Raw genomic sequence first — 80994 nt, 5'->3', positions numbered from 1 at the left:
AACATGGCGGAAGCCATAGCCTCGATCGAGGAAGGCTTGGATGGCTGACCGCTTGAAAGGTGTTGGATACTTGCTCATGAAAAACCCCAGGTGATGGACGGGTGTCCAACATCTGGGGCGCAGTTCAAATCCCCTGTAGGAGCGAGCGCAGCTCGCGATGGGCTGCAACGCAGCCCCAGCACGATGAGCCGTGAAGCTGAAACCCTGGGGCCGCTGCGCGCCCCATCGCGAGCTACGCTCGCTCCTACCGAGGCGGCGGCGGCCTGGAGATGGGGGCCTGATCAGCAGGCCTCCGCGCAGGGACCATTGCCGGCACCCGCACCGCAAATCCCCTGTAGGAGCGAGCGCAGCTCGCGATGGGCTGCAAAGCAGCCCCAGCACGATGAGCCGTGAAGCTGAAACCCTGGGGCCGCTGCGCGCCCCATCGCGAGCTACGCTCGCTCCTACCGAGGCGGCGGCCTGGATATTGGACCTGGCCGGTGTTCGCGGCGGTTCCACGCCTCACTCAGGCTGCACCGACCGCCGGTAGGCATTGGGCGTCTGCCCACTCAACCGCTTGAAGAACCGAGCAAAGTAGGTCGGGTCGCTAAAACCCAGGCTGTCCGACAACTGGCCGATGCTCATGCGCGTGTACACCAGGCTGCGCCGCGCCTCCAGCAGCAAGCGCTGGTGAATCACCTGCAGCGCGCTTTGCCCGCTCAGGGCCCGGCACAGCTGGTTGAGCTGCAGGCTGGGAATATTCAGGCGCGTGGCAAAATCCTCCACCGACAGGTGCTCGCGGTAGTGCGCCTCCACCAGCCGCAGGTAGCGCCCCAGCAGCTGGCGATCGCGTTCGTCCCGGTTGCGTGGGGTTTGCCCCAGCTGTTGCCGGCGGTTGATCCACACCATCAGCGCCGTCACCAACGCTTCGAGCAGCGGCGCCCGCCCCGGCGCGCTGCCCTGGTATTCCTGCTGCAGGGTGTCGATCAGGCCCCGCAGGTGTAAACGGTCCTTGCCCAGCGGGTAGCACGCCGCCTTCGCCAACACCCCCAGCGGTGCCCCCAGGCGGTGCTCCAGCTCTGCCACCAGGGCCGGGCCAAAGGTCAGCACATGGCCCTGGATGTCGGCGCTGAAACGAAAGCCATGCACGGTCAAGGGCGGCACTACCTGAATCGCCGCTTCGGTGATGGTGCTGCGCACCCCTTCGACCTCCACCTGGGCCTGGCCACGTTGCACGTACAACAGCTGGAACAACTCGGCATGCTGGTGCGGCTTGATCTCCCAGTGGTGCAGGCGGCTGCGCGCCGGGATCGATTCGCAGTGCAGCAAGTCGGTGCCGGGCCAGTGCTGGTTTTCGCCGTACAACTGGAACAGCGGGATGCCGGGGAGGGTGGATTTCATGCCGTGAACACCTGTCCGTTAATCGAACGTTTTTTGTAAAAGTGCAGTTTTTGTATGGGATAGCACAGTTAATTGGCCGTTATTGCCAGTAAAAATGCAAGGGCTAACCCCAAAAACAGAGACAAGAACAATGAACACTCAGGTTGCAATCATCGGCGCAGGTCCGTCTGGCCTGCTGCTCGGCCAACTGCTGCACAAGGCTGGCATCGACACGGTCGTCCTCGAACGCCAGTCCCCCGATTATGTGCTCGGGCGCATCCGCGCCGGGGTGCTTGAACAGGGCACCGTCGACCTGCTGCGCGAGGCCGGCGTGGGCGAGCGCATGGACCGCGAAGGCCTGGTACATGAAGGCGTCGAGCTGTTGGTAGGCGGGCGCCGCCAGCGCCTGGACCTCAAAGCCCTGACCGGCGGCAAGACGGTCATGGTCTACGGCCAGACCGAAGTCACCCGCGACCTGATGCAGGCCCGCGAGGCCAGCGGCGCGTCGATCATCTATTGCGCCAGCAACGTGCAGCTCCATGAGCTCAAGGGCGAGCGGCCCTACGTGACCTTCGAGAAGGACGGCCAGGTCCAGCGCCTGGACTGCGACTACATCGCAGGCTGCGATGGTTTCCACGGCGTATCGCGCAAGAGCATTCCCGAAGGCGTGCTCAAGGAGTACGAGCGGGTGTACCCGTTCGGCTGGCTGGGCATGTTGTCCGATACCCCGCCAGTCAACCATGAGCTGATCTACGCCCACCACGAACGCGGGTTCTCGCTGTGCAGCCAGCGTTCGCAGACGCGCAGCCGCTACTACCTGCAGGTGCCGCTGGGTGAGCAGGTGGAAGACTGGCCCGACGAGCGCTTCTGGAACGAGCTAAAAGCGCGCCTGCCCGAGGACGTGGCGCAGCGCTTGGTGACTGGCCCTGCGCTGGAAAAGAGCATCGCGCCGCTGCGCAGCCTGGTGGTGGAACCGATGCAGTACGGCCACCTGTTCCTGGTGGGCGATGCCGCGCACATCGTGCCGCCCACCGGAGCCAAGGGGCTGAACCTGGCGGCGTCGGACGTCAACTACCTGTACCGGATCCTGCTCAAGGTGTACCACGAGGGGCGTACCGACTTGTTGGCGCACTACTCACCCCTGGCCCTGCGCCGGGTGTGGAAAGGCGAGCGCTTCAGTTGGTTCATGACCCAGCTGCTGCATGATTTCGGCGCGCATAAGGATGCCTGGGACCAGAAGATGCAGGAGGCAGACCGCGAGTATTTCCTGTCGTCGCCAGCAGGCTTGGTGAACATTGCCGAGAATTATGTGGGGTTGCCTTACGAAGAGGTGGTGTAGGAGGCGGGCGCTCGGGGGGCTGTGCCTGTAACATCGAGCGCCTGCGGCGCATCGCGAGCTGTGCTCGCGCCTACCGGGGCGTGCCGGGCCTGGGCGATGTGCCGCAGGCGCTCGACCCCATTGCGGCCCAAAAGGATGCAAGCCCATGCCCTCGTCCCCCTCCCTCCTGCTCGGCGCGCTGTGCCTGGCTGCCACCCACCTGGCCTGGGCCGACCAGCCAGTGCTGCCCACGCCACCGGAGCTTGCCTCCGGCTACCGCAGCGGCCTTGAACCCACCTACGCCAGCCGGCACATGGTCGCCGCCGCCAACCCGCTTGCCAGCGAGGCGGGGCGGGCGATGCTGCGCGCAGGTGGCAGCGCCATCGATGCCGCCATCGCCATGCAGATGGTACTGACCCTGGTCGAGCCCCAGTCCAGCGGTATTGGCGGTGGCGGTTTCATCCTGTACTGGGATGGCCAGCGCCTGCAGGCCTATGACGGCCGTGAAGCCGCGCCCTCTGGGGTGACCGAACGGCTGTTCCTGCAAGCCGACGGCACGCCGATGGCGTTCCGCGCAGCGCAAATCGGCGGGCGCTCGGTGGGCGTGCCGGGTGTGTTGCGGGCGTTGAAACTGGCCCATGACCAGCATGGCAAGCTGGCGTGGCGGGACTTGTTCGCCCCGGCCATCGCCCTGGCCCGTGAGGGGTTTCCGGTGTCCGAGCGCCTGCACGCGCTGGTGGCAGGCGATGCGGACATCGCCCGCTCGCCGGCGATGGCGCGCTACTTCCTGGATGAGCAGGGCAGGCCGCTGGCCGTTGGCACGCGCCTGCGCAACCCCGCGCTGGCGCGCACCTTCGAGCGCATTGCAGAAGAGGGCATCGATGCCTTCTATGGCGGCGAGGTCGCCGAGGCGATGGTGGCCGCAGTGCGCAACCACGCCAATGCCGGCTATTTGTCGCTGCACGACCTGCAACACTACCAGGCCCGGGAGCGCTCGCCCGTCTGCGGCCCCTACAAGGCCTGGACCATTTGCGGCATGCCGCCGCCCTCGTCGGGCGGGGTGGCCGTGCTGCAGACCCTGGGCATCCTCGATGCCCTGCAACGCCGCTCGGCGCAGTACGATCTGGCGCGCCTGGTGCCGCGCAAGGTGAACACCGTGGCGGGGCTGGAACCGGCGCCGCTGGCCGTGCACCTGCTGGCCGAGGCCGAGCGGCTGGCCTATGCCGACCGTGCCCAGTACCTGGCCGACAGCGACTACGTGCCGGTGCCGGTCAAGGCATTGATCGCCCCAGGCTACCTTGCCGAGCGTGCCGCGCAGGTGGGGGCGCACAGCATGAAGCACGCCCGCCCAGGCACGCCCCAGGGCGCCAACCTGGCCATGGCACCTGACCGCTCGCCGCTGCGCATCTCCACCTCGCACCTGTCGGCGGTGGACGAGCGCGGACAGGCCCTGGCCATGACCACCTCGGTGGAGTCGGCCTTCGGTTCGCACGTGATGGTCGGCGGCTTCATGCTCAACAACCAGCTCACTGACTTCTCATTCGTGCCATCGGAGAACGGCCAGCCGGTGGCCAACCGGGTGGCGCCTGGCAAGCGCCCGCTGTCGGCCATGGCACCGACCCTGGTGTTTTCGCGCAGCACCGGCGAGCTGCTGGCGAGCCTGGGCTCGCCGGGTGGCTCGCAAATCATCGAGTACGTGAACAAGGCTCTGGTTGGCCTGCTGGACTGGCAACTGGACCCGCAGCAGGCCAGCAACCTGCCCAACTTCGGCAGCCGTAACGGCGGCACCGAAGTGGAGGCTGGGCTGGCCAGCCCGGCGCTGATCCGCCAGCTGGCAGCCTGGGGCCACGAGGTTACGCCGATGACCATGACCAGCGGCATGCAGATCATCCAGCGCACGGCACACGGCTGGGCCGGCGGCGCCGACCCGCGCCGCGAAGGCGTGGCGCTGGGCGACTAGCGCGTGCTGCAGGGGCGTGGTAGAACTCAGGCTTGTCATTTGGCAGTTGAATACCAAGATGTCCATCAGCGTTAAATCGAATAGGGCCCTGTTCGACCTCGACCTGCTGCGCGCCATTGTCGTGGTGGCCGATTGCGGCAGTTTCACCACGGCGGCCGCGCGCCTGCACTCCACCCAATCGACCATCAGCCAGAAAGTGCGCCGCCTTGAAGACATGGTTGGCCACCGCCTGCTGGTGCGCGGCAACCGCGACGTGCTGCCCACCGACGCCGGGCAGACCTTGCTCGGCTATGCCCGCCATATGCTGGCGCTGAACGACCAGATGCTCGAAGCCTTGGCCGGGGCCATGGTCGGCGTTACCGTGCGCCTGGGCGTGCCCGAGGATTTCGTCGGTGGCCGCACCACCAACGCGCTGTCGGCGTTCAGCCGCCTGCACCCGCAGGTCAAGCTGGAGGTCACCAGTGGCCTGTGCCGCGACCTCAGCCAGGGCTACGACAATGGCGAGCTGGACCTGGTGCTGCTCAAGCAGCGGCGTAACAGCCGCGAGGGCGTGGCCTGCTGGCCCGAGCGCCTGCAGTGGATCGACAGCGCCCGCTTGCCGGCCTTCGAGCTCGACCCGATTCCCCTGGTGACCTTCCCGCCGCGTGGGTTGTACCGTGAAGACATGATCAGCGCCATCGAAGGCATGGGCCGGCGCTGGCGCATCAGTTTCACCAGTTCCAGCCTCAGTGGCATCCAGGCGGCGGTGGCCGACGGCATGGGCATCAGCCTGCTGCCGCCGCGCGCGGCCACTGGCGAGCACCGGGTGTTGGGGCAGGCGCAGGGGCTGCCGGAGGTCGATAGCTACGAGATCGTCATCGTGCACAAGCCGACGGCGGATGTGATGGTCAAGGCGCTGGCCGAGGTGATGTCGCAGGTGCTGGCTGATGGCGAATCTTTAATGATTTGAATCCTATTTGTGTAGGAGCGGGCTTGACCCGCGAACACCGGCGAAGCCGGTGCCAGGCACCGCGTCGCCTGCTTCGCGGGGCGAGCCCGCTCCTACAAGGGGGCATCATTCCAGGGCTTGGGCAAGCCCCTGGTCTTCGCCGAGGAAACCACCGCTCTGGTGCTGCCACAGCCGTGCATAGGTGCCGTTCTTTTCCAGCAGCTCGCTGTGGGTGCCCTGCTCGATGATGCGCCCCTCGTCCATCACGATCAGCCGGTCCATGGCGGCGATGGTCGACAGCCGGTGGGCAATGGCGATCACGGTCTTGCCTTGCATCATGTTGTCGAGGCTTTCCTGGATAGCCACCTCGACTTCCGAGTCGAGCGCACTGGTGGCTTCGTCGAGCAGCAGGATCGGCGCGTTCTTGAGCATCACCCGGGCAATGGCGATGCGTTGGCGCTGGCCGCCGGACAGCTTGATGCCGCGCTCGCCCACCAGGGTGTCGTAGCCACTGTGGCCCTGGCGGTCGCTCAACTGGCGAATGAAACCATCGGCCTGGGCATTGGCCGCCGCCCGCTGGATCTGCGCCTCGGTCGCCTCCGGGCGGCCATAGGCAATGTTGTCGCGGATCGAGCGGTGCAGCAGCGAGGTGTCCTGGGTCACCATGCCGATGGCGCTGCGCAGGCTGTCCTGGGTCACCTTGGCGACGTTCTGCCCGTCGATGCGGATTTCCCCCTGGTCAACGTCGTAGAAGCGCAGCAGGAGGTTGATCAGCGTCGACTTGCCCGCACCCGAGCGGCCCACCAGGCCAACCTTCTCGCCAGCGCGGATGTGCAGGCTCAGGCCGTCGAGCACCTGGCGTTCACCGTTGTAGTTGAAGCTCACGTTGTCGAAGGTCACCGCGCCGCCGTGGGTCTTGAGCACGCCGGCGTTGGCGGCATCCTGCACCTTCGGCCCCTGGGTCAGGGTGGCCATGCCGTCCTGCACGGTGCCGATGTTCTCGAACAGCGAGGTCATCTGCCACATGATCCAGTGCGACATGCCATTGATGCGCAGCGCCATGGCCGTGATCGCCGCCACTGCACCGGTGCCCACGTCACCCTGGTGCCACAGCCACAGCGCGTAGCCGCCAGCGCCCATGATAAGGGCCGCCACCAGGGCCTGGTTGACGATCTCGAACTGGCTCACCAGGCGCATCTGGCGAAAGCCGGTTTGCTTGAAGTCCTCCATTGCCGCACGGGCGAACTGGGCCTCGCGCCTGGAGTGGGAGAACAGCTTGACCGTGGTGATGTTGGTGTAGGCATCCGATACCCGCCCGGTCATCGACGAGCGCGCATGGGCCTGTTCCTGGCCGACCTTGCCCAGGCGCGGCACGAAGTACACCAGGGCCAGCCCGAACAGTACGATCCAGGCCAGGAACGGCAGCATCAGCTTCAGCGCGAAGCCCCCGGCCAGGGCGATGATTGCCACGAAGTACACGCCGATGCCTGGTGCGATTTCGATCAGGGTGAACAGCACCTCACGCACGGCCAGGGCCGTCTGCATCACCTTGGTGGTGACCCGGCCAGAGAACTCGTCGGAAAAGAACGACAGGCTCTGGCGCAGCATCAGCCGGTGGAAGTCCCAGCGCAGGCGCAGCGGCAGGTTGATTGCCAGCACCTGGTGCTGCACCAGGGTGCGCAGGGCCACCAGCACCACGCTGGCCACCAGCACCAGGCCGATGCCCCAAAGCACCTGGCGTTCCTGCTCGCCCACGCCGGCACCAGCCTGCCAGCTGCCCAACAGGTCGACGACCTGGCCCAGGAAGGCGAACAGCCAGGCCTCGTAGATCGACACCCCGGCACTGAACACCGCCAGTGCCAGGATGTAGCCGCGGGCACCCCGGGTGCAGGCCCAGAGGAAGCGCAGCAGGCCCATGGGCGGTGGCGGGGCCTCGTCGGGCGGGAAGGGGTCGAGCCAGCGTTCAAAGGCACGAAACATGGTGGTCTCCGAAAAAGGCAGGTGAAGCCGATTTTGCCATCTATCGGCAAGCTTGCGGCGTTTGTCGGCCGTGGCGGGGGCATTTATCATGGCGCTTGCCTTCTTTTCCTTTTGGAGCCTGCCCCATGAGCAACCTGCATTTTCGCCAGCCCGTCGCCCAGGATGCCGAGCGCTGCTATGCGATCGAGATCGGCGCCTACGAGGGCGATGAGGCCGCCACGCTGGAAAAGATCCGTACCCGCATCGCCCAGTATCCGCAGGGTTTCCTGCTGCTTGAAGGGCCCGGCGGCATTGTGGGTTTCATCAACAGCGGTTGCGCCCACGAGGTGGTGATGTCGGATGAGGCGTTCAAGGAGCTGGTCGGCCACGACCCGGTGGCGCCCAATGTGGTGATCATGTCGGTGGTGGTGGATACCGCGCACCAGGGCAAGGGCTATGCCAAACGGCTGATGGACGAGTTCGTGGCGCGCATGAAGGGGCAGGGCAAGCAGAGCATTCACCTGATGTGCAAGGAGCAGCATGTGGCGCTGTACCGCAACATGGGGTACCGGTATGTGCAGCCGTCGCCGTCCGAGCATGGTGGGATGGCCTGGCATGAAATGGTGATGGAGTTCTGATGGGCCCAGCGGCACCGGGCGCCGCGGCCTTGAAAACTTTTACGCACTCTTTACGACGGGTTCCAAGGCCTGGCGCGATACTGACCGCGCACAACCCAGGAAACCCATCGCGTGAGCCAGTCCGTCACCGCAACACACCCGCCCCAAGCCCATAAATCCTCTGCCGCCGGCCTGCTCGTCGCTGCCGTTGGCGTGGTGTATGGCGATATCGGCACCAGCCCGTTGTACACCCTCAAGGAAGTGTTCGCCGGGCACTACGGCGTTCAGGCCAACAGCGCCGGCGTGCTCGGGGTGCTGTCGCTGGTGTTCTGGTCGCTGCTGTGGGTGGTGTCGCTCAAGTACGTGCTGTTCATCCTGCGCGCCGACAACCAGGGCGAGGGCGGCATCATGGCCCTGACGGCACTGGCACACCGGGCCGCCGCGCCGTACAAGCGCCTGGGCCGGGTGCTGGTGCTGCTTGGCCTGTTCGGCGCCGCGCTGTTCTACGGTGACAGCATGATTACCCCGGCGGTGTCGGTGCTCTCGGCCGTGGAGGGGCTGCAACTGGCCTTCGACGGCATCGACCACTGGGTGGTGCCGTTGTCGGTGCTGTTGCTGGTGGCGCTGTTCCTGATCCAGAAGCATGGCACCGCGCGCATCGGCATTTTGTTCGGGCCGATCATGGTGCTGTGGTTCGTGGTGCTCGGCGTGCTGGGCATCCACGGCATCGTCCAGCGGCCCGAGGTGCTGCAGGCGCTCAACCCGGCGTGGGCGGTGAAGTTCTTCGTGCTGCACCCGGGCATGGGCGTCGCCATCCTGGGGGCGGTGGTACTGGCGCTGACCGGCGCCGAGGCGCTGTACGCCGACATGGGCCACTTCGGCCGCAAGCCGATTGCCCGGGCCTGGTTCCTGCTGGTGCTGCCAGGGCTGGTGCTGAATTACTTTGGCCAGGGCGCGCTGATCCTCGGCAACCCGGACGCGGTGCGCAACCCCTTCTACCTGCTGGCGCCGGACTGGGCCTTGCTGCCGATGATCGGGCTGGCCACGCTGGCCACCATCATCGCCTCCCAGGCAGTGATCTCCGGGGCATTCTCCATGACCCGCCAGGCCATTCAGCTGGGCTATGTGCCGCGCATGTTCATCCAGCACACCTCCAGCGAGGAGCAGGGGCAGATTTACGTTGGCATGGTGAACTGGGCGTTGATGGTGGGGGTGGTGCTGCTGGTGATCGGCTTCGAGTCGTCCGGGGCATTGGCGGCGGCCTATGGCGTGGCGGTTACCGGCACCATGCTGATCACCACCTTGCTGGCCTCGGCGGTGGTGCTGTTGTTGTGGAAGGCGCCGCGCTGGCTGGCACTGCCGATGCTGTTGGCGTTCCTGCTGGTAGACAGCCTGTTCTTTGCTGCCAACGCGCCGAAGATTCTCCAGGGGGGCGCCTTTCCGGTGATCGCCGGGGTGGCGCTGTTCGTGCTGATGACCACCTGGAAGCGCGGGCGCACGATTATCGTCGAGCGCCTGGACGAGCATTCGCTGCCGCTGGAGCTGTTCATCGCCAGCCTGCAGGCGCAGCCGCCGTACCGGGTGAGCGGCACGGCGGTGTTCCTCTCGGCGCGCCCCGAGGCGGTGCCCCATGCGCTGCTGCATAACCTGCTGCACAACCAGGTGCTGCATGAGCAGGTGGTGTTGCTGACGGTAGTGTTCGAGGACGAGCCGCGGGTCGCTGCCGGCAAGCGCTTCGAGGTCGAGGATTTTGGCGACGGTTTCTACCGGGTGACCCTGCACTTCGGTTTCATGGAAGAACCCAACGTGCCCCTGGCATTGAGCCGCTGCACCCATGCGCAGCTGGCCTTCGGGCCGATGCGCACCACCTACTTCCTCAGCCGCGAAACGGTGATTGCCGGCAAGCAGAAAGGCATGGCCCGCTGGCGCGAGCACCTGTTTGCCTTCCTGCTGAAGAACGCCAACAGCAACCTCAAGTACTTCCAGCTACCGCTGAACCGGGTGATCGAACTGGGTACCCAGGTCGAGATGTGAGGTGGGGCTGCTCTGCAGCCCATCGCAGGCAAGCCTGCTCCTACAGGTACAACGCAGACCTCTGTAGGAGCAGGCTTGCCTGCGATGGGCCGCAAATCATCAATGGCCCGCGTGCCCACCTTCCTTAGCAACGGCCGGGTCTGCCGAATCCCCTGCAAGGTAAACATTGACCCGCTGCATCATGCCGTTGTCCTCGTGGTCGAGGATGTGGCAATGCAGCACGTAGCCGCCGATATAACGCTCGTAGCGCGTGCGGGTGTACACCTTGTAGCCCTGCTTGACGAACAGCGTGTCTTTCCACACCCCCTTGAGGTCGACGTACTGCGTGTCGCCCTTTTCCCATTTCAGGCGCTGCTCGCGGGGGTAGGCGGGGTTGGTGACATCCAGGCAGCCGTCGTTCGAGGCGGCCAGGGCCTTGTCCTGCTCGGAGTCGGCGTCACTGACGGTTTTGCAGATGCGGCTGACCATGAACGGGTTGACGTGAATGTGGAACGGGTGGTTTATCAGGGCCGGCGAGCCTGGGATTTCATTGTGCGCCTCCAGCACCCATTCTTCCGCCGTGCCCAGTTTGAGGTTACGGGCGGGCATGGTCTGGTCGCCGAAAGACTTGCCGTCGATCATGTAGGTGTTCTTTTTCGGGTTCTTGGCATCGACGCCGATGGCAAAGGCCAGGTGCTGGCGCTCTGGGAGCAGTTCATCGTCGGCAACCGGCTTGTGCTTGACGAAATGGCTGAGCGCAATGTCGTCCTGCTGCAGGTCGCTGACCACGGCGCCGGCGATGTCCTCGGGCAGGCGCTTGGCCGCCGCCACCAGGGTTTGGCGGATGATCGCCTTGCTGTCCTGGCCTTCATCGGCGGCGCCTGCCTTGACCTCGACGAAGCCCAGCAACGCGCTGGGCGTCTGCAGGTTTGGCTTGTCAGCGTTGATCGAGGCGGCCGAGATGGTTTTCTTGTCGATCACGCAGTACTGCCCGGCGGTGGGGAACACGGTGAGGAATTCGCTGCGGTAGCCCGGCTGCAGCACGTTGCTGCGAATGGGGGTCAGGTGCGTCTGGGTCAGCCCGTCAGCGGCGTACTGCCACTGCACTTGCGCGGCGCTGGGTTCATCCTTGACCTGATCGTTCAGCCCCTCGCAGTTTTCCTGAATCCACAGGGACTCGGCGCCGGGCTTGTCGGGGAAGGGCGCAGCGTCTGCCTTGACCTTGTAGAACTGCAGGTCGACCGTGTCGCGAATACCGGCATGCACCACGCGCCAGCGCTCCACCTGCCCGGCCACGGCATCGTCGAAGCGCGGTTGTACCTTGCCGTTGAGGGTGGTGTAGCGGTTGGACTGGTCCCAACTGCCAGGCGACAGGTCTTCGAGCTCGTTGATAACCCCGATATCCCCTTCGTCGCAGGCCCAGCCGATCACTTGCTGGTCCTTGCCCTCGCCGATGGTGGTTTTCTTGATCTTGCCCGCCTTGTCGCGGCAGGCGTACTGGATCTGCTGCAGCACCACCACCCGCTCTGGCAGTTTTTCACCGTCTGCGGTCTTGAGCAGGGTGTCGAGGTCGCCGGGCTTGTCCAGGGTCGGCACACGGTTGCCTTCGATGATCAGCGCACCGCCCATGCCACCGGACACCTGGATGGCGGTGGAACCGTGGGTGTGCGGGTGGTACCAGTAAAGGCCGGAGGGGTGATCGAGGGGCAGGTTGTATTCGTACTGGAACTTGACCCCGGGCTTGATGCTCAGCAGCACGTTGTCGCTGTTGCCGGCTGGCGACACCCAGAGGCCGTGGCTGTGCAGGTTGGTGACGTTCAGCACCGGGTTGTCGTGTTGGCAGTGCTTGGGGAATTTGGCCTGGGCGCAGTCCAGCTGGTTGTCCACGTTCATGCGCACCGTGTCGCCGGGGTGAACCCGCAAGGTTGGGGGCAGCAGTTCGCCGTTGTAGGTGCGCACCTGCAGGTGGTCCAGGCGGCCCGACATGGCGTTGCGCACCAGGGTTTTGTCCGGGTCGGAGAAGGTGAGTTTCAGGTCAATTTCGGTTTCGTTGCCAACCACGTCGATGTAGGGCTGGGTTGTCTTGGCCTCTTGCTGAACGCCGGGTTGGGCCAGGCCAGGGGTTGCCTGGACGCGGTAATGGGTGCGTTCACCGGTGAGTTCGACCGGGTTGCCGACCTCGGGGATGCGCTCCTCGCTGAGGGCAAGGGCCAGTGCTGCCGAGGGGCTGAGCATTGACAAGGTCAATGATGCCGACACCAAGCCGGCGAGGCGGATACGGCCCGGGCGGGCCTCCTTGTTGACACGGATCATCCTGATACCTTCCTTGTGCGCGCCGGGCGCAGGGGTGCGCCAGTTTTCGCTGCTGTGCAAATGTAGACCGGATTGCCCTGCAATGCTGGCCACGACCGGGGCCTGCGCAAACGCCGTCGGCGCGTGCGAAGCGGCGGCACCTGCGTGCACCCGTGCAAATCCCCTGCGGGCTCGCCTTCTGGCATCATGCACCTAGCCCCTGACCGTAAAGCCGAACCCCGCCATGCCCGAGAACGCCAAACCCAACCGCGCCATCTATGACCTGGACATGCTCCGCGCCGTGGTGATGGTGGCCGACTGCGGCAGTTTCACCACCGCTGCCGCCCGTTTGCACTCCACCCAGTCCACGGTCAGCCAGAAGGTGCGCCGGCTGGAGGAAATGGTCGGCCACCAGTTGCTCGACCGCAGCAACCGCGAAGTGCACCCAACCGACGCCGGCGAAACCCTGCTGGGCTTTGCCCGGCACCTGCTGGCGGTGAGCAACCAGTTGAGCGAAGCCATGTCGGGCGGGGTGACGGTCACCGTGCGCATCGGCCTGCCGGACGATTTCGTCGCCGGCAAGACCATGCAGGCACTGGCTGCCTTCAACCGGCGCAACCCCGCAGTCAAGCTGGAAATCACCGGTGGCCTGAGCCGTGACCTGATGAACGCCTATGACCGTGGCGAGCTGGACCTGGTGCTGGTCAAGCAGCGCCGCCACAGCCGCGAAGCCAACGCCTGCCAGCCAGAGCGCATCGAGTGGATCGACAGCGCCCAATACCCCTGTTTCGCCCAGGAGCCAATCCCGCTGGTGACCTTTCCGCCCCGGGGCCTGTACCGCGATGACATGATCAGCGCCGTCGAGGCCATGGGGCGTAGTTGGCGCATCGGCTTTACCAGTTCGAGCCTGGCCGGTATTCAGGAAGCCGTGGCCAACGGCCTGGGCGTCAGCCTGCTGCCGTCGCGGGTGGTGACGCCTGGGCATCGGGTGCTGGGGGTGGAGGAGGGGTTCAAGCCCATCAAGGTGTTCGAGGCGGCGATTTTTCACCGCCCCACGGCCGATCCGCTGGTCCAGGAACTGGCCGAGATACTGATCGGCATTCTCAAGGCCGAGGTGGCGTAGCTCGTCAGCGCGGCGCGGCTTCGTTGAACTGTGCAGCCTGCAGCTGCAACCGTGGCGGGCCACCCCAGAATGCGCCGTGGCGCACGATCACCCGCTCGTGCAGCGCGGCCGCCACGGCGGCGGCCGCGTTCGCTGCCCTGAACAGCACGAAGCTCGCCTCGTTGCCGACCTGCAGGCCATAGCCCTGCTTGCCCATCACGCCAGCGCTGGCCACCGTGGCCATGTCCAGTGCCACGCGCAGTTCTTCGTCAGTGTTGAAACCCGAGCGGTAGCTGACCAGCATGGCCCGCTGCAGCATGTCGCCGTTGCCGTAGGGCCACCAGGCGTCCTGGATATTGTCGTTGCCGGTGAACACCCGCACGCCACCGGCGCGCAGGCGCAGCACGGGTGGGAAGGCGTGCTCGCCTGGGGCGTTGGTCATGATCGACACACCGGCCTTGGCCAGAACCTGCGCCGTGCGGTCGACCACGCTGTCGGCCACATCGCCCAGGCCATAGGCGTGGCTGACCGCTACCAGGCCCTGCATGCCCAGCGCCTCGGTGCGCGCGGCAATGCGCTGAAGCTGGGCAATGCAGATATCGCCGGGCTCGTGCAGGTGGATATCGACCTTCACGCCATGGCGCTCGGCAATGCCGAAGACGATGTCCAACTGGGCTTCGGCGTCACCGTCCAGGGTCGTTGGGTCGATACCGCCCACCACTTGCACGCCTTCACGCACGGCCGCTTCCATGACCTGGGCGGTGCCGGGGCAGGTGACCACACCGGCCTGGGGGAAGGCCACCAGTTCGATGTCGATCAGGTCTTGCCATTTTTCCCGCACCTGCAACAGGGCTTGCAGGTGGGTCAGGCCGGTGGTGGCGTCCACGTCCACATGGCAGCGCATGGCCATGGTGCCAAACGATGCAGCCTGGCGGATCAGCGCGTCGGCGCGCTCGACGATGGGCGGGGCACTGGCCAGTTCGCGCTTTTCCACCGCCAGGCGCTCGCGCAGGCTGGCCACGGGCTGGTGCGGGCGCCAGCGGTCGCCGACGAAGCTCTTGTCCAGGTGAATGTGGCCGTCGACGAAGCCTGGCAGGGCCAGCAGGCCTTCCAGGTCGATGGTTTCACGGGCCGGCTGGTTGGCGCGCTGGGCGCCGATATGGGTGATGCGCCCGCTGTTGACGGCGATGTTGAGGGGCAGGCCATCGGCGTCGATGGCATTGATGAACTCACGGTCGTTCATGACAGGGCCTGTGTAGGGTCGTTAGGCCGCTACGGTAGGGAGGATCGCGGGCTGCCTCCAATTAATTATCCGGATCGACGGCAGTGCGTTTGTGGATGCACGCGCACTACGTGTTTCCAGCACGGGCGCCGTGTAGGAGCGAGCGCAGCTCGCGATGGGCTGCAAAGCAGCCCCGGCATGATGAGCTGCGAGTCTGAAACCCTGGGGCCGCTGCGCGCCCCATCGCGAGCTCCGCTCGCTCCTACCCGGGCCGCCAATACCCATTAAAAAGCCCACTGCCAGGGAGTTCGATTCTTAACTGTGCAAGCCTGCGCCCACGCCCCAGGATTGGCCACACCAACAATAAGAACAACCTTGGGGGGCCTGCCCATGCTCAACGATTCCAAGCGGCTGCGTGCCGCGCTGATCTTCATCGCCTGTACCGCCTTCATCGTCTGTGGTGTACAACCGATTTTCATGGGCCTGGTCAGCGAACAGCTGAACCTGTCGCTCGACCAGCAGGGCTGGGTGGTGTCGGTCGAGATGATCGGCATGACCCTGGGCACCTTGCTGTGCCCACCGCTGATGAAGCGCCACGGTGGGCGCAGCCTGTGCCTGGTGGTCGGGCTGCTGTGCGTGGCCCTGAGCCTGGCCACGGCGTTGGCCAGCACCAGCACGCTGTTGCTGGTGGTGCGCCTGGCAGCCGGCACCTGCGCGGGGCTGGTGTATGCCTACGCGGTGTCGACCCTGGGCCGGCTGCCCAACCAGGACCGCTCGTTCGGGCTCATGCTGTTACTGCAAACCCCGGAGTATTCGCTGTTCTCCGCCGCGCTGCCGCTGCTGGCCGCGCAAAGCGGCACGGTAACGGCGCTCAGTGCATTCGCCTTGTGGTACGTGCTGATCTGCGCCGCCAGCCTGGTACTGCCGCGCCGCCCGGCAGCCGCGCTTGCCCTGGGCGAGGGCTCGCCAGCCCAGGGCGGTTCGGCGCGTACCGGGCGCAGTGCGCTGGTGGGCATGCTGTTCATGCAGATCGCCATCTATTGCGTGTGGGGCTTCATCGACCAGTTGGCCCGCGACCAGGGCATTGGCGGTGTCGACATCGGCTGGGCCTTCGGCCTGTCGGCCATCGGCGGCTTGCCCGGGGCCGGGCTGCCGAGCCTGCTGGGCGCACGGGTCAACCGCCAGCTGATGATTGCCGTGGGGCTGCTGGCAGTGTTCGTCTCCATTGCCATGCTCACTGGCCACACCCGCACGCCGATGCAACTGTTCGTTGCCCTGTTGCTGATCAACTTCGGTTGGGTGCTGTCGCTGTCGTACTACATGGCGCTGATTACCACCAACGACCCCACCGGCAAGCTCACCCCGCTGGTCAGCATCACCCTGATGGGCGCGGCAGCGGTGACGCCGGCCTTGATTGCCCTGTTGGTGCAGGGCTCCAACCCGCAGTTGATCTTCCTGCTGGGCAGCGCTGCGCTGGTGATCGCCTTTGCCGTCACCTGCCTGGGCGCAGGGGGCAGGCGCAAACGCAGTTTTGCATGAGCCAACTTGATGCTTTCACATAGTGGGACTAATACTTAAGCACTGCTGAAAGAGGGATGATCATGCAGACTCGCTTTGTAGTGGTTCCCGCTGTGCCCCTGACCAAAGAAATCCTGCCCCGGCGCCCAGGCTTTCCCGCCATACTGGGGGAGGGCTACGACCTCTACGACACGCAGGACAAGGTGCGCCTGAGCCTGAGCTTCCCAACCCGGGCCGAAGCCGATTTCTACTGTGCGAGCCGCAACTGCTGCCGCGACGCGCCCGCGCAGGAGATGACCGGGAGCGGCTGAGCCCGGCAGGGCAAGCCCCTGCTTTATAAAGATTTCCCACCTTTTCGGGCGGCCAGGCCATGGCCGCCCCAGCGTCGTGCGTGCCTGAGAACGCTATCCATCTGCCTCTGCGCCCCGCCCTAGAGGGCACGAACGAATGCTTTGCCACTCAACAGTCACAAAGCTGTAACACAGCTGATGCAAAGTGTGCCGGCCATCACAAGGAGCGCTTTTCGATGATTCGCCTGATGAAGTCTGCTGCACTCGCCGTTGCCGTTTCGCTTTGTGCCTCGGGTTCCTTCGCTGCAGAGAACGTTCGCCTGACCGGTTCCGGCGCAAGCTTCCCAGCCCCGATCTACCTGACCTGGTTCAAGGACTTCAGCAAGAACACTGCTGGCGTCACCGTTGACTACCAGTCCAAAGGGAGCGGCGCTGGTGTTCAGGACTTCCTGAACAAGACCGTCGACTTCGCCGCCAGCGACTCGGCCATGAGCGAAGCAGACATCGCCAAGGTCGCCGAAGGCGTCCAGCTGCTGCCAATGACCGCCGGTGAAATTGTCCTGGCCTACAACCTGCCGGGTAACCCGAAAGGCCTGAAGCTGCCACGCGATGTTTACTCCAACATCTTCCTGGGCAAGATCACCAAGTGGAACGACCCACAGATCGTCAAGGCCAACCCAGGCCTGAAGCTGCCTGAGCTGCCGATCACCGTGGTCGTGCGTGCCGACTCCAGCGGCACCAACGCCGTGTTCACCAAGCACCTGTCGGCCATCAACGCCAACTTCAAGCAAGAGCTGGGTGAAGGCAACACCGTCAACTGGCCGGCCACCGACAAGTTCATCAAGTCGCCGAAGAACGATGGCGTGACCGCCACCGTGCGCCAGACCCCGGGCGCCATCGGCTACATCGAGTACGGCTTCGCCAAACTGGCCAAGGTCGACTTCGCCGAGCTGGAAAACAAGGCTGGCCACTACGTCGTGCCTAACGCCGAGAGCGGTGCTGAAGCCCTGGCTGCGGTGAAAATGCCAGAAAACCTGGTCGCCACCCTGCCGGACCCGGAAGGTGCCAAGTCCTACCCGATCACTTCCTACACCTGGATGATCTTCCGCAAGGACAACGGCAACCCGGAAAAAGCCAAGGCCATGCGTGAAATGGTCGAGTACGGCCTGACCAAAGGTCAGAAGATCGCCGACTCGATGGGCTACATCCCGCTGCCGCCTTCGGTTGTCGAGCAAGTGCGCAAAGCGTCGGAAAACATCAAGTAACACCCCAGGCGCTCCCGGCATGGATTCACGGCCATGCCGGGGGTGTTTGTCCTCTGTCCCGGAATTAGCCCATGAACACACCTTTTGCCATACCGGATAACCCCGATTCCGCGTGCAGGCCACCGTCCACGAAGGATTTTCTGGTAGATCGCACCTTCCGTGCGCTTGCCCGAATCGGTGTGGTGCTGGTGCTGGCGCTGGTCTTCGCGCTGGTATATGAAGTAGGACGCAAGGCATTTCCAGGTATGGAAAAACACGGGCTGGACGTACTGTTCGGCAGCGTGTGGGACGTCAACCAGGGCAAATACGGCATTCTGCCGGCTATCTGGGGCACCCTGTACAGCGCGCTTATCGCCCTGTTGATTGCTGGTTTCTTCGGCGTCAGCATGGCCATCTTCCTCACCCAGGATTTCCTGCCGGCCCGGCTTGCCGCGGTGTTTCGCACCATCGTCGAGTTGCTGGCCGCCATCCCCAGCGTCGTCTACGGCCTGTGGGGTATCTATGTGGTAATCCCGGCCATTCGCCCGTTGACCGCCTGGTTGAACAGCGAACTGGGCTGGATCCCGTTCTTCGGCACTTCCCTCAGCGGCCCCGGCCTGCTGCCGGCAGCTTTGGTACTGGCGATCATGATCCTGCCGACCATTGCCGCCGTGTCCCAGGACGCCCTGACCAGCGTGCCGATGAAAACCAAACAGGCCGCCTACGGCATGGGCACCACCCACTGGGAAGCCATCCTCAAGGTCATGGTGCCGTCCGCGGCCACCGGTATCTTCGGCTCCCTGGTACTGGGCCTTGGCCGGGCACTGGGCGAAACCATGGCCCTGGCCATGCTGGTGGGTAACGCCAACACCATTTCCCTGTCCCTGTTCGCCCCGGCCAACACCCTGGCAGCGCTGCTGGCGCTGAACTTCCCGGAAGCCGGCCCGAACGAGATCGAAGTGCTGATGTACGCCGCACTGGTCCTGATGTTCATCACCTTGCTGGTGAACGTGTTCGGATCGCTGATCATGCTTTACGCCCAGCGGGGTAACAAATAATGACTGACATCACAGCCCCAGCGAACCCGCTGCCGAGCCTGCAGCGCCGCTTCGAAGGCCGCGCCCTGCGCAGCGTCATGCTGACCACCATGGTCTGGTGCGTCGCCTTGCTGGCCAGCGTGCCGCTGATTTCCGTGCTGTACATGCTGATCACCCGTGGCGGCGCACGCCTGAGCCTGGAAGTGTTCACCGAGCTGCCACCGACCGGTTTCGAAATGGGCGGCGGCTTCGGCAATGCCATGGCCGGTACCTTCGTGATGGTGGGCATCGCCGCCGCCATCGCGGTGCCGGTCGGTATCCTGGCCGCCGTGTTCCTCGCCGAGCTCGGCCCGGAGAGCAAGCTGGCCAATGCCTCGCGCTTCGCTGCCAAGATGCTCACGGGCCTGCCGTCGATCCTGGCCGGTGTGTTCGCCTACGCCCTGGTGGTGATGACCACCGGCACCTACTCGGCCCCGGCAGGCGGTGTGGCACTGGCCGTGCTGATGCTGCCGATCGTCGTGCTGACCGCCGAGGAAGCCATGAAGATGGTGCCCAAGATCATGAAGGACGCGGCCTACGGCATGGGTTGCACCCGCGCCCAGGTGGTCTGGAAGATCGTGCTGCCAACCGGCATGCCGGCCATCCTCACCGGCGTCATGCTGGCCGTGGCCCGCGCCGCTGGCGAAACCGCGCCCCTGCTGTTCACCGCGCTGTTCAGCAACTACTGGATCTACCACGAAGGTAGCCTGGCGGTGATGAACCCGACGGCGTCGCTGGCGGTGCTGATCTACAACTTCTCCGGCATGCCGTTCGACAACCAGCTGGAGCTCGCCTGGGCGGCCTCGCTGGTGCTGGTCATGATCGTGCTGGTCGTCAACATTCTTAGCCGTGTATTCGGCAAACCCAAGTATTGAGAAAGGGAGCATCCAACTTGAACGTATCCACTGCGCAGCGAGTCGCTCCCATGGTCGATCAGACACCCGTAGTCATGGACTGCAAGCTCGACAAGATCTTCTATGGCAACTTCATGGCCGTGCGTGACAGCCATGTGCCGATCCGCAAGAACGAGATCACCGGCTTCATCGGCCCTTCCGGCTGTGGCAAGAGTACCGTGCTGCGCAGCCTGAACCGCATGAACGACCTGGTGAAGGGCTTCCGCTTCGAAGGCCACGTGCACTTCCTCGGCCAGGATGTCTACGGCAAGGGCGTGGACCCGGTCGTGGTGCGCCGCTACATCGGCATGGTGTTCCAGCAGCCCAACCCGTTCTCCATGAGCATCTTCGACAACGTGGCCTTCGGCCTGCGCCTGAACCGCTACAAGGGCGACCTGGGTGACCGCGTGAAGCACGCGCTGCAGGGCGCCGCCCTGTGGGACGAGGTCAAGGACAAGCTCAAGGTCAGCGGCCTGGCCCTCTCCGGTGGCCAGCAGCAGCGCCTGTGCATTGCCCGTGCCATCGCCACCGAGCCGGAAGTGCTGCTGCTCGATGAGCCGTGCTCGGCGCTGGACCCGATCGCCACCCGTCGGGTAGAAGAGCTGATGGTCGAGCTGAAAAAGGACTACACCATCGCCCTGGTGACCCACAACATGCAGCAGGCGATTCGCGTGGCCGATACCACGGCGTTCTTCTCGGTCGATATTTCCCAGGGCACCCGTACCGGCTACCTGGTGGAAATGGGCCCGACCACGCAGATTTTCCAGAACCCGCGCGAACAACTGACCAGTGACTACATCAGCGGCAAGTTCAGCTGATTGCACGGCAGGCGCGAGGCAGCCGGGCGCTTGCACCGAAAAGGTGCGAGCGCCTGGCTGCTTTACCTTCCATCGAAAGTGTTACTCAGGATTTCCAATGCGTGCCACGCGTCGACTTGACCTGCCAGCGATAGAACGCGCACTGCGCGAGGTGCAGGGCCGTTTTGCCGAGCTGAGCCGGCATTTCACCGAACCGCGTGACCCGTTTACCGACGAGGTGCTGCACAATGTGGTTGAAGGCTACGCGCTGATTGACGACTATGTCGCACGGGGCGTTGACTTGTTCGACCTGCAGCAGCTGAACCTGATGCTGGAGATCAACGCCACGGTACTGTGCGGCAGCGACCCGGCCCGCCGGCGCGAATTCGCCCAGCACCTTGCAGCGACCGAGGCGCACTTTTTCAACAACGTGGAAGGTGGCATCAAGGACCTGTACAACTGGTACTGCTCGTACCGCAGCGACTCGATCTGGAAGCGCGCGGCGGGTGTGTATGTACGGATCCTCAGCAAGCCACAGCTGTTCATCGAAGGCAACAACCGCACGGGCTCGCTCATCGTCAGCTACCTGCTGATGCGCGCCGGGTTGCCGCCATTCGTGCTGACGCTGGACAACGCCGAGGGTTATTTCAACCCCTCCTCGGTCATACGCAACTCCGCCAAACACGGTGTCAAGGCATTGTACGAATTGCCCAAGATCAAGAAAAAATACGCGGCCTTTCTCGAAGCGAAGGCGCCTGAGCCCGATCAGTTCTTCCTGGGTTGCACGGCGCTGCCTGTTCATCGGGGAGGCCACTGATGGCCGGTTCATCGATGCCCGGGCACGGGCGCAGAACGTGGCAGGGCATTGGGCGCAAGGCCCGGCGCCCGCAAGTGCGCATTTCGTTCGATGTCGACGACACGCTCGCCTGCCTGCCGCACCACAGCCCCGCCGAGCACAGCAAGCTGCCGGAATGCATTCATCGCTGGTTGGGTGAACCGCTGCGCATCGGTACTCGCTCGCTGATCCGCGAGCTGCGCCGCCAGGGCTGCAGCATCTGGATCTACACCTCGTCGGGGCGCACGCCGTCCTACATTCGGCGTTGGCTGATGCTCTACGGCATTCATGTGGATGGCGTGGTCAACAGCGACCGTCACCACCATGTGGTGTCGGCCCACGGGCTTGAAAATGCCCCGTCGAAGTACCCACCGGCATTCGACATCGACCTGCACGTGGATGATTCCGAAGGTGTTGGCATCGAGGGCGACGACCATGGTTTCCGCGTGGTAGTGGTAGACCCTGAGGACCAGGCCTGGGCGCAGAAGGTGATGGACGCTGCGGCCCAGGTGCAGGCCCAGTTGAACTGGCAGCAGTCGATGCGCCATGAGGCCCCGGCACCACGCCGCGCCGAAGCCCAGGCTTGCTGAGCGAGTAGCCCTTCGCGAGCTTTGCTCGCTCCTACCGGGCGGATCTTGCGCCGCCCCCTGGTAGGAGCGAGCACAGCTCGCGATGGGCCGCGTAGCGGCCCCAGTTTCCCAGCAATCGAAATCAGGGCTCCAGCCCGATCCCCCGTAACACCACTGCGGTAATCGTCTGCACCGCCTGCTCGAACTGCTGGTCGCTGAGCGGTTCGTGCCCGTTCAATGCCCGCACCTGGTAATCGAAGTCGGCATAGTGCTGGGTCGATGCCCAGATCATGTACAGTAGGGCGAAGGGCGCGATCGGGCTGATGCGCTTTTCCTCCACCCACTGGCGGATCTTGTCTTCCTTGAGCTTGGCACCGGCCAACAGGTGTTCCTCGATGATGTCGCGAAACAGCGGCGCACCGTGCATGATCTCGTTGGCCCAGAGCTTGGAGCCATGGGGGCGGGTGCGCGAGTGGGTCATCTTTTCCCGCACGTAGCTGGTCAGCACCACCCGTGGGTCATCGAAATGGCTGAAACAGGCACCTTCGCGTTCCCAGTCGCCCAGCAGGTTGACCAGCACTTCCCGGTACAACTCGTCCTTGGTGGTGAAGTAGTAATGCAGGTTGGAGCGCGGCAGGTCGGCGCGCTTGGCGATATCGATCATCGAGGTGCCAGCGTAACCTTGTTCGGCAAAAACCTGCTCGGCCGCGAGCAGGATCTTCTCGACGTTCTTGCGGCGAATCTTGATCTTGTGGTTACTCATTCCATTTCCGACACTGGTGCTTTTGGCAGTAAACATCTGACGCCCTTGCAAAGGTGGGCGCCACATCCTGTGGCGCCCGTTGGCAGGATCCTACACCCAAGGCTCATGGCGCGCGGAGGTAGATTTGTGCGTACATCGGCCAATGGTCAGACACGCCTTCGGGGTACTGGCCGCCGTTGAAGCGCGCCGGCGTGCCCCACTTGTTCACCTGGTAGGGGCTGGCCTTGGGCATGTGGATACTGGCGCTGTCCACCTTCCAGCCGTTGAAGCCTGCGCCGCTCATCGCCTGGGGGAACAGCAGGATGTCGAAAAACGACCACTGCCGCTCTCGCGGATAGTAATAGCTGCCCTTGCAGCCGTCGCAGCCGATCAGGTGCGACACGCTCCAGGTGCTGGCGAGGGTGTCGGCGATGTAATGGTGCTTGGCTTCTTCACCGGCGTTGATGTTGAAGTCACCGCCCACGATCGGCAGCACATCAGCCGGCAACTGGCGCTTGAGCTCGGCCAGGTATTCCACGGCCTGGCGGCGCAGGTAGCCAGGGCCGCCACCGGAGGGCAGGTGCACGGCGAACACCGAGGCTTTCTGGCCGCCTGGCAGCAGCAGGCGAACTTCGAGGATGCCGCGGGTCTTGCCGGTCTTGTCCGAGGTATCGCCTTGCTCGTCGTGATAAGGCACCCGGTGCAGAACCGGCGCGCCCCATTGCGGCAGGCGGCTCAGCACGGCCGTGTCGATACCGCGCTCATCCCAGCCCTCCAGCAGCACCCGGGTTTGGTAGGCGGATGCGCCGAGGTGGCCATTGAGCCGCTCCAGCACTGCGCGGTTTTCCACTTCTTCAAGCAACAGGATATCCGGCCCACGGCCGCCATCGGTTTGGCTGATCACGCTGGCCAGGCGGGTGAGCTTCTGCTCCAGCCGCGCCTCGGTCCAGTCATTGCTTTCGCATTCCTGGCGCCAGGCCGGCACGCTGATGCGCGCGCAGGTGGCCAGGTACTCGGGGTGCGCCTGCTTCACGCTCAGGGGCAGGTAGGCGTAGTCGTCCTTGCCCGGGTCATGGGCCGTGTCGAACAGGTTTTCGACGTTGTAGGCCATCAGCGAAACGCGCGTTTCAGCGTGCTCGGCAACCGGCGCGGTGGCGCAGCCGGCAAGGCCCAGGGCCAACAGCAGCGGCAGGTGCCGCAAACGGGGAGTGTGCATGGCGATTCTCGCGTGTCAGGAGCCAGGGCGGCCGGCGACCAGCGCAGCATTGAGCAACTGCGCCAGGCGCACCGAGGCCAGTTGCACCTGCTGTTCGGCGACGGGCACGAAGGTGCTCATGTAGCTGGCATCGAAGCCGCCGGTGCGGGTGGTTTTTTCATTCATCAGCTTGTCGCCACGGCTGTATTCCTTGCCGGTGCGGTTGTAGGCCAGGGTCTTGGCGCTGTAGTCGGTGTCGCCCCCGTCATCGTCGTCCATGCCCTGCTTGCTCGGCAGCTTGCGCTTGCCGGCGGCCTTCTGCGGGTAGATGTTGTCGTCACGCACGATGCGGCAGGCTTGTTGCGACCACTGCGCCGGGTTGCTGGAGTCGGCGGCGGGCAGGCCTTGCTGCAGCTTGTCGGCATAGGCCTTGACGTCGAGGCGGGCCGCGCCCAGCAGGAAGTCATCCCACACCTGGCGCAGGTTGTAGGACTTGCCGGCGGCCTGTACCGGGTAGTCGTAGCCGCCACGGTCATCCTTGAAGCTGTTGTTCAGCGGCGAGCTGGCATCGCTGACGTGGTGGATGAGAAACAGCATGGCCATCAGCCGGGCTTGGTTCGGTGCCTTGGGGTCGGCCAGCGCCGTGCGGTTCTGCTCGATGGCGGCCACGGTGCAGGCGCCATCGGGGCAGTCGCGGGTCAGTTGGAAGGTGCAGTCGTCGCTTTTGTAGACCACCATGCGCTGGTTGCGGGTGTTTTCCCACAGCACGCGGTTTTGTGGGTTCTTCTCCAGGTTGCCGGCCCAGTTGGCGACCACGGCCAGGTCGTTCTGCTTGATCTGGCCGAGCAGGCGCAGGGCTTCTGCCTTGGCCTCGGGGGTGAGCTGGCGCTGCGCCAGTTCACCCACCAGGGCTGTGCCTTGCTGGCCCCAGGCCAATACCTGGCCAGCCCACAGGCTGGCAGCCAGCACCAGGCCATTGTTCAGGCATTTGCGTAACGTCACGTGCAGTTCTCCTTATTGCAGGTTGGGGTATAGGGCATCGAGGAATGCTTGCCCGTGGTCACAGGGGGGCAGGGCGAAAAACTGCGCCAGGGTCTGGCCGATGTCGGCAAAACTGCTCCGGGCACCGAGGCAGGTGCTGTGCAAGCCTGGGCCCCATACCAGCAGCGGCACGTGCTCGCGGGTGTGATCCGTGCCCGGCGCACTGGGGTCGCAGCCATGGTCGGCGGTGATGATCAGCACATCGCCTGGCTGCAGGCGTGCCAGCAGTTGCGGCAGGCGCCGGTCGAAGGCTTCCAGGGCAGCGGCGTAGCCGGCGATATCGCGGCGATGCCCATACAGCGTGTCGAAGTCGACGAAGTTGCTGAACACCAGGGTATTGCCCGGCGCCTGGGCAAGGGCCTCGACGGTGGCGTCGAACAAGGCGTCGTTGCCTTCGGCCTTGAACTGCCGGCTGATACCACGCTGGGCGAAGATGTCGCCCACCTTGCCCACGGCGAACACCTGGCCGTTGGCGGCGCACAGGCGGTCGAGCAAGGTTGGCGCCGGGGGGGGCACGGTGTAGTCGCGGCGGTTGCCGGTGCGGCTGAAGTTACCGGCGTGCTCGCCAGTGAAGGGGCGGGCGATGACCCGGCCAACGCCATAGGCGTCGCACAGTTCGCGGGCCAGCGCGCACAGGCTGTACAGCCGCTGCAGGCCAAAATGCTGTTCATGGGCGGCGATCTGCAGCACGCTGTCGGCGCTGGTGTAGACGATAGGCTTGCCGCTTTGCAGGTGCGCCTCGCCCAGCTGGCTGATGATCTCGGTGCCGCTGGCGTGGCAGTTGCCGAGCAGGCCGGGCAGGTGGCCACGGGCGATCAGGGCGTTCAGCAGCGCGGGCGGGAAACTGTTCTGCCGTGCCGGGAAGTAGCCCCAGTCGAACAGCACCGGCACCCCGGCCATTTCCCAATGCCCCGAGGGGGTGTCCTTGCCGCTGGACAGCTCCCGGGCATAGCCCCAGGCACCTTCGGCCACTGTGTCGGCGCTGAACCCTGGCGGCAGCACTCCGGCGCTGAGCGCCGCAGCATGGCCAAGGCCAAGCCGTGCCAGCGTGGGCAGCTGCAGCGGCCCCTGGCGGCCATTGCCGTCGGCCTCGCCACGGGCGCAGGCCTGGGCGATATGCAGCAAGGTATTGGCCCCGGCGTCGCCAAAGCGCCCGGCATCAGCGCTGGCACCAATGCCCAGGGAGTCGAGCACCAGCAACAAGGCGCGCTTCATGCAGGCTCCAGGCACACGCCAGCGAACAGCGCGGGCGCCTCGACCGGCGCGCTGGCGATGCGGTACGCCGCCTGCACCGCGGCAACCGCACGCTCGGCCTGGGCCAGGTCCTGGGCATGCACCCTTGCCAGCGGTTGCCTGGCCGCCACGGCCTCGCCAGGGAAGCACAGCTGGCTTAGCCCCACCGCCGGGTCGATGCGGTCTTGCGGGGTGCGCCGGCCGCCGCCGAGGGCAACCACCGCCAGGCCGATTGCGCGGGTATCGATGCACTGCACGATACCGGCTTGCGGCGCCGGCACCGGAATCACCAGCGGGGCCTGGGGCAGGTGGCGGTGCGGTTGCTGCACCAGGTCGCCCGGCCCACCCAGTGCCTGCACCATGTGGGCAAAACGCTGCAGCGCTGCGCCACTGTGCCAGGCTTCCAGCAGTTGCTCGCGGGCTTGCTCAAGGTCGCGCGCCAGCCCGGCGCACACCAGGGCCTGCTCGGCCAGCGCCAGGGTCACCTGCCACAGGCGCGGGCTGCGCACTTCGCCGCGCAGCAGGGCGATGGCTTCCTCCACCTCCAGGGCATTGCCTGCCGAGCGTGCCAGTGGCTGGCTCATGTCGGTGATCAGCGCCCGGGTGCGCACGCCGCTGCCATTGGCCACGGCCACCACGCTGCGGGCCAGGGCAGCGGCGTCGTCGGGCGCGGCCATGAACGCGCCGTTGCCGACCTTGACGTCGATCAGCAGGGCATCCAGGCCGGCCGCCAGTTTCTTGCTGAGAATCGAGGTGACGATCAGGTCGATCGACTCCACCGTGCCGGTGACATCGCGAATGGCGTACAGCCGTTTGTCCGCCGGGGCCAGGTCATGGGTTTGGCCGATGATCGCGCAGCCAACGTGCTCGACCACCTCGCGCAGCCGGGCCATGCTGGGCTGGCTGTCGTAGCCCGGGATACTGTCGAGCTTGTCGAGGGTGCCACCGGTGTGGCCCAGGCCACGCCCGGAGATCATCGGCACGTAGCAGCCGCACGCCGCCAGCAGTGGGGCCAGCACCAGGCTGACCAGGTCGCCGATGCCGCCGGTGGAGTGCTTGTCCACCACCGGGCCTGGCAGGTTCCAGCGCAGCACCTGGCCGGAGTCGCGCATGGCCGTGGCCAGGGCGACCCGTTCCTCGACATTCAGGCCCTTGAGCAGCACGGCCATGGCGAAGGCAGCAGCCTGGCCTTCGCTGATGCTGAGGTCGGTGATGCCGTTGACGAAGCGGCGGATGTCGGCGTCGTCGAGTACCTTGCCGTCGCGTTTGCGGCGGATCACTTCCTGTGCCAGCCACGCCATCAGTAGGCCCCCCCGGCGTTGTTGCCTGGCGCACCGTGCAGGTGCCCGAGCAAGTCGCCCAGCAGGCTGGAGGCGCCAAAGCGCAGGTGCCGGGGCGATACCCATTGGGCGCCGTTGATGCGCTCGGCGAGGTCCAGGTAAACCTGCGCATCGGCCAGGGTCTTCATGCCCCCAGCCGGCTTGAAGCCCACGTTGGCATCCAGGCTGGCGATGCATTCGAGCATGATCTGCGCCGCACCCACGGTGGCGTTGACGGTCACCTTGCCGGTGCTGGTCTTGATGAAGTCAGCGCCTGCGGCAATGGCCTGCAGGCTGGCCTGGCGGATCAGCGCAGGCTCGGCCAGCTCGCCGGTTTCCAGAATCACCTTGAGCAAGGCGCGGCCACTGCACAGCTGCTTGCATGCCTGCACCAGGGCCGCGCCGCTGTCGGCATCGCCGGCCAGCAGGGCACGGTAGGGGTAGACCACGTCGATTTCATTGGCGCCATCGGCCAGGGCCTGGCGGGTTTGTGCCAGCACCTCGGGCAACGCGGCGTTACCGCTGGGGAAGTTGGCCACGCAGGCCACCGCGATGGCCTGCCCGCCAAGCGCATCGAGGGTACGCCGCGCCAGGGCGGCGAAGCGTGGGTAGACGCACACCGCCGCCACCGGCCCTGCCGGGGTCATGGCGCGCTGGCACAGCGCCTGGATCTGCGCGTCGTCGTCATCGTCATTGAGGGAAGTGAGGTCCAGCAGCGCAATCAGCGTGCGCGCGCGTTCAGCGTCGATATCAGTCATTTCAAGTTCACGCAAAGGCTGTGGAAGGAGTGTCAGAGGGCCAGGAAAACCCCGGCCAGTGCCGCGCTCATCAGGTTGGACAGGGTGCCGGCCACGACCGCCTTGAGCCCCAGGCGGGCAATGTCGGCCCGCCGTTCGGGGGCCATGATGCCCAGGCTGCCCAGCTGGATGCCGATCGATGCCAGGTTGGCAAAACCGCACAGGGCGAAGGTGACGATCGCCTGGGCCTGGGCGCTGAGCACCGGCACGCCTTTGGCAGCGGCCTGGGCCGGGTCGAGGTGGCGGGCGAAGTCGGCGTAGGCGACGAACTCGTTGAGCACCAGCTTTTCGCCGATCAAGCCACCTGCGGTGATCGCCTCGTGCCAGGGCACGCCCAGCACGAAGGCCAGCGGTGCCAGGCCGTGGCCGAGAATCAGCTGCAGGTTCAGTTGCGGCAGGCCGAACCAGCTGCCGGTCCAGCCGAGCAGGCCGTTGAGCAGGGCGATCAGGCCAATGAAAGTGAGCAGCATGGCGCCGACATTCAGCGCCAGGTGCAAGCCTGCGGAGGCACCGATGGCGGCGGCATCGATGACATTGGCCGGCTGGCCTTGCCCATGCCCCGGCGCCTCGTGCGCCTGCTCATGGGGCTGTTCGGTTTCCGGCTCCATCAGCTTGGCCATCAGCAGGCCGCCCGGGGCGGCCATGAAGCTGGCGGCGATCAGGTACTTGAGCTCAACGCCAAGGCTGGCGTAGCCGATCAGCACGGAGCCGGCCACTGAGGCCATGCCCCCGACCATCACCGCGAACAATTCCGAGCGGGTCAGGCGGGCGACGTAGGGGCGAATCACCATGGGCGCTTCGGTCTGGCCGACGAAGATGTTCGCCGTGGCGGCCATCGCTTCGGTGCGGCTGGTGCCCAGCAGGCGCTGCAAGGTGCCGCCGATCACTTGGATGACCACGCGCATGATGCCCAGGTAGTAGAGCACGGCGATGAAGCTGCTGAAGAACACGATCACCGGCAACACGCGAATGGCGAACACGAAACCACCGCTGCCGAACACCTCCGCCATGCGCGTGCTGCTCAGGCCACCGAAGATGAAGTCGATGCCCTGGTTGGCATAATCCTGCAACGACGCCACCGAGGCGGAAATGCCGCCCAGGGCGCTTTGGCCCCATGGCACGTAAAGGGCAAAGGCGCCCAGCCCGGCTTGCACGGCGAAGGCGGTGACAACGGTGCGTAAACGAATGGCCTTGCGGTTGCTGGACAGCGCCACGGCCACCAGCAACAGCACCACGATACCGATCAAGCCCATCGAACAGTTCCTGAAAAAAGGTCAGCAGGTTGGCTTCAAAACGCCTGGAAGGCGCCGGGCAGCAACTGCCCGGCGGTCCAGTGCCGCGTCGCCGTGGCATCGTGGCCCACGCAAATCACCGGGCAGCCGGGGGGCAGCAGTTCGAGCATCACCTGGCGGCAGGCGCCACAGGGCGAGATCACCGGCACCTTGGGTGCATACACCAGCATGGCCTTGAAGCTGCCGGGGGCCAGGCCCTGGCTGATGGCACTGAACAGCGCGCTGCGTTCGGCGCAGTTGGTCAGGCCGTAGGACACGTTCTCCACGTTGCAGCCGCGGATCACCCGGCCATCGTGGGTCAGCAGCGCGGCGCCGACCGGAAACGCCGAGTGCGGGCACCAGGCACTGTCGGCAGCGGCCATGGCCTCTGGCAGCAGCAGAGCCTGCAGGGCCAGCCCGTGTTCATGGCGCATGGCTGAGCACCTGTGCGGAAACGTTGCGGATGCGCTGCTGGGCCTGGCCAAAACCTGCGGGCTGGCCTGCACGGTCCTGGGCCTGCAGGTAGGCGATCATCGACTCCAGGTCGTTGATGCCGGTGTCGAGCCGGTCGGTCGCCTGCTTGAGCACGGTGAAGTTGTCGCCGCCTTCGGCCAGGAAGCTGTTCATGACGATGCGGTAGGGTTGCTCGGGCTGCACCGGTTGGCCATCGACCTTGAGGCTGTCGACAAGCACGCGCTGGCCCTTGGGCAGGCTGCCATCCCACTGGTAGCTCAGCGACGCCGAGGGCTGCAACGGGTAGAAGCCCATGCCGCCGTCCTGCCATTGCTGCTCCAGCAGTTCACGCAGCTGCGCGCCGGTGAGGGTGAGCAGGGTGAGGCTGTTGTTGAACGGTTGCACCGTGGCCACCTGGCCGTAGTTCACCTGTTCCTGGCCGGGCTCCAGGGTCAGGTCCATGCGCATGCCGCCCTGGTTCATCAGCGCCACCTGGGCGCCGAGGTCACGGGTGGCGGCCAGTTGCGAGTCGGCGATCAAGTCGCCCATGGGCGACTCGCCGGCCTCGTTGGTAACCCGCAGCACCTCGCGGGCCGCCAGGCGCGCCACCGGCTTGCCCAGCCGGGCCTGGCTGCGGGCCTCAACCTCGGCCAGCAGCGGCGCGATCTCGGGGCTGGCGCTGTAACGGGCGGCGTCCACCACCAGGTTGTTGGCTTTGACTGCCAGCAAGCGGTGCTGGGTGGTGTCCACGGTCAAGGTCAGCTGGGTGAGCAGGCGGCCGAAGGAGGCGCCCTGGGTCACCAGCTTGTCGCCCAGGCGGCACAGGTAGCCTTCGTGGGTGTGGGCGGTGACCACCACCTTGATTTGCGGGTCGAGGCGCTTGGCCACGTCCACCACGTCGCCCTTGAGCTGGCTGCAGTCTTGTTGGTCGAAGCGCTCGGGGGTGTTGCCGCCCTGGTGGATCACCGCGACGATGGCGTCGACCTTCTGCTGGCGCAGTTCCGGCAGCAGGGCATTGATGGCCTCGGCCTCGTCCAGGGTGGCCAGGCCTTCCATGCTGCGAGCACTGACGTAGGCATCGACATTGCGCAAGGTGGCGCCCACGAAGGCAATGCGGGCACCGTGGGCCTGTTCGATGCGGTAGGGGGCGAACAGCGGTTTGCCGCTTTGCTTGTCGATCAGGTTGGCGGAGATGTACGGAAAGCCCGCGCCCTTGTAGGCCTTGTCGAACTGGCAGGCCTGTTCGCGGCTGGACTGGCAGCCACCGTCGATCTGGCGCAGCAGCTCGGCCTTGCCGTGGTCCAGCTCATGGTTGCCGACCACCGAGAATTTCAGCCCCAGCAAGTGCAGCGCTTGCAGGCTCGGCTCGTCCGCCCACATCGAGGAAATCGGCGGGCTGCCGCCGACCATGTCGCCTGCGCCAATCAGCAGCAGTTGCGGGTCTTGCTGGCGCAACTCGGCCAGCGCGCCGCTGAGCGGCCCCAGCCCACCGGCCTTGAGTTTCACCGGGCCGTTGGCATCAGGGTACTGGAACGGGCTGGCCAGCAGGTTGCCGTGGAAGTCGTTGAGGGCGGCAATGTGAACATCGACCGGAGCCGGGGCTTTCTGGCAACCGCTGGCCAGCAGCACGGCGGCCAGCAGCAGGGGGAACGAGCGTTTGGCGAAAGGCGCGTACGACATGGGGGCTCCCGGGGGTTCAGGCAGGTTGCAGGGCAGTGGCAGGGGCGCCGGCCGGCTTGGCGGCGAACGCGGTGCCCATGCCGGCGCGCAGCAGAAGCATCTTCAGGTGGTCGGTGATCAGTTCCAGGCGGTCTTGCAGGTGGTTGTTGAACACCAGGCCCACCAGGGCAATGGCAATACCCAGGGCGGTGGCGTACAGCGCAGTGCCGATACCGCGCGACACTTCGCCAGGGTCGGAAACGCCCGCCTCGGCCAGCGCCTTGAAGGTGTCGATGATCCCCAGGATGGTGCCGAGCAGGCCCAGCAGCGGCGCGCCGGCCACCACCGCTTCAAGAATCCACAGGCTGCGCGAGAGCCTGCCGCGCATGCCGATGTAGATGGCCTGGCCAAGGTCTTCCAGCTCCGCGTGCGAGTGCAGCTGGCCACGGCCTTCGAACAGTTGGCGCAGCAGTTCCAGCGGCAGGCTGTCGCGTTCACGCAGCTCGGCCGGCAGTTCGTTGAACTGGCGCACTTTCTTGTGCAGGGCCGCTTCCAGGGCGCGCGCCTTGCGCAGGTTGTAGGCGAAGAAGATGCCCCGTTCCACCACCACGAAGGCGGCGAGGGCGGCAGCGCCGTACATGATGTAGAAGGTGATGTCGTGCAGCAGGTCCATGTTCATGGCGGGTTACCTCGGTTCAGCGCAGAAAGGGCGGGGCCGGCCCAGGGCTGGCCCCGGTTCAGGGTCAGAATTCAGCTTCGAACGACACCGCGACAGTCTGCTCTTCGCCGATGTTGTAGTACGGCGTGCCGATGGTGCTGCGGTTGTTCGCGCCACCGGTGCCAAAGCCTGGGTTGTACTGCGCGGAGGTGAAGGCCACGCTGTCAACGCCACTCAGGTACTCGCGGTTGAACAGGTTGCTGACCGACAGGCGCACGGCGGCGCTCTTCATGTACTGCTTGTTCACCGGCAGGCGGTAGCCCAGGTTCAGGTCCACGGTGGTGAAGTGCGGAATCGACTGGTCGTTGGTCATGTCGCCGTACTGGTTGTCGACGAACTTGCCGATGACGTTGCCGTAGAAGCGCCCGTCGTCGTAGCCCAGGCTCAGGTTGAACATGTTCTTCGGCACGCCGGCCACCTGCTTGCCCTTGGTGGGCAGGTCGATGCCGTAGTAGCTGATGGTGTCCTGCTGCTCGGCCTCGGTGTAGGTGTACGAGGCGTAGTAGTTGAAGTTGTGTGGCAGCAGCCCGCTCCACTCCAGCTCCAGGCCACGGTTTTTCACTTCACCGACGTTGAGCATCTCGTAGTCGCCGGTGATCTGGTTGCGGCTGGAGATCTGCCGGTTCTTGAACTGCAGGTAGAACAGGGTGGCGCTCAGCGCCATGTCGTCGCTGGCATAGCGCCAGCCAAGCTCGTTGTTCCAGCTCAGCTCAGGCTTCAGGCTCATCGAGTCGCCGCCGTTGTACAGCACATAGTTCGGTGGCGTGCGCATGGCGCGCGAGACGCTGTAGAACACCGAGTTCTCGGTATCGAGCTGGTACTTGGCGTTGAAGCTCGGCAGGAATTCGTGGTACGTGGCATCACGTTTGGCCGGCGTGTCGTAGAGGCTGGCACGCAGGTTGCCATCACGCTCGGAATGCTCGTAGGCCACGCCGCCGCTCAGGGTCAGGTCGGAGGTGACGTTCCAGGTGTCCTGCACGAACAGCTTGTGCGATGGGGTGATGGTGAAGTAGTTGCGGCCCTGCACTACGTTGCCATTGGCATCGCGCACCTGGTTGGAGTCGTTGTATTCGGCCCACAGGTCGGTTGGGCTGCCATCGGCGTTCAGCGGTACGAAGGGCTGGCTCTGGCGCTGGCGGGCGCGCTCGTACCAGTAGCCGACGTCCAGGGTGTGCTCGTCGTTCACCGCCCAGCTCAGCTTGGTGTTGATGCCGGGGCGCCAGGTTTCGGTCCAGGACGGGCGGTAGTAACGGCCGCTGACCGGGTTGCCATCGGCGTTGTACTGGGCCGAGGTTTTCAGGTTGCTGAGGTCGTAGTTGCCGCTGGAGCTGGTGGTGCTGAACAGGGTGGCCGGCGAGCCGAAGGCGCTGTAGCTACCGCCGTTGGCATAGTAGTAATAGGGCTGCACGGTCAGTTGCAGGTCGTCGCGCAACTGGAAGCGCCCGGTCACCGTGGCGCTCATGGTTTCGAACGGGTTGACGCTGGTCTTGTAGCTGGCGGTGGTCAACTTGCCGGTGGTGGGGTTGTAGGTCGGGGCGTTGGGGAAATCGTAGTCGTGGTCCGAATGGTACTGGGCCAGGCTCGGCTTCACGTATTTGAAGTTTTCCTGTTTGTGGTATTTGATCAGGGCATTGATGCTGTTGCCTTCACCAAACTTGTACAAGCTGTTGAGTTCGAACTTTTCGGCGTCGAGGTCGCCTTTGCCTTTCCATTTGTCGCTGTTGGTCTTGGACGCGGAAATGTAGTTGCTCAGGCCGTTATATTCACCGGTATTCAAACGGACGAAGGTCTTGTCCAGGTTATTGCTGCCGATGGTTTGCTTGATGAACACGCCGGCGTCTTTGCTTGGGGCCATCGACACCAGGCCAATGTTGCCGCCGCTGGCGCCGATATGCGGCGCGTCGAGTTCCGAGGAGCCCTGGGTGAGGAAGACTTCCTGCAGGTTCTCCGGGTCGCCCAGCAGGTTGGGGTACATGGAGAAGTCGCCGGAGTCGTTGATCGGAATGCCGTCCATGGTCACCCCGACCTGGCTTGCCTGCATGCCGCGCATGGTGAAGGAAAAGCCGCTGAGGCCGGTGCTGTCGTCGCTGGACACGTTGACGCCAGGGGTGTACTTGAGCTTGTCGATACCGTTGCCGGTGGGCGACATCTTCTCCAGCGCTTCCTTGGTCACGGTGGAGCGTGCCTTGGCCGCTTCTTCCTGAACCATCATGCCGTTGCCCAGGGTTTGCCCGGTGACATTGACGTCGCCGATATCCACCGAGTCTTCGGCAAACGACGCAGCCGTCCAGCCACCACACCCGACCGCCAGCAAGGTAACAAACAACTTATTCAACTTCACCACACATCCCCTTTGTAAAAAGTCCAGGCGGCACGGTTCGCACGCGCCCACGTAGAAGGCAGGTTTTAATTTTCGATGTTGTAAACAAGTGTCGCGGTAAATCGGTACTTATCCTTGCCCTCGAATACCGCCTGGGGAAAGGGCCTTACTTGCTCGATGCGCCGCAGGCTGGTTTGCGCTGCTTTATTCAGCAACATGCTCGCGGCCTTCTTTTCAATGCCCGAATCGAGCACGGCACCACTGCGGTCGACCAGCAACCAGATCACCACGTTGCCGACCGGGCGTTGCAGCGAGGCCTCACGGCCACGCGGGTACTGCTTGTATTTCTCCAGCTCCGCCAGCAGGGCGGCGATGTAGCTGTTTTCCAGTGCCGCGGTGTTCACCGCCGGTGGCGCCGGGGGCGGTGCGGCCTTGGCCACTGCCGGTGCCGGGGCCGGTTTGGCCGGCGCCGGGTTGCTGGCAACCGGTTGCGGCGCAGGCATTGGCGCAGGTTTCGCCAACTGGGGTTTGGGCTTGGGTGGCTGCGGCTTGGGCTCAGGCGGTTTCGGCTTGGGCTTGGGCGGCGGCTCCGGCACCTGCACCACGGGCTCCGGGTCCGGTTCGGGCAGTGGCTCTGCTACCGGCTCGGGCGGCGGTGGTGGCGGCGGTTCCGGTTCCGGTTGCAGCTCGGCCGGGTCGATCAACGCCACCTCGACGGTGCTGTCATCGTATTTCGGGGTAATTTTCAGGTCCGCTTTCATGGCGCTGTGAACAGCCACCGCCAGCAGGCAGATCGCCGGCAGGCACGCGAGTACTTTTCGCGATTTGAACAGGGCCGACATGGCTTACAACTTGCGCGTGGCGATGGAAACGGAGGCGAAGCCATTGCTCTTGAGCAGGTCCATCACTGCCACAAGCCGGCCCACTTCCACGCCCTGGTCGCTGTTGAGGATGATCACCAGCTTCTCGCTGCCGGTTTCCAGCGACTTCAGCTGCCTGACCAGTTCATCTTCAGGCAGGTCCTGGCCGTCGAGTTGCAGGCGCGCGTCCAGGCCCAGGGTAATCACGGCCTTGTTCTGCGGCTTGAGCTGCTGGGCGTGCGCGGCGCCGGGCAGCTGGGTCTTGATGCCCAGGGCCGGAATCACGTTCAGGCTGATCAGCACGAAAAACACCAGCAGGAACATCATCACGTCGATCATTGGAATGATCTCGATGTGCAGGCGTTTTTTCTTCGGTTCTTCCCAACTGCGCATTGCTCTGGCACTCCCCGTTTCTACGTCGGTCGAGCCGGTCGGCACGACTGTTTCGACCTGAAGTGAGAGCCCCGTCGTGGAATCTTCGAAAGCTGTCACCGATGTCAGGAACGACACCCTAGGGGCAGTTGGTTACAATTTGATTAAGTGGCGAAAGGCCATTTTGGGTTTGTTGGCTGAGGGGGATTCACGCGAGAAGGGGGGTAAAAACCTGAAATACACACGCAGTTGAACATCCCATGCGCCGTTTTTAACTCAACGGCGTGGAATAGTTCACAGTGCAGGAAGAAGTCGCTACGTTGACATATAACTGACATCGCTGTCAGGTATTAACCTTCGCCAGGGTTTTGCCTGGCACCTGCAGGGGGTCAGGGCTTGGCCACGTTCAGGCCCGATACCACGTTGACGCCTTCGAGCGTGGCAAACGAGATGTCTTTGGCGGTGAGCAGGAAATCGCTCACGTAGGGCACTTCCAGCATGTCGCTGCGAATGGCGGCATACAGCGTGGCCTGCAAGCCTTGCTCACCCAGGCGCTTGGCTGTCACGTAGCCGCGTGAGCTGTACTCGTGCACGGCCCAGTTGGGCAGGCAGCAGACACCACGCCCAGAGGCCACCAGTTGCATCATCATCACCGTGAGTTCCGAGGTGCGGACCTGGGCCGGCTCGATGTCGGCGGGGTCGAGGAAGCGGGTGAAGATATCCAGGCGGTTGCGCTCGATGGGGTAGGTGATGAGGGTTTGGTTGGCAAGGTCGGAAGGGGCCAGATAGGGCTTGGCGCGCAGGGCATGGTGGTTGTCGATGGCCAGCATCGCCTCGTAGCCAAACAGCGGCACGTAGCTGATGCCCGGCAGCGACACCGGGTCGGAAGTGACCACCAGGTCCAGGTCGCCGCGCTCCAGGGCTGGCAGCGGCGCGAAGGCGAAGCCTGAGGCCAGGTCCAGTTCGACCTCAGGCCAGGCACCGCGAAATTCATCCACCGATGGCATCAGCCATTGGTAGCAGCTATGGCATTCGATCGCGATGTGCAGGCGGCCGGCGGTGCCGCTGGCCAGCTTGCTCAATTCCCGTTCGCTGCTGCGCACCAGCGGCAGCACCTGCTCGGCCAGTTGCAGCAGCTTCAGCCCGGCGCTCGTGAAGCGCACCGGCTTGGACTTGCGCACGAACAGCGCCATGCCGATACGATCTTCCAATTCACGGAACTGGTGCGACAACGCCGACTGGGTCAGGTGCAGGCGCTCGGCTGCTTCGAGCAGGCTGTCGGTTTCGCGCAGGGCATGGATGGTGCGCAGGTGCCTAAGGTCGATCATGAGTAGAATTGGAGATCAGCTGGAGAAAAATGAGTTTGTCTCATAGCGGAGAATGCCTGACAATCCCCTTCTCGAATTTTTACGTCAGGGAACAGGGCACCGTGGTACAGGCGCAAACGTCTCTCCCTGGCGTTCACGTTTCCAGGGAAAACACCCATGACCCCCATCGACCGACCGAAACTGACCCTGCCCGACGGCGCCGACCGCCTGCTGCTGCATTCCTGCTGCGCGCCGTGCTCCGGCGAAGTGATGGAGGCCATCACTGCGTCGGGCATCGACTACACGATCTTCTTCTACAACCCCAATATCCACCCCGAGCGCGAGTACTTGCTGCGTAAAGACGAGAACATTCGCTTTGCCGAACAGCACAATGTGCCGTTCGTGGATGCCGACTACGACACCGACAACTGGTTTGCCCGGGCCAAAGGCATGGAGCAGGCGCCCGAGCGGGGAGAGCGCTGCACCATGTGCTTCGACATGCGCTTCGAGCGCACGGCGCTGTATGCCCACGAGCATGGCTTCTCGGTCATCAGCAGCTCGCTGGGCATCTCGCGCTGGAAGGACATGCAGCAGATCAATGGCTGCGGCCACCGCTCGGCGGCCAAGTACCCAGGAATCAAGTATTGGGACTACAACTGGCGCAAGGCCGGGGGCGCTGCGCGGATGGTCGAGATCAGCAAGCGTGAACGCTTTTATCAGCAGGAATATTGCGGTTGCATCTACTCGTTGCGTGACTCCAACCACCATCGCAAGGCGCAGGGGCGGGACATCATTCGTATCGGCGTGAAGTACTACGGGGATGAAGAAGACGGGCAGGGGATGGTTTGAGTCATCGCAGGTGATACCAAGGCCCTAGGCTCTGTCTGCTGGCTTCTGTCAGTTCGGATGTGATGACATCGAACTCGATCGCGCAGCCCCACCTCCGGCACACCCCCATTCGGGGTATGGCCCTGCGTCACCAACCCACCGATAGTGGCTCCATCCGCTCAGCCGAGCCGATCCTGATCACACGATGGAGTTGCTATGCGCAAAACGCTGAAGGTGATTTCCAGCCTGTTGCTGTGTTGTACCGCCGGCGCCACCCTGGCCGGTGAAGCAGACACCGGCAACACGCTCAGGTTGTACAACTGGACGGACTACATCGGCGAAAACACCCTCGCCAATTTCGAAAAGCAAACCGGCATCAAGGTGATCTACGACACCTTCGATGGCTACGAAACGGTTCAGACCAAACTCCTGACCGGGCGCTCCGGCTACGACCTGGTGATGCTCAATGGCTCGCTGGTGCCGCCGTTGATAAAGGCCGGAGTGTTCCAGCCGCTGGACAAATCCAGGCTGCCCAGCTGGGCCAACCTCGACCCGCAGGTGGTGCAGAGCCTGCAGGCCTTCGACCCCGGCATGCGCTATTCGGCGCCCTACACCTGGGGCAGTTCCGGCATCACCTACAACGTCGACAAAATCAGGCAGCGCATGCCTGATGCGCCCATCGGCTCGCTGGCCATGCTGTTCGACCCGAAAATCGTCTCGCGCTTCGCCGACTGCGGGGTCACCGTGATGGACGCGCCCAGCGAAGTGATCCCGCTGGCCCTCAAGTACCTGGGCAAAGACCCGCAAAGCGCAAGGCCCGCCGACCTCAAGGCGGCCCAGGACGTGCTCATGGGCATTCGCCCCTACATCAAGAAATTCGACTCGGTGAACTACCTCACCAGCTTGCCCAACGGCGATGTGTGCATGGCCCTGACCTGGTCTGGCGACTACGCCACCGCCCAGGCCCGTGCGGTGGAGGCGAAAAAGGACATCAAACTTTCGTTCTTCATTCCCAAGGAAGGCTCGCTGATCTGGTTCGACAGCCTCTACCTGCCCAACGACGCGCCCCATGTGGCCAACGCCCACCGCTTCATCGAGTACCTGCTGCAGCCCAGCACCATGGCCGAGGTTACCAACTACATCCACTACGCCAACAGCAACGCTGCCGCCACGCCCCTGGTGCAGGCCGATATTCGCAACGACCCGGCGATCTACCCCGACGCGCAAACCCGCGAGCGGCTGTTCACGCAAAAATCCCAGGACCCCCAGGCCATGCGCGCCATCACCCGGGTCTGGAGCACGGTCAAGACCGGCATCTGACACCTTTCACCGTACCGATCCGACAAGGAACCGCTTATGGCTACCCCGACTCGCCCATTGGCCGCCACCCCGCGCAACGACCTGCTGGTGAAAGCCGACAAAGCCCACTACATGCATGGCTACCACATGTTCGACGAGCACGCCGAGCAAGGCGCGCTGAACATCGAAGCCGGCGAGGGCGCCTACATCACCGATACCCAAGGCAACCGTTTCCTCGATGCCGTTGGCGGCATGTGGTGCACCAACATCGGCCTGGGCCGTGAGGAAATGGCCCTGGCAATCGCCGACCAGGTTCGCCAGCTGGCCTACTCCAACCCGTTCTCCGACATGGCCAACCCCAAAGCCATCGAGCTCTGCGAAAAGCTCGCAAGCCTGGCGCCGGGCGACCTCAACCATGTGTTTCTCACCACCGGCGGCTCCACCGCCGTGGACACCGCCTACCGGCTGATCCAGTACTACCAGAACTGCCGTGGCAAACCGCACAAGAAGCACGTGATCGCCCGCTACAATGCCTACCACGGCTCCACCTGCCTGACCATGTCGATCGGCAACAAGGCTGCCGACCGGGTGCCGGAGTTCGACTACGCCCACGAGCTGATCCACCACGTCTCCAACCCCAATTTCTACCGGGCGGCGGACGACATGGACGAGGCCGAATTCCTCGACTTCCTGGTGGCCGAGTTCGAGGACAAGATCCTTTCCCTGGGCGCCGACAACGTCGCGGCGTTCTTCGCCGAGCCGATCATGGGTTCAGGCGGCGTGATCATTCCACCCAAGGGCTACTTCCAGCGCATGTGGCAGGTATGCCAGACCTACGACATCCTCTTCGTCGCCGACGAAGTGGTGACCTCGTTTGGCCGGTTGGGCACCTTCTTTGCCTCCGAGGCCCTGTTCGGGGTGGTGCCCGACATCATCACCACCGCCAAGGGCCTGACGTCGGCCTACCTGCCGCTGGGTGCCTGCATTTTCTCCGAGCGCCTGTGGAAGGTGATTGCCGAGCCAGGCAAGGGCCGCTGTTTCACCCACGGTTTCACCTACAGCGGGCACCCGGTGTGCTGCGTGGCGGCGCTGAAGAACATCGAGATCATCGAGCGGGAAAACCTGCTGGCCCACGTCAATACGGTCGGCGCCTACCTGGAGCAGCGCCTGCAAACCCTGGCCGAGTTGCCGCTGGTGGGCCAGGTGCGCTGCATGAAGCTGATGGCCTGCGTGGAGTTCGTTGCCAACAAACGCACCAAGGCGCTGTTTGCCGACGCGGTGAACATCGGTGAACGCATTCACCTCAGGGCCCAGGCCAAGGGCTTGCTGGTGCGGCCGATCATGCACCTGAACGTGATGTCGCCGCCGTTGATCATCACCCATGCCCAGGTCGACCAGATCGTCGACACCCTGCGCAGCTGCATCCTGGAGGCGGCGCAGGAGCTGACCGAGCAAGGCCTGTACCACGGCCAATGACCCACCTGCACGCACAGGTGCGCGCGCGTGCCCCGGCCGGTAGACTGCGGGGCATGAGCCGAGCACACCAAGACACCACAATAAACCTGCCGTTTCATGCCCTGCAGCAATGGCACAGCGCCCTGCAACAGGCCTTCGCCCACAGCGAGGGCCCGGACGCACTGGCCTGGCTGGCGTCCGCCATCAGCCAGCTGGTGGCCGTCGAGTCGATGCTGATCAGCCACGAGCGCAAGGGCCACCCGCCGCAGTTGCTGTATCAGCAGGGCATTCCAGCGCGTTACCACGAGGCCGTGCTGGAGCGCTATTACGCGGCGGGCTACCTGCTCGACCCGTTCTGCCTGGCCGTGGAGAAAGGCCTGGCCCAGGGGTTCTACCACCTTGAAGACATCGCCCCCGATCACTTCTTCGACAGCGACTACTACAAGGCCTATTACCTGGGCACCGGCTGCAGTGAAGACAGCTATTTCATCGTTGACCTGGGTGACGGCAGCAAGCTTTCCCTGAGCCTGTTCCAAGGCTGCAGCGGCGCGCGCCTGGGGCTGGCGCAACTGCACCTGCTGCAGGCGGTGGAGCCAATGGTGCGCGAGTTGCTGCTGCGCTTCGCCCGCCATGGCCTGGCGCAGGCGCCCCAGGCCAATGGCAACGTGCAGGCGGCATTCGACAGTTTCGGTTGCGGGGTGCTGACCGAGCGCGAGCGCCAGGTCGCGCAGATGGTGCTGCAGGGGCATTCGGTGAAGTCCACCGCCCATGAGCTGGGCATTTCCCCGGAGACGGTGCGCATGCACCGCAAGAACCTGTACCTGAAGCTGGCGATCAACTCGCAATCGGAGTTGTTCGCCCAGTTCATCGGTTGGCTACGGCAGGCGCTGGCCCCGGCTTGAGGCCCCATCGCGAGCTGCGCTCGCTCCTACCAGGGCCTGCGCACGCCCCCTCCCGTAGGAGCGAGCGCAGCTCGCGATGGGCTGCAAAGCAGCCCCGGCACTCAGAGCGCTTCAGGTGGCAGGCCCAGGGAGGCCAGCGGCTGGTTGAGCACGCTACACAAGGCCTCAACGACCACCTGGTGATCCTGCCGGTGGGGCAGGCCGGACACGGTCACGCAGCCGATCACCCCCGCACCGCGCACGCTGATGGGAAAGCCACCGCCAAAGCCTGCGTAGTCCGCAGCAGGCAGGTGATAGCGCTGGGTGATGTCCTTGCCTTCGAGTTTCAGCTGCAGGGCAATGCGGTAGGTACTGCGCAGAAAGCGCTGCACACTGTTGGTCTTGCGCCGCACCCAGTCATGGTTGTCGGCGGTGACGCCGGGCGTGGAGGCCAGAAACAGCGGGCGATCGAAGCGCCGTACATCGATCACCAACGGCCATTGCTCGGCAACTGCCTTGTTGTACAGCAGCGAACCCAGTTTCCAGGCGACGTGCTCGTCGAAGTGCTCGAATTGCAGGGCTTGCTCCTGACGAACCAACAGCGCCAGTTCTTCCTTCAGATCCATGTCCGACCTCATGCCTTTTTTATTTGAACACTAGCCCGAGCATATGCCATGTACGCTGCCAGCGTATACGCCCTCGGGCCAGCCATGCGGGTCAGGAAGGGAAGGCCGAACAGGATGCCAGGCGTCAGATCACCTTGAAGCCATGGGTGCCATCGCGCTCCAGCTGCGCAATCAGGCCGAACTCCCAATCCAGGTAGCCCTGCATGGCCTCGCGTGGGTTGTCGGTGCCCTCGTAGGGGCGCCGGTAGCGGTCGCTGCGCGGCACGGCCAGGTGGGTTTCGCCGCTTTCCAGCGCCTGCCCGGCAGCGATCCAGCGGGCAGTGCCGCCCTCCAGCAAGTACACCGGGGTGCGCGTCAGGGCTTGCAGGTCGCGGGCGGCAAAGCGCGCCAGCAGGCTGCTGCCGCACGTCAGTACATAGCGGCGAGCCTCGGGCAGGTGCTCCAGGGCCTCTGCCAGCTGGGCGCGGATCGCCCAGTGGGCACCGGGGATATGGCGCTTGACGTAGTTGGCGCTGGCGGTGAAGTCCAGCACCACGGTGCCGTCCTCGGCCAGCCAGCTGGCCAGCTGTTGCACATCCACTTCATTGGCCGCCGGCAGGGCGGGCACCTGCGCCTGCCAGTCTCCGCTGGCGCTGAAGTCCGCCGCGCCCAGGCCGTCGAGCACCGCCACCTGCCAGCCCATCTGGGCCAGCCAGGATGCACTCATGTTGGCGCGCACGCCGTCATCGTCCACCAGTACGATGCGCGCCCCGCGCACGCTGGCGACGTGGTCGGTTTCCTGCACCAGTTGCCCGCCAGGCACCGAGCGGCTGCCGGGCAGGTGGCCGGCGCTGTATTCCTCGGGGGTACGCACATCGAACAGGTAGGTGGTGCGCCCGGCCTCGGCCTGCCAGCTGGCCAGGCCCGCACGCTCTATACGGACCACGCCGGCGCGGTCCGCCACCTCGCGGGCCTGCTGGGCGGCGTTGGCGCGGGTTGCGTCGCTGACCGCGGTGAAGCGGCGTTCCTGGCCGTGGGCCAGTTGCTGGCCGGCCAGGGTCCAGCCGATGGTGCCATTGCGCAGCGCCGCCACCGGGTTGCGGATACCAGCGTTGACCAGTGACTGGGTGCCAATGATGCTGCGGGTGCGCCCGGCGCAGTTGACGATCACCTGGGTGGTCGGATCCGGCGCCAGTTCAGCCACGCGCAGCACCAGCTCGGCACCGGGCACGCTGATGCCGCCAGGAATGCTCATGGTCTGGTATTCGTCGAAGCGGCGGGCGTCGAGCACCACCACGTTGGCGTTGTCGTCGAGCAGCGCCTGCACCTGTTCGGCGGCCAGCGACGGCGTGTGGCGCACGCTTTCCACCAACTCGCCAAAGGCCTTGCTCGGCACGTTGACGTCGCGGAACAGCTCGCCGCCGGCTGCACGCCAGCCGGCAAGGCCACCTTCGAGCACGGCCACGTCGCTGTAGCCCAGGGCCAGCAGGCGCTGGGCGGCCACGGCGGCCAGCCCTTCGCCGTTGTCGTAGACGGTGATCGCGGTGCTGCGCCGCGGCACCCGGTCGTAGACCTCCAACTCCAGTTTCGACAGGGGAATATTGGCAGCGAACAGCGGGTGTTCCTGGGCGAACGGGTCTTCTTCGCGCACGTCGATCAGGGCCAGTTCCTGGTGGGCCAGCAAGGCGCTGCGGATAGAGTGGTAATGGCGGGTGGTGACAGTCGTCATGGGGCAGGGTTCTCTTTGGACAGGTCCCAGATATTGGGCAGGCGGGTATTGGAATAGCCTGAGATGAACGGCTTTTCGCTGCCGTCCACGGCGTACACCGCGCGTTTCACCGCGCCGATGTTGCCGCCGTAGACATGAATGCTGATCGACACCTGGTCGGCGTAGGCATTGCTGACCTGGTGAATATCGCCAATGCGCGGCGATACCGCTTCCACTTGGCCGGGTGCCAGGCGCACCGGGGCGCCGTGGGGCAGCAGCGCGCCGTGGGCGTCGCGCACGAAGCCCTGCGAATGTTCGGCGCCGCGCAGCATGCCGATCAGACCCCAGACCCGGTGGTCGTGAATCGGCGTCTGTTGCCCGGGGCCCCAGACGAAACTCACCACCGAAAAGCGCTGGCGCGAGTCGCAGTGCAGCAGAAATTGCTGGTAGCGCTGCGGGTCGGGCTGCGCGAGCTCGTCGGGCAACCAGTCGTCATGGGCCACCAGCTCGGCCAGCCAGTGCTGGCCATGGTCGAGGAGGGCGGCTTCATCGGGGTGCTGGTCGAGCAACCCGGCAAGGCGGTCGATGAAATGGCGCAAGCGCTCCGGGCGCAGGTTCTGGCTCATGGTTCAGGCTCGGCTTACAGGTTTCGGTTAACCCTAGCAAACCTGCTTTCTATTCTCAAAATGCAAAATGCTCATAAGCTAATATGCAAATAACGCATTTACAGCCACGCAGTTTTGTTTTGAAATTGCCATACCTGAAGGCATGAGGTTATGCCCAATGTGCATTTCACAGGTCGCTTATCGCGTTATAGATTATAAAAAATATCGAATTAATGCCTTTGGGCTATAAATCAACCAAAGACGAGACCGCACGCGCGGATCGGCTCATGTGCCCCAAGCGGGTATCTGGAGACGAACGTGCGCTACATCAAACAATTGGCCGCCACGCTGCTGGCCACCACCTTCAGCCTTGCCGCCGCCGCCCAGACCCTGGTGGTCGGTGACCAGAGCTACAACGCCCGCGCCGTGATGGAAGCGGCCGGGGTGCTCGACGACCTGCCCTATACCCTGGAATGGAAGCAGTTCACCGCAGGCTCGCCGGTAGCCGAAGCGCTCAACGTCGGCAGCCTCGACATCGGCCTGCTGGGCGATGCGCCGCCGTTGTTCCTCGGCGCCCTGGGCGCGCCGATCAAGGTGATTGCGGTCAGCCGGCAGAACCTCGAAGGCGTGGCCATCCTGGCGCGCAAGGACTCGAACATCCACAGCCTGCAGGACCTGCGCGGCAAGCGTGCGGCGATCTGGAAGGGCTCGTGGAGCCAGCAACTGTTGTTCAGCGCCCTGGACAAGGCCGGCGTGCCACGTGATGCGCTGGAACTGCGTTACCTCAGTGCACTGGACGCCTCCCACGCCCTCGACGGCGGCTCGGTGGACGTGATCGCCACCTGGGAGCCCTACGTCACCCAGCAAGAGCGCCAGGGCGCGCGGGTGCTGGCCACGGCCGAAGGGGTGATCCCGGCGCAGAGTTTCGTGGTGGCCAACAGTACCTCGGCCGAGCAGAAGCGCGCGCAGATTGCCGACTTCCTGCAGCGCCTGAAAAAGGCCCGTGACTGGACCCTGAGCGACCCGGCCCACACCCAAGCCTACGCCGATGCCTGGGCCAAGCGCACCCGCGCCGACGGTGACATTGCCCGCGCCTGGTTCGCCCGGGCGCGCACCGACCTGGCGCCGCTCAACCCACAAGTGATTGCCGATGCGCAGAAGACCGTGGACTTCTTCGCCGGGCTCGGGCTGATCAAGGCCTACCCCGCGGCAAGCCTGTTCGACACCTCGTTCGGCGCCGCCATCGAACATTGAGCCAACCCCTACCGGCCCCTTCGCGTGCAGGCACGGGCTTGCCCCGCGCAGGGGCCCACACCCATTTCAAAGGACTTCCCATGAGCAAACGACAGATCAAACTCGGTGCCCTGACCATGGGCTGTGGCGGCCCGGGCCGGCACAACCTGTGGCTCGACCCTGAGCTGCCCGCCGACGCCAGCGTCAACATAGACTGGTACATCGACATCGCCCGGCAAGCCGAGGCGGCGCTGTTCGACCTGATGTTCATCGTCGACAGCCAGTTCATCACCCCCGGCTCGCCTTCGCATTACCTGAACCGCCTGGAGCCCTTGACCCTGCTGTCGGCCTTGGCGGTCAGCACGCGCCATATCGGCCTGGTCGGCACCCTGACCACCTCGTACAACGCACCGTTCAACGTCGCCCGCCGGCTTGCCTCGCTGGACTTGATCAGCAAGGGCCGGGCCGGCTGGAACGTGGTCACCAGCGGCGATGCCGGCACCGCGGGCAATTATGGCCTGGACGAGCACTACGACTACGACACCCGCTACAGCCGTGCCCAGGAGCACGTGGCGGTGGTGCAGGGCCTGTGGCATTCCTATGAAGACGATGCCTTCCCCCGGGACCGGGCCACTGGCCGTTTCCTCGACCCGGCCAAGCTGCATGCGCTGGCGCACAAGGGCGAGCACTTTTCAGTGGTCGGCCCGCTGAACATCCAGCGCTCGCCCCAGGGCCAGCCGGTGATCTTCCAGGCCGGCGATTCCGAACAGGGCCGCGCGCTTGGCGCTGCCACCGCCGACGTGGTGTTTACCCATGCCGCCAGCCTTGAACAGGGCCAGGCGTTCTACCGCGATATCAAGGCGCGCGCCGAGCGCCTGGGGCGTGACCCGGAGCAGTTGCTGGTACTGCCGGGGGCGGAGATCTATGTGGGCGATACCGATGAGCACGCCCGCGAAATCGAGCGCCATTACCACCAGGCCGACCACAGTTTCGAACTGGCGCTGAAGGAGTTCGGGCGTAATTTCGGCTGGCATGACTTCAGCCAGTACGACCTGGACGCACCGTTCCCGCAAGAAAGCCTGGAGTCTGCCCGCAGCAGCTTCTTCACCAATGCCAAGCGCATCGCCGACCAGGCCAGGTACAAGGGTTTCAGCTTGCGCCAAGCCGTCGAGTTCGGGCGCCAGTTGCGCCCTGGGGCTTTCGTCGGCTCGGCCGGGACGGTGGCGGCGAAGATGGCCGAGTGGTTCGAGGCCAGGGCGCTGGATGGGTTCAACATCTATATTGGCCACCCTGGGCAGTTCCGCCGGTTTACCGAGGAGGTGGTGCCGTTGTTGCAGGAACGTGGGGTTTATCGCACGGCGTATGAGGGCAATACCCTGCGTGAGAGCCTGGGGTTGCCGATTCCGCGTTTCAGCCGGTAGATCAGCTCCTCGACCTTGTAGGAGCGGGCTTGCCCCGCGAAGCAGGCGGCGCGGTGCGTGGCACCGGCTTCGCCGGTGTTCGCGGGGCAAGCCCGCTCCTACAAGGGGGCGCGGCCTGCCTGCTTGGCTCAAGCGCTACGCACGGTTCCCTGCGCCTGCAACTGCGCAACCCGGGCCCTGACCCGCGGAATCAGCTCCTGCCCATACTCCACGGCATCGCGCAACTGGTCGAAGCCACGGAACAGGAAGGTGCTCACTCCCAGTTCGTAATACGCCAGCACCGCCTCGGCCACCTGCTCAGCAGTGCCCACCAGCGACGTTGAGTTCCCGGCGCCCCCACCCAGGGCGGCAATCTCGGTCCACAGCCGGGTGTCGTGCACCTTGCGCTGGCTGGCCAGTTCCACCAGGCGCTCGGAGCCGACATTGCTCTTGCCGAAGTTCTTCTCGCGCCGGTTGCCCTGGCGAATGCCAATGCGCTGCTTGGCATCGGCCAGGATGCGCTCGGCGCGGTCCCAGGCCTGCTCCTCGGTCGCCCCCAGAATCGGCCGCAGCGACACGCTGAACCGAATGTGCTGCTCGCGGCCATGGCGGGCAGCGGCCTTGCGCACCTGGGCGATACGCGCGCGCACCTGCTCCAGCGGCTCGCCCCACATCATGTACACGTCGGCATGCTTGGCGGCGACTTCCACGGCAGCGTCGGAGGCACCGGAGAAGTACACCGGCAGCGTGCCCACGGGTTTCACCAGGGTCAGGTTATCTTCCACCCGGTAGTGCTCGCCGTGGTGGTCGAACGGCTGCTGCTGGGTCCAGGTATTGCGCAGCACATCCAGGTACTCGTCGGTACGGGCGTAGCGGGCATCCTTGTCGAGGAAGTCGCCGTCGCGCTGCAGGTCGCCGCTGTCGCCGCCGGTGATCACGTTGATCGCGGCGCGGCCGCGGCTGAGCTGGTCGAGGGTGGCGAACTGGCGGGCGGCGAAGGTCGGGGCCTGGAAGCCTGGGCGGTGGGCCACCAGCAGGCCGATGCGCTCGGTCAGCGCGGCGACGTAGCTGGCCAGGATCATTGAGTCTGGCGCGCTGGTGTTGACCGCCAGCAGGGCTTTGTCGAAACCGCCGTATTCCTGGGCCTGGGCAAATGCCTTGATGAACGCCAGGTCAACCAGCGGGCCACGTGGGGCCTGGGACTCGCTGCCTTCCTGGGGGCCGATGAGGCCGATGAATTCGAGGCTCATGCAATCAAACTCCTTTTACCATGGGGCGGTTTCAGGCCACTTCGCCCTGCGCGCGGCGCAGGGTGTTGCGGTTGGTGGGTACGTTCAGGCCAAAGCTGTCGCGCAGGGTGCTGCCGGGGTATTCGCTGCGTGCAAGGCCGCGGGCCTGCAGCAGGGGCACCACCAGTTCGGTGAAGTACTGCAGGCCGTCGGGCAGCAGCGAGTTGATGATGAAGCCGTCGGCGGCGCCGTTCTCGAACCAGTCCTGCACGGCATTGGCCACCTGCTCGGGGGTGCCGGTGAAGTCGCGCCGTGGGCGCGAGAAGCGCAGCGCCAGCTCGCGCAGGGTCAGGCCTTCTTCGCGGGCCAGTTGCTTGAGGTGGTCGGCGGTTCCCTTGTGGCTGTTGTCGCCCAGGTTGCCCAGGTCTGGGAACGGTGCGTCGAGGTCATGCCGGCTGAAGTCGTAGTCGTTGAACGGGCGGCCCAGGGCGACCAGGGCGTCCTCGATGCTGACCAGGTCCACCGCCTGTTGGTAGCGGTGCTCGACCTCCGCTTCATCGCGGCCAACGATAGGGCGAATGCCCGGCAGGATGAACAGCTGCTCGGGGTTGCGGCCATGCTGGGCAGCGCGCTGCTTGAGGTCCTGGTAGTAGGCGCGGGCATCGCTGAACGACTCGGGGCTGACGAAGATCGCATCGGCATTCTGGGCGGCGAAGTTGCGGCCATCCTCGGACACGCCAGCCTGGAAGATCAGCGGCTGGCCCTGGGGCGAGCGTTGGATGTTCAGCGGGCCCTTGACCTTGAAGAACTCGCCCTGGTGGCCGAGGGTGTGCAGTTTGTCCGGGGCGAAGAATTCGCCGCTTTGCTTGTCGCGGGTGAAGGCGTCGTCTTCCCAGGAATCCCATAGCCCCTTGACCACTTCCACGTGCTCACGGGCGATGCGGTAGCGCACGGCGTGGGGTGGATGCTCGGCCTTGCCGAAGTTGTCGGCGGTGCCGGAAAGCCACGAGGTCACCACGTTCCAGCCAGCGCGCCCGCCGCTGATCAGGTCGAGCGAGGCGAACTGGCGGGCCACCTGGAACGGCTCGGTGTAGCTCACCGTCACCGTGGCCACCAGGCCGATGTGCTGGGTGACCGCGGCCAGCGCCGAAAGAATGGTCAGCGGTTCGAAGCGGTTGAGGTAGTGGGGGCTGGAGCGCGGGTGAATGTGCAGGCTGTCGGCGATGAAGGCGAAGTCGAACTTGGCGGCTTCGGCCAGCTGCGCCTGTTGCTTGTAGAAGCCGAAGTTGACGCTGGCGTCTGCCAGTGCCTGCGGGTGACGCCACTCGCCCCAGCCGTGGCCGACGCCATGGATCATGGCGCCGAGGTGAATTTGTCGTTTGCTCATTGGGCATACCTGTGGGTGTTGGTCGGTGTGGACGGCCTCCGCCAGGTGGGGTCGGACTGTTGAGGGGACGTTAACGCGGGGGAGCGGGGGTTGTGAAAGGCTTTGTGGTTCTAAGCTAATTATGCAAAATGTTGATTATGTTTCTTTTGTAATATGAATTTTATGGCGATGGATGTGTGGCGCGAGGGAGATCGAGCGCCGCCCGCGCGGCGCATCGCAGGCAAGCCTGCTCCTACAAAGGGCCGCGCGCGGTGGCAACATGAACATTGGCCCGAAACAAACGTAGGAGCGAGCGCAGCTCGCGAAGCGCCGCGCGGGCGGCGCTCGATCTCCCAGGCGCCGCACCTCTAACGCCAACCGCTAAACCGCCACCGGTAGCACGCTGCGCGAATACCCCGGTATCGCTGCAATCAACTCCCGCGTATAGGCACTGGCCGGCTCGCTGAACACCTGCACCGCCGGCCCCTGTTCCACCACCTGCCCACGGCGCAGCACCAGCACCTGGTCGGCCATGCTGGCCACCACGGCCAGGTCGTGGGACACCAGCACATAGGCCATCCCCAGCTCCTGCTGCAGGGTTTCCAGCAAGGCCAATATCTGCGCCTGCACCGACACGTCCAGCGCGCTCACCGGTTCATCGAGCAGCAGCACCTGCGGCTCCAGCGCCAACGCCCTGGCAATCGCCACCCGCTGGCGTTGGCCGCCCGACAACTCCCGGGGCAGGCGGTCGAGAAAATGCACCGGCAAATGCACCCGCGCAATCAGCTCGCGGGCCTTGCGCTCCAGCGCCTCGCCCTTGAGCAAGCCGAACGACACCAACGGCTCGACGATGCTGTCGAACACCGTGAAGCGCGGGTCGAGCGCGGCGAATGGGTTCTGCTGCACCAGCTGGATCCGCCGGCGCAGTGGCCTGAACTGGCGCCAGCTGTAGGCGCTGACATCCTCGCCGGCAATTTCCACGCGCCCCTGGCTGGGCGTTTCCAGCCCCAGCGCAATGCGCAGCGCCGTGCTCTTGCCCGAGCCCGACTCGCCGACGATGGCCAGGGTCTGCCCGGCATGCACGTCCAGGCTCAGGTCCTGCAGGGCGGTGAACGGGGCGCTCTGGCCGGGCAGCGCAAAGCGCTTGGCAACGCGGCTCAGGCGCAGCAGCGGCGCCTGCCCCGGTGGTGCGCTCGGCCTGCGCCGGGGCACGAAGGCCGGCGCTGCGTTGAGCAGGGCATGGGTGTAGGGTTGCGGCGTGCCCCACAGCACCTGCCGGGGCGAGGCCTGCTCGATCAGCTCGCCCTGTTTCATCACCAGCAGGCGGTCGGCACGGTCGCAGGCCATGCCCAGGTCGTGGGTGATGATCAGCAGCGAGATGCCACGTTCGGCCACCAGCTGTTGCAGGTGGTCGAGAATGCGCCGCTGTACCGTCACATCCAGCGCGCTGGTGGGCTCGTCGGCAATGATCAGCCGAGGGTTGCCGGCCAGGGCAATGGCGATCAGCACCCGCTGGCGCATGCCGCCCGAGAGCTCATGGGGGTACTGGCGGGCGCGCAGCGCCGGCTCGTCCAGGCCAACCTGGGCCAGCAACTCCAGGACATCGGCATCCAGCGCCGGGTAGCGCCGGCCCTGGGCCAGCACCAGGGCTTCGGCGATTTGCCGGCCGATGCGTTGGGTGGGGTTGAGGCTGACCATCGGGTCTTGCGGCACCAGGCCGACGGTACGCCCGCGCACCTGGCGCTTGGCCCGCTCACTTGCCTTGGCCATGTCGATGCCATCGACCCACAACTGGCCCTGGTCGATCCGCGCATTGCCCGGCAGCAGGCCGAGCAAGGCGCCGGCCAGGGTCGACTTGCCTGAGCCCGACTCGCCAACGATGGCCAGGGTTTCGCCCTGGGCCAGGCTGAACGACAGCTGTTTCAACGCCTGCGTGCGCTGCCCGGCGAAGGCATAGCTGACACTCAGGTCGCGCACGTCGATCAAGGTTGGCTGGCTCATCGGGCATGCTCCTCGGCGCTGCGCGCCAGGTGGTTGAGGCTGAACACCACGGCGACCACGAACAACCCCGGCAGCAGCGATACCCAGGGGGCGGTGATCAGGAAGTGGCGGCCGTTGGCGATCAGCGTGCCCCATTCCGCCGCAGGCGGCGCCGCGCCAAAGCCCAGGAAGCTCAGCCCGGCGGTGGCCAGGATGGCGGCGCCGAAGTCCAGGGTGGCGAGCACCGCCACCGGGCCCCAGGCATTGGGCAGTACATGGCGCAGCAGGGTACGCGCCCAACTGGCGCCGCCCAGGCGCGCGGCCTCGACGTAGGGCAGGGTCTTGATGCGCAGCACTTCGGCGCGGGTGGTGCGGGCGAACCCGGGGATGATGCCGACGCCAACGGCCACCGCCACCGGCACCGTGCCAAAGCCGATAGCGGTGACGATCGCCAGGGCCAGCAACAGCCCGGGCAGCGCCAGCAGCACGTCGACCAGGCGCATCAGCGCAGCATCCAGCCGGCCACCGGCAAACCCGGCCAGCACGCCCAGGCCCAGCCCGCCGAGCAGGGCGATGGCCACCGCCAGCAGGGCGGCCAGTACCGACAGGCGCGCGCCGTACACCACCCGGGTGTACAGGTCGCGGCCCAGTTCATCGGTGCCGAACCAGTGCACCGCGCTGGGCCCACTGAGCTTGGCGGCAGGCGCGGTGGCGTAGGGGTCGAAGCTGCTCAGCCAATGGGGCACCAGCGCGCACAGCAGGGCGAACAGCACCACCAGCAGGGCCAGGGTGAAACCGGGGCGGCGCAGCAACGGAACCAGCGCCTGCTGGGCGCGTTGCCAGCGGGTACGGCGTTTCCAGGTATCGGCAGGCCGGCTTGCAGCTGGCGTGCTGTCGAGCTGGGGCAGGGGAATGTCGAGGGTCATTTCAGCTCACCTTGGCCGTGTGGGTGATGCGGGGGTCGAGGTAGGGGTAGAGCAGGTCGACGATCAGGTTCACCACCACGAAGGCGGCGGCCGACACCGCGACGATTGCCAGCACCACCGGGATGTCCTGGCGCAGCACGGCTTCCTGGGCCAGGCGGCCGACGCCATTGCGCGAGAAGATGGTCTCCACCAGCACCGCGCCAGACACCGTGTTGCCCACCTGCAGGCCGACCAGGGTCAGCAGCGGCAGGGCGGCGTTGCGCAGGCCATGGCGGGCCTGCACCTGGGCCCGGCTCAGGCCTTTGCCGTAGGCCGTGGTGATGTAAGGTTCCTGCCATACGCCCTGGAAGCCGCGCTGCAGCACCTGGGCGTACACCGCAGCGCTGGGGATCGCCAGGGTGATCGCCGGCAGCACCAGGCTGGCCACGCCTTGGCTGCCGGTGGCGGGGAACCAGCCCAGGGCGAAGGCGAAGACCTGAATCAGCAGCAACCCCATCCAGAACACCGGCACTGAAAACCCCAGCGAGGGCACCCGCGCCAGCGCGGTCTTCAGCGGCCGCCATTGCAGGTAGGCGGTGAGGTAGGCAAGGCCCACGCCGCCCAGCAACGACAGTACGATTGCCGTGCCCGCCAAGGCCAGGGTTTGCGGCAGGCGCTCGGCCAGCAACGCGGCAACCGGCCGGCCCATCGACAGCGACTGCCCCAGGTCGCCGTGCAGGGCGCGCCACAGCAAGTCGGCATATTGCTCGAACAGGCCCTTGTCCAACCCGTAGTAGGCGCGGGCCTTGGCCAGGTCTTCGGGCGACAGGCCGTCGGCTTCCATGCCCGAGGCGCTGAGCATGATTGCCAGGGTATCGCCGGGCAGCAGGTAGAGGATGAAGTAGGTGATGGTATAGGCGCCCCACAGTACCAGCAGCGCCTGGCCGAAGCGGCCGATCAGGTAGCGCTTCATGGCTGCTCGACCTGGATGTCGCTGAGCAGGGCGATGCCTTCGGCCGTCCAGCGGAAGTCCTTGACCCGCGGCGCGGTGGCGGCCTGCCACACCCGCTCATACAGTGGGAAGGTCGAGGCTTCGTCGATCAGCAGGTCCTGTAACTGGCCGTAGGCTTGGGCGCGCTGGTTGTCGGCGGTGGCGGTGATGCCGCGGTCGAACAGCGCCTGGGCGGTGGCCAGGGCGTGTGGCTCGTAGGTGTTGGTGGCCAGGGTGGCGCTGTTGGCCGCGCGTGGGTCGAGGATGGTTTGCAGGATGATCGGGTCGGCGCGGGTCATGTAGGTGGAGGTCAGGTCATAGGTACCCGCCGCGTTGCCGGCTACCCACTCGGCGCGGGTCAGCACGTTCAGCTTGAGCTCGATGCCCACCTTGCGCAGTTGGTCCTGCACCAGCACGTCGCCGGCGGTTTCGGCCGGGGTGATGTTGTAGCGCAGGGTCAGGCGCTGGCCGTTCTTGTGCCGGTAGCCATCCTCGGCCTTGTGCCAGCCGGCGGCATCGAGCAGTTGCTCGGCGCCCTGGGGGTCGTAGGCAAGCTTGTTGGCCTGGGGCTTGAAGTACGGCGTGGTCACGTCGTACACGCCGCTGACCACCGGGAATTGGGCGCTGTACACGGTGTGGGCATAGCTGGTGCGGTCGATGGCCTTCTGCAGTGCCAGGCGCACCTGGCGGTCACCCAGCAGGCGGCCGTTGCGGGTGTTGGGGTAGAGGTTCAGCGCCGGCCCTGGCAGCGAGCGGCTTTGCAGGTTCGCGCCCTTGGACTCGAACAGCTTGAGGTCGACTTCCGAGAACGGGTTGCGCGGCCAGAGGATATCGGCCTTGCCCTGCAGGAACAGGCCATTGCGCACGCTTTCTTCGGGGATGTAGCTGATTTCCACGGCATCCAGGTGCGCCGGGCCCTGGTTGCGCACGTTGGCCGAGGGCCAGGCGTAATCGGCCCGTTTGACCAGGCGCGCGCCCACCTCGGGGGTGTAGTGCTCCAGCACGAACGGGCCGGTGCCGATGATCTTGCCCAGCGAACGTTCCTGGGCGCTGAGCTGGTAGGAGGCCGGGGCGAGAATGGCCAGGTTGGTGGTGGAGGTGGCCTGCAGGAAGCCGGCATTGGGTTTGGCCAGCACCAGGCGCACGGTGAAATCGTCGAGCACTTCGGCGTGGTCGTAGCCGGCCAGGTAGGTGGCGCCAAAGGTGGCCGGCAGTTGGGTGGCAAAGGCCTTGTTGCTGTCGAAGGCGGTTTTCACGGCATGGGCGTCGAAGCGCTCGCCGTTGCTGAAGGTGACGTCCTGGCGCAGGTGGAAGGTGTAGCTCAGGGCGTCGTCGCCGATCTCCCAGCTTTTCGCCAGCCAGGGAATGATGCGGCCGCTGTCAGGGTCCTGGTCGGTGAGCGATTCCGCGACGTTGCGCAGCAGCACACGGTGCTCCAGCCAGTAGACCTGGAAGGGGTCGACGCTGACCAGGGTGGTGTTGTCGCCCCAGAAGGCGATGTGCAGGGTTTTGCTGGCGGCGGTGTTGTCGGCGGGCGAGCAGGCGGTGAGGGCCAGGGCCAGCGAACCGATGGCGAACAGGCGGTGCAGTGGGGGCATGGGAGGGTCCTTCAATGAAGTGGAGTTTCCTGCGCCGGCCTCTTCGCGGGGCAAGCCCGCGCCTATACATGGACCGCAATGGCAACCCCTGTAGGCGCGGGCTTGCCCCGTGAAGAGGCCGGCCCAGGCTGCAGCTACCGGTCAGTCCTGGTAATCACGCCCCTCTCGGTCCAGTTGCCGAATCAGCGCATCCCAATGCCGCTGAATGCCTTCCCCCTTGCCATCGGCAAAGCGCTTGGACTGCTCATGCACCTTGGCAATCGCCGCCTGCGGTGCGTGCAGCAATTGGTCGTTGCCCCCGGCCTGGGCCGCCACCTGAATATTGCAGGCACGCTCCAGCCCATGCAGTTCACGGAACGCATGCTCCACGCTGATGCCCCCGGTGAGCAGCCCATGGTTGCGCAGAATGAGGATGTTGCTTTCGCCCAGGTTGGCCACCAGCCGCTGTTGTTCGTCCAGGTCCAGGGCCACGCCTTCGTAGTCGTGGTACACCACCCGGCTGTAGTAGGCCAGGGCGTGCTGGGAGATCGGCAGCAGGCCGTCGCGCTGGGCCGACACCGCTGCACCGTCGCGGGTGTGGGTGTGCAGTACCGCGTGCAGGTCTGGGCGGGCGCGGTGGATGGCGCTGTGGATCACGTAGCCGGCCTGGTTGATGCCAAGGCCCAGTGGGTCATCGATGATCGTGCCGTCGACGTCCACCTTGACCAGGTTGGAGGCGGTGATTTCGTCGAACAGCAAACCGAAGGCATTGATCAGGAAGTGCTCGTGCGGCCCTGGTACGCGGGCCGAGAAGTGCGTGTAGATGTGGTCGGTCCAGCGGAACAGGGCGGCCAGGCGGTAGGCCGCAGCCAGCTTGACCCGCACCTCCCATTCTTCGGCGCTGACCCGGCTGCGCACAGTGTTGGAAAGAGGGGTGACGGCAGACAGTGAACTCATGGTGTGCTCTCCGGTAATCAGTAGCCGCGCGCGCTATCGACCAGGTTGGCCAGGGGCGCCTGTTCGCGGTAGCGGTGGAAGTTGGCGATGAAGGCTTCGAGGAAGGCCGGGTAGCCGTCCTCGGAAATGGCCGAGGTGTGGGGCGACAGGAACACCCGTGGGTGGTGGTACAGGGGGTGGCCGACGGGCAGGGGCTCGGGGTCGGTGACATCCAGGCTGGCTCGCCCGATCCGGCCGCTGTCCAGGGCTTCGAGCAGGGCCTGTTGGTCGAGCAGGCCGCCGCGGGCGATGTTTATCAGGTGCAGGCCGGGGCGGGCGTGGGCCAGCACCGGGCCGTCGACCAGGCCACGGGTGGCGGGGGTCAGCGGGGCCGCCAGCACCAAGTGGTCGCTGCCAGCGAACAGCTGGCGCAAATCGTCGGCACGCGCCACGCCAGGCACCTCGGCAATGGCCTGGCCGGGGCGGCTCAGGGCCAGCACCTTCATGCCCAGGGCCACGGCCTTGCGCGCCAGGCTCTGGCCGATGCTGCCGAACCCGAGAATACCCAGGGTGCGGCCACGCAGCGGGGCCAGGGCGGTCAGGCGCCAGTCGGCATCCTTGACCCACAGCCCCGGCAGTTGCTTGGCGGCGGCGAACACCAGGGCCAGGGCGAATTCGGCCACCTGCTCGGCATTGGCGCCCTTGCCGCTGGTGACGGGTGGGCCTTGGAACACCCAGTCGGGGTAGAAGTCGATGCCAGACGACACCAGTTGCACCCACTTCAGGCCCCAGGGCCAGCCTGGCGGCGCGGTGTCGACGCGCTGGCCGCGCACGTTGATCGGGCGCAGGATGAACACGTCGGCGGGGGCCTGCAGGCTGAGTTGGCCCGGGGCGATATCGATGATTTCGTGGTCCGGCAGGTGGTCGCGCAGGTGCTGGTTGGCCTGGGCGTCGAGCTGGCTGGCGATGATCGAGTGGCTCATGCTTGCACCTCGGCCAGGGCTGCGCGGCCGACTTGGCCGAACACCACGTCATCCTGCGGGGTATGGATACGGCTGCAGAGCACGTCACGGTAGTGGCGCTCCAGCGGGTTGCGCCGCGACAGGCCAGGGTTGCCGGCGGCCTCGATGGCCAGCTCCACGGCCTGGATGGCGTTGGCGCTGACCAGGTGCTTGAGTTGCCCGGCATGGGCCGCGCTTATCTGCCCGGCGACGGCGCCATCGAGCAGCGCCTGGTTGGCGAACAGTAGCGTGTCGATGCGCCCCAGCACGTCCTGAAAACGTGGCAGGCTGGCCAGCGGCGCACCCAGGTTGGACGGTTTGCGTTGCTGCAGGAAACTCGCCAGCCAGTCGCGTGCGGCGCGGGCCACGCCGTCGTACACCGCGGGCAGCAGCACTGCCATCCACAGCAGGCTTTCGCCGTCGAGCTCGGCCTTCGGTGCGCTGGCGGGGCTGACGCTGACCGCGTGGTCCAGGGGAATCAGCACGTCGTCGAAGCGCACCTCATGGCTGCAGGTGGCGCGCATGCCCAGGTGGTCCCAGTCCTCGACGATGGTGATGCCGGGGGTGTCGCGGTGCACCAGGAAGCCTCCCACCAGTGGGTCGGCATCATCGCTGCGGCCCCACACCAGGTACCAGCTCAGGCCGTGGCTGCCGGTGGAGTAGATTTTGCTTCCGCTCAGGCGCCAGCCTTCGGCGCTGCGCCGCGCCACGGTGGCCGGGAGGCCGCCGCGGGCGGGGGTGCCCAGTTCTGGCTCGACGCGCAAGGCGTTGATCAGCGCGCCGTGCTGCACGGCATCGCGGGCGACTTGCTGGCGCAGGTGCTCGGGCCAGCGGGCTTCATCTTGCAGGCGAAAATGCTGCAGGTACTGCATCACCAGGATCAGCGCGGTGGCCGGGTCGCCCTTGCCGACCGCGCCGATCACCCGGCGCGCGCTGGCCAAGTCCGCGCCGCCGCCGCCCAGGGCGCGTGGCACGGTGAAGGCAAGCAGGCCATGGCCGTGCAGCAGGTCGAAGTTGTCCTGGGGGAACTGGGCGCTGCGGTCGTAGCGTTCGGCATTGGCCGCAAGGGCTTGCGTCAGCTCGGCCAGGGCGCTGTCGGAGGGGTGACTCATGGGCTTTCATCCCTGAATGACGGTGGGTTGCCTAAGACCGTATTCTTATGGATGGCGCCTGTAAAAGTCTTTTTGGTTCTATGCTAATTATTTGTTTTTAGAATTTAATGATTTTCTTGTTATGCGATTTTTGCATTTATTGGTGGGGCGTTGTATTTGTGGCGTCTGTGAGATCGAGCGCCGCCCGCGCGGCGCTCGATCTCAATGCCGCCACAAATACGACGCCCTACACCCGGTCGCCCAACCAACAACCAACGCCCCACACTCGGCCACTCACCCCAACAACCGGTGCCCCGCCACCTCACCAAACAACTCCACCGGGCCCTGCAAATTCCCCAGGTAACGCGGATGGAACAGCCACAAATCCACCTGCGGCTTGAAGTCACTGACGTTAAGCACTTCCAGCGCATCGCGGTGGCGGCTCGCCTGCAGCAGCGGTTCAGGCACCAGCCCCAGCCCCTGGCCGTTGGCAACCAACCCCAGTTGCAACTCGGTACCGAAGGTTTCCAGGTTGATCGACAGGCTCAACCCCTGTTCGCTCAACGCCCGTTGCAGCCCGGCACGAAAACCACAGCCGTCGGGGTTGAGCACCCAGCCACGGGTGTAGCAGTCCTTGAGCTTGTAACTGCGCTTGCCGGCACTGCCCTTGGCCGCCACCACCTTCAGCGGCATGCGCGCGATGGACTGGCTGGCGATGCCCTCGGGAAAGATCTTGCCCGGTGGGAAGAGTGCAGCGGCAGCGTCCAGTTCGCCGTTCTCCATCCGGGCAATCAAGCTGCTGCCCCAGCCACTGCTGACTTGGGTGCGCAGTGGCGGGTAGGCCTCGCGAATTTGCGCCAGGGCGTCTAGCAGCACCACATCGCCCAGGGTTTGCGGCACGCCCAGGCGCAAGGTGCCGGAGGGGGCGCCATCGTTGGCCACCAGTTCGCGCAGCGAGTCGATCTCACGCAGGATCGCCTTGCATTGCTCGTACACCCGCAGGCCCATGGGGGTGGGCTTGAGGGGCTTGGTGTTGCGGTCGAGCAGGGTGGTGCCCAGGTCTTCCTCGAAGTTCTGTACCCGGCGGGTGATGGCCGGTTGGGTCAGTTGCAGTGCCTCGGCGGCGAGGTTGGTGGACTGGCAACGAATGACCGCGACGAAGGCGTCCATATCATCGATTTTCATGGTCGGCGCTCACTGGATCGATCGGAAAATAAGGCATTGGCATATTGGTTAACGATAGTAATGCCAGCGGCGAGATTCGCCAAATGCCGTTGTCTTTGAAAAATTGCATATTAGGATATTCCTAAAATCAATTTAGTTTATTTAGTGCGTCCCGCTAGAGTCGCATGACCTGGGCCGCACGATGCCGCCCGCCCTGTGACTGAGGAGCGCCATGTCCATCCGATCGAAGCTATTGACCCTTGCCGCCGCGCTGTTGCTGGCCAGCAACGCCACCGCCAGCGAGCGTTTGTCCCTGCGCATAGGCGACCAGAAGGGCAACATGCGCGCCCAATTGGAGGCGGCCGATGCCCTGCGCGACCTGCCTTACGACATCCAGTGGGCCGAGTTCCCCGCGGCTGCGCCGCTGGCCGAAGCGCTTAACGCTGGGGCCATCGACGCGGGCATCATTGGCGATGCGCCGCTGCTGTTCGTGCTGGCCTCCGGCGCGCCGGTGAAGGCCATCGCGGTGGACAAGTCCGACCCCTATGGCACCGCGCTGCTGGTACGCCCGGACGCCCCCTTGCACAGCGCCGCCGACCTCAAGGGCAAGCGCATCGCCACCGGCCGTGGTTCGATTGGCCATCACCTGGCGCTGAAGGCATTGGCCCAGGTTGGGCTCAGTGAAAAGGACGTGGAGTTTCGCTTCCTTGGCCCGGTGGACGCCAAGATTGCCTTGGCCAACGGCGCGGTAGATGCCTGGTCCACCTGGGAGCCCTACACCGCTCTGGCCGAGCTGAGCGGGCAGGGCCGGGTGCTGGTCAATGGCCGCGGCCTGTCCAGCGGCAACAGCTTCCTGGCCGCCACCGACAAGACCCTGCAAGACCCGGCACGGCGCGCCGCATTGCAGGACTACCTGAACCGCCTGGCCGAGGCGCAGGTGTGGGCCAACCAGCACCTGGACAGCTACTCGAAAACCCTCGCCGCGATCATCGGCTTCCCTGAAGACGCCGCCCGCCTGCAGTTCGAGCGCCGCCAGTTGCGTTGGCAAGTGATCGACGACAAGACCGTGGCCGAACAGCAAGACACCGCCGACTTCTACCAGGCCCACGGCCTGATGAACAAACGCCTCGACGTGGCCCCCACCTTCGCCAGCGGTTTCACCGTGCCAGGCGCAGCCAAGGTGGCTGTGCAGCCCTGAACCCCGAGCGGCGTACATGGCCCTGTAGGGGCGGGCTTGCCCCGCGAAGCAGGCGACGCGTTGTATGGCACCGGCTTCGCCGTTGTTCGCGGGGCAAGCCCGCTCCTACAAAAGCGTTCGCCGATGACGAAGTGCGATAATGAGTGTGACCACAGCGACCGCAGCTGATATCGCCCCTGCCATGACGGTGAATCTTTTGATCGATTCATTATTCCAGGCAATGACTTGCCGGGAAAATTTATCGTCATAGAGCACGCGCCCTTCCAACGTCGCCAGCGCTCGCACGATGCTCCCTTCCTTCACGCGCTCGACAGTCAGAAGCACTTTCGAATTAATCCGAAGTCCGGACTGCCGATAAAGCTCCCAATAGGTGTAGATGGGTTTGCCTTGTCGAACTCCATCTATTTTGTACGCGACACTGAACTTAGCCAATGATCGGTTGTTCTCCCAGCTCGCGGGCTGGCCAGATACTCGACCTTCTACCGCGATGAACTTCGACGCATCGGGCGGCGTGTATTCTTCCCACTGACTAAAATTAAGGCCAATGAAGCCGACCAAGGTTACACAGAGCGCCGATAATAACTGAATGCGCACCAAGGGCGGGGATGACCTCAGTAACTTAATAAACCCGGAAATTGAGCTCACACCCTATCCTCAATGCGTGTTAGTGCTAAAAGCTACGTTCAGTGGTATCTATCAATTGTGAATCGATCACCACCTGGCGGGACAATCTCGATGGGGCCGATGTCAACACGCCATCCCGGAGACTCTGGCACCGGAAAAATCAGAGGCCCTTGACCGGAGTCAGGGGCTACCACATATCCTCCGCCACCGGAACCTCCGCCTGTATAGCTGTGCACATCTTCATCCCCAAGCACGATTTCCTGAGTATCAGGATTCCATCGAGTTACCGCTATTCTGTTTGTATAGATTGCACTGATCTGAGCCAAGGAGGCAAGCCCCAAGTCCGGTGCTATCCAGTAGTCCGGGTAAGAGGCGTTAGTGTTTGCCCCAAGATGTTTGTCCACTACGGGCGAGATCAATGAATTATACAAACTTTCCGCCACGCCCGAGTTTAAGACTCCCGCAACATTAGCTCCCACCCCCACGGCAGTGAAGAAAACGCCTACAGGACCTGAGCCGGCAAGCAATGCGACACTTCCGACGACGCCTGCAATGTTACCGACCAGGCTTATCAAATCTCCCTTGTCGAATGTTCTATCGGTGCGGTATTGAGCTGTGATCTTGAGCATCACAGTGGTGGCGGCAAGTGTGTTGGTTTTAATATTCAAAAACGGCGTAAAGCCCGCTGTCAGCTTTACAATTGATGTGACGCCTGCAACTGCTGCACCTGTCTGAGCGCTTTGGTTAACCAAAGAAAAACCGCCTTGATCGCCATTAAACTGATCTAGGATCGACGCGGCCGCTGTTACAGTACCCACCGGGGCTTCGACATACCCCAAGATTATTTCAACGGATTTCGTCATATCCTTTACTCCTTGATCAGCGTTTTAAACGCGATACTCATGCGCAAGCGGTTACAGCTTGCTACAGGTGCTCTAGCTGCGTGCGGTACTTCACCATTAAAGATGACTACTCTCTTGGGTTTTGGCTGAACTGAGGCGGCCACGACTGTCTTGCCAGAATCATAAAACATCAACTCTCCACCCCAGCAGGTGGCCCAATACTCACTGCAAAACAGCATCACAGTCCGCCCAGGTGCATCAGGCGTGTTGTCTCGATGTATGGGGCCATCTTGACTACTGATTTGGCCATTAGCATAAGCTCCCAGTAATGTAGCTGTCGGCATGTGAACTGCTTTAATTCTTGCCCAAATATCTGCTAAAAAACCCCAGTCAGGTCGTTCGCGTAGCTCTTGTTCGCAATCCTGTTGTTCATCCCGACGAGTGCCGGCGATAAAGGCATGCCAGCACGGGCGGTCGATTGGGGAGTAGGGGTAAGGCCATCCATACCGCCACACAGATCCGGTCAGCAACTCTAGTATTTTGGAGTGCTCCGATTCGGAAATGCCGTTATCAATAATACATATATCGTTACCGTTAGGAATCTCAATCATGTTTCAGCCCTCTGATGATAGTCGTGAATGAGAGGGCTCAACTTAGCGCGACGCTGAAATTATAAGCACCGGGAAGTACGTACCTGGAATCAGGCAACTTTTGCCAATAGGATAAAATTACTCTTATCCTAGTTTTCTAATGCCATTTTGCTTGGAAATGCCCCAGCTTCGCTGGCTGCTCCGTCGCGCGGGAAGCGATGCCCGCAAGTGCGCCGCAATTCCCTTTGGGAGCGGGTTTATCGAGGCGTCAAATCGCCGCGGAGCAGGCATTGTGGTGCATGGCACCGGCTTCGCCGGTGTTCGCAGATTGCGTTTTCAAGCGCGGACGTTGCACTTGTAGGAGCGAGCGCAGCTCGCGATGGGCTGCAAAGCAGCCCCGGCGTGATGAGCCGCGAAGCTGAAACCTTGGGGCCGCTGCGCGCCCCATCGCGAGCTACGCTCGCTCCTACCAGGTTGTGTGAATTCTGTAGGACATTTTTCGTCACAAATCCGTCATGACACCGTGCGATCTTGGTCCAGCTCACGGCACGAAGCCGAGCGTTACAGGAGTTCGGTATTAAAACGATGCTCAACGCGCATCCCATGCCCCAGGTGTCCAGAGCCTGATGAGAGTCGTCACTTCTGGCGCGGCATACCTGGATATCGACGCCTATGCCTGCTGCATAGCCTATGCCGAACTGCTGAACAGGCAGGGCATCGAGGCGCAGGCGGTGAGCAGTGCGCCCACCAACTTCAGCGTCCCCGCCAGTGTGTTGGGGTGGGGTAGTCGCCTTGATGGCTACGTACCCGCTGGCGGTGATGAATTCGTTCTTGTCGACGTTTCCGACCCTCGGCATGTCGACTCCGTTGTCGTTCTGGAGCGCGTCACAGAGGTGATCGACCACCACCCTGGGTTCGAGCGCTACTGGGCTGAACGGCTGGGTAACGGTGCTGATATCCGGCGGATTGGGGCAGCGGCCACGCAGGTGTTTCAGCGCTGGGAGCAGGCGTCGCTGCTGCCGTGCATGAGCCGTGGCAGCGCTTCACTGTTGGCCACCGCTATCGTCGACAACACCCTCAATTTCACCAGTTTGAACGTCACTGAGGCGGATCGTCACGCCTATCGATCCCTGGCTGAGCAGGCGAGCCTGCCGGATAACTGGCCGCAGCTGTACCTGCAGGGTTGCCAGGACTCGATCGAGGCTGGCTTGGTCGATGCCTTGCAGGGGGACGTGAAGCGGTTCGACACCGCGGCCCTGCCCAGGGTGTTCGCCCAGCTGACGGTCTGGGATGCCCGAAAGCTCGTTGATTGTCACCGCCCGGCATTACTCGGTTGGCTGCACAGCCAAGGTGAGGATGCGGTGGTGAATGTCATTGGTATCTCAGACGGCACCAGTATTTTCGTGGCCATCTCCGAGGCATCGAGAGGCAAACTTTCGCGCTTGGCGGGCCTGCAGTGGAAAGGTGATCTCGCGTCTGTCACGCCATCGCTGCTACGCAAAGACGTGCTCGGCCTGAGTATCCCCACGGCGCAGGCCCGATAGGCGCATACCCAACCCCGCGGGCTTCGCGGAACATTGCACCCAGGCGCGCCACGACCCTCTGTAGGAGCGGGCTTGCCCCGCGAACACCGGCGAAGCCGGTGCCATGCCCCGCATCGCGTGCCGAAAATACCTAACGCCCTCCATCTTTTCTGCACATTTTGCCGCTACGTTCCCACCCTGCGAGGACACGCCGACTGCCCAGTGACTGGAGGGACCTGATGAACGCACCCATGCCGCAACCCACCCTGCTGGACCCGGATGCCATCCAGATCCGCCACCTGTTCGTCACCCCCATCGCCAGCGTCGTCCACCCCGATGCCCAGTCCCTGAACCGTCAGCTGCACGAGGTGATTACCCAGCGCATGGCCGTAGACCCAGGCACCTCGCACAGCAACCAGGGCGGCTGGCAGTCGCCGGCCGACTTCAGCCAGTGGGGCGGCGAGCCCGCCCAGGCGTTGCTGGCCTTCGGCCTGGCCCTGGCCAACCAGCTTACCGCCGTCTACAGCGCCGAGCATGGCCTGGTCGAGCCCACCTTCACCTGGCGGCACTCGGCATGGGCCAACGTCAATCACCCAGGCGATTCCAACCACCTGCACGGCCACCCGGGCGCCTACTGGTCCGGGGTGTACTGGGTGGATGACGGCGGCCGCCAGGAGGACCCTGCGGTGGGCGGCGACCTGGAGTTCCCAGACCCACGCGGCATGATGCCCTCGGTCTACAGCCCGGACCTGAGAATGCGCATCGAAGGCTGCCTGACCGCCGGCTACAGCTCCAGCGTGGCCCCGGCCACGGGCACCTTTGTCATGTTTCCCTCATGGCTGATGCATTCGGTGCAGCGCTTCAACGGCACCCGGCCACGTATCTCGGTGGCGTTCAATTTCGGTATTTAAGGCATCACCAGCGCAACAGGCGCGGGCCTAGCCACGCCCCGAGCGCGGTGGGCAGCAACATGCCCAGCACATACCACAGCCCCCAGAATGGCACGCCCATTTCCGGGCAGTGCAGGCAGTAGGCCACGGTCGCCGTGGCACCGGCCAGCAGGCCGCCGGCAGCGCCTGCCTGGCGCAGGCGGGTCGGTGCCAGGCCGCGCAGGGCCCAGAACACGCTGACCATGCCCGGTAGCGAGAGCAACGTGATGTTCAGCGCACAGGTGCGCCAGGTACGGCCCAGCAGCAGGTCGGCGCGTGCATCCAGGGGGGCGGCGGCCAGGCTGAGCGCCGCGCCCACCCACAACAGCAGCAACGGCAGGCCCAGCAGCCCCCAGGCCACGCCCGCGCGTGCCCCCGGCCTGGCAAGGCGCAGGGTCAGCCACAGCCCCAGCGCAGCCAGGCTGGTGGGCAGCGCCACCTTGGCCCAGAACAGCCCGGTGCGTGCCACCTCGGCCAGGTCGCTGCGCAGGCCATAAAGGGCCAGGGTCATGAACACGGCCGCAAGCAAGGCCAGCAGCAGTGCCAACCCCAGGCGCCGGGCTGGCAGGTGGCGCGGCACCGGGCCTTCGCCGGCGGCCAGCAGGCTGATCAGCTCATCGGTCTTCATCGTCGCTTCTACCTCCCAGCAGCTTGGCCAAGGCTTTCAGGCCGCGGTGGATACCCACTTTCACCGCCGAACTGGAAAGCCCCGTCAGGTGCGCGGTTTCTTCCACCGACAAGCCCTCCAGTTTGACGTGCACGATCGGCAGCCGTTGGCGCGCTGGCAACTGCCCCAACAGCCTGGCCAGGTCACGGCTGGCTTCGGCCGGCTCGGCGTCGCTGGCGGCGAACAATTCGCTGTCGTCTTCCAGCACGGTGTGCCGCGCTTCATGCCGCGACCAACTGCGCAGGTGGTCGGCCAGCTTGTAGCGGGCAATCGCCTGCACCCAGGCGGTCAGGGGCTGCTGCGCCTGGTAGGTGTGCCGCGCATTGTGCACGGCCAGCAGCACCTCTTGCACCAGATCCTCGACCTCGGCAGGCCGCCGGGTCAAGCGCCGCCGCAAAAACGCGCGGATGTGCAGCGCCAGGGCCGCGAGAAACGCCCGGTAGGCCTGGGCGTCGCCAGCCAGCCCACGCAGCAGCAAGGCTTGTAGCTGGGATTCGCGCGCATCGAGCGCTGCCTGTGAGTCAGTTCGCTGCATGGGCCGCCTGGGTTACACCGTCGGTGCATTTACTGTGAGCCAACCGTCGGCGGCGCAGGCCGATCAACCCTGCACCCCTGGCTTGAAACGTTAGGCGGCCAACGCCGGGTGAACAAAGATTTTTTTCTTGCCCCTGTAACCCGGGCCGTAACTGCCGCGAACTACTGCATGAGCCGCCGGTAAATACGCCGCGGCCTTACCCTCAGGAGTCCACCACATGAAAACCCTCGCCCTCGCCACCGCCGCCCTGGCCCTCGCTTCGCTGGCAAACGCGGCCCTGGCGGCTACCCCCTCCCAGCCAGCCGGCAGTGGTGCCGTCATGGAGAAATGCTATGGCGTCGCCATGGCCGGCAAGAACGATTGCAAGGCAGGCGCAGGCACCACCTGTGCGGGCTCGGCGAAAAAAGACTACGACGGCATGCACTGGAAAAACGTCCCGGCCGGCACCTGCACCTCGATCAAGACCCCAACCGGCATGGGTTCATTGACCCCTATCCAGTCCTGAACAGGGGAAGCCGACCATGAATGGCCAAGCAGCGCTGGGCGCCGGGGTCGGGCTCAAGGCCGAGCACTACGCCCAGGCGCTGGCCTGTGGCGCCGAAGGGCTCTGGTTCGAGGTGCACCCGGAGAACTACATGGTCGGCGGCCCGCGCCTGGCCTGGTTGTTGCGCATTGCCGAGCACCATCCGCTGTCGTTGCACGGTGTCGCGTTGTCGCTGGCGGCCGATGCCGAACCGGACCGGCTGCATCTGCAACGCCTGCGCGCATTGGTTGACCAGGCCGGGCCAGTGCTGGTGTCCGAGCACCTGGCCTGGTCGACCTGGCGCGGCGCCTATCACCCCGACCTGCTGCCGTTTCCCCGCACAGGCGAGGCCTTGCGCCGCATCAGCCGCAATATCCAGATCAGCCAGGAGGCACTGGGGCGGCCCATCGCCATCGAAAACCCCAGCCACTACCTGCAACTGCAGGGGCATGACTGGGACGAAATCGACTTCCTCGAAGCGCTGGCCCGGCGCACCGGGTGCGGTTTGTTGCTGGACATCAATAACGTCCATGTCAGCGCACACAACCTGGGCTTCGACGCCATCGACTACCTGGAGCGCTTTCCAGCCTGGGCTATCAGCGAGGTGCACCTGGCCGGTTACAGCCACGACGACCAGGCGTGCCTGCTGATCGACTCCCACGATGCGCCCGTCGCCGAACCGGTCTGGGCGCTTTACCGGCGCCTGATCGCGCGGGTGGGCCCGCGCCCGACACTGGTCGAGCGCGATGGCCATGTTCCGCCATGGGCGCAATTGCTGAATGAGCGCGACAGGGCCCAGGCAACCCTCAATGCCGTTGAGGTGCTGCGATGAAACTGACCCTCAGCCAGTTCCAGGACGCTTTCGCCCTGGCCCTGCAGGGGCGCCCGGCCCCGCAGCTGGCAGCGCTCACCGAGCAGCCGGCGTTCGCGGTGTACCGCAACACCGTCATGGCTGGTTGCGTGGACGCCCTGTGCGCCAATTTCCCCAGCGTCCTGACCTTGGTCGGGCGCCCGTGGATGGAGGCTGCCGCAGTGGCCTACGTGCGCCAGGCACTGCCCGACGACCCGCGGCTGGTGCTGTATGGCAGCGCCTTCGCCGACCTGCTCGCGCGCCTGCAAGGCGAGCATGGCCTGCCGTACCTGGCCGAAGTGGCCCGGCTGGATGCCTTGTGGAACGAGGCATTCTGCGCGCTGGATGCGCCGTGCCTCGACCTTCGAGCGCTCGCCGGCATGGCCACCTGTGACCTTGCCCGCAGCGTGCTTTGCCCACGTGGCAACGCCCGCTGGCACTGGTGCGAGGCACATCCGGCCTACAGCCTCTGGCGCTGCGGCCGCGAGCAACTGGCCTGGCAGCACGATCAGCCTTGGGGCGGCGAAGGCGTGCTGTTCGTCGCAGGCCCAGAGGGTGTTGGCCATCAGCCGCTGGAGAAGGGCGGTTGCGCCTTCCTGCAGGCCTGCGCCGCCGGGCAGCCCCTGGAACAAGCCTCACAGCATGCGTACCACGCCCAACCCGACCTGGACTTCACCGACCTGCTGGCCCGCCTAGTCGGCGCCCGGGTCTTTCTTTCGCTGAACGTTCACTGAGGAAACCACCATGGACCGCGTCCACACCACCCCCCGGGGGTTCAACCTGCGCCACACCTGGAATCGGCTTGCCGATGCCGTGCAACGGCACGTGGGTGACAGCGTGCTGTGCCTGGTTGCCCGGTTCGGGATCGCGTCGGTGTTTTTCCTTTCCGGGCGAACCAAGGTCGAGGGCCTGCTGACGATCACACCGTCCACCTACGAGCTGTTTCGCACCGAGTATGCCTTGCCGCTGCTGTCGCCCTGGCTGGCGGCGCACCTGGCCACCTATTCCGAGCATCTGTTTTCGCTGCTGTTGGTACTCGGCCTGATGACCCGGTTGTCAGCCCTGGCGTTGCTGGGCATGACCACGGTGATCGAAGTGTTCGTCTACCCCGATGCATGGCCCACCCACCTGACCTGGGCCGGCCTGCTGCTGTTGCTGATCGCCAGGGGGGCGGGTGCGTGGTCGCTGGACCACCTGTTCAAGGTGCGCTGATGGGGCTCCCCAGCTGGCTCGGCAGGGCCAAAAAAGGGCGATTTATCCACTTTCAGCTGCTCCCGAGGGCTACATGGATTATCCTTGCGCCACGCAATCAACTTCAAAGCAGTGAATCGAACAATGGGTTTTGAACAACTAGCTGGGCTTCGTGACCGCCTGCGGGCTGAAAAAGAGCAGGCAAAGGCGGAAAGTGCGCCACGCCCCAAACGCAAGGCCGCACCCCAGGCCAAGCCGCGTGAGCAGGATCCGGCAGTAGCGGCGATCTGGCCGCTGCAGAAGCACTTCCCCTTGGCCTTCCCGGTCAACCCGGCCCCGAAAGTGCCGCTCAAGGAAGGCATCTTCAAGGACGCCGAGCAACACCTGGAGCTGCTGGGCATCACCCGCGAACAGCTCAAGCTGGGTATCTCCACCTGGTGCCGTGGCGCCCGCTACTGGGCCAGCATGGTCGAGGACGCCCCGCGCCTGGACCTCAACGGCCAGCCAGCAGGCGTCGTCACCGCCGCCCAGGCGCTGCATGCCAAACAACAGGCCGGCCGCCAGCGCAGCCAGGACCGCCGCAACCGTGCCAAGGCCAAGGCGCCTGCTGCAGCGCCCGTTGCCGAGGCTACCGAGGCCGCCGCTGAACCCGCCGCGCAGTAAGCCTGCACGCTGATCCGCTAACGGTTGCCGGCCAGTGGGCCGTGCAACAGGGGCGTGTCGCGGATGTTCGCAAGCGTGGCGCAACCTGACAGTTGCATGACCACGCGCAGTTCCGTTTCGAGCTGTTCGAGCACCGCGCGCACGCCTTGCCAGCCATCGAGCGCCAGGCCATAGAGGATCGGCCGCCCGACCGCCACCAGGTCGGCGCCGGCGGCAATCGCCTTGAACACATCCAGGCCACGACGGATGCCACTGTCGAAAATCAGCGGCACCCGGCCGCGCACCTCGGCGGCTACCCGCTGCAGTGAGTCGAAAGCCGCTGGCGAGCCATCCAGTTGGCGACCACCGTGGTTGGACACCTGAATGCCCTCCACGCCATGCTGCAGCAGCGCTCGGGCATCCGCCGCCGTGGTAACGCCCTTGACCACCAGCGGCAACCCACCACTGTGCTCGCGCACGAAGTCCAGGCTGGCAAGGCCGATGCTGCTGTCAAAACTCAGGTCCAACGGCAGGCGGCGGCCCTGGGGGTCGAGAAAGTTGCCGGGTGTGGGCAAGCGCAGGTTGTTGCGCAGATCATGCTCCCGGTTGCCCCCCACGGTGACGTCCGCCGTCAGCACAATCGCCTTGTAGCCCGCCGCCTTGGCCCGTTGCAGCAGTTCGCGGTTGAAGCCGCTGTCGCGGGTCAGGTAACACTGGAACCACTTGTCACCTGGGCTGGCCGCGGCAATCTGCTCAAGGCTCTGGGTGGCTACCGTACTCACGCCCAGCAGCGTGCCAAAGGCCTCGGCACCCCGCGCCGTGGCAGATTCCGCGTCGGCGTGCACCAGCCCGTGGGCGGCCATGGCACTGACCATGATCGGCGCCCGGGCCTGGCTGCCGAGGATCTGGGTGTCCAGGCTTTGCACCACCGTGCCGCTGAGAATGCGCTGGTCGACGAAGACCCGGGAGAAGGCGGTACGGTTCTCGCGCAAGGTTTGCTCATCGCCGGCGCCTCGGGCGATGTAGTCCAGGGCCGGCTGGGCGATCACCTTCGCCGCCAGCGCTTCCAGCTCCAGCAGGTTGAAGAAAGGTGGGGAAGGTCGTTGCATTGGAAGGCTTCCACGGCAAGGCAGCAGGTTAGAAGTCATAGGCCAGCTTGGTGTACCAGAAGCCGCCACCGGGGTGGAACGGCGGGGTGCCGTAGTTGTACTTGTAGGCTGCCTGAGTGATGCCATTGTTGTCGGGGCGCACATTGAAGATGTTGGTGCCGCCAACGCTGAGCGTCAGGCTGTCGAACAGCAGGTACGAGAGGTCCAGGTCGGTGATCCACTTGGCGCCGAAGCTGCGGTCGTTGGCGGCGTTCTGCTGCCAGGTTTCGACCTTGCCATAGCGGGTGGTCTGCAGGTTGGCGGCGAAGTTGCCCAGCGTCCAGTTGGCCCCCAGTATCCATTTGCTGCGCGGCGTTGCGGCCACCAGCAAGCCCTCGGCGGCATGGCCGACCACGCTTACGCCGGCGTTCTGCAGCGCAGCCGGCGTGCCGCGGCTGCCCTCGACCGTGGTCTTGTTGTAGTTGAACGCCGCGCTCCAGCGCACATCGCCCCAGGCGCCGTATTGGCTGCGGTGGTCCGCCACCAAATCGATGCCGCGGGTGCGGGTGTCGAAGGCGTTGGTGTAGTAGCTGACCCAGGTATTGCGCGCCACCCCCACCGATTCGAGGATGTCGCCGATGGCGCCGTTGCCGTTGCTGCGGTCATACAGGTTTTCGCTGAGCAGAATACGGTCGTCGATGTCGATCACGTAGGCGTCGGCGGTAAAGCTGGTGCGCGGTGCGGGCTGCCAGGTGATGCCAAGCCCGGCGTTGCGGGTTTTCTCAGGCTTCAGGTCCGAGGCACCGAGGGCCTGGGCCAGGGCGCTGTCGGGCGTTGCGGTGTAGCGCAGGGCCGGCACCGCGTTGCCGTTGGCATCGGCTGCCGTGCGGTTGTCGGACACGGTGTAGCCCAGCTGGGTCAGCGAGGGCGCGCGGAACCCTGAACCCAGTGTGCCGCGCACGGCCACCTGGTCGGTGATGGCGTAGCGCGAGTTGAGCTTGAAGCTGTAGGTGTTTTCCTTGATGTCGTCGTAGTGCTCGGCGCGCCCGGCAAGGCCCACGTACCACTTGGGCGTCAGGTCGAACCCAAGGTCCAGGTAGGCTGCAACGTTGTTGCGCTTGAGGTCCGCCTCGTCTTCCGGGCGGATGGCCAGCACGCCCTGGGCGCCGGTAGACGGTTGCGCCCCATTGGCGTTGTACAGCGCGCTGCCCACCGGGAAGGTGTAGGGGCCGACGCTGTAGGCGCGCGGGTCGTTGCCGGCAAAGGTCCTGAAGCGTTCCCAGCGGTGCTCCAGGCCAAGCGACACCTGGGTGGGAACCGCCACGCCGAACAGGCCATCGAAGGCGCGGGTGATGTCCAGGTTATTGACCCACTGCTCGAACTGCAGGGTGGCCAGGTCGTCCCATTTGGTGGGCGAGTCCGGGCCATAGGTGGGGTTGGCGGTCAGGTCGCTGGCGTGCTCGATCTTGTCGCGGCCATAGGTGGTGGAGAGGTCCCAGTCCCAGTTGGCTACGGTGCCTTTGCCGCCGAACAGGAATTGGTAGTCGGTGTCCTTGAGGTTGTTCAACGGGTAGTAGCCGTCTGGAAACAGCTCGGGAACCGACGCCGCGCCATTGGCCGCACGCAGCTGGTTGTTCGACTCGGTCTTGCGTTCGCCGTAGGTGGCGTAGGAATACAGCTTGAAATCGTCGGCCAGCGGTAACTCGGCGTTGTAGGCCAGGTTGAACGCCTTGAGGTCCGGGTCGCCGTTGCGGGTGCTGACATGGTCCCAGGCAGCCTGGCGGTCATTCTCGAAAAACGCCCGGACGCTGTCTGGCGATTTCCCCACCCAGGTGGCGGTGCCGCGCTTGCGGGCATCGGCCGACAGGTGCAGGAAGCCCCCATCGCCCAGGGTGAAGCCATGGTCGGCAGCGGTCTTGATGGTTTCCCCTTGGCCTGAGAACAGCTGGCCGTAGCTGGTTTCCACATGGCCGCCGGAGGCCGTGCGCTTGAGGATGATGTTGATCACCCCGGCGACGGCGTCCGAGCCGTACTGTGCGGCGGCGCTGTCCTTCAGCACCTCGATATGGTCGACGGCGCTGACCGGGATCATGTCGATGTCCACTGCGTTGGCGCCACTGGTGTCGATGTTGCCGTTGGCCGGGGCGGCGCCGTTATGGCGGCGTTTGCCGTCGACCAGCACCAGCGTGTAGGCCGGGCCCAGGCCGCGGTTGCTCAATGGCCGCACCTGGGAGTTGACCCCGGCGATGTTGGTGCCGAAGTTGAACGAGGGCAGCAATTTGGAGATGGCTTCGGAGAGTTCCGCACGGCCGGTCTTGAGCAGTTGTTCGCTGTTGATGATGTCGATTGGCGTGGGGCTGTCGGCCACGGTGCGCTGCTGGCCACGCAGGCCGGTGGAAATTACTGAAACGGTGTCCAGGCGCGTTTCTTCCGGCTCGGCGGCCTGGGCGGCCAGTGGCGGCAGCGCCAGGCAGGCGAGCAGGGTGGTCAAGCCTGAGCGCAGGGCAAACGGGGGGCGTGGCTGTTGGGAAGGCTGCATCTTGAAGTGCTCATCACGGGATTGGAGGGCGGGGCGATCGGGCGACCGCGTGGGCGCCTCAGCGTGATGAGGTGGCTTGGGTAAGAACCTAATCTTATATTTTTTGGCTGTAAAAGGCTTTTTTGTTCTAAGCTAATTATTAGTTTTTGGCATTTAGTTGATGTTTAAATATGCGTTATGTGGATTATTAGGGGCCTGGCCGGCATCTGCCTGTGCGACCGCATCGCGAGCTGCGCTCGCTCCTACCAGGGCTGTGCATGCCCTCGTTGCCCGTAAACGTGCCGCGATCCTTTGTAGGAGCGAGCGTAGCTCGCGATGGGCTGCGTAGCAGCCCCAGCGTTGTGAGCTGCGAAGCTGAAACCCTGGGGCCGCTGCGCGCCCCATCGCGGGCTCCTACCGGGGCGGCGCCTGCATGTAGCTCAGGGTCATCCGGCTAAGCGCCGCAATGCCCACCGACAAGGCGTGGTCATCCACCTGGAAGCCCGGCGAATGGGTTGGCCATACCGGCTTGTCCGCCAGTTGCGCCGGGGTCACGCCCATGCGCATGAACAGCCCCGGCACCTGCCGTGCGTACTCGGCGAAGTCGTCTGCCCCATAGGTTCCACTGTCCACCTTCACCGGTTGCGTGGACACCTGCTCCAGCACCGGCAGCATTCGCTCTACCAGTGCCGTGTCGTTGTACCCGGCGCGGTAATTTCCCGGCAGGTACTCCACCGTGGCACCGACAACGAGACGATCGCCGGGCGTTCGCCGATCACCCGCTGCAGCTCGATGGCGTAGGGCAGGGCCAGGCGGCGCAGGTTCAGGCGGTTCAAGTAGGCCGCCGAGTAGATCAGGCTTTCCGGGCCGATATGGTAGGTGGCGCCGCGGGACTCGATCAGCCCCCAGTAGGTGAGGGTCTTGAGCAGGCGGTGGATGGTGGAGCGCTCGATGCCGGTCTGCCGGGCCAGGTCCAGGGCACTGGCGCCGTGCTTGAGGTTGGCCAGGGTGCGCAGCAGGACGATCGAGCGGTCGATGACCTGAACGCGGCCGCCGGCATTGTCCTTGCCAATGGCTGCGGGTTGAGGGGCAGAAATTTCCTTCGTCACAGTGGTTTCCAGAACAGGGCAACAGGCGGTCGTCAAGGTTAGCCGCGATCCACGATCAGGTGAAGGCGGTAGGTGGCGATTATCGCGTAACGGCCCGGGCACGCGCCGGCATTGGCGCGCGCCCGGCGCGGCTCAGGGTATCACTTCACCCGGCAGTGTATTTTGTGGATCCATAGATTGCTCATTTATTGACATTTATGAGTCTTTAGCACATTAATGGATCCACAAAAACAAATAACAGGAGAGCTTCATGTATCCGAAAAATGCCTGGTATGTCGCCTGCACCGCTGATGAGATCACCGCCAAACCGTTGGGCCGGCAGATCTGTGGGGAAAAGATGGTGTTCTACCGCGGCCAGCAGAACCAGGTCTGCGCCGTGGAGGATTTCTGCCCGCATCGAGGCGCGCCGCTGTCGTTGGGTTATGTCGAGAACGGCAACCTTGTGTGTGGCTACCACGGCCTGGTCATGGGCTGCGACGGCAAGACCGTGGAAATGCCCGGGCAACGGGTGCGAGGCTTCCCGTGCAACAAGACCTACGCCATCCTCGAACGCTATGGCTTTATCTGGGTATGGCCCGGCGAGCAGGACAAGGCCGACCCGGCTGCCCTCTGCCACCTGGAGTGGGCCGAGAGTGACCAGTGGGCCTATGGCGGCGGGTTGTTCCACATCAACTGCGATTACCGGCTGATGATCGACAACCTGATGGACCTCACCCACGAAACCTACGTTCACGCCTCCAGCATCGGCCAGAAGGAAATCGACGAAGCAGCGCCGGCCACCACCGTACAAGGCGATGAAGTGGTCACTGCCCGGCACATGGAAAACATCATGGCCCCACCGTTCTGGCGCATGGCCCTGCGTGGCAACGGCCTGCCCGACGACGTGCCGGTGGACCGCTGGCAAATCTGCCGCTTCACCCCGCCAAGCCACGTACTGATCGAGGTGGGGGTGGCACTGGCCGGCAAGGGCGGTTACCACGCAGCGCCGGAGCACAAGGCGTCGAGCATCGTGGTCGACTTCATCACCCCAGAAACCGAAACCTCGATCTGGTACTTCTGGGGCATGGCGCGCAACTTCAACCCACAGGACCAGGCATTGACCGCCAGCATTCGCGAAGGCCAGGGCAAGATCTTCAGCGAAGACCTCGACATGCTGGAACAGCAGCAGGCGAACCTGCTGGCCAACCCCCAGCGCAACCTGCTCAAGCTCAACATCGACGCAGGCGGCGTGCAGTCGCGGCGCATTCTCGAGCGCCTGGTCGCCGCCGAGCAGGCCCCTGAACCGGCACGGCTGATCGCCAGCGTTCAATAACTCCCCTGTCGATGTACTGCACGGCCACTGCGGTGGCCGGCAATGGAAGGTGCGCCATGATTGAAGTTGTCGTGACATCCCGCAAGAACGAAGCCGAAGGCATCTGCAGTTACGAGTTGAGTTGTGCCCTGGGCAATCACCTGCCTGCCTTCACTGCCGGTGCGCATATCGATGTGCACTTGCCCGGTGGGCTGGTGCGCCAGTATTCCCTGTGCAACCACCCGCACGAGCGCCACCGCTACCTGATCGGCGTGCTCCACGACCCGGCCTCACGCGGTGGCTCGCGCTGCCTGCACGAGCAGGTCGAGGCGGGGCAGCGGTTGTCGATCAGTGAGCCGCGCAACCTCTTTGCGCTGGTGCCCAAGGCAGCACGCAGCGTGCTGTTTGCCGGAGGCATCGGCATCACACCCATCCTTTGCATGGCGGAGCAGCTGTGGTTGCAGGGTGATGACTTCGAGCTGCATTACTGCGTTCGCTCGGCGGACCGCGCGGCCTTTCTTGAACGCCTGGCCAGTGCGCCGTTCGCCAGCCGTGTGCAGCTGCACCTGGATGAACGTCCGGAAACCCGGCTAGATGCCGAGCGGGTGCTGGCTGCGCCAGGGCCGCAGGATCACCTGTACGTGTGTGGCCCCGGCGGCTTCATGCAACACGTGCTGGACAGCGCGCGCAGCCAGGGCTGGCCAGAGGCGCAGTTGCACAGGGAATACTTCGCGGCGGGGCCTGTGGACACGCGTAACGACGGTTCGTTCTCGGTGAAGCTGGGCAGCACCGGGCAAGTGTTCGAGGTCCCCGCAGACAAGACGGTGGTGCAGGTGCTGGAGAGCCACGGCGTGGCCATTGCCGTTTCCTGCGAGCAGGGCGTGTGCGGTACTTGCCTGACCGGTGTGCTCGAAGGTGTGCCCGAGCACCGTGACCTGTACCTCACCGAAGACGAGCAGGCGGCCAACGACCAGTTCACGCCGTGCTGCTCGCGGGCCAGAACCGGCATGTTGGTGCTGGACCTTTAAGGCGATCAGTCGCCCTTGGAAATGACCTTCACGCCTGCTGCCGCGCTGGCTGTGCCGAACACTTCGGCATAGCGCAGCGTGGCGTTGGCGTGTTCGCGCATGATGCTTTCGGCGCGTGCACCCTGGCGGTTGAGCAGGGCATCGACCAGCGAATGGTGTTGCATGTGGGCAAAGTTGAAGCGCCGGTATTCACGTTGCATGTCATCGCGGTCGAAGGCCAGCGCCGACACCGAGGCGAACGGGCGATGGTCGTTGCGTGCCAGTGCTTCGCTAATGGCCGGGTTGCCGCTGCCGGCCACGATCACCTGGTGGAAACGCACGTTGAGGTCGTGGAACAGCGCCAGGTCGTGTTCGGTGATATAACCCTTGTCGAACAGCGCGTCGCCTTCATCCAGGCAGCGCTTGAGCGTGGCCATGGCTTCGGGCGCCAGGCCGCGTTCAGCGCATTGGCGCGCCGCCAGGCCTTCGAGCACCCCGCGCACTTCGACAGCACCGGTGAGGTCTTCGACGCTCAAGGTGCGAACCTGGAAACCCTTGCCGCCATGGCGCACCAGCAGGCCTTCCTGTTCGAGGGTGCGAAAGGCCATGCGCACCGGCATGCGCGAAACGCCGAAGCGTTCGGCGGTGGGCACTTCCATCAGGCGCTCGCCGCCTGCCAGTTCACCTGAAGCGATCATCTTGCGTAGCGCGACCAGGATGGTCTGGCCGTGTTTGCTCATTGCGGGCGACCTCAAGAAAGAGGTCGCCATGGTAACGCACTGGGCACCAGCTGTGCAGCAAGCCTAGCGTCTGCTCAGAGTGCCAGGGGGTAACTGAGCACCAGGCGGGTCTGGTCGAAATCGCTGTTGAAACTGCGGCGGTTGGTGGCGTTGTTCAGGCGGATGCTCAAGTCGCGCAGGCTGCCGCTTTGCACGGTATAGGCAAGCTCGGTGTCGCGCTCCCATTCGCTGCCGCCACGCCCGGCCTGGGTGGTGGCGTTGCTGCCGCGGCCATAACGGGTCATCAGGGTCAGGCCAGGTATGCCGGCGGCGACGAAGTTGTAGTCGTAGCGCACCTGCCAGGAGCGTTCCTGGGCATTGCTGAAGTTGCCGTTGAACATGTCGTTGCCCAGGGTGCGGCCGCTGCTGCCGTATACCGACATCCAGCCATTGTCGCCACTGACCTTCTGCAGGCCGAGGTAGAAGGTATGGCCGCTGACGCTTGCCGAAAACAGCCCATAGGCGGTGCGGCTGTCGAGTGTACCCAGGCGTGCGCTGCCATCTTCCCGGTCGATGAAGTAACCGAGGTTGGCATTCAGGGTCCAGGCGCCGAGCGGTTGCCGGTGCTGGACGTTGAAATACTGTTGCCGGTAGAGGTCTTCAAGCTGGGCGTGCCAGATGCCGACCAGGGTGCGTTGCTCGTTGAAACGGTAGTCCAGGCCTTGGTAGTTGAAACCGTCCGCGGTGATGCCGGGGGCCGACCAGGCCGAGAGTGATTGCATATCGGACGAGTTGCGCAAGCTCACCGCCGTGATGCGCCCGGCCTGTACGGCCAGGCCGGGAACTTCCCGCGACACCAGAGCTGCACCGCGAAAGGTTTGCGGCAGCAACCGGCCATCGTCATAACGCAGCACCGGTACATCACTCAGCAGCTCGCCATAGCGCAGCTCGGTTGCCGAAAAACGTGCCTTGAGCGCCAACCCGGCGCGGCCATAGTCATCAGCACCGTGCCCGTCGTCATGGCGTGGCAGCAGGTCCGAGCCACTGCGGCCGGCGCCGCTGTCGAGCTTGACCCCGAGCATCGCAATGCCGTCCAGGCCCAGCCCCAGTGCCCCGGGGGTATAGCCGGATTCGGCCTTGAGGATAAACCCCTGGGCCAGCTCTTCGACCTTGTTCATGGCCGCGTTGGGGTCCTTGAAGTCGCGGTTGAAGTAATAGGTGCGCAGCTGCAGCGTCGCCTTGGCATCTTCGCTGAAGCCTTCGGCCTGGGTGCCGGTCGGGGCGAGCAGCAAGCCAAGCGAAAGCGCGCCGCCGAGTGCAGGTGCCCGGCAGGGAACAGACAGGATGTTCATTGTTGTTGTTTTCCTGGAAAGAAGAGGGCGGCGAGGCCTGGTTGGCCCCGCCCCGCGAACAGGCCTCAGGCCTGGGTCAGTGCCGGTGTTGGCTGCGCCTGGGCGCGCGGGATGAACAGCAGCAGCGCCGCTGCGACCACGAACACCATGGCAAACACGCCGTACAGGTGCAGGGGTTGCCAGCCGTCATCGAGCAACAGCCCCGCCACCGTGGGTGACAAGATGGCGCCGATACGGCCGATACCGATGCCCCAACCTACCCCCGTGGCGCGAACCGATGGCCCGTACAGCATTGGCGACAGGGCATAGAGCCCGGCGACGCACGCATTGGAAGCCAGGCCGATCAGCAGGCCCAGGGCCAGTGCCAGCACCACCGAGTTGGCGCTGCAGGCGAACAGCACCAGCAAGCCTGCGGTCACCAGCATGAACAGCGCGAGCACCGTGGACAGGCGCCAGCGCGAAGCCAGCAGGCCGATCAGTGCCGCGCCAACGATGCCGCCCACGCTCAGCAGCACGCCGCCGCTGACTCCCTGTTGTGCCGACAGACCAGCGGATACCAGCAGTTTCGGCGTCCAGCTCATGATGAAATAGAACCCGAACATCACCAGGAAGAACAGTGACCACAGCAGCAGGGTATTGCGCCGTGACGCGCCGCTGAGCAGTTGCACCAGCGCGCTTTGCTGCACCACGCCGGTGACCGGGCCCGAGGCCGGGAAGGCACCGGGTGCCGGTTGGCCGAGCTGGATGGCCAGGCGGTCGAGCTTGGCAACGCCATTGGCCGGGCGCCTGGCGAGCAGGAAGTCCAGCGATTCTGGCAAGTACAGCGCCACCACCGGCAGGGTTGCCAGGGTGATCCAGCCACCGACGCTGAACACCGAGCGCCAGCCGTAGTGCGTCAGCAGCCACACCGACAGCAAGCCGCCGAACGTAGCGCCCAGGGCGTAGCCGGTGGACTGCAGGCTCACCGCCAGGCCGCGCCAGCGGGCGTTGGCGTACTCGCTGGCAATCACGTTGCTGCTGGCCAGGATGCCGCCAATGCCCATGCCGGTCAGCGCCCGTAGCAGGGCCAGTTGCAAGGGCGTGTGGGTGTGGGCGGACAACAGCATGCCGACACCGGACACCATCAAGCAGGCCATGATCAACGGCCGCCGACCGAAGCGGTCCGCCCAGGGCGCGATGAACAACGAGCCGGCAGCCATGCCGAACAGCCCGGCGCTCAGCAGCATGCCGACCTGGGCGCCGTTCAGCCCCCATTCACTGGCGACCGAGGAGGCGGTGAATGCCATCACCAGCACATCGAAGCCGTCGATCATGTTCAACACGATGCACACCCCGATAGCCAGGAACTGAAACCCACGCATGGGTTGGTCATCGATCGCCTGTTTCAGGCTTCGGTTCATGGGTGCACCTCGCGGACGAGGTCAGGCAACGGGGGGGTGAGGGAGGCAGGGGCAGGCGGCCGTAGGTACACGGCGGAGCGCGGTTCGGACATGGAGGCACCTTGTTGTTTTTATAAGGGGCGGCTGGAGTGCCGCCCTTAGGTGCGATGGAAACTTTTGGGGATCCAAAAATCAATAGAGGTTGTTTTCAAAAAAGTGAGATGGAAACGCCTAATCGGTATTAATTACTAAATATGTGTTAAATATCAGTAATATAATGATTATTCTTGATAATTTTATTATGTTCGTTTATCGAACGCTTTCGTATAACTTAATTTTAGTGGATCCATAAAAGGACCTGTCGCGCCCTGAAGACCTGCGGCAAACCTGGTAGGAGCGAGCGCAGCTCGCGATCACCGGCAAGGCCGGTGCCAAACCCCCGCAGGGCTGCGATGCAGCCCATCGCGAGCTCTGCTCGCTCCTACCAGGCCAGCGTAAATCCTTGCCCCGATCCGGTAGGAGCGAGCGCAGCTCGCGATCACCGGCAAGGCCGGTGCCAAACCCCGCAGGGCTGCGATGCAGCCCATCGCGAGCTCTGCTCGCTCCTACCAGGCCAGCGTAAATCCTTGCCCCGATCCGGTAGGCGCGAGCACAGCTCGCGAACACCGGCAAGGCCGGTGCCAACCCCCCGCAGGGCTGCGATGCAGCCCATCGCGAGCTCTGCTCGCTCCTACCAGGCCAGCGTAAATCCTTGCCCCGATCCGGTAGGAGCGAGCGCAGCTCGCGAACACCGGCAAGGCCGGTGCCAAACCCCCGCAGGGCTGCGATGCAGCCCATCGCGAGCTCTGCTCGCTCCTACCAGGCCAGCGTAAATCCTTGCCCCG

At 64.8% G+C, this 80994-nt stretch carries 73 protein-coding genes; 30 read left to right on the top strand and 43 right to left on the bottom strand.

The features are described 5' to 3' along the window. Nucleotides 1-501: 501 nt before the first annotated feature. The gene (locus tag F3J45_RS23925) at nt 502-1380 is read right to left on the bottom strand and encodes a helix-turn-helix domain-containing protein (RefSeq protein WP_167068922.1); all 879 of its coding nucleotides are present in this window, start codon (nt 1378-1380) and stop codon (nt 502-504) included. 130 nt (nt 1381-1510) lie between these two features. Here F3J45_RS23925 and pobA point away from each other — a divergent pair, with 130 nt between their 5' ends. The 3 genes from pobA (at nt 1511) to F3J45_RS23910 (ending at nt 5586) form a co-directional block, all read left to right on the top strand. Next, nucleotides 1511-2698: a 4-hydroxybenzoate 3-monooxygenase gene (gene pobA, locus F3J45_RS23920; protein ID WP_167068919.1), complete on the top strand. Its 1188-nt coding sequence runs from the start codon at nt 1511-1513 to the stop codon at nt 2696-2698. 145 nt (nt 2699-2843) lie between these two features. After that, nucleotides 2844-4637 (top strand): gamma-glutamyltransferase, encoded by a 1794-nt coding sequence (gene ggt, locus F3J45_RS23915; protein ID WP_167068916.1) that lies wholly within the window; start codon nt 2844-2846, stop codon nt 4635-4637. A gap of 58 nt (nt 4638-4695) precedes the next feature. After that, nucleotides 4696-5586: a LysR substrate-binding domain-containing protein gene (locus tag F3J45_RS23910; RefSeq protein WP_167068913.1), complete on the top strand. Its 891-nt coding sequence runs from the start codon at nt 4696-4698 to the stop codon at nt 5584-5586. A 105-nt stretch (nt 5587-5691) separates the two neighbouring features. On the opposite strand, the gene F3J45_RS23905 is transcribed toward F3J45_RS23910, so the two are convergent. Continuing rightward, a complete protein-coding gene (locus tag F3J45_RS23905) occupies nt 5692-7545 on the bottom strand; it encodes an ABC transporter ATP-binding protein (protein WP_167068910.1) in 1854 nt (617 codons plus the stop codon). A gap of 125 nt (nt 7546-7670) precedes the next feature. On the opposite strand from F3J45_RS23905, the gene F3J45_RS23900 reads away from it, so the two are divergent. Together F3J45_RS23900 and F3J45_RS23895 are read left to right on the top strand one after the other, a co-directional pair. Next, entirely contained in the window at nt 7671-8162 is a 492-nt protein-coding gene (locus F3J45_RS23900; RefSeq protein WP_167068907.1) for a GNAT family N-acetyltransferase, read from the top strand. A gap of 111 nt (nt 8163-8273) precedes the next feature. Beyond that, nucleotides 8274-10175, top strand: a complete 1902-nt coding sequence (locus tag F3J45_RS23895) for a potassium transporter Kup (RefSeq protein ID WP_167068904.1) — start codon at nt 8274-8276, stop codon at nt 10173-10175. 99 nt (nt 10176-10274) lie between these two features. Here the strand turns inward: F3J45_RS23895 and F3J45_RS23890 are convergent, their stop codons facing one another. Continuing rightward, nucleotides 10275-12467: a multicopper oxidase family protein gene (locus tag F3J45_RS23890; protein WP_167068900.1), complete on the bottom strand. Its 2193-nt coding sequence runs from the start codon at nt 12465-12467 to the stop codon at nt 10275-10277. Between the two features lie 223 nt (nt 12468-12690). On the opposite strand from F3J45_RS23890, the gene F3J45_RS23885 reads away from it, so the two are divergent. After that, a complete protein-coding gene (locus tag F3J45_RS23885; protein ID WP_167068897.1) occupies nt 12691-13569 on the top strand; it encodes a LysR substrate-binding domain-containing protein in 879 nt (292 codons plus the stop codon). Nucleotides 13570-13573: 4 nt separating this feature from the next. Here F3J45_RS23885 and F3J45_RS23880 read toward each other — a convergent pair whose 3' ends face one another. After that, nucleotides 13574-14791: an amidohydrolase family protein gene (locus tag F3J45_RS23880; protein WP_167068894.1), complete on the bottom strand. Its 1218-nt coding sequence runs from the start codon at nt 14789-14791 to the stop codon at nt 13574-13576. 369 nt (nt 14792-15160) lie between these two features. Here F3J45_RS23880 and F3J45_RS23875 point away from each other — a divergent pair, with 369 nt between their 5' ends. From F3J45_RS23875 to F3J45_RS23840, 8 genes are all read left to right on the top strand, one after another. Continuing rightward, complete coding sequence (locus tag F3J45_RS23875) at nt 15161-16309, top strand: MFS transporter (protein WP_167068891.1); 1149 nt, start codon at nt 15161-15163, stop codon at nt 16307-16309. Nucleotides 16310-16371: 62 nt separating this feature from the next. Further along, on the top strand, nt 16372-16599 hold the full coding sequence (locus F3J45_RS23870; protein WP_205300660.1) for a hypothetical protein: 228 nt from the start codon (nt 16372-16374) through the stop codon (nt 16597-16599). A gap of 215 nt (nt 16600-16814) precedes the next feature. Beyond that, a complete protein-coding gene (gene pstS, locus F3J45_RS23865) occupies nt 16815-17843 on the top strand; it encodes a phosphate ABC transporter substrate-binding protein PstS (RefSeq protein WP_167068885.1) in 1029 nt (342 codons plus the stop codon). Between the two features lie 71 nt (nt 17844-17914). Beyond that, nucleotides 17915-18880, top strand: a complete 966-nt coding sequence (pstC, locus tag F3J45_RS23860) for a phosphate ABC transporter permease subunit PstC (RefSeq protein ID WP_167068882.1) — start codon at nt 17915-17917, stop codon at nt 18878-18880. Then, nucleotides 18880-19773: a phosphate ABC transporter permease PstA gene (gene pstA, locus F3J45_RS23855; RefSeq protein ID WP_167068879.1), complete on the top strand. Its 894-nt coding sequence runs from the start codon at nt 18880-18882 to the stop codon at nt 19771-19773. The genes pstC and pstA overlap by 1 nt, the downstream gene beginning before the upstream one ends. A 50-nt stretch (nt 19774-19823) precedes the next feature. Beyond that, entirely contained in the window at nt 19824-20609 is a 786-nt protein-coding gene (gene pstB, locus F3J45_RS23850) for a phosphate ABC transporter ATP-binding protein PstB (RefSeq protein ID WP_205299823.1), read from the top strand. 97 nt (nt 20610-20706) lie between these two features. Then, a complete protein-coding gene (locus F3J45_RS23845; protein ID WP_167068873.1) occupies nt 20707-21405 on the top strand; it encodes a hypothetical protein in 699 nt (232 codons plus the stop codon). Then, entirely contained in the window at nt 21405-22013 is a 609-nt protein-coding gene (locus F3J45_RS23840) for a hypothetical protein (protein ID WP_167068870.1), read from the top strand. The genes F3J45_RS23845 and F3J45_RS23840 overlap by 1 nt, the downstream gene beginning before the upstream one ends. A gap of 121 nt (nt 22014-22134) precedes the next feature. On the opposite strand, the gene F3J45_RS23835 is transcribed toward F3J45_RS23840, so the two are convergent. The 14 genes from F3J45_RS23835 to F3J45_RS23770 form a co-directional block, all read right to left on the bottom strand. After that, complete coding sequence (locus F3J45_RS23835; protein WP_167068867.1) at nt 22135-22755, bottom strand: TetR/AcrR family transcriptional regulator; 621 nt, start codon at nt 22753-22755, stop codon at nt 22135-22137. A 103-nt stretch (nt 22756-22858) separates the two neighbouring features. Next, nucleotides 22859-23950: an endonuclease/exonuclease/phosphatase family protein gene (locus F3J45_RS23830; protein ID WP_167068864.1), complete on the bottom strand. Its 1092-nt coding sequence runs from the start codon at nt 23948-23950 to the stop codon at nt 22859-22861. 15 nt (nt 23951-23965) lie between these two features. Beyond that, complete coding sequence (locus F3J45_RS23825; protein WP_167068861.1) at nt 23966-24931, bottom strand: S1/P1 nuclease; 966 nt, start codon at nt 24929-24931, stop codon at nt 23966-23968. A 12-nt stretch (nt 24932-24943) separates the two neighbouring features. After that, entirely contained in the window at nt 24944-26185 is a 1242-nt protein-coding gene (locus F3J45_RS23820) for a phosphopentomutase (RefSeq protein WP_167068858.1), read from the bottom strand. Then, nucleotides 26182-27504, bottom strand: coding sequence for a thymidine phosphorylase (gene deoA / locus F3J45_RS23815; RefSeq protein WP_167068855.1), 1323 nt, complete (start codon nt 27502-27504; stop codon nt 26182-26184). The genes F3J45_RS23820 and deoA overlap by 4 nt, the downstream gene beginning before the upstream one ends. After that, nucleotides 27504-28280, bottom strand: a complete 777-nt coding sequence (gene deoC / locus F3J45_RS23810; RefSeq protein ID WP_167068852.1) for a deoxyribose-phosphate aldolase — start codon at nt 28278-28280, stop codon at nt 27504-27506. Before deoC ends, deoA begins: the two co-directional genes overlap by 1 nt. Nucleotides 28281-28312: 32 nt before the next feature. After that, the gene (locus F3J45_RS23805) at nt 28313-29572 is read right to left on the bottom strand and encodes a NupC/NupG family nucleoside CNT transporter (RefSeq protein WP_167068849.1); all 1260 of its coding nucleotides are present in this window, start codon (nt 29570-29572) and stop codon (nt 28313-28315) included. Nucleotides 29573-29607: 35 nt separating this feature from the next. Beyond that, entirely contained in the window at nt 29608-30024 is a 417-nt protein-coding gene (locus F3J45_RS23800; protein WP_167068847.1) for a cytidine deaminase, read from the bottom strand. Next, the gene (locus F3J45_RS23795) at nt 30014-31723 is read right to left on the bottom strand and encodes a bifunctional UDP-sugar hydrolase/5'-nucleotidase (RefSeq protein ID WP_167068844.1); all 1710 of its coding nucleotides are present in this window, start codon (nt 31721-31723) and stop codon (nt 30014-30016) included. Before F3J45_RS23795 ends, F3J45_RS23800 begins: the two co-directional genes overlap by 11 nt. Nucleotides 31724-31739: 16 nt before the next feature. Next, entirely contained in the window at nt 31740-32381 is a 642-nt protein-coding gene (locus F3J45_RS23790; protein ID WP_167068841.1) for a MotA/TolQ/ExbB proton channel family protein, read from the bottom strand. Between the two features lie 64 nt (nt 32382-32445). Continuing rightward, complete coding sequence (locus F3J45_RS23785) at nt 32446-34761, bottom strand: TonB-dependent receptor (protein ID WP_167068838.1); 2316 nt, start codon at nt 34759-34761, stop codon at nt 32446-32448. A gap of 65 nt (nt 34762-34826) precedes the next feature. Further along, nucleotides 34827-35582, bottom strand: coding sequence for an energy transducer TonB (locus F3J45_RS23780; RefSeq protein ID WP_167068835.1), 756 nt, complete (start codon nt 35580-35582; stop codon nt 34827-34829). 3 nt (nt 35583-35585) lie between these two features. Beyond that, nucleotides 35586-35993 (bottom strand): biopolymer transporter ExbD, encoded by a 408-nt coding sequence (locus F3J45_RS23775; RefSeq protein WP_167068832.1) that lies wholly within the window; start codon nt 35991-35993, stop codon nt 35586-35588. 368 nt (nt 35994-36361) lie between these two features. After that, nucleotides 36362-37300 carry a LysR family transcriptional regulator gene (locus tag F3J45_RS23770; RefSeq protein ID WP_167068829.1) on the bottom strand — a complete coding sequence of 313 codons (939 nt, stop codon included), beginning with the start codon at nt 37298-37300 and terminating at the stop codon, nt 36362-36364. A gap of 156 nt (nt 37301-37456) precedes the next feature. Here F3J45_RS23770 and F3J45_RS23765 point away from each other — a divergent pair, with 156 nt between their 5' ends. The 4 genes from F3J45_RS23765 to F3J45_RS23750 all read left to right on the top strand — a co-directional run bounded on the left by F3J45_RS23765 (nt 37457) and on the right by F3J45_RS23750 (nt 41763). Next, nucleotides 37457-38128, top strand: a complete 672-nt coding sequence (locus F3J45_RS23765) for an epoxyqueuosine reductase QueH (RefSeq protein ID WP_167068826.1) — start codon at nt 37457-37459, stop codon at nt 38126-38128. 195 nt (nt 38129-38323) lie between these two features. Beyond that, the gene (locus F3J45_RS23760; protein ID WP_167068823.1) at nt 38324-39427 is read left to right on the top strand and encodes a polyamine ABC transporter substrate-binding protein; all 1104 of its coding nucleotides are present in this window, start codon (nt 38324-38326) and stop codon (nt 39425-39427) included. A 36-nt stretch (nt 39428-39463) separates the two neighbouring features. Next, entirely contained in the window at nt 39464-40882 is a 1419-nt protein-coding gene (locus F3J45_RS23755; RefSeq protein ID WP_167068820.1) for an aminotransferase, read from the top strand. Nucleotides 40883-40935: 53 nt separating this feature from the next. Further along, entirely contained in the window at nt 40936-41763 is an 828-nt protein-coding gene (locus F3J45_RS23750; RefSeq protein WP_167068817.1) for a helix-turn-helix transcriptional regulator, read from the top strand. Nucleotides 41764-41864: 101 nt separating this feature from the next. Here the strand turns inward: F3J45_RS23750 and F3J45_RS23745 are convergent, their stop codons facing one another. The 3 genes from F3J45_RS23745 to F3J45_RS23735 all read right to left on the bottom strand — a co-directional run bounded on the left by F3J45_RS23745 (nt 41865) and on the right by F3J45_RS23735 (nt 44681). Beyond that, nucleotides 41865-42368 carry a heme-degrading domain-containing protein gene (locus F3J45_RS23745; protein ID WP_167068815.1) on the bottom strand — a complete coding sequence of 168 codons (504 nt, stop codon included), beginning with the start codon at nt 42366-42368 and terminating at the stop codon, nt 41865-41867. A gap of 124 nt (nt 42369-42492) precedes the next feature. Then, the gene (locus tag F3J45_RS23740; RefSeq protein ID WP_167068812.1) at nt 42493-44076 is read right to left on the bottom strand and encodes a rhodanese-related sulfurtransferase; all 1584 of its coding nucleotides are present in this window, start codon (nt 44074-44076) and stop codon (nt 42493-42495) included. Further along, a complete protein-coding gene (locus F3J45_RS23735; RefSeq protein ID WP_167068808.1) occupies nt 44073-44681 on the bottom strand; it encodes a cysteine dioxygenase in 609 nt (202 codons plus the stop codon). Before F3J45_RS23735 ends, F3J45_RS23740 begins: the two co-directional genes overlap by 4 nt. Before the next feature lie 297 nt (nt 44682-44978). Here F3J45_RS23735 and F3J45_RS23730 point away from each other — a divergent pair, with 297 nt between their 5' ends. Both F3J45_RS23730 and F3J45_RS23725 read left to right on the top strand, forming a co-directional pair. Continuing rightward, nucleotides 44979-45914: an ABC transporter substrate-binding protein gene (locus tag F3J45_RS23730; protein ID WP_167068805.1), complete on the top strand. Its 936-nt coding sequence runs from the start codon at nt 44979-44981 to the stop codon at nt 45912-45914. A gap of 80 nt (nt 45915-45994) precedes the next feature. Continuing rightward, on the top strand, nt 45995-47314 hold the full coding sequence (locus F3J45_RS23725) for an LLM class flavin-dependent oxidoreductase (RefSeq protein ID WP_167068802.1): 1320 nt from the start codon (nt 45995-45997) through the stop codon (nt 47312-47314). 128 nt (nt 47315-47442) lie between these two features. Here the strand turns inward: F3J45_RS23725 and F3J45_RS23720 are convergent, their stop codons facing one another. The 10 genes from F3J45_RS23720 to F3J45_RS23675 all read right to left on the bottom strand — a co-directional run bounded on the left by F3J45_RS23720 (nt 47443) and on the right by F3J45_RS23675 (nt 59554). Next, on the bottom strand, nt 47443-48543 hold the full coding sequence (locus F3J45_RS23720; protein ID WP_167068799.1) for an LLM class flavin-dependent oxidoreductase: 1101 nt from the start codon (nt 48541-48543) through the stop codon (nt 47443-47445). Between the two features lie 31 nt (nt 48544-48574). Beyond that, the gene (locus tag F3J45_RS23715) at nt 48575-49909 is read right to left on the bottom strand and encodes an LLM class flavin-dependent oxidoreductase (protein ID WP_167068796.1); all 1335 of its coding nucleotides are present in this window, start codon (nt 49907-49909) and stop codon (nt 48575-48577) included. 360 nt (nt 49910-50269) lie between these two features. After that, on the bottom strand, nt 50270-51889 hold the full coding sequence (locus F3J45_RS23710) for an ABC transporter ATP-binding protein (protein ID WP_167068793.1): 1620 nt from the start codon (nt 51887-51889) through the stop codon (nt 50270-50272). Continuing rightward, complete coding sequence (locus F3J45_RS23705) at nt 51886-52794, bottom strand: ABC transporter permease (protein ID WP_167068790.1); 909 nt, start codon at nt 52792-52794, stop codon at nt 51886-51888. Before F3J45_RS23705 ends, F3J45_RS23710 begins: the two co-directional genes overlap by 4 nt. Nucleotide 52795: 1 nt before the next feature. Next, the gene (locus F3J45_RS23700) at nt 52796-53746 is read right to left on the bottom strand and encodes an ABC transporter permease (RefSeq protein ID WP_167068787.1); all 951 of its coding nucleotides are present in this window, start codon (nt 53744-53746) and stop codon (nt 52796-52798) included. After that, the gene (locus F3J45_RS23695) at nt 53743-55362 is read right to left on the bottom strand and encodes an ABC transporter substrate-binding protein (RefSeq protein ID WP_167068784.1); all 1620 of its coding nucleotides are present in this window, start codon (nt 55360-55362) and stop codon (nt 53743-53745) included. Before F3J45_RS23695 ends, F3J45_RS23700 begins: the two co-directional genes overlap by 4 nt. A 141-nt stretch (nt 55363-55503) precedes the next feature. After that, complete coding sequence (locus F3J45_RS23690) at nt 55504-56298, bottom strand: class II aldolase/adducin family protein (RefSeq protein WP_167068781.1); 795 nt, start codon at nt 56296-56298, stop codon at nt 55504-55506. 17 nt (nt 56299-56315) lie between these two features. Continuing rightward, entirely contained in the window at nt 56316-57260 is a 945-nt protein-coding gene (locus tag F3J45_RS23685) for a D-isomer specific 2-hydroxyacid dehydrogenase family protein (protein ID WP_167068778.1), read from the bottom strand. Next, nucleotides 57257-58390 (bottom strand): acyl-CoA dehydrogenase family protein, encoded by a 1134-nt coding sequence (locus F3J45_RS23680; RefSeq protein ID WP_167068775.1) that lies wholly within the window; start codon nt 58388-58390, stop codon nt 57257-57259. Before F3J45_RS23680 ends, F3J45_RS23685 begins: the two co-directional genes overlap by 4 nt. Before the next feature lie 273 nt (nt 58391-58663). Further along, on the bottom strand, nt 58664-59554 hold the full coding sequence (locus F3J45_RS23675) for a LysR family transcriptional regulator (RefSeq protein WP_167068772.1): 891 nt from the start codon (nt 59552-59554) through the stop codon (nt 58664-58666). Between the two features lie 211 nt (nt 59555-59765). On the opposite strand from F3J45_RS23675, the gene F3J45_RS23670 reads away from it, so the two are divergent. Then, the gene (locus F3J45_RS23670) at nt 59766-60731 is read left to right on the top strand and encodes an ABC transporter substrate-binding protein (RefSeq protein WP_205300659.1); all 966 of its coding nucleotides are present in this window, start codon (nt 59766-59768) and stop codon (nt 60729-60731) included. 105 nt (nt 60732-60836) lie between these two features. Here F3J45_RS23670 and F3J45_RS23665 read toward each other — a convergent pair whose 3' ends face one another. The 3 genes from F3J45_RS23665 to F3J45_RS23655 are packed head-to-tail and all read right to left on the bottom strand — an operon-like array spanning nt 60837 to nt 62808. Further along, nucleotides 60837-61376 carry a hypothetical protein gene (locus F3J45_RS23665; RefSeq protein ID WP_205300658.1) on the bottom strand — a complete coding sequence of 180 codons (540 nt, stop codon included), beginning with the start codon at nt 61374-61376 and terminating at the stop codon, nt 60837-60839. A gap of 38 nt (nt 61377-61414) precedes the next feature. Next, a complete protein-coding gene (locus F3J45_RS23660; RefSeq protein ID WP_167068768.1) occupies nt 61415-62218 on the bottom strand; it encodes a hypothetical protein in 804 nt (267 codons plus the stop codon). A 5-nt stretch (nt 62219-62223) separates the two neighbouring features. Beyond that, nucleotides 62224-62808 (bottom strand): 2OG-Fe(II) oxygenase, encoded by a 585-nt coding sequence (locus tag F3J45_RS23655; protein ID WP_167068765.1) that lies wholly within the window; start codon nt 62806-62808, stop codon nt 62224-62226. Nucleotides 62809-63413: 605 nt separating this feature from the next. Between F3J45_RS23655 and F3J45_RS23650 the strand changes: the two genes are divergently transcribed. Both F3J45_RS23650 and F3J45_RS23645 read left to right on the top strand, forming a co-directional pair. Continuing rightward, nucleotides 63414-64331 carry a DHH family phosphoesterase gene (locus F3J45_RS23650; protein WP_167068763.1) on the top strand — a complete coding sequence of 306 codons (918 nt, stop codon included), beginning with the start codon at nt 63414-63416 and terminating at the stop codon, nt 64329-64331. A gap of 218 nt (nt 64332-64549) precedes the next feature. Then, complete coding sequence (locus F3J45_RS23645) at nt 64550-65221, top strand: TIGR02466 family protein (protein WP_205300657.1); 672 nt, start codon at nt 64550-64552, stop codon at nt 65219-65221. Nucleotides 65222-65225: 4 nt separating this feature from the next. Here F3J45_RS23645 and F3J45_RS23640 read toward each other — a convergent pair whose 3' ends face one another. After that, complete coding sequence (locus tag F3J45_RS23640; protein WP_167068760.1) at nt 65226-65867, bottom strand: DUF1109 domain-containing protein; 642 nt, start codon at nt 65865-65867, stop codon at nt 65226-65228. After that, nucleotides 65854-66441 (bottom strand): sigma-70 family RNA polymerase sigma factor, encoded by a 588-nt coding sequence (locus tag F3J45_RS23635; protein ID WP_167068757.1) that lies wholly within the window; start codon nt 66439-66441, stop codon nt 65854-65856. Before F3J45_RS23635 ends, F3J45_RS23640 begins: the two co-directional genes overlap by 14 nt. Nucleotides 66442-66658: 217 nt before the next feature. Between F3J45_RS23635 and F3J45_RS23630 the strand changes: the two genes are divergently transcribed. The 5 genes from F3J45_RS23630 (at nt 66659) to F3J45_RS23610 (ending at nt 69668) form a co-directional block, all read left to right on the top strand. Beyond that, on the top strand, nt 66659-66946 hold the full coding sequence (locus tag F3J45_RS23630; protein ID WP_167068754.1) for a DUF2282 domain-containing protein: 288 nt from the start codon (nt 66659-66661) through the stop codon (nt 66944-66946). Between the two features lie 16 nt (nt 66947-66962). Further along, nucleotides 66963-67796, top strand: a complete 834-nt coding sequence (locus F3J45_RS23625; protein ID WP_167068751.1) for a DUF692 domain-containing protein — start codon at nt 66963-66965, stop codon at nt 67794-67796. Further along, nucleotides 67793-68548, top strand: coding sequence for a DNA-binding domain-containing protein (locus tag F3J45_RS23620; RefSeq protein WP_167068748.1), 756 nt, complete (start codon nt 67793-67795; stop codon nt 68546-68548). Before F3J45_RS23625 ends, F3J45_RS23620 begins: the two co-directional genes overlap by 4 nt. Before the next feature lie 10 nt (nt 68549-68558). Beyond that, nucleotides 68559-69026: a DoxX family protein gene (locus F3J45_RS23615; protein WP_167068745.1), complete on the top strand. Its 468-nt coding sequence runs from the start codon at nt 68559-68561 to the stop codon at nt 69024-69026. A 123-nt stretch (nt 69027-69149) separates the two neighbouring features. Continuing rightward, entirely contained in the window at nt 69150-69668 is a 519-nt protein-coding gene (locus F3J45_RS23610; RefSeq protein ID WP_167068741.1) for a ProQ/FinO family protein, read from the top strand. Between the two features lie 17 nt (nt 69669-69685). Here the strand turns inward: F3J45_RS23610 and F3J45_RS23605 are convergent, their stop codons facing one another. The 4 genes from F3J45_RS23605 to F3J45_RS23590 all read right to left on the bottom strand — a co-directional run bounded on the left by F3J45_RS23605 (nt 69686) and on the right by F3J45_RS23590 (nt 74362). Beyond that, nucleotides 69686-70756 (bottom strand): alpha-hydroxy acid oxidase, encoded by a 1071-nt coding sequence (locus F3J45_RS23605; protein WP_205300656.1) that lies wholly within the window; start codon nt 70754-70756, stop codon nt 69686-69688. 28 nt (nt 70757-70784) lie between these two features. Further along, nucleotides 70785-73274, bottom strand: coding sequence for a TonB-dependent siderophore receptor (locus F3J45_RS23600; protein ID WP_167068735.1), 2490 nt, complete (start codon nt 73272-73274; stop codon nt 70785-70787). Between the two features lie 393 nt (nt 73275-73667). After that, nucleotides 73668-73928, bottom strand: a complete 261-nt coding sequence (locus tag F3J45_RS23595) for a hypothetical protein (RefSeq protein WP_205300655.1) — start codon at nt 73926-73928, stop codon at nt 73668-73670. A 5-nt stretch (nt 73929-73933) separates the two neighbouring features. Continuing rightward, on the bottom strand, nt 73934-74362 hold the full coding sequence (locus F3J45_RS23590) for a helix-turn-helix domain-containing protein (RefSeq protein WP_370526460.1): 429 nt from the start codon (nt 74360-74362) through the stop codon (nt 73934-73936). A 250-nt stretch (nt 74363-74612) separates the two neighbouring features. On the opposite strand from F3J45_RS23590, the gene F3J45_RS23585 reads away from it, so the two are divergent. Then, complete coding sequence (locus F3J45_RS23585) at nt 74613-75674, top strand: aromatic ring-hydroxylating dioxygenase subunit alpha (protein WP_167068732.1); 1062 nt, start codon at nt 74613-74615, stop codon at nt 75672-75674. A gap of 56 nt (nt 75675-75730) precedes the next feature. Continuing rightward, entirely contained in the window at nt 75731-76681 is a 951-nt protein-coding gene (locus F3J45_RS23580) for a PDR/VanB family oxidoreductase (RefSeq protein WP_167068729.1), read from the top strand. A 5-nt stretch (nt 76682-76686) separates the two neighbouring features. Here the strand turns inward: F3J45_RS23580 and F3J45_RS23575 are convergent, their stop codons facing one another. The 3 genes from F3J45_RS23575 to F3J45_RS23565 form a co-directional block, all read right to left on the bottom strand. Beyond that, nucleotides 76687-77400: a GntR family transcriptional regulator gene (locus F3J45_RS23575; RefSeq protein WP_167068726.1), complete on the bottom strand. Its 714-nt coding sequence runs from the start codon at nt 77398-77400 to the stop codon at nt 76687-76689. Nucleotides 77401-77474: 74 nt separating this feature from the next. Next, on the bottom strand, nt 77475-78731 hold the full coding sequence (locus tag F3J45_RS23570; protein ID WP_167068723.1) for an OprD family porin: 1257 nt from the start codon (nt 78729-78731) through the stop codon (nt 77475-77477). A gap of 65 nt (nt 78732-78796) precedes the next feature. Continuing rightward, nucleotides 78797-80131, bottom strand: a complete 1335-nt coding sequence (locus F3J45_RS23565; RefSeq protein ID WP_167068720.1) for an MFS transporter — start codon at nt 80129-80131, stop codon at nt 78797-78799. Between the last annotated feature and the right edge of the window lie 863 nt (nt 80132-80994).

Origin of the sequence: Pantoea sp. Ap-967 (genome assembly GCF_011752565.1) — a bacterium.
Classification (GTDB): domain Bacteria; phylum Pseudomonadota; class Gammaproteobacteria; order Pseudomonadales; family Pseudomonadaceae; genus Aquipseudomonas.
The sequence above is the reverse complement of the archived record's forward strand: the minus strand, read 5'-3'. Positions and strand labels throughout refer to the sequence as shown.

What these genes read in the sequence shown, in the direction of transcription:
- F3J45_RS23925 (WP_167068922.1), bottom strand. Translation starts at nt 1,380, where the DNA reads ATGAAATCCACCCTCCCCGGCATCCCGCTGTTCCAGTTGTACGGCGAA.
- pobA (WP_167068919.1), top strand. Translation starts at nt 1,511, where the DNA reads ATGAACACTCAGGTTGCAATCATCGGCGCAGGTCCGTCTGGCCTGCTG.
- ggt (WP_167068916.1), top strand. Translation starts at nt 2,844, where the DNA reads ATGCCCTCGTCCCCCTCCCTCCTGCTCGGCGCGCTGTGCCTGGCTGCC.
- F3J45_RS23910 (WP_167068913.1), top strand. Translation starts at nt 4,696, where the DNA reads ATGTCCATCAGCGTTAAATCGAATAGGGCCCTGTTCGACCTCGACCTG.
- F3J45_RS23905 (WP_167068910.1), bottom strand. Translation starts at nt 7,545, where the DNA reads ATGTTTCGTGCCTTTGAACGCTGGCTCGACCCCTTCCCGCCCGACGAG.
- F3J45_RS23900 (WP_167068907.1), top strand. Translation starts at nt 7,671, where the DNA reads ATGAGCAACCTGCATTTTCGCCAGCCCGTCGCCCAGGATGCCGAGCGC.
- F3J45_RS23890 (WP_167068900.1), bottom strand. Translation starts at nt 12,467, where the DNA reads ATGATCCGTGTCAACAAGGAGGCCCGCCCGGGCCGTATCCGCCTCGCC.
- F3J45_RS23885 (WP_167068897.1), top strand. Translation starts at nt 12,691, where the DNA reads ATGCCCGAGAACGCCAAACCCAACCGCGCCATCTATGACCTGGACATG.
- F3J45_RS23880 (WP_167068894.1), bottom strand. Translation starts at nt 14,791, where the DNA reads ATGAACGACCGTGAGTTCATCAATGCCATCGACGCCGATGGCCTGCCC.
- F3J45_RS23875 (WP_167068891.1), top strand. Translation starts at nt 15,161, where the DNA reads ATGCTCAACGATTCCAAGCGGCTGCGTGCCGCGCTGATCTTCATCGCC.
- F3J45_RS23870 (WP_205300660.1), top strand. Translation starts at nt 16,372, where the DNA reads ATGCAGACTCGCTTTGTAGTGGTTCCCGCTGTGCCCCTGACCAAAGAA.
- pstS (WP_167068885.1), top strand. Translation starts at nt 16,815, where the DNA reads ATGATTCGCCTGATGAAGTCTGCTGCACTCGCCGTTGCCGTTTCGCTT.
- pstC (WP_167068882.1), top strand. Translation starts at nt 17,915, where the DNA reads ATGAACACACCTTTTGCCATACCGGATAACCCCGATTCCGCGTGCAGG.
- pstA (WP_167068879.1), top strand. Translation starts at nt 18,880, where the DNA reads ATGACTGACATCACAGCCCCAGCGAACCCGCTGCCGAGCCTGCAGCGC.
- pstB (WP_205299823.1), top strand. Translation starts at nt 19,824, where the DNA reads ATGGTCGATCAGACACCCGTAGTCATGGACTGCAAGCTCGACAAGATC.
- F3J45_RS23845 (WP_167068873.1), top strand. Translation starts at nt 20,707, where the DNA reads ATGCGTGCCACGCGTCGACTTGACCTGCCAGCGATAGAACGCGCACTG.
- F3J45_RS23840 (WP_167068870.1), top strand. Translation starts at nt 21,405, where the DNA reads ATGGCCGGTTCATCGATGCCCGGGCACGGGCGCAGAACGTGGCAGGGC.
- F3J45_RS23835 (WP_167068867.1), bottom strand. Translation starts at nt 22,755, where the DNA reads ATGAGTAACCACAAGATCAAGATTCGCCGCAAGAACGTCGAGAAGATC.
- F3J45_RS23830 (WP_167068864.1), bottom strand. Translation starts at nt 23,950, where the DNA reads ATGCACACTCCCCGTTTGCGGCACCTGCCGCTGCTGTTGGCCCTGGGC.
- F3J45_RS23820 (WP_167068858.1), bottom strand. Translation starts at nt 26,185, where the DNA reads ATGAAGCGCGCCTTGTTGCTGGTGCTCGACTCCCTGGGCATTGGTGCC.
- deoA (WP_167068855.1), bottom strand. Translation starts at nt 27,504, where the DNA reads ATGGCGTGGCTGGCACAGGAAGTGATCCGCCGCAAACGCGACGGCAAG.
- deoC (WP_167068852.1), bottom strand. Translation starts at nt 28,280, where the DNA reads ATGACTGATATCGACGCTGAACGCGCGCGCACGCTGATTGCGCTGCTG.
- F3J45_RS23805 (WP_167068849.1), bottom strand. Translation starts at nt 29,572, where the DNA reads ATGGGCTTGATCGGTATCGTGGTGCTGTTGCTGGTGGCCGTGGCGCTG.
- F3J45_RS23800 (WP_167068847.1), bottom strand. Translation starts at nt 30,024, where the DNA reads ATGCGCCATGAACACGGGCTGGCCCTGCAGGCTCTGCTGCTGCCAGAG.
- F3J45_RS23795 (WP_167068844.1), bottom strand. Translation starts at nt 31,723, where the DNA reads ATGTCGTACGCGCCTTTCGCCAAACGCTCGTTCCCCCTGCTGCTGGCC.
- F3J45_RS23790 (WP_167068841.1), bottom strand. Translation starts at nt 32,381, where the DNA reads ATGAACATGGACCTGCTGCACGACATCACCTTCTACATCATGTACGGC.
- F3J45_RS23780 (WP_167068835.1), bottom strand. Translation starts at nt 35,582, where the DNA reads ATGTCGGCCCTGTTCAAATCGCGAAAAGTACTCGCGTGCCTGCCGGCG.
- F3J45_RS23775 (WP_167068832.1), bottom strand. Translation starts at nt 35,993, where the DNA reads ATGCGCAGTTGGGAAGAACCGAAGAAAAAACGCCTGCACATCGAGATC.
- F3J45_RS23770 (WP_167068829.1), bottom strand. Translation starts at nt 37,300, where the DNA reads ATGATCGACCTTAGGCACCTGCGCACCATCCATGCCCTGCGCGAAACC.
- F3J45_RS23765 (WP_167068826.1), top strand. Translation starts at nt 37,457, where the DNA reads ATGACCCCCATCGACCGACCGAAACTGACCCTGCCCGACGGCGCCGAC.
- F3J45_RS23760 (WP_167068823.1), top strand. Translation starts at nt 38,324, where the DNA reads ATGCGCAAAACGCTGAAGGTGATTTCCAGCCTGTTGCTGTGTTGTACC.
- F3J45_RS23755 (WP_167068820.1), top strand. Translation starts at nt 39,464, where the DNA reads ATGGCTACCCCGACTCGCCCATTGGCCGCCACCCCGCGCAACGACCTG.
- F3J45_RS23750 (WP_167068817.1), top strand. Translation starts at nt 40,936, where the DNA reads ATGAGCCGAGCACACCAAGACACCACAATAAACCTGCCGTTTCATGCC.
- F3J45_RS23745 (WP_167068815.1), bottom strand. Translation starts at nt 42,368, where the DNA reads ATGGATCTGAAGGAAGAACTGGCGCTGTTGGTTCGTCAGGAGCAAGCC.
- F3J45_RS23740 (WP_167068812.1), bottom strand. Translation starts at nt 44,076, where the DNA reads ATGACGACTGTCACCACCCGCCATTACCACTCTATCCGCAGCGCCTTG.
- F3J45_RS23735 (WP_167068808.1), bottom strand. Translation starts at nt 44,681, where the DNA reads ATGAGCCAGAACCTGCGCCCGGAGCGCTTGCGCCATTTCATCGACCGC.
- F3J45_RS23725 (WP_167068802.1), top strand. Translation starts at nt 45,995, where the DNA reads ATGAGCAAACGACAGATCAAACTCGGTGCCCTGACCATGGGCTGTGGC.
- F3J45_RS23720 (WP_167068799.1), bottom strand. Translation starts at nt 48,543, where the DNA reads ATGAGCCTCGAATTCATCGGCCTCATCGGCCCCCAGGAAGGCAGCGAG.
- F3J45_RS23715 (WP_167068796.1), bottom strand. Translation starts at nt 49,909, where the DNA reads ATGAGCAAACGACAAATTCACCTCGGCGCCATGATCCATGGCGTCGGC.
- F3J45_RS23710 (WP_167068793.1), bottom strand. Translation starts at nt 51,889, where the DNA reads ATGAGCCAGCCAACCTTGATCGACGTGCGCGACCTGAGTGTCAGCTAT.
- F3J45_RS23705 (WP_167068790.1), bottom strand. Translation starts at nt 52,794, where the DNA reads ATGACCCTCGACATTCCCCTGCCCCAGCTCGACAGCACGCCAGCTGCA.
- F3J45_RS23700 (WP_167068787.1), bottom strand. Translation starts at nt 53,746, where the DNA reads ATGAAGCGCTACCTGATCGGCCGCTTCGGCCAGGCGCTGCTGGTACTG.
- F3J45_RS23695 (WP_167068784.1), bottom strand. Translation starts at nt 55,362, where the DNA reads ATGCCCCCACTGCACCGCCTGTTCGCCATCGGTTCGCTGGCCCTGGCC.
- F3J45_RS23690 (WP_167068781.1), bottom strand. Translation starts at nt 56,298, where the DNA reads ATGAGTTCACTGTCTGCCGTCACCCCTCTTTCCAACACTGTGCGCAGC.
- F3J45_RS23685 (WP_167068778.1), bottom strand. Translation starts at nt 57,260, where the DNA reads ATGAGCCACTCGATCATCGCCAGCCAGCTCGACGCCCAGGCCAACCAG.
- F3J45_RS23680 (WP_167068775.1), bottom strand. Translation starts at nt 58,390, where the DNA reads ATGAGTCACCCCTCCGACAGCGCCCTGGCCGAGCTGACGCAAGCCCTT.
- F3J45_RS23675 (WP_167068772.1), bottom strand. Translation starts at nt 59,554, where the DNA reads ATGAAAATCGATGATATGGACGCCTTCGTCGCGGTCATTCGTTGCCAG.
- F3J45_RS23670 (WP_205300659.1), top strand. Translation starts at nt 59,766, where the DNA reads ATGTCCATCCGATCGAAGCTATTGACCCTTGCCGCCGCGCTGTTGCTG.
- F3J45_RS23660 (WP_167068768.1), bottom strand. Translation starts at nt 62,218, where the DNA reads ATGACGAAATCCGTTGAAATAATCTTGGGGTATGTCGAAGCCCCGGTG.
- F3J45_RS23655 (WP_167068765.1), bottom strand. Translation starts at nt 62,808, where the DNA reads ATGATTGAGATTCCTAACGGTAACGATATATGTATTATTGATAACGGC.
- F3J45_RS23650 (WP_167068763.1), top strand. Translation starts at nt 63,414, where the DNA reads ATGAGAGTCGTCACTTCTGGCGCGGCATACCTGGATATCGACGCCTAT.
- F3J45_RS23645 (WP_205300657.1), top strand. Translation starts at nt 64,550, where the DNA reads ATGAACGCACCCATGCCGCAACCCACCCTGCTGGACCCGGATGCCATC.
- F3J45_RS23640 (WP_167068760.1), bottom strand. Translation starts at nt 65,867, where the DNA reads ATGAAGACCGATGAGCTGATCAGCCTGCTGGCCGCCGGCGAAGGCCCG.
- F3J45_RS23635 (WP_167068757.1), bottom strand. Translation starts at nt 66,441, where the DNA reads ATGCAGCGAACTGACTCACAGGCAGCGCTCGATGCGCGCGAATCCCAG.
- F3J45_RS23630 (WP_167068754.1), top strand. Translation starts at nt 66,659, where the DNA reads ATGAAAACCCTCGCCCTCGCCACCGCCGCCCTGGCCCTCGCTTCGCTG.
- F3J45_RS23625 (WP_167068751.1), top strand. Translation starts at nt 66,963, where the DNA reads ATGAATGGCCAAGCAGCGCTGGGCGCCGGGGTCGGGCTCAAGGCCGAG.
- F3J45_RS23620 (WP_167068748.1), top strand. Translation starts at nt 67,793, where the DNA reads ATGAAACTGACCCTCAGCCAGTTCCAGGACGCTTTCGCCCTGGCCCTG.
- F3J45_RS23615 (WP_167068745.1), top strand. Translation starts at nt 68,559, where the DNA reads ATGGACCGCGTCCACACCACCCCCCGGGGGTTCAACCTGCGCCACACC.
- F3J45_RS23610 (WP_167068741.1), top strand. Translation starts at nt 69,150, where the DNA reads ATGGGTTTTGAACAACTAGCTGGGCTTCGTGACCGCCTGCGGGCTGAA.
- F3J45_RS23605 (WP_205300656.1), bottom strand. Translation starts at nt 70,756, where the DNA reads ATGCAACGACCTTCCCCACCTTTCTTCAACCTGCTGGAGCTGGAAGCG.
- F3J45_RS23600 (WP_167068735.1), bottom strand. Translation starts at nt 73,274, where the DNA reads ATGCAGCCTTCCCAACAGCCACGCCCCCCGTTTGCCCTGCGCTCAGGC.
- F3J45_RS23595 (WP_205300655.1), bottom strand. Translation starts at nt 73,928, where the DNA reads ATGCTGCCGGTGCTGGAGCAGGTGTCCACGCAACCGGTGAAGGTGGAC.
- F3J45_RS23585 (WP_167068732.1), top strand. Translation starts at nt 74,613, where the DNA reads ATGTATCCGAAAAATGCCTGGTATGTCGCCTGCACCGCTGATGAGATC.
- F3J45_RS23580 (WP_167068729.1), top strand. Translation starts at nt 75,731, where the DNA reads ATGATTGAAGTTGTCGTGACATCCCGCAAGAACGAAGCCGAAGGCATC.
- F3J45_RS23575 (WP_167068726.1), bottom strand. Translation starts at nt 77,400, where the DNA reads ATGAGCAAACACGGCCAGACCATCCTGGTCGCGCTACGCAAGATGATC.
- F3J45_RS23570 (WP_167068723.1), bottom strand. Translation starts at nt 78,731, where the DNA reads ATGAACATCCTGTCTGTTCCCTGCCGGGCACCTGCACTCGGCGGCGCG.
- F3J45_RS23565 (WP_167068720.1), bottom strand. Translation starts at nt 80,131, where the DNA reads ATGAACCGAAGCCTGAAACAGGCGATCGATGACCAACCCATGCGTGGG.